Origin of the sequence: Desulfosporosinus acididurans, assembly GCF_001029285.1 — a bacterium.
Lineage (GTDB): Bacteria > Bacillota > Desulfitobacteriia > Desulfitobacteriales > Desulfitobacteriaceae > Desulfosporosinus > Desulfosporosinus acididurans.
The window spans coordinates 57,672-173,014 of record NZ_LDZY01000006.1; the positions used below are offsets into that span (position 1 = coordinate 57,672).

Annotated in this window: 107 protein-coding genes, 3 pseudogenes and 2 riboswitches (1 of these 112 only partly in view); of the genes and pseudogenes, 7 read left to right on the forward strand and 103 right to left on the reverse strand. The window is 44.3% G+C overall.

Features of this window, described 5'->3' with window-relative positions; all coding sequences use genetic code 11:
* The 25 genes from DEAC_RS09555 to DEAC_RS09680 all read right to left on the reverse strand — a co-directional run.
* Positions 1–157, reverse strand: partial view of an FtsX-like permease family protein gene (locus DEAC_RS09555; RefSeq protein WP_047809838.1) — the beginning only. 1,748 nt of this gene lie to the left of the window's left edge; only the first 157 of its 1,905 coding nucleotides appear in the window; it begins with the start codon at positions 155–157; the stop codon falls past the left edge of the window.
* Entirely contained in the window at positions 144–908 is a 765-nt protein-coding gene (locus tag DEAC_RS09560; RefSeq protein WP_047809839.1) for an ABC transporter ATP-binding protein, read from the reverse strand. The genes DEAC_RS09555 and DEAC_RS09560 overlap by 14 nt, the downstream gene beginning before the upstream one ends.
* Before the next feature lie 87 nt (positions 909–995).
* Entirely contained in the window at positions 996–1,361 is a 366-nt protein-coding gene (locus DEAC_RS09565; RefSeq protein WP_047809840.1) for a hypothetical protein, read from the reverse strand.
* A gap of 121 nt (positions 1,362–1,482) precedes the next feature.
* On the reverse strand, positions 1,483–2,400 hold the full coding sequence (locus tag DEAC_RS09570; protein WP_242847116.1) for a hypothetical protein: 918 nt from the start codon (positions 2,398–2,400) through the stop codon (positions 1,483–1,485).
* Positions 2,401–2,569: 169 nt separating this feature from the next.
* On the reverse strand, positions 2,570–3,142 hold the full coding sequence (locus DEAC_RS09575; protein ID WP_047809841.1) for a 4Fe-4S dicluster domain-containing protein: 573 nt from the start codon (positions 3,140–3,142) through the stop codon (positions 2,570–2,572).
* Positions 3,142–4,509 carry a [FeFe] hydrogenase, group A gene (locus DEAC_RS09580; RefSeq protein ID WP_152671381.1) on the reverse strand — a complete coding sequence of 456 codons (1,368 nt, stop codon included), beginning with the start codon at positions 4,507–4,509 and terminating at the stop codon, positions 3,142–3,144. The genes DEAC_RS09575 and DEAC_RS09580 overlap by 1 nt, the downstream gene beginning before the upstream one ends.
* 71 nt (positions 4,510–4,580) lie before the next feature.
* Complete coding sequence (locus tag DEAC_RS09585) at positions 4,581–5,159, reverse strand: 4Fe-4S dicluster domain-containing protein (protein ID WP_047809843.1); 579 nt, start codon at positions 5,157–5,159, stop codon at positions 4,581–4,583.
* Positions 5,160–5,210: 51 nt separating this feature from the next.
* A complete protein-coding gene (fdhF, locus tag DEAC_RS09590) occupies positions 5,211–7,346 on the reverse strand; it encodes a formate dehydrogenase subunit alpha (RefSeq protein WP_083996037.1) in 2,136 nt (711 codons plus the stop codon).
* A gap of 139 nt (positions 7,347–7,485) precedes the next feature.
* The gene (locus DEAC_RS09600; protein WP_047809846.1) at positions 7,486–7,860 is read right to left on the reverse strand and encodes a Na-translocating system protein MpsC family protein; all 375 of its coding nucleotides are present in this window, start codon (positions 7,858–7,860) and stop codon (positions 7,486–7,488) included.
* Positions 7,861–8,327: 467 nt separating this feature from the next.
* Positions 8,328–8,918 (reverse strand): DUF4367 domain-containing protein, encoded by a 591-nt coding sequence (locus DEAC_RS09605; protein ID WP_207642582.1) that lies wholly within the window; start codon positions 8,916–8,918, stop codon positions 8,328–8,330.
* 145 nt (positions 8,919–9,063) lie between these two features.
* Complete coding sequence (locus DEAC_RS09610) at positions 9,064–9,633, reverse strand: RNA polymerase sigma factor (protein WP_047809848.1); 570 nt, start codon at positions 9,631–9,633, stop codon at positions 9,064–9,066.
* 346 nt (positions 9,634–9,979) lie between these two features.
* Positions 9,980–10,897, reverse strand: a complete 918-nt coding sequence (locus DEAC_RS09615; protein WP_152671382.1) for an urease accessory protein UreD — start codon at positions 10,895–10,897, stop codon at positions 9,980–9,982.
* The gene (gene ureG, locus DEAC_RS09620) at positions 10,858–11,469 is read right to left on the reverse strand and encodes an urease accessory protein UreG (protein WP_047809850.1); all 612 of its coding nucleotides are present in this window, start codon (positions 11,467–11,469) and stop codon (positions 10,858–10,860) included. Before ureG ends, DEAC_RS09615 begins: the two co-directional genes overlap by 40 nt.
* A gap of 68 nt (positions 11,470–11,537) precedes the next feature.
* Positions 11,538–12,218, reverse strand: a complete 681-nt coding sequence (locus DEAC_RS22180; protein WP_053006361.1) for an urease accessory protein UreF — start codon at positions 12,216–12,218, stop codon at positions 11,538–11,540.
* The gene (locus DEAC_RS09630) at positions 12,215–12,646 is read right to left on the reverse strand and encodes an urease accessory protein UreE (RefSeq protein WP_047809851.1); all 432 of its coding nucleotides are present in this window, start codon (positions 12,644–12,646) and stop codon (positions 12,215–12,217) included. The genes DEAC_RS22180 and DEAC_RS09630 overlap by 4 nt, the downstream gene beginning before the upstream one ends.
* Positions 12,647–12,666: 20 nt before the next feature.
* Positions 12,667–14,373 carry an urease subunit alpha gene (gene ureC, locus DEAC_RS09635; protein ID WP_047809852.1) on the reverse strand — a complete coding sequence of 569 codons (1,707 nt, stop codon included), beginning with the start codon at positions 14,371–14,373 and terminating at the stop codon, positions 12,667–12,669.
* 109 nt (positions 14,374–14,482) lie between these two features.
* Positions 14,483–14,845, reverse strand: coding sequence for an urease subunit beta (locus DEAC_RS09640; RefSeq protein ID WP_047809853.1), 363 nt, complete (start codon positions 14,843–14,845; stop codon positions 14,483–14,485).
* A gap of 57 nt (positions 14,846–14,902) precedes the next feature.
* A complete protein-coding gene (locus tag DEAC_RS09645) occupies positions 14,903–15,205 on the reverse strand; it encodes an urease subunit gamma (protein ID WP_047809854.1) in 303 nt (100 codons plus the stop codon).
* Positions 15,206–15,232: 27 nt separating this feature from the next.
* Positions 15,233–15,925 carry an urea ABC transporter ATP-binding subunit UrtE gene (gene urtE, locus DEAC_RS09650; RefSeq protein ID WP_047809855.1) on the reverse strand — a complete coding sequence of 231 codons (693 nt, stop codon included), beginning with the start codon at positions 15,923–15,925 and terminating at the stop codon, positions 15,233–15,235.
* Positions 15,913–16,674: an urea ABC transporter ATP-binding protein UrtD gene (gene urtD, locus DEAC_RS09655; protein WP_047809856.1), complete on the reverse strand. Its 762-nt coding sequence runs from the start codon at positions 16,672–16,674 to the stop codon at positions 15,913–15,915. Before urtD ends, urtE begins: the two co-directional genes overlap by 13 nt.
* A 35-nt stretch (positions 16,675–16,709) precedes the next feature.
* Positions 16,710–17,819: an urea ABC transporter permease subunit UrtC gene (urtC, locus tag DEAC_RS09660; RefSeq protein ID WP_083996039.1), complete on the reverse strand. Its 1,110-nt coding sequence runs from the start codon at positions 17,817–17,819 to the stop codon at positions 16,710–16,712.
* 29 nt (positions 17,820–17,848) lie between these two features.
* Positions 17,849–18,754, reverse strand: coding sequence for an urea ABC transporter permease subunit UrtB (urtB, locus tag DEAC_RS09665; RefSeq protein WP_047809857.1), 906 nt, complete (start codon positions 18,752–18,754; stop codon positions 17,849–17,851).
* A gap of 186 nt (positions 18,755–18,940) precedes the next feature.
* Entirely contained in the window at positions 18,941–20,203 is a 1,263-nt protein-coding gene (gene urtA, locus DEAC_RS09670) for an urea ABC transporter substrate-binding protein (RefSeq protein WP_047809858.1), read from the reverse strand.
* Between the two features lie 243 nt (positions 20,204–20,446).
* Positions 20,447–21,529 (reverse strand): response regulator, encoded by a 1,083-nt coding sequence (locus DEAC_RS09675; RefSeq protein WP_047809859.1) that lies wholly within the window; start codon positions 21,527–21,529, stop codon positions 20,447–20,449.
* 17 nt (positions 21,530–21,546) lie between these two features.
* A complete protein-coding gene (locus DEAC_RS09680) occupies positions 21,547–24,261 on the reverse strand; it encodes a hybrid sensor histidine kinase/response regulator (RefSeq protein WP_242847117.1) in 2,715 nt (904 codons plus the stop codon).
* A gap of 252 nt (positions 24,262–24,513) precedes the next feature.
* Between DEAC_RS09680 and DEAC_RS09685 the strand changes: the two genes are divergently transcribed.
* Positions 24,514–25,584 (forward strand): response regulator, encoded by a 1,071-nt coding sequence (locus DEAC_RS09685; protein ID WP_047810045.1) that lies wholly within the window; start codon positions 24,514–24,516, stop codon positions 25,582–25,584.
* Between the two features lie 443 nt (positions 25,585–26,027).
* On the opposite strand, the gene DEAC_RS09695 is transcribed toward DEAC_RS09685, so the two are convergent.
* The 10 genes from DEAC_RS09695 to DEAC_RS09740 form a co-directional block, all read right to left on the reverse strand.
* Positions 26,028–27,383 carry an aspartate aminotransferase family protein gene (locus DEAC_RS09695; protein WP_047809862.1) on the reverse strand — a complete coding sequence of 452 codons (1,356 nt, stop codon included), beginning with the start codon at positions 27,381–27,383 and terminating at the stop codon, positions 26,028–26,030.
* 54 nt (positions 27,384–27,437) lie between these two features.
* The gene (locus tag DEAC_RS09700; protein ID WP_047810046.1) at positions 27,438–28,568 is read right to left on the reverse strand and encodes an iron-containing alcohol dehydrogenase; all 1,131 of its coding nucleotides are present in this window, start codon (positions 28,566–28,568) and stop codon (positions 27,438–27,440) included.
* Between the two features lie 154 nt (positions 28,569–28,722).
* Positions 28,723–30,078, reverse strand: coding sequence for a putrescine aminotransferase (locus DEAC_RS09705; protein WP_047809863.1), 1,356 nt, complete (start codon positions 30,076–30,078; stop codon positions 28,723–28,725).
* Positions 30,079–30,111: 33 nt separating this feature from the next.
* Positions 30,112–31,590: an aldehyde dehydrogenase family protein gene (locus tag DEAC_RS09710; protein WP_047809864.1), complete on the reverse strand. Its 1,479-nt coding sequence runs from the start codon at positions 31,588–31,590 to the stop codon at positions 30,112–30,114.
* 101 nt (positions 31,591–31,691) lie between these two features.
* Complete coding sequence (locus tag DEAC_RS09715) at positions 31,692–32,333, reverse strand: ABC transporter permease (protein ID WP_345788160.1); 642 nt, start codon at positions 32,331–32,333, stop codon at positions 31,692–31,694.
* Between the two features lie 177 nt (positions 32,334–32,510).
* Positions 32,511–33,389 carry an ABC transporter permease gene (locus DEAC_RS09720; RefSeq protein WP_047809866.1) on the reverse strand — a complete coding sequence of 293 codons (879 nt, stop codon included), beginning with the start codon at positions 33,387–33,389 and terminating at the stop codon, positions 32,511–32,513.
* The gene (locus tag DEAC_RS09725; protein WP_047809867.1) at positions 33,386–34,519 is read right to left on the reverse strand and encodes an ABC transporter ATP-binding protein; all 1,134 of its coding nucleotides are present in this window, start codon (positions 34,517–34,519) and stop codon (positions 33,386–33,388) included. The genes DEAC_RS09720 and DEAC_RS09725 overlap by 4 nt, the downstream gene beginning before the upstream one ends.
* A 29-nt stretch (positions 34,520–34,548) precedes the next feature.
* Positions 34,549–34,887 carry a P-II family nitrogen regulator gene (locus tag DEAC_RS09730; RefSeq protein WP_047809868.1) on the reverse strand — a complete coding sequence of 113 codons (339 nt, stop codon included), beginning with the start codon at positions 34,885–34,887 and terminating at the stop codon, positions 34,549–34,551.
* Positions 34,888–34,933: 46 nt separating this feature from the next.
* Positions 34,934–36,001: an ABC transporter substrate-binding protein gene (locus DEAC_RS09735; protein ID WP_047809869.1), complete on the reverse strand. Its 1,068-nt coding sequence runs from the start codon at positions 35,999–36,001 to the stop codon at positions 34,934–34,936.
* A 280-nt stretch (positions 36,002–36,281) separates the two neighbouring features.
* Positions 36,282–36,869, reverse strand: coding sequence for a cytidylate kinase-like family protein (locus DEAC_RS09740; protein ID WP_047809870.1), 588 nt, complete (start codon positions 36,867–36,869; stop codon positions 36,282–36,284).
* Between the two features lie 294 nt (positions 36,870–37,163).
* On the opposite strand from DEAC_RS09740, the gene DEAC_RS09745 reads away from it, so the two are divergent.
* Positions 37,164–38,285 (forward strand): PucR family transcriptional regulator, encoded by a 1,122-nt coding sequence (locus DEAC_RS09745; RefSeq protein WP_047809871.1) that lies wholly within the window; start codon positions 37,164–37,166, stop codon positions 38,283–38,285.
* Position 38,286: 1 nt separating this feature from the next.
* On the opposite strand, the gene DEAC_RS09750 is transcribed toward DEAC_RS09745, so the two are convergent.
* Positions 38,287–38,490, reverse strand: coding sequence for an adenine deaminase C-terminal domain-containing protein (locus tag DEAC_RS09750; RefSeq protein ID WP_047809872.1), 204 nt, complete (start codon positions 38,488–38,490; stop codon positions 38,287–38,289).
* 262 nt (positions 38,491–38,752) lie between these two features.
* Positions 38,753–38,864, forward strand: a riboswitch (TPP riboswitch).
* 89 nt (positions 38,865–38,953) lie between these two features.
* Here DEAC_RS09750 and thiM point away from each other — a divergent pair.
* Together thiM and DEAC_RS09760 are read left to right on the forward strand one after the other, a co-directional pair.
* On the forward strand, positions 38,954–39,823 hold the full coding sequence (thiM, locus tag DEAC_RS09755; RefSeq protein WP_242847118.1) for a hydroxyethylthiazole kinase: 870 nt from the start codon (positions 38,954–38,956) through the stop codon (positions 39,821–39,823).
* Positions 39,824–39,832: 9 nt separating this feature from the next.
* Positions 39,833–40,555, forward strand: coding sequence for a thiamine phosphate synthase (locus DEAC_RS09760; protein WP_047809873.1), 723 nt, complete (start codon positions 39,833–39,835; stop codon positions 40,553–40,555).
* Between the two features lie 58 nt (positions 40,556–40,613).
* Here the strand turns inward: DEAC_RS09760 and DEAC_RS09765 are convergent, their stop codons facing one another.
* The 3 genes from DEAC_RS09765 to DEAC_RS09775 form a co-directional block, all read right to left on the reverse strand.
* On the reverse strand, positions 40,614–42,011 hold the full coding sequence (locus tag DEAC_RS09765) for a sensor histidine kinase (RefSeq protein WP_242847119.1): 1,398 nt from the start codon (positions 42,009–42,011) through the stop codon (positions 40,614–40,616).
* Between the two features lie 35 nt (positions 42,012–42,046).
* Complete coding sequence (locus DEAC_RS09770) at positions 42,047–42,703, reverse strand: response regulator transcription factor (protein WP_047809875.1); 657 nt, start codon at positions 42,701–42,703, stop codon at positions 42,047–42,049.
* Between the two features lie 98 nt (positions 42,704–42,801).
* Complete coding sequence (locus DEAC_RS09775; RefSeq protein WP_047809876.1) at positions 42,802–43,578, reverse strand: hypothetical protein; 777 nt, start codon at positions 43,576–43,578, stop codon at positions 42,802–42,804.
* 186 nt (positions 43,579–43,764) lie between these two features.
* On the opposite strand from DEAC_RS09775, the gene DEAC_RS09780 reads away from it, so the two are divergent.
* Positions 43,765–44,544: a histidinol-phosphatase HisJ family protein gene (locus DEAC_RS09780; RefSeq protein WP_047809877.1), complete on the forward strand. Its 780-nt coding sequence runs from the start codon at positions 43,765–43,767 to the stop codon at positions 44,542–44,544.
* A 267-nt stretch (positions 44,545–44,811) separates the two neighbouring features.
* On the opposite strand, the gene DEAC_RS09785 is transcribed toward DEAC_RS09780, so the two are convergent.
* The 39 genes and pseudogenes from DEAC_RS09785 to lepA all read right to left on the reverse strand — a co-directional run bounded on the left by DEAC_RS09785 (position 44,812) and on the right by lepA (position 86,480).
* Entirely contained in the window at positions 44,812–45,549 is a 738-nt protein-coding gene (locus DEAC_RS09785) for a hypothetical protein (protein ID WP_047809878.1), read from the reverse strand.
* A 152-nt stretch (positions 45,550–45,701) separates the two neighbouring features.
* A complete protein-coding gene (locus tag DEAC_RS09790) occupies positions 45,702–46,868 on the reverse strand; it encodes a TolB-like translocation protein (protein WP_047809879.1) in 1,167 nt (388 codons plus the stop codon).
* Positions 46,865–48,316, reverse strand: coding sequence for a sensor histidine kinase (locus tag DEAC_RS09795; protein WP_047809880.1), 1,452 nt, complete (start codon positions 48,314–48,316; stop codon positions 46,865–46,867). The genes DEAC_RS09790 and DEAC_RS09795 overlap by 4 nt, the downstream gene beginning before the upstream one ends.
* Before the next feature lie 13 nt (positions 48,317–48,329).
* Complete coding sequence (locus tag DEAC_RS09800) at positions 48,330–49,025, reverse strand: response regulator transcription factor (RefSeq protein ID WP_047809881.1); 696 nt, start codon at positions 49,023–49,025, stop codon at positions 48,330–48,332.
* A 654-nt stretch (positions 49,026–49,679) separates the two neighbouring features.
* Positions 49,680–49,898, reverse strand: a pseudogene (locus DEAC_RS24150) (DUF4160 domain-containing protein); the annotation flags it as partial.
* A gap of 52 nt (positions 49,899–49,950) precedes the next feature.
* A complete protein-coding gene (locus DEAC_RS09805) occupies positions 49,951–50,220 on the reverse strand; it encodes a hypothetical protein (RefSeq protein ID WP_047809882.1) in 270 nt (89 codons plus the stop codon).
* Between the two features lie 27 nt (positions 50,221–50,247).
* Positions 50,248–50,583, reverse strand: coding sequence for a TROVE domain-containing protein (locus DEAC_RS24780; protein WP_047809883.1), 336 nt, complete (start codon positions 50,581–50,583; stop codon positions 50,248–50,250).
* 8 nt (positions 50,584–50,591) lie between these two features.
* Entirely contained in the window at positions 50,592–50,786 is a 195-nt protein-coding gene (locus tag DEAC_RS24785) for a hypothetical protein (RefSeq protein ID WP_047809884.1), read from the reverse strand.
* A gap of 652 nt (positions 50,787–51,438) precedes the next feature.
* The gene (locus tag DEAC_RS23845; protein WP_047810048.1) at positions 51,439–52,662 is read right to left on the reverse strand and encodes an RNA-splicing ligase RtcB; all 1,224 of its coding nucleotides are present in this window, start codon (positions 52,660–52,662) and stop codon (positions 51,439–51,441) included.
* Positions 52,663–52,716: 54 nt separating this feature from the next.
* Positions 52,717–53,700, reverse strand: a pseudogene (locus tag DEAC_RS23850) (WYL domain-containing protein); the annotation flags it as partial.
* Complete coding sequence (locus DEAC_RS09825) at positions 53,687–54,976, reverse strand: helix-turn-helix transcriptional regulator (protein WP_047809885.1); 1,290 nt, start codon at positions 54,974–54,976, stop codon at positions 53,687–53,689. The pseudogene DEAC_RS23850 and the gene DEAC_RS09825, both read right to left, overlap by 14 nt.
* Positions 54,977–55,347: 371 nt before the next feature.
* On the reverse strand, positions 55,348–58,002 hold the full coding sequence (gene ppdK, locus DEAC_RS09830) for a pyruvate, phosphate dikinase (RefSeq protein ID WP_047809886.1): 2,655 nt from the start codon (positions 58,000–58,002) through the stop codon (positions 55,348–55,350).
* Complete coding sequence (locus DEAC_RS09835; protein WP_047810049.1) at positions 57,995–58,804, reverse strand: pyruvate, water dikinase regulatory protein; 810 nt, start codon at positions 58,802–58,804, stop codon at positions 57,995–57,997. The genes ppdK and DEAC_RS09835 overlap by 8 nt, the downstream gene beginning before the upstream one ends.
* A gap of 155 nt (positions 58,805–58,959) precedes the next feature.
* Positions 58,960–59,610, reverse strand: coding sequence for a transcriptional regulator CcpN (gene ccpN / locus DEAC_RS09840; protein WP_047809887.1), 651 nt, complete (start codon positions 59,608–59,610; stop codon positions 58,960–58,962).
* 325 nt (positions 59,611–59,935) lie between these two features.
* On the reverse strand, positions 59,936–62,011 hold the full coding sequence (gene glyS, locus DEAC_RS09845; protein ID WP_047809888.1) for a glycine--tRNA ligase subunit beta: 2,076 nt from the start codon (positions 62,009–62,011) through the stop codon (positions 59,936–59,938).
* A gap of 1 nt (position 62,012) precedes the next feature.
* Complete coding sequence (glyQ, locus tag DEAC_RS09850) at positions 62,013–62,903, reverse strand: glycine--tRNA ligase subunit alpha (protein WP_047809889.1); 891 nt, start codon at positions 62,901–62,903, stop codon at positions 62,013–62,015.
* Positions 62,904–63,235: 332 nt separating this feature from the next.
* Positions 63,236–63,700, reverse strand: a complete 465-nt coding sequence (locus DEAC_RS09855) for a DUF4342 domain-containing protein (protein WP_047809890.1) — start codon at positions 63,698–63,700, stop codon at positions 63,236–63,238.
* Positions 63,693–64,487 carry a DNA repair protein RecO gene (recO, locus tag DEAC_RS09860; protein WP_047809891.1) on the reverse strand — a complete coding sequence of 265 codons (795 nt, stop codon included), beginning with the start codon at positions 64,485–64,487 and terminating at the stop codon, positions 63,693–63,695. The genes DEAC_RS09855 and recO overlap by 8 nt, the downstream gene beginning before the upstream one ends.
* Before the next feature lie 203 nt (positions 64,488–64,690).
* Positions 64,691–64,999, reverse strand: a complete 309-nt coding sequence (locus DEAC_RS23250) for a hypothetical protein (protein ID WP_152671384.1) — start codon at positions 64,997–64,999, stop codon at positions 64,691–64,693.
* A 266-nt stretch (positions 65,000–65,265) separates the two neighbouring features.
* Positions 65,266–65,910: a deoxyribose-phosphate aldolase gene (gene deoC, locus DEAC_RS09865; protein WP_047810050.1), complete on the reverse strand. Its 645-nt coding sequence runs from the start codon at positions 65,908–65,910 to the stop codon at positions 65,266–65,268.
* A 1-nt stretch (position 65,911) separates the two neighbouring features.
* The gene (era, locus tag DEAC_RS09870) at positions 65,912–66,826 is read right to left on the reverse strand and encodes a GTPase Era (protein ID WP_047809892.1); all 915 of its coding nucleotides are present in this window, start codon (positions 66,824–66,826) and stop codon (positions 65,912–65,914) included.
* Between the two features lie 453 nt (positions 66,827–67,279).
* Positions 67,280–67,747, reverse strand: coding sequence for a cytidine deaminase (locus DEAC_RS09875; RefSeq protein WP_083996047.1), 468 nt, complete (start codon positions 67,745–67,747; stop codon positions 67,280–67,282).
* 122 nt (positions 67,748–67,869) lie between these two features.
* Positions 67,870–68,253: a diacylglycerol kinase family protein gene (locus DEAC_RS09880; RefSeq protein ID WP_047809893.1), complete on the reverse strand. Its 384-nt coding sequence runs from the start codon at positions 68,251–68,253 to the stop codon at positions 67,870–67,872.
* Between the two features lie 36 nt (positions 68,254–68,289).
* Positions 68,290–68,760, reverse strand: a complete 471-nt coding sequence (gene ybeY, locus DEAC_RS09885; protein ID WP_047809894.1) for an rRNA maturation RNase YbeY — start codon at positions 68,758–68,760, stop codon at positions 68,290–68,292.
* Positions 68,761–68,828: 68 nt separating this feature from the next.
* Entirely contained in the window at positions 68,829–71,150 is a 2,322-nt protein-coding gene (locus DEAC_RS09890) for an HD family phosphohydrolase (RefSeq protein WP_200903117.1), read from the reverse strand.
* 68 nt (positions 71,151–71,218) lie between these two features.
* The gene (yqfD, locus tag DEAC_RS09895; RefSeq protein ID WP_047809895.1) at positions 71,219–72,439 is read right to left on the reverse strand and encodes a sporulation protein YqfD; all 1,221 of its coding nucleotides are present in this window, start codon (positions 72,437–72,439) and stop codon (positions 71,219–71,221) included.
* Positions 72,432–72,719 carry a YabP/YqfC family sporulation protein gene (locus DEAC_RS09900; protein ID WP_047809896.1) on the reverse strand — a complete coding sequence of 96 codons (288 nt, stop codon included), beginning with the start codon at positions 72,717–72,719 and terminating at the stop codon, positions 72,432–72,434. The genes yqfD and DEAC_RS09900 overlap by 8 nt, the downstream gene beginning before the upstream one ends.
* Before the next feature lie 164 nt (positions 72,720–72,883).
* A complete protein-coding gene (locus tag DEAC_RS09905; RefSeq protein ID WP_047809897.1) occupies positions 72,884–73,336 on the reverse strand; it encodes a GatB/YqeY domain-containing protein in 453 nt (150 codons plus the stop codon).
* Positions 73,337–73,349: 13 nt separating this feature from the next.
* A complete protein-coding gene (rpsU, locus tag DEAC_RS09910) occupies positions 73,350–73,526 on the reverse strand; it encodes a 30S ribosomal protein S21 (RefSeq protein WP_047809898.1) in 177 nt (58 codons plus the stop codon).
* Positions 73,527–73,662: 136 nt separating this feature from the next.
* Positions 73,663–74,013: a histidine triad nucleotide-binding protein gene (locus DEAC_RS09915; protein WP_047809899.1), complete on the reverse strand. Its 351-nt coding sequence runs from the start codon at positions 74,011–74,013 to the stop codon at positions 73,663–73,665.
* An 84-nt stretch (positions 74,014–74,097) separates the two neighbouring features.
* Positions 74,098–75,459, reverse strand: coding sequence for a tRNA (N(6)-L-threonylcarbamoyladenosine(37)-C(2))-methylthiotransferase MtaB (gene mtaB / locus DEAC_RS09920; RefSeq protein ID WP_083996049.1), 1,362 nt, complete (start codon positions 75,457–75,459; stop codon positions 74,098–74,100).
* A 506-nt stretch (positions 75,460–75,965) separates the two neighbouring features.
* Complete coding sequence (locus DEAC_RS09925; protein WP_047809900.1) at positions 75,966–76,703, reverse strand: 16S rRNA (uracil(1498)-N(3))-methyltransferase; 738 nt, start codon at positions 76,701–76,703, stop codon at positions 75,966–75,968.
* Entirely contained in the window at positions 76,703–77,632 is a 930-nt protein-coding gene (gene prmA / locus DEAC_RS09930; protein WP_047809901.1) for a 50S ribosomal protein L11 methyltransferase, read from the reverse strand. Before prmA ends, DEAC_RS09925 begins: the two co-directional genes overlap by 1 nt.
* Positions 77,633–77,666: 34 nt before the next feature.
* Positions 77,667–78,785, reverse strand: a complete 1,119-nt coding sequence (gene dnaJ / locus DEAC_RS09935) for a molecular chaperone DnaJ (protein WP_047809902.1) — start codon at positions 78,783–78,785, stop codon at positions 77,667–77,669.
* A gap of 419 nt (positions 78,786–79,204) precedes the next feature.
* Positions 79,205–81,043, reverse strand: coding sequence for a molecular chaperone DnaK (gene dnaK, locus DEAC_RS09940; RefSeq protein ID WP_047809903.1), 1,839 nt, complete (start codon positions 81,041–81,043; stop codon positions 79,205–79,207).
* Between the two features lie 31 nt (positions 81,044–81,074).
* The gene (grpE, locus tag DEAC_RS09945; protein ID WP_047809904.1) at positions 81,075–81,680 is read right to left on the reverse strand and encodes a nucleotide exchange factor GrpE; all 606 of its coding nucleotides are present in this window, start codon (positions 81,678–81,680) and stop codon (positions 81,075–81,077) included.
* Between the two features lie 57 nt (positions 81,681–81,737).
* On the reverse strand, positions 81,738–82,781 hold the full coding sequence (hrcA, locus tag DEAC_RS09950) for a heat-inducible transcriptional repressor HrcA (RefSeq protein ID WP_047809905.1): 1,044 nt from the start codon (positions 82,779–82,781) through the stop codon (positions 81,738–81,740).
* A 684-nt stretch (positions 82,782–83,465) separates the two neighbouring features.
* Positions 83,466–84,641, reverse strand: a complete 1,176-nt coding sequence (hemW, locus tag DEAC_RS09955) for a radical SAM family heme chaperone HemW (RefSeq protein ID WP_047809906.1) — start codon at positions 84,639–84,641, stop codon at positions 83,466–83,468.
* A 33-nt stretch (positions 84,642–84,674) separates the two neighbouring features.
* Positions 84,675–86,480, reverse strand: coding sequence for a translation elongation factor 4 (gene lepA / locus DEAC_RS09960; RefSeq protein ID WP_047809907.1), 1,806 nt, complete (start codon positions 86,478–86,480; stop codon positions 84,675–84,677).
* A gap of 371 nt (positions 86,481–86,851) precedes the next feature.
* Here lepA and DEAC_RS09965 point away from each other — a divergent pair, with 371 nt between their 5' ends.
* Positions 86,852–87,202 carry a carboxymuconolactone decarboxylase family protein gene (locus tag DEAC_RS09965; RefSeq protein ID WP_047809908.1) on the forward strand — a complete coding sequence of 117 codons (351 nt, stop codon included), beginning with the start codon at positions 86,852–86,854 and terminating at the stop codon, positions 87,200–87,202.
* Positions 87,203–87,618: 416 nt separating this feature from the next.
* Here the strand turns inward: DEAC_RS09965 and DEAC_RS09970 are convergent, their stop codons facing one another.
* The 9 genes from DEAC_RS09970 to DEAC_RS10010 all read right to left on the reverse strand — a co-directional run bounded on the left by DEAC_RS09970 (position 87,619) and on the right by DEAC_RS10010 (position 96,998).
* Positions 87,619–88,548, reverse strand: coding sequence for an NADH-quinone oxidoreductase subunit G (locus tag DEAC_RS09970; RefSeq protein WP_047809909.1), 930 nt, complete (start codon positions 88,546–88,548; stop codon positions 87,619–87,621).
* Between the two features lie 57 nt (positions 88,549–88,605).
* Complete coding sequence (gene modD / locus DEAC_RS09975) at positions 88,606–89,454, reverse strand: ModD protein (protein WP_047809910.1); 849 nt, start codon at positions 89,452–89,454, stop codon at positions 88,606–88,608.
* Positions 89,455–89,477: 23 nt separating this feature from the next.
* Positions 89,478–90,323 (reverse strand): molybdate ABC transporter substrate-binding protein, encoded by an 846-nt coding sequence (gene modA, locus DEAC_RS09980; RefSeq protein ID WP_047809911.1) that lies wholly within the window; start codon positions 90,321–90,323, stop codon positions 89,478–89,480.
* A gap of 40 nt (positions 90,324–90,363) precedes the next feature.
* Positions 90,364–91,425 carry a sulfate/molybdate ABC transporter ATP-binding protein gene (locus DEAC_RS09985; RefSeq protein WP_047809912.1) on the reverse strand — a complete coding sequence of 354 codons (1,062 nt, stop codon included), beginning with the start codon at positions 91,423–91,425 and terminating at the stop codon, positions 90,364–90,366.
* Between the two features lies 1 nt (position 91,426).
* Positions 91,427–92,128 (reverse strand): molybdate ABC transporter permease subunit, encoded by a 702-nt coding sequence (modB, locus tag DEAC_RS09990; RefSeq protein WP_427846261.1) that lies wholly within the window; start codon positions 92,126–92,128, stop codon positions 91,427–91,429.
* 222 nt (positions 92,129–92,350) lie between these two features.
* Positions 92,351–92,502: riboswitch (molybdenum cofactor riboswitch) on the reverse strand.
* 98 nt (positions 92,503–92,600) lie between these two features.
* Entirely contained in the window at positions 92,601–93,311 is a 711-nt protein-coding gene (locus DEAC_RS09995) for an ATP-binding cassette domain-containing protein (RefSeq protein WP_047809914.1), read from the reverse strand.
* Complete coding sequence (modB, locus tag DEAC_RS10000; RefSeq protein WP_047809915.1) at positions 93,304–93,996, reverse strand: molybdate ABC transporter permease subunit; 693 nt, start codon at positions 93,994–93,996, stop codon at positions 93,304–93,306. Before modB (DEAC_RS10000) ends, DEAC_RS09995 begins: the two co-directional genes overlap by 8 nt.
* Before the next feature lie 20 nt (positions 93,997–94,016).
* The gene (gene modA / locus DEAC_RS10005; RefSeq protein ID WP_047809916.1) at positions 94,017–94,835 is read right to left on the reverse strand and encodes a molybdate ABC transporter substrate-binding protein; all 819 of its coding nucleotides are present in this window, start codon (positions 94,833–94,835) and stop codon (positions 94,017–94,019) included.
* A 684-nt stretch (positions 94,836–95,519) separates the two neighbouring features.
* Positions 95,520–96,998 (reverse strand): aldehyde dehydrogenase family protein, encoded by a 1,479-nt coding sequence (locus DEAC_RS10010; protein WP_427846262.1) that lies wholly within the window; start codon positions 96,996–96,998, stop codon positions 95,520–95,522.
* Positions 96,999–97,677: 679 nt separating this feature from the next.
* Between DEAC_RS10010 and DEAC_RS10015 the strand changes: the two genes are divergently transcribed.
* On the forward strand, positions 97,678–99,726 hold the full coding sequence (locus DEAC_RS10015; RefSeq protein WP_047809917.1) for a sigma-54-dependent Fis family transcriptional regulator: 2,049 nt from the start codon (positions 97,678–97,680) through the stop codon (positions 99,724–99,726).
* On the opposite strand, the gene DEAC_RS10020 is transcribed toward DEAC_RS10015, so the two are convergent.
* The 16 genes and pseudogenes from DEAC_RS10020 to DEAC_RS10095 form a co-directional block, all read right to left on the reverse strand.
* On the reverse strand, positions 99,718–100,194 hold the full coding sequence (locus DEAC_RS10020) for a GNAT family N-acetyltransferase (protein ID WP_047809918.1): 477 nt from the start codon (positions 100,192–100,194) through the stop codon (positions 99,718–99,720). The genes DEAC_RS10015 and DEAC_RS10020 overlap by 9 nt on opposite strands.
* 133 nt (positions 100,195–100,327) lie before the next feature.
* The gene (locus tag DEAC_RS10025; protein WP_047809919.1) at positions 100,328–101,443 is read right to left on the reverse strand and encodes a homocitrate synthase/isopropylmalate synthase family protein; all 1,116 of its coding nucleotides are present in this window, start codon (positions 101,441–101,443) and stop codon (positions 100,328–100,330) included.
* A 21-nt stretch (positions 101,444–101,464) separates the two neighbouring features.
* A complete protein-coding gene (locus DEAC_RS10030; protein ID WP_047809920.1) occupies positions 101,465–102,301 on the reverse strand; it encodes a radical SAM protein in 837 nt (278 codons plus the stop codon).
* Positions 102,302–102,448: 147 nt separating this feature from the next.
* Positions 102,449–102,709: a 4Fe-4S dicluster domain-containing protein gene (locus DEAC_RS10035; protein ID WP_047809921.1), complete on the reverse strand. Its 261-nt coding sequence runs from the start codon at positions 102,707–102,709 to the stop codon at positions 102,449–102,451.
* Positions 102,702–103,100 (reverse strand): NifB/NifX family molybdenum-iron cluster-binding protein, encoded by a 399-nt coding sequence (locus DEAC_RS10040; RefSeq protein ID WP_047809922.1) that lies wholly within the window; start codon positions 103,098–103,100, stop codon positions 102,702–102,704. Before DEAC_RS10040 ends, DEAC_RS10035 begins: the two co-directional genes overlap by 8 nt.
* A gap of 32 nt (positions 103,101–103,132) precedes the next feature.
* Positions 103,133–104,464, reverse strand: coding sequence for a nitrogenase iron-molybdenum cofactor biosynthesis protein NifN (gene nifN, locus DEAC_RS10045; RefSeq protein WP_047809923.1), 1,332 nt, complete (start codon positions 104,462–104,464; stop codon positions 103,133–103,135).
* Between the two features lie 4 nt (positions 104,465–104,468).
* A complete protein-coding gene (gene nifE / locus DEAC_RS10050; RefSeq protein WP_047809924.1) occupies positions 104,469–105,824 on the reverse strand; it encodes a nitrogenase iron-molybdenum cofactor biosynthesis protein NifE in 1,356 nt (451 codons plus the stop codon).
* A 26-nt stretch (positions 105,825–105,850) separates the two neighbouring features.
* A complete protein-coding gene (nifK, locus tag DEAC_RS10055) occupies positions 105,851–107,278 on the reverse strand; it encodes a nitrogenase molybdenum-iron protein subunit beta (RefSeq protein WP_047809925.1) in 1,428 nt (475 codons plus the stop codon).
* Positions 107,279–107,292: 14 nt separating this feature from the next.
* Positions 107,293–108,729 carry a nitrogenase molybdenum-iron protein alpha chain gene (gene nifD / locus DEAC_RS10060; RefSeq protein WP_047809926.1) on the reverse strand — a complete coding sequence of 479 codons (1,437 nt, stop codon included), beginning with the start codon at positions 108,727–108,729 and terminating at the stop codon, positions 107,293–107,295.
* 36 nt (positions 108,730–108,765) lie between these two features.
* Entirely contained in the window at positions 108,766–109,593 is an 828-nt protein-coding gene (nifH, locus tag DEAC_RS10065) for a nitrogenase iron protein (RefSeq protein ID WP_047809927.1), read from the reverse strand.
* A 229-nt stretch (positions 109,594–109,822) separates the two neighbouring features.
* Positions 109,823–110,206, reverse strand: coding sequence for a P-II family nitrogen regulator (locus tag DEAC_RS10070; RefSeq protein WP_047809928.1), 384 nt, complete (start codon positions 110,204–110,206; stop codon positions 109,823–109,825).
* A 3-nt stretch (positions 110,207–110,209) separates the two neighbouring features.
* Complete coding sequence (locus DEAC_RS10075; protein ID WP_047809929.1) at positions 110,210–110,527, reverse strand: P-II family nitrogen regulator; 318 nt, start codon at positions 110,525–110,527, stop codon at positions 110,210–110,212.
* A 512-nt stretch (positions 110,528–111,039) separates the two neighbouring features.
* Positions 111,040–111,468, reverse strand: a complete 429-nt coding sequence (locus DEAC_RS10080) for a HutP family protein (RefSeq protein ID WP_047809930.1) — start codon at positions 111,466–111,468, stop codon at positions 111,040–111,042.
* A gap of 417 nt (positions 111,469–111,885) precedes the next feature.
* A pseudogene (gene murJ, locus DEAC_RS10085) lies at positions 111,886–113,467 on the reverse strand (murein biosynthesis integral membrane protein MurJ).
* 198 nt (positions 113,468–113,665) lie between these two features.
* A complete protein-coding gene (gene spoIIP, locus DEAC_RS10090; RefSeq protein WP_053006362.1) occupies positions 113,666–114,769 on the reverse strand; it encodes a stage II sporulation protein P in 1,104 nt (367 codons plus the stop codon).
* 110 nt (positions 114,770–114,879) lie between these two features.
* Positions 114,880–115,209: a phage holin family protein gene (locus tag DEAC_RS10095; protein ID WP_014828893.1), complete on the reverse strand. Its 330-nt coding sequence runs from the start codon at positions 115,207–115,209 to the stop codon at positions 114,880–114,882.
* Positions 115,210–115,343 lie beyond the last annotated feature (134 nt).

Here is a 115,343-nt window from a genome sequence, read left to right on the forward strand (position 1 = left end):
AGCTGTTTACGCTTTTAGGGTTCATAAACGCCTGATTCGTAAATATGGCGGCAAAGCTATAAAACAGGACAAGAGAAAAGACATTGCCTAAAAAATACAACCGGTAACGCCGAAAGTTAGCCCTTAACATTTTTCGGGAAATATCAAAAAAGGTCATCCTGCTCACCTCCCATCAAGGTCAGCATTTCTGTCAGAGAATCCAGAAATTCCTTACGGCCGCCTGTCCGCTGTTCTTCGGCCACAAATTCACCGTCTTTTAACAAAACGGTTCTGTGACAATGGCTGGCAGCAAAGGTATCATGAGTGACCATTAAAAGAGTCGTGCCAAATTCGCGATTAATCCGCAGAAAATAGTTCATCACTTCCCGAGTGTGCTTAGAGTCCAGATTTCCCGTCGGTTCATCAGCCAAAATAAGAGCAGGATTGTTGATAAGCGCCCTGCCAATAGCTGTCCGCTGTCTCTCTCCGCCGGATATTTCCGTGATACTTTGATCCCGGATATCTTCGATGCCCAGAATCTTGAGGATTTTTTCTGCTTGTTCTTCCTGTTCCTCCGCCGGCTTTTTCTCCAGGATCATCGGCAGCAGGATATTTTCTTTCACGGAAAGGCTTTCAATCAGATTAAAGTCCTGAAAGACCATTCCTAAACTTCTCCTGCGGAATAAGGCTGTTTCCGCTTTATTCATCTCTGCCAGATACTGACCGTCAATCCAAACGCTTCCCTGATCAGAACAGTCCACGCCGCTGATAATATTTAAGAAAGTTGTCTTGCCGCTTCCCGACGGTCCCATGACAGCAACCATTTCCCCTTGTTTTACCTGCAAATTAAGGCCTTTTAAGATTGTATTTTTTTGGCCATTCCTAGTTTGATAATATTTCCATACATCTCGCATTTCTAAACTGATCATACCCTTATCCCCAATCTTTTAATAAATCCGCACACTAAAATAAAGCCGGAAGATCCGGCTTAAAAAACTGTTATGATTGGGCAGGGTTCATTCGTCCATACGAACGCACAAAGATACAAGGGTATCGTTTCTTCTCCAGAGCAATTTGCTCTGGTTTTTCCAAATAAGACATAGTAATGGCAAATGCAAAAGGATATCAACTCTACCATCAGATCCAATACCCTTGATATTGTCTCTGCTATAGGTATCCTTAATCTTTTCCCAGCCATATGTATCCGTTAACATAGTATGATTTAATACGATTGACTGATTGCTTGAAATTCCTTCGTGATCGCCACTATTAGAAGTAGTCCCGCTTGAGACAGTCAGGTTTACAGCCAAGAAAAGAATAAAAACCAACGGAATCAAGGCGATTCTCGTTATACATTTTTTACTTCTGTAGATTAATGTCATCCTATCAAAATCCTTTAACTAAAACGTACATTCATTTACACCTATTATGAAGTCTGATTCCGCATTTATTATATCATAAGCAAAAAATTTCAGTTCAAAAATACGTAATCGCTGCACGATGCTATTTTAATACCTTTCTTGATACATGTTTATCCTTAGCTGCACAATTATAAAAATTGTCAATTATTAATACCGAAAGGTACGTCCAACAAATTGAAATTGTTGAGACCAATACAAACCGACCTTCCTTAACCAAAACAATATTCAGCTTGCAGCCAATATAATAAATTATATATAGCAAGATTATCACTAAGGCTTTCCAAATCCCTTTAAGTCGCAAAAAATGAATCAGCATAACTGAACCCGATAACAAAAAGAAATGTCCCAAGGCTCCATAAAGGCGACTAACTTCCGGATCAGAAATTAAAGTTGTGTTGAAATCCTGAAGTCTAGATAACATCAGTAAGCCCCATACCAAAGTAATAACATTACATGTATAAAGAGCCAAAAAGATATAACCATAATAAAATACAGGCTCAATACCCTGTATTGCTTTTACATACATTTTTTTAACTACCCAGAAAAAAAGCGGAATACCCATGACAGTCATCCAAGTTTCGTACCAGTTATGGCGATAAATACCCAAACTTAAAAACAATTCCTCAATAAGACCATATATCAAGCCAACTATAATAAACCAATAAAATTTTAAATTTAGAACTACAACTAATAAGGCTGAAGCCCCTACAGAAAATTGAGAAAATAAATTACCCGCCAGTACATCGTCAAACGGGCGTGGGGGATTTTTCAGTATCATAGGATAATAGACATATGCTTTTAGAAAAAACAGGACCATCGTTTCAAATACAAGAGCAATCCCTGTTATCGTCAGGTAAAATGCAATTGTCATTTTACGGCGGTTTTTGGCCTTATTCACTGTAAAAATTAATTCTATAATAGTTGAGAGACCTAAAAGTATGTACCATATTGTATTAGTCCAAAATGTATTGTCATGCATACGACCACCAGAAAAATACAAGCAGCACGTTTAATTCCTCCCAAAGTCATTTTTCATAGCTTGCCCAATATTTTCAGAAAAGCACAATGGGCAATCAATATTATCCTTGATTTTAAAGTTTACGATTTTTCACCCCATAAAATAGGGTATTGTCTCTTAAGATCATAAAAGACAATACCCTTTCTCAAGTTTATAGATAGGAATAATCCCTGATTATCACACTCCGACGTCTCTTTTCTCTCATTGCGCCTGCGATAACATCAGAATTGACAATTCTTAAAGCATCTGTCGGACACACTTCCATACAGGCCGGTCCGCCTTCTCTTCCTAAGCATAAGTCGCATTTATTCGCAACCATTTTCTCTTTAAAGCAGAGCTTGCCGCCGTCATCACATTTTAATCCCGCTTGCTGTTTTTTCTCTCCGCCTTCATAGCTTGCAGCCATCTCTATAGCACCAAAAGGACATGCCAAGATACAGGTTTTACAGCCGATACAAGTCCTCTGATTGATATAGATAACACCCTCCTTATTCACAATGCACCCTTCGGAACAAGCATTGGCACAAGGAGCATCTTCACAGTGCCGGCACTGGATGGGAGCGCTGACAGCTGCAGTTTTTACGACACTCAGCCTTGGATTAAATTCAATTTCCCGCTTTGTTGAGGTAAATATATTCTCACTCGAATGCGCCACAACACAGGCTACTTCACAAGTTCTGCAGCCGATGCACTTATTGGGAGCTGCGACAACGAAGCTATTCATTAGTTTTGCCCCTTTCTGGCAACATATTCCGTATGCAATAGATGGTGAGATTGATGTCCCAAAGGTTCCCCCAAGAATTCCTCATACAGTTTTTGAATATCCGGATTTTCATGGGACTTCCTTATTTTCAGCCGGGAATCATGTTCATAAATTGAAGCTTTTCTGCTTCTTACCGCCTCTTCTCTGTACTCAGGTAAAAGAAATTTCGGCTGTCCTCCGCCATTGATACATCCTCCCGGACAAGTCATTACCTCAATAAAGTGGTATTGGCATCTTCCTGCTTTCACATCTTCAAGGATCTTAGCAGCATTCTTTAAGCCCGAAACTACAGCAACCCTAAGTTCCAGCTCACCCGCCCGTACCATTGCGGTCTTGATTCCCTCTCCGCTCCTTACAAAATTCAGTTCTATCCTGGGGGCCTTCTCTTTGGTTATTAATTCATAACACGTTCTCAAGGCTGCCTCCATGACTCCGCCGGTTGTACCGAAGATAGCACCTGCTCCTGAATAGTTTCCTAACGGTAAATCAAAGGCTTCATCCGGCAGATTGGCAAAGTCAATTCCTTTGTCCTTGATCAGCTGTGCTAACTCCCTTGTTGTTAAAACAACATCCACATCCCTATAGCCGCTGTCTGCCATCTCTTCTCGCGTACATTCAAATTGTTTGCAGGTACAAGGCATTATTGCGGCACTCAAGATTTTAGCGGGATCCATAGTATCAATCTTGGCCCCATAAGTCTTGAAAATAACTCCGGACATCTGCTGAGGCGATTTACAGCTTGATAAATGATGAAGCAATTCCGGATATTCCTGTTCAGCATAGTTTACCCACGCGGGACAGCAGGAGGTAAACATCGGCAGATCCTTACCCTCGGTTATCCGTTTTACAAGCTCATTGCCCTCCTCCATAATCGTTAAATCAGCTCCGAAATTTGTATCATATACACGATCAAAACCTAATCTGCGCAGTGCCGCAGCCATCTTACCGGGCGTGAGTGAACCATAAGGAAAGCCGAATTCTTCTGCCAAAGAAACTCTCACAGCCGGTGCACATTGCACAACCTTATACAGCTCGGAAGAGGCCAACGCCTCCTTTACTTGTAGAGCATGTCCAACGTTGTAAGCTGCAAAAAGGGGCTCTTTGACAGTTTCCAGCATTCCCCTTTCCCTAAGTTTAATGGCTCTTGGTGTCAAGCTTTCGTCAAAGGCCGAAGCATAAGCACTGCATATCTGCACACATTGGCCGCATAAGACACAGCGTTCCGAATTGATGAATTGCGGGGCGTCTTGTTCCCCTTCAATAGCGTTCAAAGGACAAACTTCTGCACAGCGTCTGCATCCTGTACATAATTCACAATCTATATTCATTAAATAATTTCTGCTGACCATCGTTATTTTTCCCTTCCCTTAGCTGCAATTATCGTTTCCGGTTAACCCTGTTAGTTTAAGGCTGACAGAAGATTTACAGCAGCCTGACGATTTCGCCGCTTTTTTTCTTCCGCAGGAATTACCAGAGTTAAGGCTTGCTGCGGACAGGCAGTAACACACGCCGGTTCACCATGGTCTTGACATAAATCACACTTATAGGCGATGGTTTTAACCTTTTCTTCCAGACCGAATTCGCTTTCTTCTTTCAGGTTGGCCTGTATTACAGCTTCACCATCCTTAAACTGCGGCAGTAAATCTATAGCGCCAAAAGGACAAGCGAGCAGACATGTTTTGCAGCCGATACAATCATTCTCGTCAATTACAATCCTCTTGTCCTCCTGCTTAATTGCTCCAATGCGGCAGGAATTGGCACAGGGTGCATCTTCACAGTGCCGGCATTGAATCGGCATTGTAAAGGTTTCACCCCTCACCAGGTATAATCTTGGAATGACCGGGGCTGCTATAGTTCCCACAGACATCGCCACTTGATTATTCTTGTTATGAACTGCAAAGCAAACTATTTCACAAACTTTGCAGCCAATACATTGATTCGGGTTTGCCACTACAAATGAATTTAAAGTTCCACTCATCTTGCCTCGACCTTTCCTCTGCCATCTTTAACCTTTTATCCAACGTAAGACTCACACGTTTACACCCATCTGTTTCCTTAATTTAGCGTACTCGTCTCTTACGTGCTGCTCCGCCCCTGCCTGGTCCTTAATTCTTTCCACTTTAACTGCGCAATACTTAAATTCGGGGGTTTTGGTAATTGGATCAACATGATCACTGGTCAATTCGTTGCATGCCCCAATCCACCACTGATACGTCATATAGGTTGCACCTTTTTTCACTCTTTCAGTGACAAGAGCCCTGGCCATAACGCTTCCCCTTCGTGAACTGATGCTTATCAGCTCCTGGTCTCTGATATGAAGTTCTTCAGCGTCTTCGACACTCAGCTGTACATATCCGGGCTCATCTGCAAGCTGCTGCAGAGCACGGCAGTTTCCCGTCATCGTTCTGACAGAGTAATGCCCGACTTCCCGTACCGTTGACAGGCTCAGGGGAAATTCCTCATCTACCCGTTCCAGAGGAGGTCTCCAGTCACAGGCAAATAATTGTCCTTTCCCATTGGGCGTTGAAAATTTATTTCCTTCATATAAATAGGGAGTTCCGGTATGCTCCTCCGTCGGACATGGCCATTGAATGCTTCCCAATTCATCCAAGCGCTTATAGCTTGCTCCTGCAAAACTTGGACAGAGACCTCTCATCTCATCCCATATTTCCTCCGTATCCTCATACTTCATCTCATACCCCATAGCCGTAGCAATTTCACATATAATCTGCCAATCGGGCTTGCAGTCTCCCTTGGGTTCCACGGCTTTTTTGAATCTTTGGAAGCCGCGGTCAGCAGAGGAATATACCCCTTCATGCTCTCCCCAGGAGGTCGCCGGCAGTATAACATCGGCGTGAAGTGCCGTCTTGTTCATAAAAATATCCTGAACAATGACCAGCTCCATCTTATCAAGAACTTCTCTTACCTCACCGGCGTTAGGATCACTCTGCACAGGGTCCTCTCCCATGATGTAATAGGCTTTAACCTTATCCTCTTGGAGCACCAAATGAGGAATTTCCGTAAGCTTATAGCCGATCCGCCCGGATAATTTCACTCCCCAGGCCTTCTCAAATTTCCTCCGTGCTTTTGCATCCGTCACCGCTTGGTAACCCGGAAAGACATCAGGAAGCGTTCCCATGTCACAAGTTCCCTGAACGTTATTTTGCCCTCTTACCGGGCCAATTCCCACATTCGCCCTGCCCAAATTACCGGTCAGCAGTACCAGGGAAGCCAGCCCTCTCACAACATCGACGGCCTGAGAAAATTGGCAAACGCCCATTCCATAGAGAATCATAGCGTTTTTCGCCCCGGCATAGTCTCTCATCGCTTTTCTTATATCATCTGCCTTGACCCCGGTGATTGCCTCAGCATATTCAGGAGTGTACTTAGCCACCGCAGTTTTATAGTCTTCAAGGCCTTCCACATACTTACCCACATATTCCTTGTGATACAGCGCTTCGTTAATCAGGACATTACCGCAGGCATTAACTAAGGCCATATTGGTGCCTCCTTTTAACGGAAGCCACAAATCGGCAATCCTCACGGATTCAGTTATTCTTGGATCCACTACGATAATCTTGGCTCCTTTTTCCTTGGCCTTGATGATTCGCCGGGCAACAATAGGATGAGAGTCCGCCCCGTTGTACCCAAATATCAGCAGTAAATCCGCATTTTCTATCTCAGGGATAGAATTGGACATTGCACCGTTTCCTAATGACTGGGCCAGACCGGCCACAGAAGGAGCGTGTCAAACACGGGCGCAGTGATCGATATTATTGGTGCCAATCACAGCCCGCATAAATTTCTGCATGACATAATTGGCTTCGTTTCCGGCTCCTCGTGCCGAACCGGTACCCATAATAGCGTCCGGACCGTATTTCTTTTTAATTTCAGTGAGCTTCCCTGCAACAAAACCGATGGCTTCCTGCCAGGAAACTTCTTCCAATTTCCCATTTTTTCTGATGAGTGGTTTTTTTAGCCTCGCGGTCAAGATTTGAGGATCATTTAAGAAATCCCATCCATAATAACCCTTTAAACAAAGATTTCCTTCATTGGTTCTTCCATCGGCAGCCTCAGCTCTGATTACTTGCCCATCCTCAACGACAAGATACAACTTACACCCTGTACCACAATAAGGGCAGACTGTTAATACTTTTTTCTCCATGTTTTCTTCTCCTTTTATATAGTTATCAAAGCCCGGCTAGATATAATTGCTGCTCGGACCTTGAGTGAAAACAAAAAACCAGTACACAGCGTTTTAAAACGCCATTGTACTGGTTTATTAAAAGCTAAAAAGTTCTAGTTCAAACCTTTTTCTTTTCAATCGAACCATCGCCTATGAACTTTAAAAATAAAACAATCGTTCTGTCGGAACTTTCAAGATGATTAATTTGCCAACTATATTCAAAGTTCCTGCCTATTAATTCATAAACCTCTTCTGCATATTGATTTTCCAGATAAGGCCTCAAGGTTTTCCAATATTCTTTGACCCGCTCAACGTCGCCCTCTTCGACTAAGATTTCGGACAGATTGGAAAGAATCCCTTTAATAGTTATGGTTATCAATTCATCGTCTATTTTTACTATAACATACTCGGGACCCTTTCCTCTATAGTGTTTCACTATTTTTACGGCTAATTTTCTTATTTTCTCCTGCATTTCAGGACTTTTGTCAAACATTACGATGACACCTCAACTAGCAACCCCGGTAAAGATTGATAAACAAATTTCCTAAAGAACGCACTTATTAGGTTGGCTACTCGTATTACAATATTCTACACCATACAATAGAGTTCGACAAGTTGCTAGGTATAAGACAACGCCACTTGATATCCCTTCTTGCTATTTTCTTTTATAATTCGTTTCGCCACTGAAAATCACTTGGATTAATTTAAATCCAATTTAAGTCTAATCTATTGTTTTATACTGGTTATGGATTTTTTTAACGTTATTTGTGTTCTCTAACACAATGGTATCGGCATTCTCAAAGAAGAAGCCCCTTACACGTGCCTAAGAGCGTCAATCGGATTTTTAACCTACTCGCTTTTCTCGCAGGAGCTATGCCGAAGATAATTCCCACGACTGCCGCAATTGTACAACATTTTAGCCATTGTTCATGTCCTCGTTACACAGAGCGCTGTTAGAAATCACCTCATGGATTCAGCTATTTTTATTAATGTGTTTCGATCAGCGCCGCTGCAAAAAATTCTGAACCAATACTTACCATCAGACCAATTGATGAAAAGAGGTAACGAAGTTTTTGCTTGCATAACTATTATTCCATCATTTTTACCAATTTTTACGTTATCTACAGTATAACCTTGGTCAGGAGTAGCCATAGTTACGTCAGTTGCACTTGTTTCCCTGATATCCAGTAGCTCAGACTCTACAGAAACTACTTTTCCTCTGCCATCAGGAGTTAGGAATTTTTGGGTAACCCTAATCGCAATCGTTTCAGCCGAGCCGACGCGTCCAACAAGAGTAGGGGTATTATCGTTAATCGTAATTCCTTGCGGAAGGTAAGTTGGAAGTTTGATTGGAATTTTCGCGATTTGTCTAGCATGGGAAAGTGTTGTTGGCACAAACAAATCAGGGATTATTTCTGCTACCTTCTCTCCAGTGTTTTGCACAAATGTTAGTGTAAAAGCACCCACCCCATTTCTTAGAAGCCAAGATTTCACGACACTATCTGCAAACGCAGAAGTTATCGAACCAAGTGCTATACTAACAGCTAACACTATCACCGTGGCCGCTAACCCGGCTCTACGTAGATATAGTCGTCTATTACGTCTAAATACATGCTTTTTTTGTATGCTCGGCCACAAATATTGTGGTACCTCAATCCCGTCGGCTGCCCTATGAAGCCCTGCTCTTAGAAAGTTCTCAGTCATGATAGACACCTCCTAATAGTTCCACTGTTTGAGGGAAAATTCTTCGCAATCCTTCCCGCCCTCTATTCAAGCGAGATTTTACAGTGCCCAACGGAATATGTAGCGTTTTGGCAATTTCAGCTTCACTTAGGTCTGCATAATACCGAAGCACTAAGGGTACTCGCAATTTAGGCGGAAGTCGTTGTACTGATCCCCAAATTTCAATGCACTGTTCTTTACTTACAGCTGCAGTTTCTGGATTGTTTTGTGAAGGCGACCATTTTTCAGGAATTATGTCCGTTGGGATTGGCCATTTTATCATCCTTCGCGTCAAGCGCATTGCTTCATTAATAAGTATGCGATAAAACCATGCCCGAAATGGTTCACCGTCTCGAAAACGTCGGATATTCTTAAATACCTTTAGAAAGGCTTCTTGGCACACTTCCGTAGCCACGTTCGAGTTTTTCACTAAAATGAGTACTGTTCCATAGGCGAATTGAATGTGTTGTTGATAGAGTTTCTCAAATGCCGCCTCATCATGGCTTTTACATCTCTGAATTAATTCTATCTCTTCACTGTGCATTTATGAACGACTCCCCCTTGTTTAAGGATCCACTAATAATACACTTTCCAAGTGAATTTAGTTCCAATCTCTAAGAAATATTTTAAAACTTTATTTATCAATGTTTGAAATCCATTATTCCAATCGATTAGGAACTTACTTCAGTATTTACATTTCGAAACTAAGGTCTTGAGTTTCCTGCCTTCAAGAAATAAATATGACAGATCAAGCGGCAATATAAATAGGGCACTGTCCTCAAAAATTGGTGACAGTACCCTTACATAATATTAATATAACTACTCAGCTAGTTAAGCCTTATTCGATTGGTCTTGAATCTGTCAATTAGTCAGATTGATTCTCATCAAATCTAAAATTTTCTCCACGGCCACTCAGGCTCATTAAATAATCTTAAACGCAAGATTTTCCAAATCTCTTTGAAACCTTCTTGAATACTTTCCGCACTATGGCCCAAGGCCCGTAAACAATATGTCTGTCTATTAATTTCAGTTCCGGCGATTAAAATCTTATAGCGTTCAGTGATCTGTTCCAAAAAACCGTCTTCATCTTCCGTGCGGCGCTGCAAAAGTTCAGACATTACCCATGGCAGATGCTGATCAATGGCCCAAAAGGTGCCGTAATGGGTATAGCCATGCATTGGGCCAAGGGGACTCTTCCAAGTGTGTGAAAATGGAGGTGCCTTTTGCGGCTCCAGCCGAAACCGGTCACAGCTAATTAATTCACGATCCAGAAAAATTTGGGTCTGCTGATCCAGTAAATTATATTTAAAAAGCTCTTGGCGGGCAACCCGTCCAGGAGCCGTAATTTCCCAAAAAAAGGCTGATGCTTGACTTGAAATCCAGAGATTAGTGCGACTATATAAACATGCTTCGGCAAAAGGTATGACCACTTCCGGCATATATTCGAGTCTTGCCCCTTGCTCGACAATCAAGGTTGTAAATTGCCTGGAAAGATCTCCTTGCGGTGAGCGAAAGACCTTGGTCGCCCCTTGACCAAAAACAACGGCCTGCGCGTCCCTCTTTACCCTTACGGATATACTGTGCTGATCTCCTTGCAGAAGGCCGGCAGCAGGATTCATAATAAAGAAAAAAGCCGCTCCCTGATCATTGGAATAAAGAGGGGCTGAAGCCCGCAGCGGCATTCTTTGCCGCAAAGAGCTGATATAACTCTTACCACCTTTTTGCTGAACTTCAAGTTGCAGAACACCGTGTTTTAAGGGTGCAATCATCAAACAATATCCTCCATGATCACGTTTTTCCTTATCCACATTAAAACTTGATCTAAACCTTCTTCAGTTTTCAGATTGGTAAACAGGAAAGAGCGTTCACCGCGCATGCGCAGCGAATCTTGAGCCATCACTTCCAGACTGGCCCCAACATATGGAGCAAGATCTGTTTTATTGATGATCAAAAGATCGGAGCGCGTAATTCCCGGACCCCCTTTGCGGGGAATTTTTTCTCCCTGTGCCACATCAATAATATAAATCGCGACATCGACTAATTCCGGACTAAAGGTCGCCGCTAAATTATCCCCGCCGCTTTCCACAAAAATAAGTTTTACATCTGGAAATCTCTCTTTAAGTATCTCAATCGCTTCCAAATTCATTGAGGCGTCTTCCCTTATGGCTGTATGAGGACATCCTCCCGTTTCCACGCCAATGATTCGATCCTCCGGCAAAACCCCATTGCGGCAAAGGAATTTCGCATCTTCTTTAGTAAATATGTCATTGGTTATTACAGCAACACTATAATCCGCTGCCAAATAGCGGGTCAGTTTCTCTACAAGGGCAGTTTTGCCTGATCCCACAGGGCCCCCTACTCCAATGCGAATCGGCCACATAGCGAAATCCTCCTTTTATCAAGTTTTTTATGAAGCTCTCAAAAAGCTCTGTAAGGGCCTAAGACAGCCTAAGACATAAAGATCCGGGAATATAATTGTTCATGGGCCATAGCGGCCCAATCGAAGGCCGGTGCACTGCCGCCCCAATCCTTTTCCGTAGCGGCAACTGCCCATTGGATGCAAGTATTGAGCAAGGGTTGAAGCTGCGCAAGCACCTGCTGCCCGCTTGTTTGTCCCAACGGGACAGCCCGCACACCGTTGGCAATCAGAGATGCAGTACTCATATGCGCAAAAGCAGCCAGCAGCAAGGGTAATTCGATTTTAGCGCTGGCACCATAATGTCCCAGAATAATAGCATGATGACCAAAGGGGAAACTTACGTCAACAGTATAATCAGCATCAATTTCCATAAGTAATTGGCGCAGCCTCTTCCCCATCTTGTGACTGCCCGCACGGCTTTCCGAGGGCAATTTTAGAGCATTTAATCGTCTGTCCAATAAAGCAAGCCGCTGCCCATCAGATTGCCGGGCAGCATCCCAAGCAAGTTTTACGGCGAGTAAATCCGTAGGCCGCCAAGTGTAATAGAGAAACGTCTGCATAAAGCGGTTTAATTCTTCCTTGCTATTAATGTCCCCGCGCTGAATTATAGTTTCCAATCCGAAAGATTGGGTAAAGCCTCCTGAAGGAAAGGAGGAATCTGCCAGCTGCATCAAGCGCAGTCCCTTTTCCAAAGAAAACTTTTCCATCATGGTGCGAAAGCCCGGTCCTCTTTTACTGGGGATAAACCCAGCTTGGTCAGCTGTTCAACGAGTACCGAATTATAAGGAGTCAGCAAAGAATCGCTCTTCACCTCGATAGGCGCATGCATATTGCCGATGGCATGGGCAGCCAAACCCATTTCCTTCATATTCCGGACCGGAACAAGCAAGACCGCTTCTTCCTTTACCCTTACGACAATGACGTGGCCATCTTCCCGGTAAAGAATATCCCCAGGATGCAGATGCCCGCTCCCCAGTTGGATTCCAATATCCCGGCCCACATCTGATGTCTTGCGCAGGATTCTCTTCTGAAGTTCATCCCAGGAAAGGAAGACCTGTTCAACAGTTAAAGCTTCTTTTCCATGCTGATGATCTTCTTCCAAGTCTCTCAGTTTACCTACCACTTTCGTAACTATCATAGCTTAGAACTCCTCCCATGCTAAAACATAAAGTAACGCTGAGCCAAAGGCAGGACTTCTAGCGGCTCACAAGTCAGGTTCTCTCCATCGGCAGTCACTTGATAGGTTTCAGGGTCCACTGAAATCTGCGGTGTCGCCGAGTTATGCTTCATGTCGGCCTTCCCAATATTGCGGCAGTTTTTCACCGGAACAAGTTGTTTTGCCAGCTTTAACTCCCTGGCCAGTTTTTCCGAATCCGCTGCCTGAGATATAAACGTTAAGGAACAGGCGGCGATTGCTTGCCCAAAGGAAGCAAACATCGGTCGTTGGATCACCGGCTGAGGTGTGGGAATGGAAGCATTAGCATCACCCATGGCGGCATACATAATAAACCCTCCCTTGATCACCATACTTGGTTTTACCCCGAAAAACTTCGGATTCCAAAGTACCAGGTCCGCTAATTTACCCTTTTCAACCGAACCAACTGTATGACTGATTCCGTGGGTGAGCGCAGGATTAATAGTATATTTGCTAATATAGCGCTTAATCCGGTTATTATCGTTCTCTCCGCTCTCAGATTCTAAGAAACCCCTCTGCAGCTTCATCTTATGGGCCGTTTGCCAGGTTCTGATGATCACTTCGCCAACCCGCCCCATGGCCTGAGAATCCGAAGACATCATGGAAATAACGCCCAAATCATGTAAAATATCCTCAGCAGCAATGGTTTCCGGCCGGATGCGGGAATCAGCAAAAGCAATATCTTCCGGAACTCGTTTATCGAGATGATGGCATACCATGAGCATATCAAGATGTTCTTCCAGGGTATTCACCGTAAACGGCCGGGTAGGATTCGTTGAAGATGGCAGGACATTAGGCAATGAGGCTACTTTAATGATATCCGGAGCATGGCCTCCTCCCGCTCCCTCGGTATGAAAGGTATGAATCGTCCGCCCGCCAATGGCAGCAATGGTATCTTCGACAAATCCTGCTTCATTCAGGGTATCCGTATGGATGGCGACCTGAATATCATATTCGTCGGCAACCTTGAGGCAGCAATCAATAGCGGCAGGAGTCGATCCCCAATCCTCATGCAGTTTAAGACCCATGGCCCCGGCTTTTACTTGGGCTATCAAAGGTTCGGGCAGCGAATTATTCCCTTTTCCGAAAAAGCCCATATTAATTGGAAAGGCTTCAGCAGCCTGCAGCATCCGGTACATATTCCATTCCCCCGGCGTACAGGTGGTAGCATTCGTTCCGGCTGCCGGGCCGGTTCCGCCTCCAAGCATAGTTGTAACGCCGGAAGCAATGGCCGTCTCAACTTGCTGCGGAGAAATAAAATGAATATGGCTGTCAATTCCGCCTGCCGTAACGATAGAGTTCTCTCCGGCAATCACCTCGGTCCCAGCTCCAATCGGAAGGTTAACTCCAGCCATTGTCTTAGGATTTCCTGCTCGGCCCAGGCCATAAATCCGACCTTCCTTGATCCCAATGTCAGCCTTGATAATACCCCAATGGTCGATAATTACGGCATTGGTGATCACTGTATCCATAGCTTCGTTCAAAGCTTGAGGGTCCTGGCCCATCCCATCGCGAATAACCTTGCCACCGCCAAATTTGGCTTCATCACCAGGGCTGGTCATATCATCTTCTACTTCCAACCATAATTCCGTATCTGCCAAACGAATTTTATCGCCAGTGGTTGGTCCATACATATCGGCATGCTGACGACGGGACATATTCAATGTCACAGTTCCATTCCTCCTCATATTCTCTCGTCGGGACATGTCGGCAAAATGATCCGCACGGATGATTTTGTTGACAAGCCCGGGAGAAGGCTCTCATCCTTGCTGGGATTGCCTAAATTCCGATTTGGCTAAACCCTTGCTCTCGAGCCCGCTCTATACATGCCGACTTGTCCATACAGCCGGAACTTAAGTTATTGGCTCCCAACCAAGGCCCTTTGCCCGAAAATTGAACAAGGTTTACCTTGCGGCTTTCCCCAGGTTCAAAGCGAACTGCGGTCCCTGAGGGAATATTTAAACGCATGCCCCAGGCTAAAGCCCGCGCAAAAATTAAATACCTGTTCACTTCAAAAAAATGAAAATGGGATCCCACCTGGATGGGCCGGTCCCCGGCATTCTCAACAACTAAGGTTTCTGTTTTTAGCCCTTGATTGGCCTCGATAATGCCTTCAGCCAATTTAACCTCTCCCGGTATCATTAACGTTTACCTCCTTTAACAAAAAACCTATTCTTATCTCCAAACCCAAACCTGAATCTAAAGGATCGGATGATGAACGGTCACCAATTTCGTCCCGTCGGGAAAGGTTCCCTCAACCTGAATTTCCTCAATCATTTCCGGGACCCCTTCCATAACCTGGTCACGCCTTAAGATCTTTAGCCCCAGTTCCATGAGCTGGGCAACGCTGTAACCCTCCCGAATTCGTTCCAAGAGTTCGGCGCTGATCAAGGACACGGCTTCCGGATAATTCAATTTTAGGCCCCGGTTTAAGCGGTCACGCGCCACCTGTCCTGCAGTATAAATTAATAATTTATCTTTTTCGGCCGGACTAAGATGCATCCCCTACCCCCCCTTTCTGATCTGAATTTAAATGGCCAGGAGTTTCTGAATTTCCTCTTTATTGATTTCCCGAGTGAAACCTTTGGCCTCTATGCGCCCTTTTTCCATGACATAATAATAGTCGGAAACCTCCACGGCAAAGTCCAGATACTGTTCAACAATCAGGATCGTTAAGCCCTCTGCCTGTCTCAATTGTTTAATGACCCGGCCGATTTCTTGAATCACAGAAGGCTGAATTCCTTCCGTTGGTTCATCGAGGATCAGTAATTTTGGCTTAGCTACCAAGGCCCTGGCAATCGCCAGCTGCTGCTGCTGCCCCCCGCTTAAGTCTCCCCCTTTTCGTTGCAGCATGGTTTTTAAAACCGGAAACAGGTCGTAAACCGTTTCATCAATACTTCCCTTACCGCCAAGGGCCTCAAGGCCAAGCAATAGATTTTCCTGAACCGATAACTGGGGAAAAATATCCCTCCCTTGAGGGACATAACTAATCCCTTGCCGAGCCCTAAAATACGTAGGTTCCGCAATGATTTCCCGGCCGTTAAATTTAATGCTTCCTTTAGGGGTACGAACCAAGCCCATAATACTTTTTAAGAAAGTCGTCTTGCCCACCCCGTTACGTCCGAGAAGACAGACCACCTGCCCTTTAGAAACCTGCAAATTGACATTATTTAGAATGATGCTTTCTTCATAATTGGCCTCAAGTTTTGTTACATCAAGCATTCGCCTTCCCCACCCCGTCCAAGGTATACATCGATTACCTTTTGATTGCTCTGAACCTCAGAGACACTTCCCTCATCCAATATCGCTCCTTCATGCAGGACCGTAACCTTCGTGGCATAATCTTTGACAAATTCCATATCGTGTTCCACCACGATGATGGTACAATTTCGAGCTATTTTTTCCAAAAGTTTTCCGGTGACATCCGTTTCGGAACGGCCCATACCGGCAACGGGTTCATCCAAGAGCATAAGCTTAGGCTCCTGGGCCAGAAGCATGCCAATCTCCAGCCACTGTTTTTCCCCGTGAGATAAGGCTTTGGGGGTGTTCAAGCGTTTTTCATATAAGCCGATCGTCACTAAGATATCTTCAATTCTCTCCCGTTGCTCATTGTTCAGTTTGTGAAAAATTGACGAATATAATGACCTATCTTTGACCACCGCAAGTTCCATATTTTCATAAACACTCATGTGCGCAAACACGGATGGCACTTGAAACTTTCGCCCTATACCGATATTGACAATCTCGTGTTCCGAATAGCGAGTGACATCCAGATTACCGGAAAACAGCACTTGTCCGGATTGAGGCTTAACCCGCCCGCAAATTGCATCGAGCAACGTTGTTTTGCCGGCACCGTTGGGTCCGATAAAAAAACGAATCTCACCTTTCTCAATCTCTGTCTTAACATGATTTACAGCCCTGAATCCGTTAAAACTGACCGTTAAATTATCAATTTGCAAAATGGAATCCATGTCCCCACCGCCTTTCAATTCTGTTGTTCTGCGGGTTAAGCCGCTTTATCCGTGCTTAAGTGCTCGGTATGGTTAGGGGGTTGCTTAAATCTCCGAGCCATTTCTTTGACCAATCCGACAATCCCCTGGGGCATTAACAAGACAACAAAGACAAAAGCTAAACCAATAAAGTATGACCAGACATCCGGAAAACTGTCACTGATTCCGCTTTTTAAAGCATTGACCAAAATTGCCCCAATCACAGCGCCAATCAATGTTCCGCGACCGCCAATCGCCACCCAGATAACCATTTCAATCGAAGGCACTATGCCCATTTCCGCCGGGGAAATAATACCGACTTGAGGCACAAAGACAGCGCCGGCAAGACCGGCAATAGCCGCAGACAAACAATAGACAAAAATTTTATAGGTTGCCGGATTATACCCCGAGAACCTTACCCGGTTTTCCCCGTCCCGGATGGCGACAAGGATCCTGCCGATTCTTCGTTTAACTAAAAAGTTGCAGAAGAGATAAGTCACAACAAGAAGAGCTAAGGAAATGTAATATAAAGTAAGCTTTGTGGTATCACTTGACAAAGAGAAACCCATGATGCTCCTGTAGTTTGTCAGACCGTTTGTTCCGCCGGTGTAAGCCTGTTGACCAACAAAAAGCACACTAAAAATAATAGCCAAGGCTTGAGATAAGATAGAGAAATAAACTCCTCGAATACGATTCTTAAAGGTAAAAAAACCAATTACGAAGGCCAACCCAGTTGGAATCAAGATGGCCATGACGATGGCCAAAGCGCTGTTCGTAAAGGGTTTCCAAAACCAGGGGAGAGATTCCAAGCCGCTCCAGGACATAAAATCCGGCAGTTTCCCTTGGGCGGCTTCTAATTTGAGGTACATGGCCATACAATATGCTCCAAGTCCAAAGAAAACGCCATGCCCAAGACTAAGAATACCGGTAAATCCCCAAATCAAATCTAATCCAATTGCCAAAATGGCATACGCTATAAATTTTCCCAGTAGATTGACTCTAAAAATTGATAAAAATAAGGGAGCGAATACTAAAAGTAAAATAAGGAAAGCGAACACAAGCAACTCTTTCGATTTTGTTAAACGCCGAAGATCAAATCGCGAATTTCGAACATTGGCCTCAGTCATTGTCATCCCCCTTTCCATCATCAGCATCCTTAGTCATCTAAAGAACGACTGCTGATATTGAACAACCCATTAGGCCTCCACTGCAATAAGGTAATAATTAAGATAAAGACCAGGACCTTACCCAGAGAAGCATTAGTCAAAAATTCAAGGGTCGTGTTTGCCGTCCCGATTAAAAGCCCCCCCGCCGCTGTTCCCACGAGGGTTCCTACTCCGCCCAGAACAACAACCATAAAGGTATCAACAATATAATTCGTCCCTAAGGTAGAGCCGATTGAACCAAGTAAGGTTAAAGCACAGCCGGCAATTCCGGCGAACCCTGAACCAATAGCAAAAGTGTAAGCGTCTACTCTGCGGGTATTGATCCCCATGCTCTCGGCCATTTCCCGGTTCTGCATGACTGCCCGGATTCTTCGTCCAGTTTTGCTTTTGTAAAGCAGGAGAAACATACTGAGCAGACAAACAATGACCAGAGCGATAATAAACAGCCGCTTATAAGGCAATTGCAGCCCTTGGCTTAGAACAAGTCCACCGTCCAGCCAGCCCGGGCTTTTCACATCAACATTCGGTGCGCCAAAAATATTGCGAGCCAGCTGCTGAAGTACTAAGCTAACACCCCAGGTTGCCAGCAAGCTGTCCAGCGGTCTATTGTAAAGGTGCCGTATAACCGTACGTTCCAGGACAAAGCCGACAAGCCCGGAAACGATAAACGACGCAGGAATAGCCAAAAGAAAGTAGAGTCCGAATAAGCTTTTAGGCAAATGCAGGAATTGATTCTGCATGAGATAAGTTACATAGGCACCTATCATAATGAACTCACCATGGGCCATGTTGATGATTTTCATCAAACCAAACGTAATGGCTAGACCCAATGCGGCTAATATAAGAATAGAGCTAACGCTGATTCCATTAAAAATTTGCAAGAGATAAGTTCCCATTCTTCCACCACCTTCTTCATACTTTTAGAAGTATAAGTGCAACTAGACGTTCACCCTCACCAGAGACTCACAAGCGCGAAGGCAGTGTCTTCGGACGCCTGCCAAGTTTTCTTATAAGGTTGGGGTTTAACGGCGGAGGACGATAAGCCTGCACCGTTAAACCAACATTTAAGAGAATGAATTCTTCTAATTGCTGAGCCCTTTAGCCCAAGGATAGGATTTCAGATAAGGATCCGGTTTGACCGCCTTGCCGGTGCTCCAAATCTCTTTAATCGAGCCGTCGGCGGCAACCTCACCTATTCTTACAGTTTTCCATAGATGTTGATTTTCGCCCTCGATTTTAACCTGGCCTTCCGGTGCCTGGAATTCAATTCCTTTGGCAGCCTGCCGCACCTTATCCACATCGGTGGAGCCTGCTTTCTTGACAGCCGCAGCCCATAAATACACGGCATCATAAGCTGCTTCAATCGGATCATCAGTTACACGGTCAGCCCCATATTTGGCTTGGTATTTCTTCACGAATTCTTTATTCTCCGGGGTATCGGTTGTTTGATAGTAGTTCCAGGAAACCAGTTGCCCAGCCATATTGGCGGCGCCAATACCACGGACTTCTTCCTCAGCGACACTTACTGAAAGGGTTGTCAGGTCTTTAGAAGTGATCCCCGCATCCTTAAGCTGCTTGAAGAACGCAACGTTGCTGTCGCCATTCAAAGTATTGAAAACAACATCTGGTTTTGTGGCTTTAATTTTGTTAATGATGGTACTATAGTCGGTGAACCCAAGTGGTGTGTATTCTTCATCAACCACTTCGCCGCCTAAATCTTTAAGCTGGGCTTTAATAATCTTGTTAGCGGTTCTGGGGAATACATAATCCGATCCCAGCAGGAAGAATTTCTTGCCTTTATTTTTGAACAGCCACTCTACCGCCGGAACGATCTGCTGATTAGGCGCAGCTCCGGTATAGAAAATGTTGGGAGATGATTCCATTCCTTCATATTGAACAGGATACCAAAGTAAGCCATTGTTTTCTTCGAATACAGGCAATACTGCTTTGCGGCTGGCTGAGGTCCAGCAGCCGAAGACAGTCGCCACCTTATCTTGCTGCAACAGTTTCTTGGCCTTTTCAGCGAAAGTAGGCCAGTCTGAAGCGCCGTCTTCCACCACCGGCTCGATTTTTTTGCCTAATACTCCACCCGCCGCGTTAATCTCGTCAATCGCCATCATTTCCGCATCTTTGACCGACACTTCACTAATAGCCATCGTTCCGCTTAAGGAATGAAGAATTCCAACTTTAATTGTGTTACCTGAAGTGTTCCCTGAACTTGTAGTTGCCGCCGGTTGACTAGTTTGAGCGGCTCCACAGCCTGTTAGCAGTAATCCGGCAACAAGTGTCAGGGAAATTACTCCCGTTAGGCGTTTTTTTAGTTGCGTCGCTAAAATCTTTTTCATATCTTCCATCCTCCCCTTGAGCTAAGACAGCATGATTGGCCTTGATCAATGCTGATGAGTTGCGATAGCGCTATCGAACCAAGCAAAAAGGCGCTGTAAAAAATGTCTTCTCTACCTCGTAAGGTACAGAACATTTTTCTCAGCGCCTTTGCCAGTTAAACTATATTCATTTTTGCATTTATCCAAGAGAAATCAAACCTTACAAAACAGCTTTTTTCACCCTAAAAAAGCGGTAAAAAAATTTCACCCTCCCAGCTTTCGAAACTGTAAAGGAGTAAAACCGGTGTGATTCTTAAATAGTCGGCAAAAATAATCCGGACTGCTGTAGCCAAGTTTTTCACTCACTTCATAATTCTTATACTTGCCGGTTCCAAGCAAGTGCTTGGCATATTCCATTTTGACCTTTGTAGAGTAATCATTAAAGTTCACTCCGATTTTTTGTTTAAAAACCTTCCCTAGATAGTCTTTGCTCACGTGGACCTCATGGGCAATTGACTCAAGGGTAAGATCATCGCCTAGATGGTCAATTAAGTATTGGCAGGCTTTTCTGAGCATACTGTCTCTCTGATGAAGCTCATATTTCTTTATCACATTGACCAACTCTTTAATGCGGTCCAGAAACTCCGATTTCAGCGCACTCAAAGAATGGGTATCCTGAAGGACATGGTCAAGAGCCTCGTTTTCAACCTTCTGGAGCCAGGAATATTCCTGGAGTATGGTTCCGGTTAAGTTTAAAAGCATGATCTCCAGTAACTTTGCCGTTTTAAACAGGTCTTGATCCAGTAACTTACTTAAATCCGCAAAAGCCATTTCCGCTTCAGTCAATGCTCCCCAATTTCCTTGGAGGATAAAATCTGCAATTCGCTCTTCTCGATTTTTAGGGTAAAAAAGAGTCAGGCTTTCTTCAATCAGCCTGTGTTCTTCCTCAGCCCTTATTCTTTGTTGGTTTCTTTCCTCCAAATAGTCTTTCGTTCTTTGTAAAGCCTCGCTGAGAATCTCATCCTCCAGAGGTTTAGTCATATAATCAAAGGCCCCTAAGCGTATTCCTTGTTTGGCATATTCAAAATCGCTGTGCGTACTCAGCAAAATGGTGCAAATATCCCATTTCCGCTCCCGCAGTTCGCTGAGAAACTCTATCCCGTCCATCCCCGGCATCCTTATATCGGTTATGACAAGATCAATTTGACAATTTTCTAGTTTTCGCAAGGCTTCTTTACCGTCACAAGCCTCTTCTTGCATTTGAAATCCATAATCCGCCCAATTTTTATATCTCCTTAACATGTACCTTACGGCTTTATCATCATCAACAATTAAGACTTTAAACACTTGCCTGACCTCCTTGTCTAGGCTGTCGGGGCCGCACTATTTTGAGTTAAAACTTTCTTTAGCAGAACTGCGGCCTCTTCAAAATTATACGTGAAAATTGCTTCACTCAGTTGGTTATAGTCCTGGCTACTCAACTCTGACTTCAGAAAAGACCGACAAACTGTAAACATAGTTGTCGCTTCAGCGTCCCCCTCTTCCAGAAGCTTAAGGAGTCTAGCCGGCTCGTTATAAGCAGTTTTATCGCCTACAGATCTTACAGAAAACCCCTCTCCTTCCGGAGGAGAGTCGGCAACAAATTGGGCAGCAGCTTTCAGAGTTGCCGCCAAGACTTTGGCAAACCGACTTATTTCTTGAGCCATCATCTCTTCATTCTGACTGCCTAGGACATTTTCCAAACCCAGGGATACTTCCTTCAGTTTATTCGCTCCAATCGTTGCGGAAATCCCTTTAAGTGTGTGGAGCAACAGCTCGGCTCCAGCAACATCACCCTTTGTCAAAAGCAGATTGAATTGATCATGGTCATTTTTATGGTTAGCCAGGAATCTCTCCAGGATATGCTTATAGCCTTCCCACTTGCCTTGTAAGCGCGACAGAGCACTTTTAAAATCTATCCATGTATTCGAATTATCTTCTTCTATTACGGCTTGTTCCGTCAATCCGCTCGATTCAATCGATTCAGTTGATCCTTGGTACAGAAAGTTTCTTAACTCTTCAATCAGTTTCCCAGGGTTTAGGGGCTTCGTTAAGTAGCCGCTCATTCCTGCCGATTTGGCCCTTTCAGCAACCCCCTCAACAGCATCTGCCGATAAGGCGATAACCGGCGGAGCATCTATACCCTTAAGTTCTAAGATACGCCGGGCCGTTTCATAGCCATCCATTTCGGGCATTCGAATATCCATCAAAATGACATCATAACGGGTTCTTGCGACCAGGGATACTGCATCAAAACCGCTCTGAGCTGTGTCAACTTCAAACCCAAGGTTTTCGAGAATCTCTTGGGTCATTTGTAAATTTATCTGATTATCCTCCGTCAAAAGAAGTTTTTTAGCAGCAAAAAGCCGCGAGTTTAGTTTTTCGCTTTGAGAAGATGCCGCTACATAACCGGCGATTTCTAATTTTGCCGTAAACCAAAAGGTTGATCCTTTTCCCGTTCTACTATGGACACTAATTTCCCCCTCCATGAGGCTGACAATTTTTTTGCATATAGCCAGCCCTAAGCCGGTTCCCCCATACTTTCGGGAAGTAGAGGCATCCCCTTGGGTAAATACCTCAAACAAATGCTTCATTTGTTCCTCAGGTATGCCTACTCCAGTGTCTGAAATACTAAAACGAAGGTAAACCTGGCTGCCGCCGCTTTTTATACCTTCAACTAAAACTTCCAATTTTCCCTTGTCCGTAAACTTAATTCCATTGGATAAGAGATTTAAAAGAACTTGCTTGAGTCTTGTCACATCCCCTTTTACATAGCGCGGAACATCCCCTTGTATTTCACAGTGAAAACTTAAGCCTTTGTGCTGAGCTTCAAGTTCAAACAAACTGCATATCTCCCTGACTGTCTCGTATAGGTTGAATTCCACAACTTCGAGAATCATCCGACCGGCTTCAATCTTAGAAAAATCAAGAATTTCATTAATAATCCCCAATAGGCTCTTAGCTGCCATATTTACATTTTGCAGATATTGTTTCTGTTTGAGCGTAAATTCGGTATGATCAAGTAAATAGAGATAGCCGATAATTGTATTCAGCGGCGTCCTTATCTCATGACTCATATTGGCCAAAAATTCACTTTTAGCATTATTAGCTTTTTCGGCTTCTTCTTTAGCAGTTTTCATTTTTTCTTCGGCGTGTTTTCGCTTGACTAATTCCTCCTGAAAGGACCGGTATAAGTCATTAAAGGTATTGGCAAGCAATCTGAGTTCCAGGGAGCCTTCCGCCAACAAGCTGAAGTTTTCCTTGTTAAAGGAAAATACTTTTAACAATTCGGTATAATTCCTGATGGGAAACGTCACCTGTGTAAAGAGAATTCGCAGCAATACCGCGACCGCACCAATAATAATAACTGCCAAGATTGCCTGCAGGATCGCTGCCCTTTGGGTGGCATTCCGGGCACTTTCCAATTCTGCTTCCAAGCGGGTATTCATAATCTGCTGAAATTTGTCGATGGGGTCCATAATGCTCCGCTTGTCGGCATCGTATTTAGCATCAAACATGATGTCCCGTGCCTTAGCCAGCTTTTCCTCAGCACTCAGCTTTTGATCTTCGGCGCTTAAACTGTAGGAAACCACTTCTGGCGGCATTTGCGTCTCCGGTTCCTGCAAAGCATTAAGTACAAGCCGCATGGAATGTCTTTCCGTGTTCACCAGGGCATCTGAATTCTTTTTCGCCTCAGCCAACAAGGCCATTTCTTCACTGGGAGAGTGTAGTTCCGCCAGCCGAGAGATTACATGATCCCGTGTTTTGGTAACGTTGATCTCCTCCCAGTATTTGTTCATATGAGTCTTATCATTGGTTACCGCATACTTACGCGCTTCATCCGTTAAATAATCCGAAGCATTGGCTAAATCAATGCCCAGTTGTTTAAATTCTGTTCTTCTTTTTTCGGCATTCTGTTCATCTTTAATGCTTGAACTCATGTAAACAACACTGCTTCCCAGCAAGATCGCAATAAGAAAAAAGATTCCTACCATTAAGGCACTAATTGTCGATTGTTTGATGATAATTTTCGATGGCATTTGACTCATCTCCAATAAAAAAAGCAACGAAGCGAGTTTGATCCTTCAAACAGGCTCCGTTGCCTTAATACCCAATAGATTAAATGTATTATATAATAGAATTAAACCCTAAGCAAGGGCCGCTTTAGCCTCTAACTTGTTTTACCCGCTCGAACTTGCCTTATTCGTTATCACTTGTTTTAGCAGAACCCTTCCTTTAGAATTTTACTATGAAATCAATTGGAGCTGGTCTTTTTGAATTTTACCCAAGCAATGAATCAACCAGAAATCCTCCTGGTGGACGATACACCGGAACATATTGAAACGGCTGTAATGATGCTGCGGGAAAGCAACTTTAAAGTGCGCATCGCTACCAAAGGGAGTACTGCTTTTAAGTTAATTGAGCAGCATCCTCCGGATCTTATCCTCTTAGATGTCTATATGCCGGAAATGGATGGCTTCGACATCTGCCGAATTCTTAAAACCGAAAGTGATTTTAACTATATTCCCATTATTTTTCTGACATCCAGCAATGATGCGGAAAGTATTAAAAAAGGATTTGAACTCGGTGCCCAGGATTATGTCGTTAAGCCTTTTAATACTTCAGAACTTCTTGCTCGAGTCCATACCCATATCAAGCTTAAAAAGCAAACAGAATCCTTGCTCAAATCAAATCAAGAACTGGATAGTTTTTGCTATACCGTTGCTCATGACTTAAAAGCTCCGCTGCTCTCCCTCAGAAAACTCACAGAATACCTGGCTTTAGACTACTCAACTCTACTGGATAACGATGGCCTGGAACTAATTGATACCATTCAGCAAAAGTCGCAGGAAGTTGTCAAACTTGTTGACCATTTACTTGAGCTCTCAAGAATGAGTGAAATGCCGATGAACATCGAACCTATTAATTTAGAGCAATTATTCAGGAAAGTTTACGACGAGCTCATCAATCTTGAGCCTCCAAGAAATGTAAATCTTAGGATTAATTATATCCCCTTCATTCAAGGTGACCCAGTCATGATCAAACTTCTCGTTATCAATATTCTCTCCAATGCTTTAAAATACACTCGCATTCGCAAAGATGCTTGTATTGATATCTCATCTTCAGAAAATGAGACTGAATATATCATCTCTGTCAGAGACAATGGTGCGGGCTTTGATATGCGTTATGCTTCACGGTTATTTAGCGTCTTTCAGAGACTCCATTCGCAAAATGAATTCGAAGGCTCCGGTGTCGGTCTGGCCATCGTCCAAAAAATTCTTAAGAGACATCATGGTTTAGCCTGGATGACAGGAAAGGTTGATGAAGGCGCAACGTTTTACTTCAGTTTGCCCAAAACCTAAGTGAACTCGCTTACGCTAAAGCTGAACATTGGGGCTTCAGATACAATAATGTCCAATGGACATTATTGCCGAGCGGCCTTTCCCAATAGGAATACTTAACGGCGAAGGAGGACTCTATCCCACCTGAAGTTTTCGAAGGCCCCACCCCCACTTGTAGCCTCAAGCTTGACCGCCGTATTTGCTGCCCATAAAATTCATATTACAAAATTTGATGTTGTTATTATCTCTTTCTCTAAAACAATGACATATTCTTACACATTCCGGACATCGGAAATACATATAGGTACTACCGTCGTGAAACGTATGAACGCCTTTCAGCTCAGAATTGCTAATCTTAATTTTATTGTTACAATGTTGACACTTGATTTCATAAATAACTTCCATACCTTTACTCCTATCTTTGACTGGCATACCCTGTTTCCCAGTTCAAAAGGATAGCAAATTCAATTCGATCTGCATTTCTCAATGGCTGACTCTAAGATTTGCAATCCGCTTTCGAGCTGAGCATCAGTAACAACCAGTGGACACAAAAATCTTATGACATTTGCATAAATTCCCGCACTTTCTATGATCAAGCCGTTTGATGCCGCACACTTCACAATATCCGAAACCAATTTGGGATTAGGATTTTTACTCTTTTTATCGGTAACGAATTCAATGCCCATCATACAACCTATACCTCTTACGTCGCCAACCTCTTCATATTGCTCTTGCCACAGGTTAAATTTTTCCTTACATTTTTCAGCAATATCCAAAGCACGTTCACACAGGTTATCCCGCTCAATTATTTCTATAACTTTTAGGGCAGAGGCGCAGGCAAGAGGGTTTCCGCCGAAAGTACCTCCGATAATACTGCTCTTAACACCGTCAAAAATTTGGGCACTGGCTGTAACGGCGCTAAGTGGAATTCCGCCGGCAATAGATTTTGCAGTTGTAATAATGTCTGGAGCATAACCAGCCTCAGCCCAGTAGTTTGAAACAAACATCTTACCCGAACGAGCAAAGCCCGTTTGAACTTCATCGGCAATCATTAGTATGCCGTTTTCATCACATAGTTTTCTGATCGCCTTGACCCACTCTAAAGGTGCAGGAATAAAGCCACCCTCTCCCTGCACAGGCTCGATAACAACTGCAGCCACATATTCCGGCGGTGATGCTTCTTCAAATACTTTTTTAAATTTATCCGCATAATAAGCAATCTTCTCTTCTTCTGTATATCCTTGCGGTCCTCTAAAGAGATAGGGGAATTCTGCACGGTATACCCCATCTGGGAATGGACCAATACCGGAGGAATAAGCCTTTTTGGAAGTCATAGCAGAAGCAAGCAGAGTCCTGCCATGAAAAGCGCCCGAAAATACGATAATATTAGGCCGCTTTGTATAAGACTTAGCAATTTTAACGGCATTTTCAACAGCTTCTGCGCCGGAGTTTACAAACATTGTCTTTCTCTTTTCACCTTTGACGGGGATAATTTGGTTCATTTTTTCTGCCAGCTTAATATATCCTTCATGAGTCACTATGTTCATCATAGCATGGAAATATTTATCGGATTGTTCTTTGACAGCCTCAATTAATTCAGGATGACTGTACCCTATATTCAGTACACCTACTCCTCCCACCCAATCAAGAAAAATATTACCATCCACATCTTCCAACATTGCACCTTCTCCTCTGCTGATTACGCAGGGATAAACACAGTTTATGGCATTTGGAACGGCTTTCCCTCTCCTTTCGATGATTGCTTGGGCCTTCGGGCCCGGCAAAGGTGTATTTATTGTTGGCAAAGCATTTCTAAGCATATAAATTATCTCCTTAACTATAAAATTTAGAAATATGAAAAAGGAACATTTTCTTTATATGGCTTTCCGGTATATCCGTTTGATATCTTCCAAACTAAAGACAACCGGATGATTGGCGATACCGGCTGCAGAAACTTTCAGGCAATTTTCCGCCATCCAATCCACATCTTCCAGAGTAATTCCTTGCTCGCCCAGGGTCGTTGCTAAATCAATTTTAGTAAGAAATTCTCTAATTTTCGGTACACAGTCCTTTTCATCCTTGCCACCTAAAAGTTTGGAAATGATAGCAAATTTCTCAGGTGCACCACTGATTGATTCTTCAAAAATTACTGGGGCAAGGGCTGCTAGCCCCCTGCCATGAACAATATTTTTTAGACCGCTGGCAGGATGTTCCATTCCATGGGGTGCTGTAACTCCTGCTGTATTAATAACCATTCCGCCTAGTGTACTGGCGAAACACAGCTGCTCCCAGCTGTCAAGATCTGACGGATCATCATATACTTTACCCAGACTATGGGCACTGAGACGGATGCCTTCCAAAGCCTGCATTCTGGTCAACGGCTGCGCTAGAGAGGACAACCATCCTTCCATACTGTGACAAAGGGCATCAAAACCAACGCCAGCCAGGATGGATTTTGGCAGAGTAGTCATAAGCAGCGGATCAATTATGGAACAGGCAGGCACAATGGCCTTACAGCGCAAAGATTTTTTATCCATAGTTTCCGGATTGGTCATTACGGCAAAACCGTTTCCTTCACTTCCCGTACCGCAAGTGGTCGGTATGGCAATCACAGGCAGGGCTTGATCACTGAATTTCCGGTCAAAAACATAGTCATTGATATCACCGCTGTTAACGGTTTGAAAGGCGATACCCTTCGCAGCGTCAATACTGCTGCCTCCACCTACGCCGATGATAACGTCGCAACCCTCCGCAGCTGCCAGTGCTGCCCCTTCGTAGATTGTGGTAGTCAAAGGATTCGGGGTGACCTTGTCAAATAAACAAAAGGAAACCTTGTTCTCTTGCAAAAGTGTTTCAATCTTATGCAAAAGGCCGGAGCGTTTGGTGCTGCTTCCGCCAGTGACGATCAGAGCACGCTTGCCCAGTGCGACCGCCTTTTTGCCTATGGTATCTGATTTTCCGCAGCCGAACACGAAATTAACCGGCAAATGGTATTGAAATTCCAACATAATTGATCCTCCAAAAGTGCGGGGAGAGAAGCTCAGCATCTCTCCCCATGATATTTCTGGTTTTGGTGCAAATCTGCTAAGATGTTCTCTTTCTCACATCGACCAAACCTTCCCTAAGATGATCGCACTTGCCTTAGGGGAGCGTAGACTATTAGAGCGAATCAATCTGCTTATCCGCTTCAGCAACTGCCTGCTCAAAGCGTTCGACAACGATGTCGAAATCCTTGTAAGAAGTGGTCGCTGCAGGCTCAAAGCGGATTACCTTAGAATTGTTGAGAGTTCCGGCTGTCATGACACGTCGTGCGAACATGCCTTTGGCCACGATATAGCCGATCTCTGATTTGGGGAACTCAACCCCAATCATCAAGCCAATACCGCGGATTTCAGTTAGAACGCGCGGATACTTGGCTTGGACTTCCTTTAGCTTTCTTATCAGATATTGACCTTTTTCTTTTGCCTGCTGCGGTATGTCATATTTGAGCATGAAGTTTATCGTGGCAATTGCCGCGGCGCAGGCCAGGGGATTGCCGCCGAAAGTTGGTGAACCAAGTATCCAAGGATTATCCTGGAGTTCCTGAGTCCACAGATGAGGGCGGGCTATAATGCCTGTGATGGGCATGATGCCTCCGCCGAAGGCCTTACCATAGGTCATGATATCAGGGGTTACCCCTTCTTCCTCGCAGCGAAACATAGAACCCGTCCGCCCCATGCCGGTCTGGATTTCATCAAAGATTAAACAGACCCCATATTCGTCACAGATCTGGCGAACCTCCCGAAGATAGCCTTGAGGCGGGAGGATAACACCGGCTTCGCCCTGGATCGGTTCAAGGATGACAGCCGCAACGTTCTCTCCCACAGCTGTGAGGTTTTTGATTGCTTTACGGATATCCGCTGCCACTCCATATTCCACGTGCTGCACCTGCTGCACTATCGGCAGATAGGGAATGCGGTAAGTACCCTTCCCCCCCATTGACAGAGCCCCCATTGATTTACCGTGGAAACCTCCGATGGTGGAGATATACCAGCGGCCGCCCGTGGCAATACGAGCGAGTTTAAGCGCCATCTCAACTGCTTCGGCACCGCCATTAGTGAAAAAGCAGTATTGCAAGTCGCCAGGGGTTATTTCCGCCATGGCTTTGGCAAGATAACCGCGCAGCGGATCAAGCAGTTCTTGGCTGTGCAATGCTTGCCGGTGAAGCTGTGCCTCCACCGCCTCTAAGATTTCCGGATTTCTATGACCGCACATATAAATACCAAACCCGCCTAAGCAATCAATGAATTCCTCACCGTAAACATCGTAGAAATAAGAGTCGTGATCCATCCACTCAACAAAGGCGGCATTCGTAGAAACCGATTTGCGGTATTTAAGCCAGCCGGGATTAACATAGTTGTTATAGTTTTCTATTGCATCTTCGACGATTCTTCCCTTATCTTCTTTACTGAGCTCGTGGCCGGTAATATAACCGAGTGCCCTGTCAAGTTCTTTTAGTGCCTGCTCTTTACTCATTCTAAACTCCTCTTTCCTTACCTCATGAATTTCTTATCGTTCTTTAAACCAACCGAGGGGAGACGGTTCGAGATTGATGTTAATCTGTTTCACCTCGGTATATTCCTCAAAACCAAAGGTGCCAAGTTCGCGACCCAAACCGCTCTGTTTGTAACCCCCCCATGGAGCTTCGTTATACGTTGGATTGTAAGCGTTGATCCAGGTAATACCTGCCCGCAGCTTTTTAATGACACGGAGTCCTTTAGCGCCATCTTGCGTAAAGACCCCGCCTGCCAGTCCATAAATCGTGTTGTTGGCCATGGAGATGGCTTCTTGTTCATCTTTGAATTTTTGGACAACCAACACCGGTCCGAAAATCTCCTCTTGAACAATGCGCATTTCTGGTGAGGTGTCGGTAAAAATCGTAGGTTCTACGAAGTATCCCTTTTCTAAACTGCTATCCAGAATTCGGTTTCCACCGCACACCAGCCTGGCACCTTCTTTTTTTCCCAGTTCTATGTAATCAAGTACCCGGTTTAGGTGCGTTTCACTGATCAAGGGACCCATTTCGACATCCTCCTCCAGCCCCGGCCCAACCTTGATTTGGTTGGTCCGCTCGACAAGCCTCTCCAGGAATTTGTCATGGATGCTCTCTTCAATTAGGAGCCTGGAGCCTGCGCTGCAAACCTCACCTTGGTTTACAAAGATGGCAAAAAGAGTCCAATCCACAGCTGCCTCCAGATCGGCATCAGCAAAAATGATATTCGGCGATTTACCGCCCAGTTCGAGGGAGATATTCTTAATGTTGCCTGTTGCAGCCATCATAATCGAACGTCCTGTCTTAGTACCGCCTGTAAAGGCGACTTTATCAATATCGCAATTGGCAGCAATCTCGTGCCCTACTGTATCCCCGGCACCCAGCACCAGGTTAGCAACCCCCTTGGGATAACCCACTGCGTCAATAAGTTCAAAAAGCCTGATAACTGTTAATGGTGTTAGCTCTGAAGGCTTAAAGACAACTGTGTTGCCTGCCGCGAGGGCCGGTGCTAATTTCCAGGCAGCCATCAACAGCGGATAATTCCAAGGAACGATCTGTCCGCAGACACCGATGGGCTCGCGAACAACCAAAGTCTGCATCGGGTCAGCTACATCGAAAGTCTGACCATGGGGCTTGGTGGCAAGACCGGCGTAATACCTAAAGCAAGCCACCGCGTCACTGACATCGCACTGAGCTTCACGCAAGGCTTTGCCGTTGTTCTGAGTTTCCAGCTTGGCAAATTCTTCCGTCCTCTTTTCCAGGGCGTCGGCGAGGGCAAACATAAATCTGGCGCGTTCACTTGGAGACGTCGCCATCCAGCCATCTTCATAAAAAGCCCTCTTTGCTGCAGCGACGGCAAGCTTCACATCTTCCGCAGCGCCTTCGGCTACGGTTGCCAGAACACTGGCGTCGGCTGGATTGATAACGTCTCGGGTCTTACCGTCAAGCGCCGGCACCCATTGACCGTCAATATACATTCTTTCGAAACTTTCCATGCATAAGCTCCTCTCTCGAAATTAATTTGCAGTTTATAATTATGTTTCTGGGATCATTAAATCTAGACGACTGCTGCACAACATATCGGGAAAGCATTTTGTCATCCAACCTGACCCTTTTTGGAAGTTTTGGCCTCGAAGGTTCGCATAAACACAAGTATTAAGAGCGTGATAAGGATAATCACAGTGACTAAGGCATTGATATCCGGCGAGACTCCGGTTTTGACCTTGTTGAAAATATAGATGGGCAGTGTCATGCTGTCCACACCGGTGGTAAAAAAGCTGACAATCACATCATCGAGGGATAGCGTAAGTGCCAGCATAGCACCGGCGAGAATTCCTGGGGCGATGATCGGCAGAGTAATGCGTAAAAGAGTATGCAGACGGGTAGCACCCAGGTCCATCGCAGCCTCTTCCACAGACATGTCGTAGCCGGCAATACGTGAACGCACCGTAACAACAACATAAGGCATCGAGAAGGTGACATGGGCAATAATCAGCGTCGTAATACCCAGACTAATATTTAGAATGTGGTAAAAGGCGAGCAAAGAGATGCCCATGACGATCTCGGGGATAACAATGGGGATATAGAGAAAGGAGTCGACAATACTTTTACCCCGAAATTCATAGCGAAACATTCCTATGGCGGCAAGAGTGCCAATAAAAACCGAGATGACGACGGTAGCGACGGCAACGATCGCTGTGTTTTCTAAGGCCGACATAAGATCCGTGTTCTGCAGCATAATGCCGTACCACTGGAGTGTGAATCCCTGAAAAACAATATTGAGCTTAGACGAATTAAACGAGAAAAAAACAATGATCGCAATGGGTAGATAGAGAAAGATATAGATCAGGGTCACAAAGGCCGCCGCCAGGAGCTTGGTTAATTGTTTGTTGCTTTGCTTCATAACCTTACCCCCTTACGTTATATTTTCGAGACTACCGCCGAAGTGCTTGTAGACTCTCATCAAGACGATAGTGAAGACAATCAGGAGAATCGATAGAGCTGCGCCAAAGGGCCAATCTCTCGCCGCAAGAAATTGGTTTCTAATAAGATTGCCAACGAGGACGGAATTGCCGCCGCCTAATAAGTCACTAATGAAGAAGTAACCAAGCGTCGGGATAAAGACTTGGATACAGCCGGCAAAAACACCCGGAACGGTGAGCGGGAGCGTCACCCGCCAAAAGGCTCGCCGCGGCTTGGCACCGAGATCGTTGGCGGCTTCCAGTAAAGAACGATCAAGTTTCTCGATTGAGCTGTAAAGCGGCAATACCATAAACGGAAACAGGGTATAGACCATTCCGACCATCACAGCTCCGTTTGTATAAAGCATCTGGAGTGGCTGAGAAATCAAGTGCGTTGATAGCAGCAGGGTGTTAAAGGTACCGTTCGTCCGCAGCAGAATTATCCAGCCATAGGTACGAATGAGTGAGTTAGTCCAAAAGGGCAGCATAATTAGGGAAAGCAGAATACTTTTGTTGCGGTCACTGGCTCTGGCAATGATATAAGCGAAAGGATAGCCTATTACCAGGCAGAGTACCGTGGTTGCCAGAGCAATGACAATGGAAACAAAAAAGATCTTCAGGTAAAGGGGATCATAGATCCGCAGGTAGTTTTCAAAATTGAAACTCGCAACGACTCCCCCATAAGTACCCTTTTTCATAAAGCTGATTACAAGGATATATACCAGGGGAGCGGCGACGAAAATTAGAAGCCAGAGGATAACCGGACCAACCATCAGGAAAAGGGGAATGCTTCGGGAAAAAGCCCTTCGCTTCTTAGGTGCGACTGTATTCATACACTCACCTCGATTTTCGGGACCTGCTCTATGAGATTATAGAGCGTTTCCTCATGGGTATGGAGAACAACGGTACTGTCCTTTTCCCAATAGACCCAAACGACCTCGCCTGGGGAAATCAGCGGTGTGCCAGCCAGCAGGCTCATTTTAAGTTCCTGACCATTAGGCAGTTCAATGATTGTCTTGATAATCGAACCTACATAGATATGCTCTTTGACAGTGCCCCTGATGTTGAAACCGGGCACAACGGCAGCTGAACATTTGAGCTTTTCAGGGCGTACTGAGATATAGACCATCTCGTCATGGCTGAACCCTGCTGCGCTGACCTCGGCGCTGCCAGTTTCAAAGATAACGTTGAGGTTGTCGCCGTCGACACTTCCAACCGAAGCCTCAAAAATATTCGATTCACCAATAAAATCTGCGACGAATTTCGTTGCCGGTTGATTATAGATCTTATCAGGCGGGCCGATCTGCTCCAAGATACCGCTGTTCATGACTGCGATGCGATCGCTCATGGTTAAGGACTCTTCCTGATCGTGGGTAACATAAACAAAGGTAATGCCCAGTTGGCGTTGGAGGTGCTTGAGTTCAACTTGCATCTGTTTGCGCAGTTTAAGATCCAACGCACCCAGTGGCTCATCAAGCAACAAAACCTTAGGTCGATTGACAAGTGCTCTGGCAATAGCCACACGCTGTTTCTGTCCGCCTGACAACTGGGAAGGCATCCGCTTCTCGTAGCCATCCATCTGCACTAAGGAAAGCATCTCGCCAACCCGCTGTCGGATTTCCTCTTTCTTGACTTTTTTCTCGGTTAGCCCAAAAGCAATATTGTCATAGATGTTCATATGAGGGAACAAGGCATAATTCTGGAACACAGTGTTGACATTACGCTGGTAGGGTGCCTTGTTCCCAACATCTTCACCTTCGATGATCACAGCGCCTGAGGTCACGGCTTCAAATCCGGCAATCATTCGCAAGGTTGTCGTCTTGCCACAGCCGGAAGGCCCGAGCATCGTTAAAAACTCACCCTCCCGTATCTGAAGGTTTAGGTTTTTGACGACCTTGTTAGCACCATAAAATTTATCCACATTGCGCAGTTCAACCATGACCTTATCAGATACTTGTGCCATGCGGGCACCTCCTTATTGCTTGTGTCGGTTTACAGAGTTTTCTCTCCTCTCTCTCCGGTTCGTATACGCATGACATCGCGGACATCGGAAATAAACACTTTGCCGTCTCCTACGTTACCCGTCGAGATTGTTTCGTGGAGCTCAGTAAGAATCTCCTCAACATCCTCATCTAAAACGACCGTCATCACCTGAACTTTAGGCAGTAAGTTTATCTCGAGGTTAAGTCCTTCAAACTCCTTGATTCTGCCCTTTTGGTGACCACAGCCCATAACGGCTGTAACTGTAAGGCCGATATAGTCGTGCTTAGCAAGGATTTTCTTTACATCGACGAGTTTCTCCGAACGAGTGATTATTTCAAGTTTTACCATCTTGTTTCCACTCCCTTTTCTGGTTTCGCTGTACCCGGTTGATTCATCAGCCCTTAAATTCTGTCCAGATTCTATCAAATTGGCTCAACGAGGCCCCTACATCGTTAAGAAGTTCGCTGCTTTTAATCTTGTCGAAGGGAATATTGCTGGCTGGGTTGTCAAGATAACTTTTCGCTAACAATGAATGGGCAGCTTTGTTGGGATTGGTATAGGGGTACTCGGCGGAAATTAATTTACTAACTTTCGGATCAAGGATGTAGTTAATGAACATCTCTGCTTCCTTTTCATGCTTGGTACCTTTAACGATACAGAGGTTATCAATAGTAAGCCCGGAAATTCCCTCTTTAGGCCAAACAATTTTGATATCCGGGTTCGATTTGATGGCCAGAGCAGCTTCGCCATTGTAGATGAGGCCAATAGAGCATTCTCCTGAAATCAAAGAGGTTTTAGGGCTGTCACTGTCAAATACCTTAATATTCGGTCTGAGCTTCTTTAACCAACGTTCAGCTTCTTGAAGATCATTTTCGTTGGTATCGTTGAGCGAGTGGCCTGTTGCGAGCAAGGCGGCTCCGATAATGGGCCGCTCATCGTCAACAACGACGATCTGGTTTTTGAACGAGGGATCAAGCAAATCGTTATAGCTGGTGATGGTCTTCGTCACCTTTTTAGTGTTGACCGCCAGAACAACCGGACTGGAAAGGTACGGAACTGTGTATTTATTTCCCGGGTCGTAATCACGGTTGAGAAAGCTGTCATCTATGTTTTGGAAATTCGGGATATTATCTTTGTTAATCGGCTGAATAAGATTTTGGGCTATCATGCCTTTAACAGCGTAATTACTGGGTACGACGACATCATACTGTGAGAGTCCGCCCGCTTGTAATTTAGCGATCATTTCCTCGTTAGAAGAGAAGTTGCTCATCTTGACTGTGATGCCATACTTCTTTTTGAAGGAATCGAGCACTGACTGCGGGGTATACTCAGTCCATTGAAAAAAATTAAGTTCTTTAGTATCGCTGCCGTCACTCGTAGTTTTACTGGAACCGCAGCCGCCGAGAGATACCACTCCAAACGTCAAGAGCACCACCATAACCAAGGATAAGATACGTTTCATGAAAATTCCTCCTTACTTTAATTTAAAATAATAGTTGTGTTAGTTGTCTCTTTATAAAAACTTAACAATAAAAACGGTTGTTAAGCCAACACCTATGTCAGGATAAAGAAAACTTAGCTGGCGCTAAGCCTCTGGCGAAAGCGGCAGGTTAGTTGCACTTATGCTAGAGGAAAGTATTTAACCGAAGGTTATACTTTCTGATAGTACAAGAAAAGAGGGTTGTCTCGCCTATAGCGAAACAACCCCATTGTTGTTTGTTGCATAATTTTTTGAGATCCTATTATTTCAAATTGAATCTCTTCCTTATAATTTCTACGAGCACATCACAGGTTCCCTCGACTCCCAGCAGACTGGAATCCAGCATTACATGCTTGAAGTCTTTATCTGACATAGAGTAGCCACAGTAGTGTTTGTGATATGCGTCCCTGGCTTTGTCTACAGCAGCAATCATTTTCTTTGCCTCGGCGGGTTGCATATCGAGCATCTCCACACAATTACAAAGTCTTGCGGTATACGGTGCATAGATAAATACATTAATAATCTCCGTACAATCTTTGAGAATATAATCTGAACACCGACCGACAATAATACACGGCCCTTTTTCCGCAAAATCCGTAATGATTTTTCGCTGAACAGCAAATATTTGATCCTGAATTTCGTTAGTCCCCATACCCAACGGGTAACTCATGTTGAAAAATGCAGAGTTTGCACTTTCTTCTTCATCACTTATGGTTGAAACCGGAAGATTCAGCTTCTTTGAAGTAAATTCCACGATCTCTCTGTCGTAATATTCGATGCCCAACGTTTCACTGACTTTGCGGGCAATTGGCCGACCTAGACTGCCAAACTGTCGTGCTATAGTAACCACAAATTTTTGTCCCGTAGTTAATCATCCCTTTGGAGAAATCTTGTTGTGTTTATGTTAGTATTTTAGCACAAATAAATTAAAATCCAATGGCTCCATGCTACAAATATTTCGTCTTCTTTTGTATTCCAAGTACAATTCATTAGCCCTTTGGGTAATCCTCTAGCATTTTGGGGAGACATTGGGCAGTATTCTATCTGAAGCCCCGATGTTCAGCTTTTGCGAAAGCGAGTTCGCTCTTTAATTAGTAATATTAGTATGATATACTCTAAAAAATCTGCCAAGGAGGTAAACCCTATGCGGACACAAGTAAAAACGTTATATGAGTCTGCAAGAACAAAATACATGCTGACCATCCTTGGTGGGCAAAACGGATTGAACAATGCTACTTCCTGGGTATATGTCACCGAAGATATTCAAACCGTTTCATTTTTAAAGGGTGGAGAGCTGGTTATTACCACAGGGCTTTTTACGCAAAACAACATTAATCTGTATCGCTTCATCCGTACGATCGCTTTGCACAATTGCAGCGGCATCGTGCTTAATGTAGGCAAGTATATTCATAAGGAAGATATTACTCCAGAAATTATTGAGTTTTGCAATATCAACGGATTTCCGCTCTTCACTATGCCTTGGGAGATACATTTAGTGGACATTTTACAGGATTTCTGCAAACTCCTTCTCTATGACAACAATTGGGAAAATCAACTCAGTGCAACTTTTCAGAACGCCATTAATCAGATGCCTGTACAAGACAATACTCTCCGCGCTCTAAATCAGTTTGGGTTCGAAACTACAGGAGATTACAGGGTTCTCGTAATCCGTAATTTAGCAGATACAACCATAATTACTTCACCGCTAAACAGCTACAGTCTGAAATATCACCTGTTCCAATATGACAATATGCACATTCTTGTCTATAATACGACGCAGAAACAGCTTTCCTTGGAAAGGGTTATTACACTGATTTGTTATTGTGACAGTATTATCCTGGGTATCAGTGACACGACACATTCCCTTGCCCAAATTAGTTTAAGCTACAAACGCGCTCGTTTTTCTCTGTCTGCTGCAGAATTCTACAAACGGCAGTGTGTGCGTTTTGATGAGCTTGGACTGCTTCAGATATTTTTCGGTTTATCTGATCCGAGTTTGCTGGAAACACTTTTTCTGCAGCATCTGGGGAAATTGGAAGAATACGATCGCGACCACGATTCAGATTACATGCACACGCTTCATATTTACCTCTTATCAGATTGCAGCCTGCTCGATACGGCATCCCGGCTGCACACGCATCGAAATACGATCGTCTACCGCCTTCGAAAAATTAAAGAAATCCTTAATATTGAGCTGGACAATTCTTCAATTAAATTTAATCTTATGACGTCCTTTTGTATTAAAGAATATTTTTCTATGTTGTAATTTATTGTTTATACCTTACTTTGATTAAGCCTTGGTCGCTAATTTTTAAGGATGGACTAACAGGAAGGGTGAGAGTGCTCAGCGACATAATTTCATTATGATGCATATAACCTAATTTCTTTAGAGCTTGTCTAACATCTTTTAACGTTTGGGCTAATATCTCTAGTGATTCTTCAGACAAAATACCACCGACCGGCAGTTCCAAGGCCGCAATGATTTCACCCTGTCAAACAAGATTATTATTCTATCCACAAAGATCTTATTTTTAAGAAGGTATCTTAAAGGCAATGATATATCTGATCCGCTACCGTTTACTCTAATAGAACTTGTGTTAGCCCTGCTAGTCCAGGTGAACAAAGTTGAGGCAACAATACCGGCGTGAGAAAGCTCAGTAGGTAACAAATTCAACAGTAATGTCTTGAACGTCATCAGAAAAAATGATATGCTCTTCGTAGAAAAAAGCCTTACAATTTCATAGAGGGAGCTTAAGGAAGTAAGCTGAGAGGGCAGTTGGTACCACTGCCGACCTTTGAACCTGATCTGGGTAATGCCAGCGGAGGGAAGTGATCTATTTTAATCGGTAATTAATCCGCTCATTTTCCTAATGGGCGGTTTTTTGTTTATTGAGCACAAGTATCTATTCACCAAATCATTAAAGAGGAAGAGTCATGAACCTGCCTCTAAGAAAGGAAGACTATAATATGATCAATCAAGAGGACATTAAAAGCCAAATCATTCAGGCAGTTGAAACTGTAAGGCAGACAAATCCGATGGCAGGGTCGGTCACCAACACAGTAACGATCAATTTTGTGGCTAATGCCCAGCTTGCCGTCGGGGGATCTGCAGCGATGGTTTATCTGCCTGATGAGGGTGAATTTTTGGCAAACGTCGGCGGAGCCACTTATATAAACATGGGTACGCTTCTGCCGATTTATGAAGAGACTTTACCTCAAATAGCAAAGGTTTCGCATGATACGGGGAAACCCTGGGTCCTGGATCCTGTCGCAATCGGTATTGGTTCCCTTAGAAATCAGCTGCTGCGGGAGTTTAAACAGTATAAACCCTCTGTGATCAGAGGTAATGCATCGGAAATTATTGCCTTGGCTGGCTTGTGGGAATTAGACGGCGGAACGGATGTATCCAATGCCCGCGGCGTTGATTCGACGGATTCGGTCAGCGACGCCAAAGCTGCTGCTATTGCCCTGGCCAAGTGGACAGGCGGGGCTGTTGCTGTATCGGGTAAAACAGATTTAATAACTGACGGTTCAGTCATCGCCTTCTCTTATGGAGGATCACACTTTATGGAGAAAATCACCGGGGCAGGCTGTTCCCTGGGTGGAGTCGTTGCAGTTTATGCAACAGTCGCCTCGCCGTTTATTGCGGCACTTACTGCTGCTGCGGTTTATAATTTGGCTGGAAGCCGCGCTGAAAATAAGGTAGACGGTCCGGGAAGTTTTCAGATACAGTTCCTCGATGAACTGTATAAAGCAAGCGCAGCGGATATTGCTTCCAATTCATTAGAAATTAAGGAGGTTTAGGAACATAAAATGAGCATAAGAGAAAAACTTGATATATCAGCATACTTAGTTGTGGGCCCTGAGAATACGGCAGGTCGGCCTGTTGTGACAATCATTAACGATGCGCTTGAGGCCGGGTTTACCTGTGTGCAAATTCGTTCAAAGGTTGCCTCTGCCCGCGAACTGATTGAGTTAACCCGGCAGGCCTCTGAGGTCATCGCGCAAGCAGGTAAGTCGGATGACGTCGCTTTGCTCGTGGACGACCGACTTGACGTGATCCTGGCTGCCAGAAAACAAGGGATAAAGGTTGATGGAATTCACGTGGGGCAATCGGATATCCCAGTGGAAGTTTGCCGGGAATACTTAGGCGAAGATTCAATCGTTGGCTTATCAGCCAGAACCTATGAATTATTCGAATATATCCAAACGGCAGATGTCACTCAGGTTGACTATTTTGGGGCCGGACCGCTGCATGAAACACAGACGAAGCCGGACTGTGGGCTCGACCGGGATGGAAAAATGGTCACTAGAAGTTTTGCCGATATTTCTAAGCTTGCTGAACTCAGTCCGATTCCGGTGGTCGTCGGCGGCGGCGTTAAGCTGGTGGATATACCTCCCCTTGCCCAAACCGGAGTCCATGGTTTCTTCGTCGTTACCGCTGTGTCTGAGGCTGATAATCCAAAGTTGGCAGCTACCGACCTCGTTAAAGCCTGGAAGCTCTCTAAACATAAAGAAACAACCGAAAAATGGTGAAGGAATGAAAATTTAAAAACTCTTCGTAATATCTTTACTTATCCTTTCTATAAGTCAATTAGTTGAACCCCTGATTAAATATTACTTTTATAATTGTACCCTTTCCAAGGTCACTTTCCATTTCTATTTTAGCATCATGAATCTCAGCTATTTCTGCACAAAGAGAAAGTCCAAGTCCTACCCCATTGTTAGCTCTTGATCTGGACTTATCAACCATAAAGAACGGCTCAAACACTTTTGGTATCTCCATTTTAGGAATACCGATCCCCATATCCTTAACTTCAAGTATTATCTTCGCTTCATCATTTTTGAATGCCTTAACTGATATTTTGTCGCCGCTCTTTGATGCCTTAAGCGCATTATCAACAAGGTTGGTCAATAAAACCTTTATCAAATCACAATCCATTTTCATTTTTAGGACTTCCGAGAATATTTCCAAAGTAATACCTTTAGCCGCCAATTTAGGCGCTAAAGTGTCCTTCACCTCAAGAAGGAGCTCTCGGAGGTCTTCTTCTTTCATTTTAAAGTCTTTATTTCGAAGAACGATTAAATCCATGAGCTTAAAAGCAAGCTTCTCTAATCTTTTTCCCTCTTGAAATATATAAGTTAAGGAACTAATAAACGATTCTTCATCATATTTCGTGGTTCTGAGAAAATCTGCGTAACCTATGATAGAAGTCAAAGGAGTCCTAAGTTCATGCGCAAGGTTATCAATAAATCTTTGCTTATCTGCTGAAATTTTTTCTAATTGAGTTATTTTATCTTCAACTACAGCAGCCATACGATTAAAGTTTTCTGATAGCACTCCAATTTCGTCATCAGTTACAATTTTTACTCTTTCGCTGAAATTCCCCTCGGTAATTGTCTGAGTTGACCTAATCAATTTATTAACAGGCCTTAATAAAACCTTGCTTAATATTAAAGTAACAACAATCAAAATTAAGGATAGCCCAATATTTAAGCGAATCAGAATATCCAACAAATATTGTCGATTGATATATATCTTAGATATATCCTTGACACACGTAACTTTATAGTAATGGCTATCTAAATCAACTCTTTGCGTTATAAACAAATATTCCTTTTGATTAACTTCTCGTATTATGTAATTTATTTTGTTTGAAATAGTATTCAATTCATCTCGTTTTGCAGAGATATTCATTTCTAAATTACTAAATATAATCTGGTCGTCTTGATCGATAATTTCATAATAGATATCTTGCTCTCTAATATTACTTAGATATGTGCTGATCATTGAATCAATGCTCTCTTTATCCACTGTTACATTGTGACCACCAGCCGTCTTTTGAATCTTAAGCAAGTAAAAATTGGTTTCTATTGAAGAACAAAATCGGCTTTGTTCGCTTATCCCAGAATTGATTTCCGTATTTAGGTTTATATTAAAACTGTTATTAATCAGATAGATAGATGCAGAAATAAATAAGATTTCAATCACGAATAAGTTACACAAGAAGACCTTTTGCCAAAATTTCATGATTCCTCCAACCTGTAGCCCAATTTAAAAACCGTTTTTATATTGTCGTACAAGTCTAATTTTCTTCTTAATTTCTGAATATGATTATCTACTGTTCTTGTTTCACCAAAATAATCAAATCCCCATATCTTTTCAATTAATCTCTCCCTTGTCAAAACCACATTTAAATTTTGAACTAAGAACGCCAACAGCTCAAACTCCTTTAAGGTAAGTTCCACGACTTCTCCTCTTTTTATTACCTTCATCTCTGCCAAATCAATCTCTAAATCCTTGAAAATCACGCGGTTAGATTTTTTATTGTAATGCCGCAAAACATTTTCAATTCTGGCTAATAATTCGATACCTTCAAAGGGTTTTGAGATATAGTCATCCGCTCCTGCTCTCAATCCATATACTTTGTCTGTAACAGAACTTTTAGCGGTTATAAAAATCACAGGAATACCTAAAGGTTTAATCTTCTCAAGCAAGGTATATCCATCCATCTTAGGGAGCATCACGTCTAAAAGAATAAGATCAAAACGATCATCTTCAATCATCTTTAGGGCATCTTCCCCGTTATAAACAGTCACAGCATTATAATTTGCCACATTCAAATTAAGTTTAATTAAATTAGAAATAGGCAAGTCATCTTCAACTACCAAAATAGTAATCACATTTAATTACCCCAATCCAATGAAATGGCAATAAGATGGGTTTATTTACCAAACCCATCTTACTGCAAAAATGTTACTTGAAACCAGTCTTACTTTAATTATTTCACTTGCACATTTCTATAATTATCTTGGTAGTCTTTTTCCACAGAAGGTAAGGTAATCAGATTATTATAGTTTACTGCATAGCTCATTACTGAATAGTCTTTCCCATTCAGCGACATAGTAACATCTCGTCCATCTGCCAATTTACCTATTACGTTCATAGTCCCAGAAGTCATAGTCTTGCTGACTTTTAAAGTATTATCCTGAACCTTTTCATGCAGGTTACTCAAAAAATCAGTGACCCCAGTTTTAACTCTGTTATCGTCAATTGTCCCTGTTAAACTTTGGTCTAAATTTTTCATAGCTGTTATTGAAACAATTTCCCCTGATGCTTCATTAATAACAACTAAATCCCTGGACGGCATCGGACTTTTCAGGTCATCCGCAGAGATGAACTGCACATCGATAACGTCAGCAGTTGGTTTTTGTAAATTTTCTTGCAAAACTTGTGCGTCTTTTTCTGGATATAGGTTTTTAAAGAATTCCATGTCGTCTTTTTCATTTGATCTGGTCACATGAGCTTCACCAAAATAGTTCGCGTTGATTCCCATAAGATCCTTCATCGCTTTTGTAGCAATAGTTACCGCTTCTTCATCACTAATTTTTCCTTGAACAACTGTATTCCCGCCATTTTCAGCTTCATAGTTGTTGGCTACTGTTACAACTTTGTTTTTAGTAGCGTTGACAGAGCTTTGACTTGCATAAACAGCTGCTGTGCTGCTGCCCACCATTGTTATTGCCAGGGCAAAAACCAAGATACTTTTTTTATTCATAGTAACCTCCAAATATTTCTTTGTTTGTGCACAAACCTTTACTACGAATTTAGTTTAAAACACAAATATATAAAAACTATCTTTAAGTTGTCTCCAAATTGTAAAATTAACGGATAAATTTTGTGCTTTTCATGTTTTCGGTTAAAATTATATAAAAGCAAAGCCTTGTAGCAGGGAAGGAAAATTATGAAAAGAGCAGATTACCATATCCACTCCCAGTTTTCACCGGATGCGACCCTTACGATAGATAAAGCCTGTGAAAAAGCGATACAACTTGGTATTGACGAATTATGTTTTACCGATCACCTTGAATTTGCTGAAAATCACTTGGTAAACTATGATAACTATCGAGATGCGATTGAAGCTGCAAAAGCAAAGTATGAGAAAGTGTTATCTATTAAAATCGGGATGGAAGTTGGCTTTGATAAGTGGAAACAGCAACAAATCAAGGATTACTTGGAGAATAAAGAGTTTGACTTTCTGATCGGCTCCATGCACCGGATTAATGGCCTGAACTTATTCAACGGGGATTTTTTTGCTGGGAAAAAGCTGGATTTTGCATTTGGAGAGTACTTCGAAGCTTTATATGAAGCAGTTTTAGATTTTGATTTTTCAGTGCTGGGGCATATTACTTTAATTAAACGCTTTTTTAGGCGGTTTAACGTTAACCCTTCAGATTTTGTCTGGATCAAATATGATGATATCATAAAAGCTGTTCTGCAAAAATTAATCACTCATGGAAAAGGAATTGAACTAAATTTACGTGTACCCCTCATTGATCTTGACTTTAGAATTCTCAAATTCTATAAAGAACTAGGGGGAGAGATTATTACATTGGGAACAGATTCTCATCATGAACAAAATATGCACACTCCAGAAGAAGGTATCCAAGCACTGCGGGATGTAGGCTTAAGGTATTACAGCATTTTTGAAAAACGCAAACCTTTATTTATTCCAATTAAGTAACCCTTTCCTTTCATAACTCTTTTTAAAAGCGATATCCTAGTAGCTTTCCAACAAAACAGGGTACTGACCCAAAACTTTATGTGTCAGTACCCTTGTTCTATTTTTACAGAAGTTCCTCAAAATCTTAGCCCAAAAGTTAGATGTGCTTTACTCATATTAATTTATGCCTTACTTCGATTGATCTATATTGCTACCAGCCGCCTGAGCTGCAGCTATCATAAAGGACCAATCTTAATTTTTATTATTAGGGAACACTGTAAGCTGCCTCTACATTTTATTTATCTTTATTCCTTGAGTATTAAAGATGGTCCCATTGTCACTGACATTTTTGAATTGATAACCATAAGTATACAAGAGCTTAGTTGTACCATTCTTTGTGATCGAAATGTCCCCTTTGACTGGAAGACCGCTGCTAGGATCAAGGTAGACATTTTCTGAATAGACAGTGCCCTCTTCACCCGGCATCGTCGATTTATCCTCCCTGGCCAACTTATGCAGTGATTTTCCATCCGCAGTTTGGACAAGGCCCTCATCCTTCCAACCCGCTCTTCTTGTCCCTTGTTGATATTCATTAATATAATCTTGCTTCGTTGCGGTTAAACTGTTGGTTAAATTATGATTTTGAGATTTCATTTCATAACCTGTCAGCTTCCCCTGAGCATCCTCTGAGAATTTAATATAATCATTCCCGTTCTCCAAAACATAAGCTCCGGCAACAATTTTTTTGGCAAGGTCGTGATAACTTACTTTTTCATTATGGTTGGCAGGATTGGCCCAAGTTTCGTCAATGGCAGCAATGCTGCCATCAGGATTGTAAAGTGTTTTTTTCGCATATTCGATGTTGCCTTCCTGTTGATTACTTGTGGTTGCCGAAGCCACAATGTGTCCTGTCGGTTGAATATTACCGGTCTTAGCCGTCGCAGCCAAAACTGATGTTGAGGTAACAGCCAAGGTAGCGACAATAGCGGTTGCAGCGAGAACAGTTGTCATTGATTTTTTCTTCATGGTAAGAATCTCTCCTTTTTAATATCCATTTGCTTAATTTAATGAGGTACATTGCTTGATGTACTTCATGCTTTAATTATAGATTGGAGATTTTTCTTACCTTAGAGCACTTGTTGCCAAATTGTAAATTTTAATTTGCCTATCTGTTAATCTTACAAGTTTTTGAATAATATCCTGCCCAAAATTGCACTGTCCGCGCTGTTTTGAAGGTAATACAGCACACTGCTGTCTTTTGTCCACATCATATTTTGGATAACCTTAGAATCCTGATAAACAATTTCATCATCGGTAACCTGTTTATTGTTTAGTGAGGCAACATGGATTTGATTGACACCATTCATTCCTATGACACTATAGGCAATTTTCCTGTTGTCCGGGGATAGACAAAATTCCGTAAACTTTTGCTGATCATTTGGGACATTAATTAGTTGGGACAACTTATTACTTGAAAAATCATAGGTGAATAATCCATATTCACCCTTTTCAATTCCGATATAGGCAATAGAATTATCTCCTATAGGGAAAGAATCATAAAAACTTAAAATCCCTTGAGCTCGATACGTTTTTTGACGTTTAGTTTTAAGATTAAAGAGAATAACCTTAGAATTCCCCTGACTCATATTTCCTGTAAGACATATAGTATCTCCGCTGTTTAAGATATTTAAATTGAGGGAGTATTTGCTTGGGTTTAGATTATAGTCCGAAATTTTGTAAAGATTTTCTCTTTGACCCGTCGCAATATCATAAATAAATAAATAATCATCAACCCCCACAAACTTTTGGCCATCCGGGAGCCATTTACTGATAAGCACATTGTCTAGAATATCAAGATTCTTTTTGTGGACAATGTCGCCAACGTATAGCTTGCCAAATTCTTTCCCCGTTCCATAAAACGAAGTCAACATCGTTTTTCCATCAGGAGATACTTGAATTGTACCTTCAAAGGATCTCTCTTCTTGCAGTAATCCATCCTTGAAAGATCCCTTGGCCAAATCATAAATCCCCGTTTGCAGGAGAGAGGACGAATCATCTTGCGTCTGCCTGAACATCAAGGCAGCGGTGTTCAAATCCAAAAGATCATACGCTTTGACAGAATAGGGAATTGTAAACCTAACGATTTTATCGACACTGAAGGAGCCTGACTCCGTATTAGACGTTTTATCTTGAAAAAGCGCTTTATCCAAGACGATCGCAGAGCAATCTTTGGCTCTGAAGGAATACAGATTGGTTATAGTCAGCAGCGCAAAAATACCTGAGGCCAAGATTATTATAGGGATAATTAAATTTCTATTGACTTCAAAATGAAACGTTCCTTTCATAAAACCCCGCTTTCAAACCGCAGAATGACCTCTGTCCCTTCTCCGGGTATGCTCTTGATATCAATACAGCCCTTGTGCTTTTCCATGATTTCTTTGACAATTGTCAGCCCTAGACCAGTGCTGCCTAATTCGCGTGAGGTTTTTTTCGAAACTCGGAAAAAAGGATCAAACACCTTTTGCCTCAGTTCCTCCGGAATTCCGGGCCCTTGATCCTTAATACCAACCCAAACAACATTTTTCTCACGACAGGCATTTATTTGAATGACAGAATTGACATTACCATATTTAATCGCATTATCGATAAGGTTAATCAGAACTTCTTTTAACCTGTCCCGATCTCCTTTGAGCCGGAGATCTTGTTCTATTGAACAGCTAAGGACAATATTATACTTTTTAGCTTTTATCATCATCTCATCGCTGGTTTCTTCAATTAACTCACTCAAATTTAGATCAGTAAACTCATAGCTGAACTTATTGGAAGACGCCTTGGAAAGCTCGATTAATTCTATCACCATATGATTTAAGCGGCTGCTCTCGTTAATAATACTTTGCAGACCTTTGCGGGTGAATTCATCCTCTTTGATTCCTAAATCCTCAATTGCCTGCGCATAGCCGGCAATGGTGGTGATCGGTGTCTTGAGTTCATGAGTCACATTGTCAAAGAATTTTTTATTTTCTTTCTGGACTTGTTCCAGTACATCCCGGTCCTGCTGAATGATTTCAATCTGCTCCCTGATTTTAGCCATCATAAGTTGAAACCTAGAGGCTAAATAGCCGATTTCATCATTCAAATGAATATTTAATTTCAAGTCATAATTTCCTTGAGAAACCTCTTCGGCAGCTTTGGCCAGTTTCTTTATGGGTTTGGTGATTTGTGTGGAGAATATGTAGGAGGCAATAAAGATAACAAAAAAGATTATTGCTGCGAAAAGACAAATCATATCCATGAATTTTTGATTATCGCCGTACAGTTGAGTGTAGTCTTTAAAGTAACGCAGAATACCGACAGCGGGCCGACCAATAGGATAAGAGAGGCTAACCATCACCTGATTTGCTCGAAAGTTAGTGGTATAGGCTATTTCCCCCTTCATCGCTTTGGTTAAATCCTCAGTTTTATCCAGGTCATCTGCCGGAGCAGAACCATAAGAAAGCTTTTCTCCCTGCAGGCTGTAAATATCTACATTGCTCCCGATTTGAGTACTTAACTGCCTGGAAATAGCCTCTGCCTCGGAAGGAAGGGTAGCAGCGCTTAAGTCCATATTAGAGACTAACCGATATTGGCTTAAATATAGATCGATATTTTTTTTGGCCGCAATCATATCGCCCTTGATAATCCGCTGCGAATTTTGCCAGGTGGTATTATAAACGGCAAAAGTAAGTAAAGAAAAGCCGATCAAGAGAATAATTGACAAGTAAAGGAGAATTTTTAACTGGATAGAATATTTCATGCTAAGTACCCGCTTAAACTAGTTTATAGCCAACGCCAAAAACTGTTTCAATAATGGATGAATTCTTGTTTTCATCCAGTTTTTTTCTAACCCGGCGCACATGGATATCTACTGTCCGACAATCACCGGTAAACTCATATCCCCAGACCTTATCCAAAAGTTCCTCTCGGGTAATAGCCTTTCCCGGACGTTCAGCCAGATATACTAAAAGATCATATTCCTTATTCGTAAATTCAATCTTTTGACCATGTTGGTGAATTTCATGCCTGTCCTTAAAAATTTCTATCTCCCGCTTGAGTTTTATCACTTTCTCGTTCTGATCTGCCGTCGCCACAGCAATCAAGTCAATCCGGCGGAAAATAGTCTTGATCCTCACAATAACTTCCCTCATATTGAAAGGCTTGGTGATATAATCATCAGCCCCAAGCTCCATGCCCAGTATTTTATCAACGTCATCAGATCTGGCAGTGATTATTATTACCGGGATAATAGAAGCAGCCGCAATCCGTTTACAAACTTCAAAACCGCTTAAATCGGGGAGCATAATGTCTAGCAAAACAAGGTCCGGCTCATATTCCCTAACAGATTCCAATCCCTGCTGTCCGCAGTTAGCGACAATCGTCCTAAAGCCTTCATTCTCCAGATAATGAGAAAGAATGTCAGATATATTGTCTTCATCTTCGATGATGAGTATCGTCTTCTTCTCCAAGCAGATTCCTCCAGATTTTTTCTTTGTCTATCCGTTTAGTATAGCACAAGATTATTTCATCCTTTCGCTAGGTTGTTTCCAAATTGTAACACAGCATAACTGTGATAAATAAAGCCAGGGATCAGCATTTTTGAAAAACGCAAACCTTTATTTATTCCAATTAAATAACCCTTTCATGACTCTTTTTATAAACGATATCCTTTGGACCGAGAAAATATGTATAATATGTATAATTTTAAGCATATTTTGTTTTATTCAAATGAAAAGGGGAATAAGAATAGCCGACCGAGGTGAATACCTATTACTCACCCTAGTCGGCTATTACTCATATCAATTTATGCCTTACTTCGATTGATCTATATTGCTACCAGCCGCCTGAGCAGCCGCAATCAAAAGAGACCTTTCGTATTTTTAGCATTATGGAACACTTCTTGTAGCCGTTAACTCCAGCCACATTCTGAACAAGTTACTACGAACAAGAAGAAAGTAGTTTGTGCTTCCGATAGCTGTTTAAATAGACCCGCAGGTTCCTCGACTTCAGGACAAGTTCTATAAAGTTCTAAAGGATCAAGATCTAAACACTCTGATTCGTACCCTTTTTTAAATTTCAAAGCCTTTAAAACCAACCCCGTATTTCACTATTACGAAACACTTTTAGCAGTAGAATTTAATATCGTTTACTTTAAAATGATTCTTCCACTCTGCGCAAATCATCAAATATTGGGCAGCGATAATATCCGATAACTCATTCAACTCTTTTTGAGGTATCCTGCTTCCATTATTAGCAATGATACATCCACCGGAGGCTGTTAGCCATATCTTAGTAGCATTAGCACTCAGCTTTCCTTTTCCGACATGAACATGAATCGCCTCATTATTTTCATACGACTAAAAATATACCAGATATTCGCCAATACGAAACAAACTAGGCAATCTGGATACCTCCCGCAGCAGCATACTTATACAAGAGATGAGCATTGCTATGCAGGAATTGGCTAAAGTTCTCAATCTCTTTATCTGAAAATCCGTCTCTCTTTATCCAGGTATAAGAAGGTAACGCACATCTGGCCACATCAAATCCGCCTTCTTTCGGACGCTCGAAATGAACTTCCAAACACTGCATACCATCTTCTTCAATGAGGTGAGAATGTGTTATTTCGGTTTCATCCGCCAAAGTTATATAGGGATACATCATGGCCACTAACCTCCTTACTTTTCGCGCCTATATTATACCACAAATTGGATTTTTTTGTTCATTGGAGCAAGTATGCTCCTTTGAAAATTGTCTTATTCTAGGGGTTTCAAGCTTATCCTCAAGGAGCCTTTTAAACATAGTATTCTGCTCTTCACTTTTTGCCCGAGGATGAACTAAACAGAGTAAATCCTTAAGCTTCACAGCACTGTCTCGGTTGTACTTGGCAAGTTGGTACTCATCAAAGCCAAGCAGTTTATCGGCCACTCCCTTTTTTAAAGAGTTGGGGATCGGCTTGCCATAAGTATTTATATAATAAGCGAGTACCTCTGTCAGATCATCCACTCTTTCAATGGATCTGTCCATAACTTTCCTCACATAGAGCTTGCCGTAATTAGCTTTTGGGCTGTTTTGACTATTTCCCTTGAATTATCTCCATAATATTTATCTTCATTAAAAAGGCTGGTAAGCACCTGGATGACCAGTTTTTCCTTATCCGCCATTCCATATGCTTCATGCCCTGATATGTTCACTGTTTTCATGGGAACTCTGGAATTGAATTTTGACATTAACATCACCTTCTTTATTAAATTTTAGCCCGGGAGAAAAGTGGAAGTGTATTCGCAGATTTGAACTGCAGATATAAAATATCCCTACCAAGAAGTAACACTTTCCTGCACTGCCCGGGGTTTTTAGAAGTAGTAAACTTGTTCAGCTAAGCTAAACATCGAAGCTTCAGATACAATAATGTCCAGTGGACATTATTGCCGAGCCGCCTTTCCCAATAGGAATACTTAGCGGCGAAGAAGGACTCTACCCCACCTGAAGTTTACAAAGGACCCGCCTCCACTTAAAGAAGTGAGGTTCTTAAAGACTGGATAATAGGGAGAAAAACTATTCGAGTATATAGTGCTCTACCAACTGAGCTATTCACTCTTTCGAAAAGTGAAACCGGATTCGAACCGGTGACATCCCGGTTAACAGCCGAAGTACCTCAAATATACACTGCCCTATATCCCTAAGGGAGAAAAGCGGAAGTGCGCTGCAGTAGTCAACTGCAAGTTTTGGAGACTTTCAAAGTAACACTTTCCTGCACTGCCCTCATCTCTAGATAAATTATAAGTCTACTGTCTCCTGACTTACAGACAAAAACCTTGCAACATTTAATGATCTTACCCAAACACAAAGGAGTCGGATTTTCGCCCAACTCCCCAATTATTTTCATATGCCAGCTTTAAAATTGTAAATAGGTTTAATTAGCTTCAATATCTTTACTGCATCTTGGATATTATCAATAATCTCCCCCATGGGTTTATAGGCCATGGGCGCTTCATCGAGAGTAGATTCATTTACAGACGTACTAAATATGCCTTCCATAGACTTTTCATAGTCTTCGAGAGTCAGACTTTCCTTGGCTTTACTCCTGCTCATTAGCCTTCCTGCCCCATGGGGAGCAGAATAGTTCCAGTCGGGATTTCCCAAGCCAACAGCCAGTATGCTCCCATCCCTCATGTTTATTGGAATTAGCACTCTCTCCCCTTCATAGGCAGAGATACTTCCTTTTCTTATTATGTTGTCCTTGAAGTTGATATAGTTGTGAATAGTGTTAAAGTAGCTAAAGTCCTCTAACTTTTTATCCAGAAATTTTTCTAAGATCATGTTTGCCATGGTTTGTCTGTTCAGGACTGCGTATTCCTGACAGATATTCATATCATGCAAATATTTTTCCTTGTAAGCCCCCGTTAAGAAGCACAAGTCCCTTGGATATTCTGGCATCAAGGCATCATACTTTTTCTTTAATTCCTTCAGGGCTCCCTGGATGAGTTGTCTCTTGCCTTCCTTTTTATACGCTGAAATTATTTTATCTCTCAGCTCATAATATTCTGCTTTTCCCGAGCACAGATCAATAGCAAGGTTTTGATAGTATTCTGCGACCTGCTTTCCCAGGTTCCGGCTGCCCGAGTGGATAACAAGATAAAGATTGCTATCATCGTCCCTATCCACTTCAATAAAATGATTCCCTCCTCCTAAAGTCCCGATGCTTCTTTCAATTCTTCTTGTATCCTTTAGCGCTCTATAGCAATGCAGTTCCTGAAGCTTTGGAAACTTTGCTATCCTGCCTTCATGGACATTCATACCTGATGGTATCCATTGGCGGATAACGTCATCCATCTGCCTCAAATCCAAATCAACTTTGCCAAGTTCAACCGTTGTCATGCCGCAGCCGATATCTACCCCCACAATATTCGGTATAACCTTATCACCTAAATCTGCGGTAAATCCTATAACACAGCCCTTTCCTGCATGGGTATCGGGCATTATGGCAATCTTGCTGTCCTTGCAGAATTCCTGGTTGCATAATTCCATGACCTGGGCAGCAACTTCAGGCTCTAACTTATCAGTATAAACTTTTGCACTGTTGTATTTGCCGTTTAACTCTATCATTTTCCTTCCCTCCTCGGGGTATAGATTACAATTATTTAAATCGAGTGCACGTCTTATTCTTTTAACGACCTCATCAATAACCCTTGGCGGCGAAACCACCTTAACATAAGGGCCAAGGGCAAGTATTTTCCTTATAATCTCCTCTTCCTCAAAGGTGTAATAAAAAAGCTTCATTTCGTATTGATCTTCTCCTATGCACCTTGAGTAGCGCTCCATTGCTGAAAAACTCATAAAACATCGTTCCATAGCCGCCTTCTTATCTGTAACCTCTATGACTATGGGTTCTTGGGAATACCTATGTTTATGTATAAGCCTGATTGCACCTCTCCTGTCAATGACCTTTTCATCGTTTTCCTCAATTTCAATCTTACTCAGGGAAAATACGTTTGCCATCACAGGCCTCTCCTCATCCAAGGAGTACATAGAAACCCTAAAGCGGCCATCCTTAAGAGAATATTCCATTCTTATAGGAAGAGCTCTTTTTTCACAATATTCATTACCAAATCTGTCAACATTAGAATATTTTATTGACTTCTCTCTCTGAATTGCTGCTAATAAAATCTTGAGGTTGTATTTATACGTTTCAAGATCTTCAATTTCCGGAAGAGTCGATTGGTTTGTGATATCAATAATTCTGCCTGTATCGGGATAACCGGCACTCTGTAATGCGTCTTTAAGCTTTGCTCTAGTAGTATCACTTAATAGAAGCTTTAACGTCTCCTCGTTCAGTAAACTATTTAGCCATGCCTTTTCGATACTTGTAAGTCTTACAGGTACAGGCGGCCTCTTATCTCCCATGACGGCCGGGTAGTATGCTTCATTCTTTAATTGAAGCAGATTAAGATTTTTTCTCCCATCATATTGATTTAAGAGAAGTCCTGCAAACGTCTGAAAATCCTTGCCTACAACCTTTTCCTGAAATTCCTCTTCATCAACAATTTTTATAATGTCCTTCCTTGAGAGACCCTTCTCGCACTCATTGAGGACCTTAAATACAATATGAAAATATCTGTTTTTCACTTCATCAAATAGCTCCATAATTGTCAAGCATCTCCTTCCAGTCCTCAGTGATTTTGTTCAAAAGACCTCTCCCCTGAATAACCTTGATATATCCAGAATAGCTTCTAATCCAAGGCACCATCTCATTGCTGTCATTAACGAACACGTGGAGATGATAGCATCCCTCTGATATCCTCTCGATAGTTCCTTCCGGAACCTCACTTCTAATCTTCTCAATGATATAGTTTTCTCGAGGCCGATCTATGGTAATTTCCAAACAAATCTTCTCCGGCTTATGTCCTGCAGCCAAAGGCACGCTAGACCAGCTGTACTTAATGCTTCGTCTATAAAACTCTTCAAGATATCCCTTTTCGAATGTATTCTTGCAAACTTCTATAGACTCTATTCTGTCAAGCCTGGATATGATGCACCTATTCTGCAAATCATAGGACACTAGATAAAGTCTCCCGCAGCTTATGTCATACCGGATTTTATACGGTTTCAGCAACGGTCTATTATCAACGTTCGTTTTGGCTGCCGGAAGAATATAATCTAGTCTCACATATCTTCTTTCATGGATTGCCTTTAATATTTGGCAGAGTACCTGCTCCTCGATGACAGGATGAAAATGTAGATTTTTGTATTGAAAATCATCCCTTAATGCCAGAACCATTCTTCTCTCATACCTTGCATAGTCCTTTAAGCTTTGTTCCATGTAGTACCCTGCAGTTACTGGAAACACTATGTTTTTAAGCAAAGACACTGCGGTAAGCAAATCCTCAATCTCTTTATTGTCCAATTCTTTAAGAATATCCTCAGCCACGTTATAATACTTTGTCCTCTTAATGGTTTGGCATTTCAATATGCCTTTCTCCTTGCACATCTCATGAAGTTTACGTTCTACGGTCTTACTGCTGATATTGTCATAAGATATCAATCCTTCTCCTATTAGATATTCCTCTATCTCCTGAAAACTCAAGTCTTTATCCTCAGCGTTTAAAATCAGCAGAAGGCTGAAATATAAGATTAAATCGGAATGGGTAAAGCTTTTTGTCATGTATGTTTTGACTAAAAAGTTTTCCGTAGTTCTTATAGAGTCAGAGGTCAGAGCTAAAAGCTTGTTTCTCCCATCTCTATCTGTCTTTATAAATTCAGTTTCAACATACTGCTGTATTCGTCTGATTTCATAACTTATCTTCCTTGAACTAAGCTTTCTCTTTTCTCCTAAATCTTCCCTTGAAAAACATCCATAAAGGAAGACATCTCTGAGTATTGACCTTATAATGTTATAGTGCTTAATAAAATCGTTAAACAATAAGAGCCCTCCTTAGGATGAATTAACATGAATGCAACAGGGATAAACCTATAGTAAGAGTGTAAACTAAATCAATAATGTTTTACAGACAAAAAGCTTGCTATCATTAGAATTTCAATCTCTCGCAGTAACTTACAATTTGACACGAATTTTGATTCTTTTATTCCATCTTAATATAAGCAAATTAACCCACTTACTAAGAACATCTTCGACCTCAGCAGAACCTTTTCTTCTCAACAAAATAGATAACTTATTCCTCTAAACCACCGTTCACATATAAAAGAGATAAACTCAAGCCCATTAGAGCTTGAGTTTATCTCTTTTATATAGAATATCCATCCAATTTGACTTGAAGAATTAGGTCCCCGGCCTTACTTCGATTGATCTTTTTTGATCACAGCGGCCTGAGCAGCAGCCAAACGAGCTATCGGAACCCGGAACGGCGAACAGGAAACATAATTCAAACCTACGAGATGGCAGAATTCCACAGAATTCGGCTCCCCGCCGTGTTCACCGCAAATTCCCAAACTGAGATCCTGATTGGAACCTCGTCCGAGTTTCACAGCCATATCAATCAACTTCCCAACTCCGTCGCGGTCAAGCACGACGAAAGGATCTGATTTCAGGAGGTTCTTTTCCAGATAAACAGGCAGGAACTTACCTTGAGCATCATCACGGGATAAGCCCATAGTCATCTGAGTTAAGTCATTCGTACCAAAGGAGAAGAAGTCGGCCACTTTACCGATTTCATCTGCCAGAAGGGCAGCCCGCGGTACCTCAATCATAGTTCCTACATGATATTTAAGTTGAACATTTTGTTCACTCATAACCGCTTGGGCCGTATCGTCAACCAGTTTGCGCATCATCACAAACTCTTCTTTGCCCATAGTCAGCGGGATCATAACCTCCGGATGAATATCACAGCCTTCTTTCACTAAGCGGGCACTAGCTTGGAAAATAGCTCTTGCCTGCATCACTGTAATTTCAGGGAAAGAAACTCCCAGACGGCAGCCGCGATGGCCTAACATCGGGTTAAGCTCGGATAGAGCGCGTACTTTGCGTAACAAACTTTCTTTTTCATTTAAAGCTTGCGGATCGCTCTTAGACATACGAAGTTTCGTAATCTCAACAATCAGCTCTTCAGAATGCGGCAAAAACTCATGCAAAGGCGGATCCAAGAGACGAATGGTTACTGGGAAGCCTTCCATCGCTTTTAAAATCCCATAGAAGTCTTCTTCTTGCATCGGCAGTAACTTAGCCAGAGCAACTTCTCGTTCTTCCAAAGTTTGAGCCAGAATCATTTCCTGAACAATAGGAATCCGTTCAGGATCCATAAACATATGCTCGGTTCGCGTAAGGCCGATTCCTACAGCGCCAAAATTCCGGGCATTGGTTGCTTCAGTCGGAGTATCGGCATTGGCCATAACTTTCAAGCGGGAAATTTCATCAGCCCAACCCAAGAACTCTTTAAACCCTTCACTTAATTCAGGATCAACCATCTTGACTTCGCCTTTAATAACTCGGCCTGTTGCCCCATCAATTGAGAAAAGAGTTCCTTCCGGATATTCAACACCGTCGATAGCGACCAGCTTTTGCGCATAGTCGATTTTTAAAGCATCACAGCCGCAGACAGCCGGTTTTCCCATGTGACGGGATACCACCGCTGCATGACTGGTCATACCGCCGCGGCTGGTTAAAATTCCTTGAGCCGCCAAAATCCCACGGATATCGTCAGGGGTTGTTTCCGTACGGACAAGTATAACCTTTTCGCCTAATTGTCCTAAACGTTCTGCCTCTTCAGCGCTAAAAACGATTTTGCCGGAAGCGGCACCTGGGGAAGCCGGAAGACCCTTGGCCAGAATTTGGAGTTTTGCTTCTCCATCCATCCGGCGATGAAGCAGGTGATCCAGTTGCTGAGGTTCGATGCGCATGACTGCTTCTTCTTTACTAATCATACCCTCATGGTAAAGATCGACGGCCACTCGGATAGCTGCCGAAGCCGTTCTTTTCCCATTGCGAGTTTGCAGCATATACAGCTTGCCCCGTTCAATGGTAAATTCAATATCCTGCATATCCCGGTAATGTGCCTCGAGGCGTTGGGAATTTTCTACAAACTGTTTATAGATATTTTCATTTTCTTGGGCTAAGGTAGCGATAGGCTGGGGCGTACGTATCCCTGCTACCACATCTTCACCCTGGGCATTCATCAGGTATTCTCCGTAAAGTGCTTTCTCACCGGTCGAAGGATTGCGGGTGAAAGCGACCCCGGTTCCTGAATCTGATCCCATATTGCCAAAGACCATGGACTGTACGTTGACAGCCGTACCAATATCGTGGGGAATATTATTAATAATGCGATATACATTGGCCCGGTCGTTATTCCAGCTTCGGAAAACGGCTAACACGGCCAGCTGCAGCTGTTCTTTCGGATCCATAGGAAAGGGCTTTCCTGTACTGCGTTGAATTTGTTTTTTGTACTCGCCAACCATCCATTTCAGGCTTTCGGGGGAAAGCTCCGAATCAAAACGAACTCCCTGCTTATCTTTTGCCTTCTCTAAGATCTGTTCAAATAAATAATGTTCAATCTCAAGCACCACATCGCCGAACATTTGAATAAAACGGCGGTAGCAATCCCAAGCGAAGCGCTCATTTTGTGTGTTAACTGCTAAGGCTTCCACAGTATCATCATTCAAACCAAGGTTAAGTACGGTATCCATCATGCCCGGCATGGAGAATTTTGCTCCAGACCTTACCGAAACAAGAAGTGGATTTTTCTTATCTCCGAAGAGCTTTCCGGTCGCTGCTTCAACCTCAGCTAAAGCCGGCCAAACTTGATCCCAAGTCCCATCCGGAACATTTTCTCCGTTGACATAATATGCGTTGCAGGCCTCCGTGGTAATTGTAAATCCTGGAGGCACAGGCAGCCCAATTTGGGTCATCTCCGCCAAGTTAGCTCCTTTTCCTCCCAGCAAGTCACGCATAGATGCTTTCCCTTCACGGAATAAATAAACATACTTCTTAGCCATTTCGCTCCCCCTTAAACAATATTTCTAACACAATGCTCGCAGTTTCTTCAACTGCTTTGCCTGTTGCATCAACGACTGGACATCCTATGCGCTTCATAATTCCACGCGCATATTCTAATTCTTGCATGATCCGTTCTAAGTTCGCGTAATCTGCCGAGGCGCCTAACCCGAGAGTTTTCAAGCGCTCAGTACGAATTTGATTCAAAAGCTCAGGCCGCAAAGTCAGACCGATTATTTTTCGTGGTGAAATTGCATAAAGCTCATCCGGAGGAATTACCTCCGGGACCAAGGGAATATTCGCTGCTTTAAGTCCTTTATGAGCAAGATACATACTCAAAGGGGTCTTGGAAGTTCGAGAAACCCCAATCAATACAACATCCGCATAAAGAACTCCGCGGGGATCTTTCCCGTCATCATATTTGACAGCGAATTCAATAGCCTCAACCTTCCGGAAATACTGCTCATCCAAACGGTGAATAATGTTAGGGGTATGGGTAGGTTCCATACCCGTCTGCTTAGAAAGAGCCTCAATCACAGGGCCTAAAATATCCACCGTTTTCAGGCCTCTCTCAGCAGCTCTTCGCTCTAAATAATCTCTAAGGCCTTTCAATACCAGGGTATAGACTAAAATTGCCTGTTCAGCCACAGCCTCTTCCAGGATCTCCTCCAGATGCGCCTCATCCCGTACATAGGGAACCCTTCGGATTCGAGTTTTTATACCGACAAATTGTGCTGCAGCCGCTCGGCCTACAAACTCGGCCGTTTCACCGAGGGCATCTGAAATTACATATAATACAGGCATTGGGCCCGTTACGTCCACACGACTACACCTCCGTCTTATTCCTAATTCTCATAAAGCCCCTGCCTGCTCCTGACCTCTAAATATGTAGCGCAAGCCAAGCCCTCAATTCCTAAAAGAGCAAATAACCGATCTCAGCCCATTTTGATTGCTTAAAGTCATTGCAAAAATGCTCTTGTCTCAGCAATCTGCACAAAGAGTTTCGTTACATTAGTCTTTGTGAAACGCCCTACAACCTCATAACATTCTTCCCCGTTTTCGTCAATGAAACTTTCAACAACCGGCAAGCTGTCAACCTGATGTTGAACAAGCTTTTTAGCTGCGCTATACACAGGTTCATCCGGAGTCGTCATGAAAATATTGGGCATCCTTGTCATAATAACCCCGACAGGAACTTGCTGAAGGTCTCCCTTGCCGAGAGATGCTTTCATAATATCTTTACGTGAAATCATTCCCAAGAGCACCCGCTCCGACCCAACGACCGCTAGGCTTCCAACGTTTTGTGTAAACATCGTCACAGCTGCTTCATAGATACTTGCACTTTCCGGTATAGTTACCGCCATCGACTTAAAAGAACAAACTCTTAATTGAAGCAGCCTTTCCATCATCGGGGATGGTCCAAGATCATCTCGGTACGAATACCCGACACGCGGTCTGGCCACTAAGACCCCGGACATCGTCAAAATAGTTAAATCCGGGCGGAGGGTGGCTCGCGTCAAATCCAGCTTTTCCGCAATCTTTTCACCAGTTATGGATCCTGCTTCTTTAACGATCTCCACAATTCGCTGTTGACGATCCGTCCATTCCAACCCATTTCACCTCTTAATGATTCTTTCTACCCTTAATGTGACATACTAAATGAGGTTTATGCGTACAATTATACCACATTATATTATCTATTTACTAGATAGTGTTTATATTTTATTGCCATAACTACCTAACATGTATAATTGGAATATCCTTTTATATTATTTAAAAAGCTTAAAGCAAAATAGATTAATCATGTATTTGCGCTTTAATTAAAGCTAAGGATGGAGCGACGAGCCCCATCCCTAAGTCCTTAATTCAAAGGAAACTGCCTTTACCGAGTCGTAGCAAAAGCAAAGCCTTTGATTGCACTTATAACATTAATCCTTAAGCTAAAATGCTCAATTCACCTAAGCACCCTAACATTTTAACGCACTCTCCCAACAAGGCGAGTCGATTGTTCTTCAAGTTCACATCCTCAACCATTATCATGACTGCTTGGAAGAGAGCTTCAATCAAGGGAACAAGCTCTCCGGCCAATTGGTATGCTTCCTCGAAGCTGCCATCATTCAGGGCTTTGGCAAAACGTTCTCGGCGCTGAGCAATCCCTTTTTCTAAAGCCGCTTCGCTCGCATCAACTAATAAATCAGGGTTTAGTTTTTGTTCAGATTCTTTTTTCGTCAGATTGAAGCACCGGGTATAGGCCTGAAGATAAGATACAAAGCCTTCCTCTTCACGTTTTTCCGCAAGTACCCGTGCTTTTTGCAGAACACGGTTTAATTGGTCTCCGCCTTGCGCTAAAACGGAATCCACCGTATCATAACGCAGTCCCTGTTCCTGGAGCACAAACCTTAACCGTTGTTGGAAGAAGTCCTGCAGGAGTTTCCTAATCTCCTCCAGCGGCAGCAGCGAAGTCCCCTGTTCCCCAAAGGAACGATATGCTTCCTGCAGAAGCTCGGTCAAAGAAAGGTTCCAGCCGGACTCTAAGAGTATTGCCACAATCCCTTGGGCTTGACGTCTTAAAGCATAAGGATCCTGGGAACCCGTCGGCTGAATTCCAATCCCAAAGGCTCCAACGATAGCATCCAGTTTATCCGCGATACTGACAACGCGGCCTGCTTCAGATACCGGCAAACTATCACCGGCAAAGCGGGGCTGATAATGTTCGAAAATTCCCTGACATACCACTGGATTCTCACCGTTCGCCCTTGCATAATCCGAACCCATAATTCCCTGCAATTCAGGAAAATCACTGACCATTAAGGTAACAAGGTCGGCCTTTGCCAAATAGGCTGTGCGGTCAATATCCTCTGTGAGGGATTTGGCATAGCCTAATCTTTCAGCGATAAAACGTGACAGCCTGCGCAAACGTTCTACCCTTTGCTCGACGGTACCCAGTTTTTCATGATAGACAACTTTTTTAAGCTTAGAAACAAGCTCACTCAGCGGCACTTTCTGATCTTCACGATAATAAAAAGCGGCATCCTCCAAACGAGCTTTTAAAACCTTTTCATTACCGGCCTTAACGACATCCAAAGCAAAAGCATCACCATTGCGCACTGTAATAAAGTAAGGCAATAGTTTCCCTTCTTTAGACCGAACAGGAAAATAACGCTGATGTTCGCGCATTGGCGTTGTAATGACTGCTTCAGGCAAATGCATGTAACGATCTGCAACTTCGCCCAACAAAGCGGTAGGATATTCTACGATATGGATGACTTCCTCAAGAAGTTCTTCATCATCGGGAACCTCCCCGCCCACTTTCTCCGCAAGAGCTTTAATTTGTGTTTGTATTGTCTCTTTACGTTCTTCAGGATTTACCATGACATAAGCCTTGCGCAAAACGTCGCCGTAATCTGAAGCATTCTCTATTAGAACAGAGTCTTTTGCTAAAGTGCGATGTCCCCGTGTACTGCGGCCGGACTCCAAACCCACAAATTCAAAATTAACGACGTCGGTGCCATAAAGAGCCACGATCCAGCGTATCGGACGTGCAAAACGGAAATCCAAGTCTCCCCAGCGCATAGGTTTCGGAAAATGCAGGGCATGAATCATGTCTTGAGCTATTTGAGGCAAAAGTGTCGCGGTTTCCACACCTATTTCAGATTTGCGGGCAAATACATAAGGCACACCGTTAACCTCTTGGACAAATAAATCTTCCACCGTTACACCCTGGCCTTTAGCAAAACCTTGAGCAGCCTTTGTGGGAACACCCTTGGCATCATAGGCCGCTTTGACAGCAGGGCCTTTAACCTCTGTCAACAAATCTTCCTGCTTATCCTGAAGCTCCCTTGCTAAAAGGGCCAGCCGCCTCGGTGTGGCATAAATCTCCAGTTTGCTATAGCTCAAGCGAAGTTCCTCAAAACGCTTACTTGCTTGTTCCTCCAATTGCTTCATGGCACCCGGGGAAAATTTAGCCGGGATTTCTTCTGTTCCGATTTCCAGCAAAAAGTCCTTTGCCACCTTATTTCACCTCTTTCTGGGAATTATTCTTGAGCAAAGGGAAACCCAGTTTTTCTCGCTGTTCCACATAAGCCTGTGCACAAAGACGGGCAAGGGCTCTTACCCGCCCGATATAGCTGGTGCGCTCAGTAACACTGATGGCTCCGCGGGCATCTAAAAGATTAAAAGTATGCGAACATTTCAAGACATAGTCATAGGCAGGCAGAACCAGCCCTTTCTCCACGACTCTCTTAGCTTCACGTTCATACATATCAAACCAAGTCTGTAACGCTTCAATATCCGCCACTTCAAAATTGTAATGGGAGTAGTCAATCTCATTCTGCAAATAAATATCTCCATAGGTTACGTCCCCGACCCATTCGATATCGTAGACACTGTCTTTATCCTGGATATAGGTAGCCAGCCGCTCTAAGCCATAGGTGATTTCAGCACAGACAGGTTTACAGTCAATCCCTCCGCACTGCTGAAAATAGGTAAATTGGGACACTTCCATGCCGTCAAGCCAGACTTCCCAGCCCAGGCCCCAAGCACCCATAGTTGGCGATTCCCAGTTGTCCTCCACGAAACGGATATCATGTTCCTTGGGATTAACACCAATACGTTCCAGACTATTCAGGTATAACTCTTGAACATTGTCCGGCGAAGGTTTGAGAATAACTTGGTATTGAAAATAGTGCTGCAAACGATTTGGATTTTCGCCATAGCGTCCGTCCGTCGGCCGACGGGATGGCTCAACATAGGCCACATTCCAGGGTTCAGGCCCAAGGGCGCGTAAGAAAGTAGAAGGATTCATCGTACCAGCCCCTTTTTCCACATCATAGGGCTGAGCAATAATGCAACCTTGTTCCCCCCAGAACTGATTAAGGGTCAGGATTAAATCTTGAAATTTCATAGTCCAGCCTCCTAGGTTAAGAATAAAGTTGTTAAGCTGAAGGAATTTCGGCAAATAAAAAAGCACTCACTCCCGCAGCCATAACGGCTACAGGGACGAGAGCTTGTTCCCGCGGTTCCACCCTGTTTGACCCAAGCAAAGGGTCCTCTTAATTTTCTAACGCTCAGAGCTGCCCCATTTGCCATCTCATTCGGCTTCCACCATTCCCGAACTCTCTAAGGAGATTTCCGCAAACTTCCTGCCCATCATTGCATTCTCAGGTTAATTAATCATAATTATATGCTGTAAATAAAATTGTGTCAAACATTTATGGTATTTTTTTCCTAAAGATTTCAATCCTCACTTGCTGCGAAATTATAGCCGTCATCAGTATAGATCGAGGGCTTATCAACAGTATCAATTTCTAAATGAAAATGATTTAAAGCCGCTCCGACAGCTCCAACAAGAGCCACCATCCGCAAGCTGGGTTTTCTCCAAACCGAGTAGGCTAAAGCCACTCCCAAGGGAGCCGAAAGACTTAAAACCGTCGTATCATTTCTCTTCAGATTAATCTTTGTTCGATTAAACTCCTTCATTTTAGCTTTAAGACTGTCCCACAATTCCTGTCCACGATCAGGAATCTCCTCACATATCTTTATCCTATCATGTTCATGTCGATCTCTCTCTAAACAATCCAAGGCCTTTATCACATCACCCTGAGCTGAATTCAAAGCAGCACGGGCTTCCTCGTATCCGATGCCCATGCGTTCCCGCAAAATATCCATCTTCTCAAGTTCCGACCACAACGCTTCACTCAAATTCTTTTCCTTCCTTTCCGTTCAAAGATCGGATATGACGTTCTAAGCCATCACTAATAGTGTTTCCCAATCTCCAGGATTTAAGAGGTCTTTCAAACTTATGCTCCAAATAATGCCGCAATGTCTCCAAAACTTCCTCTCTCATCCACGCAGCCCAACGCAGCCGGTCAAGCTTAGAAAGATCAGCCTGAATCAACTGACGCATAAAAGCAATACTGCCCGCCCGGACCATCCGTCCGGAATAACTCTCCCTGCACCGTCCACAAAGCGTACCACCTGCTTCAGAGCTAAAAAACAAGCGTTCACCTTGTAACCTCTCCCCGCACTCCACACAATCACCCAAATGAGGCCGATATCCTAAAATGACCATCAAACGCAAAGCATAGGCACTAAGCAAAAGAGACGTCTCATACTGTTCAAGAAGAAATAAGCAAGTCAGCGTCAGGGTAAAAAGTTCGGCATTAGGCTGCCCCGAAATCGTCGAAATATCTAAAAGCTCCGCCATAGCCGAAGCTGCCAAAGAACGATCCAGATCTGACCAAAGGTAAGAAAAACTTTCCTTCGGACTACACTGGCTCACCGTATCTAAGCTCTTTCCCTTATGAATTAAAAAATCCCCATATGTAAACAACTGCGCCCCAGCCCTTTGACGACTCTTAGGTTTTCTCACTCCCTTAGCAACAGCCTGAATCTTCCCCATTTCCCGGGAAAAAAGCGTGAGCACCCGATCCGATTCTCCATATTCTCGGCTCCGAATCACCAACGCGTCCGCATGATAAACGGCCACGCCCTCAACCCTTTCTATTCTTTGTTATCTCTAAGCCAACTATACATGAACACGTGAACACGGGGGAGAACACGGGGGACGGTCCTTTTAACACACTTTAGCCGACACCAATTGCAAAACATGCCAGGGAAGAATCAGAATGAACATAACTACCTTTACAAACTGAAGGCACCTCACCTCCAACAGTACTCGGGGAGCAGTTATCACAATACTCCCATCTGTCCTCTGACCCAGCCCAAGATACTGCATGACGGGAGAACCATCCGGTAAATCCCCGATTCAGACGGTGCACACATGATGTGCCGTCTCCCTAACATCCCCGTCGTTCCCCCGACCCTAAAGCCCAGGACGCAGTATGACAAGAGAACCCTCCAGAAAATTCCCAATTCAGATGGTGCACACATGATGTGCTGTCTCCCTAACATCCCCGTCGTTCCCCCGACCTTAAAGCCCAGGACGCAGTATGACAAGAGAACCATCCGGTAAATCCCCAATTCAGACGGTGCACACATGATGTGCCGTCTCCCTAACATCCCCGTCGTTCCCCCGACCCTAAAGCCCAGGACGCAGTATGACAAGAGCGTGAAGTCTTTACGTAAGCAGTTAGCAAACTCCGTTCAAGCGACTGACCCCCGACACGGGGCGGCGCACAGGACGTGCGCCGCCACCATAGCGCCACGGAGGGCGCTTATGGTGGGAACCCCGCTCCCCAAAGCAGTCGCTTGAACGGCTAGTTTGCTCTGCGTCGTATGACTGAGCGCTCTGTCATACAAGTCCCTCACTCAAGGACCGCGCTAGTCCCCAGCCTCTCCGCGCCGGCCTCTACCAACTGAAGAGCAAACTCCCTCGTCCTTATCCCCCCGGAGGCCTTCACCTTAACATTTTCTCCAACCCATTTTTTGAGGTTTCGCACATCCTCAACAGATGCTCCCCCACCTGCAAACCCCGTCGAAGTCTTAATAAAATCAGCACCAGACCGTTTAACAATCTCCGCCGCCGTTTTTTTCTCATCTTCCGTCAATAAACAAGTCTCAATAATAACCTTGATTAAAAGTCCGCAACCATGGGCGGCTTCGACAACCCGGACAATATCCCGTTCGACCGCGTCCCACTTACCGGACTTGGCCCAGCCGACATTAATGACCATATCGACTTCTTTGCCCCCATGAGCTTTAACCATATAAACTTCCGATACTTTTGCTTCTGTAAAGGTAGCCCCCAGAGGAAAGCCTACAACAGCAGCCACACCAATTCCAGTACCAAACAAAAGCTTAGCCGCTGTCTGAACATAGGAAGGGTTCACACAAACCGTTGCAAACTTATGCTCCTGCGCTTCAAGACATAAAGCAACAATATCCTTTTCAGCAGCCTGCGGCTTTAAAAGCGTGTGATCAGTCATACCTGCTAAATTAATACCATTCATTTTATTCATCTCGATCCTTCCCATACCCATAATTACGCAAACTATCAACCCGATTACGCCAATCCTTTTTCACTTTAACCCAAAGCTCCAGAAAGACAGGACTTCCCAGTAAAGCCTCAATGTCTTGACGGGCTAAACTTCCAATCTCCTTCAGTTGTTTTCCCTTAGCCCCGATAATAATGCCTTTTTGAGATTCACGCTCAACAACGATCAAACCCCGAATCTTAACTAAAGTCTTCTTCTCATGAACCTCTTCGATCACCACAGCAATCGAATGAGGAATTTCATCACGAGTCAACTGTAAAACCTTTTCTCGAATCAATTCCGCCATAATAAACCGCTCCGGCTGATCCGTGACTTCATCCTCAGGATAATACATCGGCCCCTTAGGCAAAAGATTAAAAATAACTTTCAGCAGCTCATCCGTATTCTCCCCAGTTTTCGCTGAAATAGGAACGATCGCCTTAAACTCAGCCAAAGACGAAAACTGCTGGATTTTTTGCAGCAATTGCTCCTTATCCAACAAATCGACCTTATTCAAAACCAGTACAACCGGGGTCTTAGTATGCTTAAGCATCTCAATAATGTACTCTTCCCCAGAACCGAATTCCGAGGAAAGATCAACCATATACAAAATAGCATCCACTTCGCGCATCGATTCCTTCGCTGCGCCGACCATATATTCCCCTAACTTATGCTTAGGCTTATGTATCCCGGGAGTATCCAGAAAAACAATTTGCCCCCGTTCCTCCGTTAAAATACATTGAATACGATTGCGTGTCGTCTGAGGCTTATCAGACATAATCAGCACCTTTTGCCCTAACAAATGATTAAGCAATGTAGATTTTCCCGCATTCGGCCTGCCAATTACTGAGACGAAACCGGAACGGAATTCTTTCGAAGTTATTGAAACCAACGGTGAAGTCACTTCCCTATTCTTAAACTTTAGTTCTTTCTTCTATACTTACCATAACCCTTAGATGTAGCATCTATTCAATTCGTTCTTTGCAATCACAAATTAAAAAGCATGAGGTCTTTTTGTAAGCAGCCTGGCAAAACCTTCTAATAATTGACCAACTTCCTCATCTGAAAAAAATCTCATTTCAGACGGTGCACATGAAATGTGCCGTCTCCCAAGCGCCCCCCCGTTCCCAAGCCCAGGACGCAGAGTGACACAAGCGCGAGGTCTTTACGTAAGCAGCCCAGCAAACTTCGTGAAAGCGACTGGAGGACCCCAGACACGGGGCGGCGCATAGGACGTGCGCCGCCGCCATAGCGCCACGGAGGGCGCTTATGGTGGGAACCCCGCTCCCCAAAGCCAGTCGCTTGAACGTTAGTTTGCTCTGCGCACGTACGACCGAGCGCTGTGTCACTCAAGTCCCGTCCCGCTTAAAAAATCCGGCCCAAACGACTCCGGCAGCAGCCTCCCTAAGGTCGTCCATCGCGTCTCCCTCCGGCCATTAACCAAAATCACCAGGCAATCCTTGGCGAATTCGCGAATTACCTGCCGGCAAGCACCACAGGGAGATGGGAACTCATCAGTCGGAACTGCAACAACGATCGCCTTCAGCTCACGCTCCCCTTGAGCCACAGCTTGAAAAACAGCATTTCTCTCAGCGCAGATTGTCAAACCATAACTGGCATTCTCAACATTACAACCGCTGAAAATCTTTCCTGAGGAAAACAGTGCCGCCGCACCAACGGGATAATGTGAATAAGGAACATAGGCTTGTTTATAGGCCGCTACAGCCTTACTGATAAGCTCTTCTCTTACTTGAGGCGAGATGCCTGATTCCAGAATTACTGACGGCTGAGATTCAAATTGATTCAAAGTCATTAACAGCTCCTCAAAAAAAGTCCGAAGCAAGGTATGGGGACCACTTCCACTTGTAGAAGTTGAAATCTTACGATTGAATAAATGCCAAGGTAAAAAATCCCTATCCTAGACTTGTAGAAACTTTAAAAGAAATGGTTTACCATACGAAAAAAACGCGGGCAAAAAACAATTGCCCCAATAGCAATTGCTTGAATTGCCGTCACAAGGACAGCGCCCGCAGCTACATCCTTGGCCATACCGGCAAGAGGATCAAAATTAGGCTGAACCAAATCCACAACAATTTCCAGCGCAGAATTCATAACTTCTGCGCTGATAACGCTGCCAATGGCAAAAATAAGCATCATCCACTCCGAACGGGAAACCTCTATCCACCAAGCTAAGCACAAAACAGAGATTCCGGCTGCGATATGAAACTGCATGTGCCCCTGTGTTTTACATGTGTACCATATCCCACGTTTCGCTTGATTTAAACTCCGCCAAAACCCCGATCTTTGATATCTCCCCATGCTTCCCTCCGTCTTTTAAGCAAGCATTTCAAATGTCTATCGTTCTAAACCTATAGCAGCCATTACTTCTTCTTCTTTGGCTCGCATTTCTTGCTTGTCCGCATCATTTTCATGATCATAACCTAATAAATGCAACGTACCGTGGACCGCTAAATAAACAATTTCCCGCTTCAAGGAATGCCCGTATTCTGTCGCTTGTTCTCGTGCCCTTTCAACTGAGATAACAATATCTCCAAGCATATCGTCTTCGAACTCTGAATCGGGCTCCTCATCTGTTTCCTCTTGAAGAGCAAAAGAGAGAACATCTGTTGGGCGATCAACTCCCCGATAGTCCCGATTCAATTCGTGAATCCGTTGGTTATCAACCAATATCAAACTAACCTCAGCCTCTTCCGGTCCTGCGGCGGAACGTATTCCTTCCTGAATTGCCCGTTCTAACAACTCAGTTAATTCATCTCGTAATTCAATACTAACAGTGTCTTCTTCCCAGGAAATATCTAAAATCACATTTAACGGGCATCACTCAATAAGTCAGAGTCATAATGCCCTTACCTCCCTCCATGAAATAACGTTTGCTACGAATTCTGCCCAGGATGCTCTGGAGTTGCCTGCTGTTCTGTCTGTTGTTCTGATCCTGCTTTATCCTTAGCGGCAGTTTTCTCCGAACTCTCATGTGGTTCTGGAGAAACTCCATCTTCATTACCTTTTCCGGCTGCTTTACTGGCATCGGTCACAAGCTTCTTGGAAGAGTGATCTTTCCCCGACGGCAGTTCCGGATACTCCACCCGAGAATGGAAGATTCCGCTGAGAACCCTAACGAAGGCCATAGCGATTCGATCCAGATCCTGAAAGGTTAAATCACATTGATCAAGCTGCCCGTCATTAAGCTTTTCCTTAATTATTTTCCTGACAAAACCTTCAACTCGTCCCGGTGTAGGATGTTTCATAGAACGCACAGCCGCTTCTATCGTATCGGCAAGGCTGACCAGAGCCGATTCTTTCGTTTGTGGTCTCGGACCTTCATAATGAAAGGCTTCCTCAGGCACATCGTCTTTTTCCTCAAGAGCCTTATGATAGAAAAAGCTGACTAAACCATCCCCATGGTGCTGAGCTATAATATCCTGAATCTGCTGCGGAAGTTTATTTTCCTTTGCTAATTCCAGTCCGTCCTTAATATGGGAAATGATAATCAGCGCACTTAGAGTCGGCGCAATCTTATCATGAGGATTGTCTTGGGTAAACTGATTTTCAATAAAGAAATAAGGACGTTTTAGTTTCCCAATGTCATGATACAACGCTGCTACCCTGACCAACGTGGCATCGGCATTGACTGCCTCTGCGGCAGCTTCAGCCAGATTTCCCACAAGTATACTGTGATGATAAGTTCCTGGTGCCTCCATTAATAAACGTTTCAACAGCGGACGATTTGGATTCGATAATTCCAAAAGCCGAACCGAAGATGTAATATGAAATCCCGATTCAAACCAATGCAAAGCGCCGACAGTCAAGAATGATGACGCCAAGCCGTTGACAATGCCCAAGATTAACCCCACAATCCAAACAGCTAAGCTTGATCCAGTAGTCAAAGCTATGGAACTCACCATTAAAGCGTTAGCTGCTGAAACGAAAAGTCCGGCGCGAGCCAAATCGGACCGCTGGCTTAGATGGGACACACTGTAGACTCCCACCACCCCTCCAAAAAGAGCTACGAGTCCCATTTGAAGGCCAATTGCCGTGGATAGAGTCGGATCAACTAAAATAGTTACAAAAACCGCTAAAACTACGGAAACAAGCAAGGCGACATCGGCATCAATTAAAATTGCCACTGACATGGTCGCCCAGGCAACAGGGATCAGGATTCCAGCCATTACATTGAAATCACTTCCGCCTAAATTAATGGAAACAACGCCTCTGCCCATCACCAGCACTAAAACCATCGTGAGCCCAATCAGAACCAAGCGGTTTGTTAAACGTAAAACATCCCGCTTATATTGATATAAATACCCTATAATCGTTCCCAAGCCAAAAATTACTAATAAAGCTATCCCTGCGACAGCCTCCCAAGTATTGCGGCTGTTAATCAATCCGTACTGAGATAATACATTGTAAATATCCTTGGTAACAATGTCACCGGGGCCCACAATTTTTTGATTAGCCTTATACTGAGTAATTTCCCGTTTAACAGACGCACGGGCAGCATTACGCAGCTTTTGTGTTGTTTGCCCATCCACAACCAGAGTCGGGCGAGTTAATTCCTGATCGATAAAGGCTTTGAAAAAAGCTTTAGCGTCATCATGCAAAGCAGACTGATCAATATCCGATTTTGTTCGTTCGCGCAGCGGAGCAACATCTGCATCCGTACGAGCTCCGGTAACCACATTGCGGGCTCTCGTTAAAATAAGATCCCCGCCGACTTGTTCTTCTGTGTCCAAAGCATCGGAGGACGTTTTGAGCAAAGATAATAAGATCCCTTGGGATAACGTATTAAAGGGCTGCGTTTGCTTTAATTTTGCAACACGAGTGCTATCATCCCCTGTAACAGCCGCGGCATTATGCAGAGCCGTAAAGTCATCTCCCAAATCTCTGGTCAGACTATTGAAGAAGTCTTCATCCGGTTTGTAAACCGGTTGAACAGCATTCGCTGCGGCATCCTGGTCCTGAGTATACTTGTCAGTATCTTCAATATCTTTGGTCCATGGAGCGACAATAAGCTGGGGACTTGGTTCACCAACCTCCAGATGAAGCTTGGAAACAAATAAATTTGAAGATAACAAAACTGTAAACACCAGAAAATACATCACCGCAATAATGGCACGCAGCCAAAACGTGTGATGTCTAAACCAATCCAGACGCTTGGAAATCTCCCCCCAAGTCTTTTTGAATCTTTTAATCTTCAAAAACCATCATCCTTACTTTTCAGTCCAACTAGGCATCAAAAAACTGAAAAATCTTATTCTGGTCACTCTTAAGGATTTGCATAAACGGCAAGATCCTCGTAAGTTTCTACCTCCACCCTGACTCGTTCAACTCCGGGATTACTGGGAAGAACTTTCACAGTTTCTTCAATTATCTGAGCACCAGGTGAGATTTTCTTCATGACTTCACTCCGAGCAGTCTCTTCCGCTAATTGACGCGCTTCTGAAACCGATCGTTGAATATGAACGTTTTGCAGTTCCTTATAGTTGACCTGTATAACTTCGACAGGAAAACGCCAATTCCTCCAGACCCTGATAGAATGGCTTAGGACTTCTCTATGCGCTTGTTCAAAGGGGGAATTTTGCATTGTTACCATTATGACGCGAGATCCAAATTTTATACCCCATCCTTTTGCAACTCTTCCACTTTCTTGATTTTTATCTTCAACCAGAGGCATTTGCTGCTCAGCGCTATACCATACACGCCCTCGTACAAATCCTTTGGCAGCAGATGCCGGAAGATCCGGAGTAGTGCTCTTAGCAGGATTTGGCTCGGCCTTGGAAACAATTGGTGTCGTAGGCACACCAAGGGTTGGAGCCTTGGCTATCAGAACTTGTCCGGCTCGTACGAGTTCTCCTTCATGAACTTGAGGAACCCCTTGTATTACCATGATTTCCTTAACAAGTCCGGCATGGCTGGCAACCAAATTGCCGGCCTCTTTAGGAATCGACGGCCTGATCTTTTCCGAAATCTTAATTACAATCTCAGTTCCATTGCGTTCCAATCCAACCCATGCTGCATCCGGCAATTCCTCCTGCAAGGTTTTAGCAATCTTATTTAAGTCTAATCCTTTCGAATAGGTCCAAGTTCTTAAGCCTAGTTTTTCTGCTCGCTGTATAATTTCCGAAGTCTCAACAGTACGATTGCCTGTTACAGAGATGACAAGAACAAGCTGGGATAAAACTGTCAGTCCCACAGCGATAACAGCTATCCCGGCTATTAGTCCTTTTCTTCTCCACCAACGTGCTGCTACAAAAGGCCAGCCATATTTGGCAATAATATGCACCCTCGTATGAGTTCTCCGGGCGGCCCTTTTCAAACGCCGAAAATCATCAAGCCGGACTTGAGCCCGCATTCCCCGCTCAGAGCGCTGCGTATGATAAAGAGCCACGCCCTCTTGCAAGACGTAGTTGAGAAAGTGCGGCAATTGTTCGCCCCGAGCTATAAAAAAAACTCTTCCTTGCCAAAATGTTCTCAACCGGTCAAACATTTTTTTCTACCCCTTCCTCAAAGCTTAAAGCGTTTAGTTCCCCTTCAATCCGCAGCTCCGTGGCCAAAATAGTTTTGAGGACAAACCCCTTGCCCCTGAGGAAAACTTCTCCATCGGCTGTTTCCAGACGAATTTCTTCCTCCGAAAAATTAATAATGCTTTGGTAATTCTCAATTAAAATTTGTTGTCTTCCCGTTATCGTAATTTTCGGACCCTCTCCAGCAACATCCGGCGGAAAATCCAAAATATCTCCGACACTTGTTTGAATTTTTTTAAACACAAAAAGCTCCTCCCCTCTGTAAAAATCTATGAGGGAAAGAGCCAGAATAGTCCAAGCCCACGATCTAATTCTTGCTGATTATGTAGAGAAAACTTTAACGTCGCCTTGATAAGGCAAAAAGACCCAGAGGCTTACGCCACCGAGTCTTTTCTCATCTTCAAATATTATGCCCCGAGCATTTCGCGTACAATAAGATTGACAACTTTGCCATCTGCCCGACCTTTAGTCTTCGGTGACAAAGCACCCATGACTTTGCCGAGATCCTTAGGGGTCTGTGCCCCCACTGCGGCAATGGTCTCTTGTACGAGTTGGCGAATTTCCCCTTCGGAAAGCTGTTGAGGAAGGTATTCCTTCAGGATGGCAATTTCCTCTTCCAAAGCATTTACCTTTTCAGGGCGATCCGCTTTACCAAATACTTCCAATGCATCTCGACGCAATTTTAATTCTCGTGCCAAAACTTCAATAACCTGGTCATCATTGAATTCGATGTGCTTCTCAATCTCAGCATTTTTTATAGCAGCCCTGACCATTCGGATGACGGAAAGTCTTACCTTCCCCTCCTCTTTGGCCTTCATGGCAACCTTCATATCCTCAACGAGGCGATCTTTCAGGGACAATTCAAGACACTCCTTACTTGAACTTGCGTTTACGTGCAGCTTCAGACTTTTTCTTTCTTTTCACGCTCGGCTTTTCGTAGGCCTCATGTTTACGAGCTTCTGCACTGACCCCTGCCTTTTGACAAGAACGCTTGAACCTGCGGAGTGCGGCATCAAGGGATTCGTTTTTACCAACTCTGACTTCACTCATTGTCTTATCCCTCCCTCCACTGGATCATCACAATATACTTTATAATTATAATGGAATAATCGAGTTGCGTCAAGCTGACTTGTTAATCATAATAACAGTATCATGATATCGTGGTATTCACGTGCCAGCAAGCCATCTAGCCGATTTTGGCCTCAAGCGCCTGCCCGCCGAGTAAATGAAAATGAAGATGTCCCACAACTTGGCCCCCATCAGCTCCAGTATTGGTCACAACTCTGTAGCCCGTCTCTGCCACTCCGAACTCTTGAGCTAAACGTCGTATTACCCCGAAAAGATGACCAATCAGGCCCTCATACTCAGAGGTAACCTCATTAACGCTGCTCAGATGATTCTTGGGTATTACCAACAAGTGCACAGGCGCTAAAGGCTGAATATCTTTAAAAGCCACCACTTGATCATCTTCATAAATTATGTCACTGGATATTTTGCGTTGGGCAATTTTGCAGAAAATACAATCGTCACTATACATTTTCTTTGCCTCCTTATCATAATCCAAACTATCCTTTTGCATACTTACCAAACGACGACATGTTTTAACATTAAAGGTTAAGATTTACCTTGGAATATAATCCTCTTCCAAAACAACTTGAACAAATTGACGCGAAAACCAGAGCTTATTCTGCTGTCTCGGCAAATGAACTTCAATATAATGGGGCGTATGTCCAACAGCATTGCCCTCAGGATCAACCCGTTCCACCAGTACTTCTACCCGTTTCCCAATAAATCTGCGCATAAACGCTTCCTGACTTTCACGCGCAGCCGCCATTAACTCCTTAACCCGTTGATCCTTAACTTTCTTGAGAATTTGATCCGGATAATCAGCGGCAGGAGTACCTTGACGTTTGGAATAAGGAAACACGTGCACACCCGCAAAACCACATTCCCTCACAAAATTCAACGTCGAAGCATGATCCTCCTCTGTCTCCCCCGGAAAGCCGACAATAATATCCGTCGTAACCGCAAGTTCAGGTATCCTTTGTCGTAAGCGAAGCAATAACTCCCGATAATCCTGTAATGTATAAGGACGGTGCATACGAACTAATACCCTATCACTGCCGCTTTGCAATGGCATATGTACATGAGGACAAACAATAGCCGAAGAAGCAATACAATCAATCAGCTCAGGCGTATATTCCATCGGCTCGATCGAACTCAGCCGCAAACGGCGCAGCCCCGGAATTTCAACCAGCTCACGAATCAAACGCGCTAAATTCCAACCCGAGTTCAAATCCTGACCATAAAACCCCGTATGAATCCCTGTCAGAACAATTTCCGGGTAACCCTCCTCCACCAACCTCCTAGCCTCAGCAAGAGCCTTATCCGGCTGACGGCTTCGTAAAGGACCCCGCGCGTAAGGAATAATACAATATGTACAAAACTGATTGCACCCCTCTTGGATCTTCAGAAACGCCCTCGTCCTATTTTCCTCATTGAGCTGAGGAAGCTCCTCAAACTCACCCGCATCCTCAATCCCACGCACAGCATTCTGCGGCCTGCGCTCCTGCTTAACCCGCTCTATCCACTCTAAGATTTTCCCACGATCCTGAGTCCCAAGAACCAGGTCCACTCCTTCAATATCAAGAACATCCCCAGGAGCAGTTTGAGCATAACATCCCGTCACCACAACAATACTCTCCGGATGAACCTTAATCATCCTGCGAATCGCCTGACGCGACTTACTGCCTCCAGTATTCGTCACAGTACAAGTATTAACAACCACAACATCCGCTTCCTCTGAAGCACTTACCACATCATAATCAGCCTCACGAAAAAGCTGAGCCAACGCTTCACTTTCCGCTTGGTTCACTTTACAGCCAAGGGTCAGAAAACAAACGGCAGATCGTGGTTCATTGTTCGGAGTTCGTGATTCGAACTCAACAGCGGTTGTTTTAACTTGTCCAATTTCTATAGCCATTAATACTCACCTTTTTCGTGGCTTATGATTCCTAGTTCCGATCATATTTAGAATTCCCACGTTCTTCTAATTCGCAGCATATCACGAATTAACACAAATAGGCAACAGACGGTGCACATGAAATGTGCCGTCTCTCAAGAAAAGCCCCAACTTTCCACGAAGCCCAGCGTGTCGGGGGGACGGTCCTCTTGACACACCCCCGACACGCTAATCACTCACTACAGACGGTGCACGTGAAATGTGCCGTCTCCCAAGAAAAGGCCCAAAATGGAACTTACCTTCTATCCAAAGAACAGCCCCAACATCCCCTGAAGCCCAGGACGCAGCGTGACACAGGCCCGAGGGCTTTACGGGAGCAGCCCAGCAAACTTCCGTTCTAGAGAGACGACCCCAGGCGCGGAGCGTCGCACAAGACGTGCGCCGCCGCCATAGCGCCATGGACGACGGCACCGGATGTGCCCAGCGTGTCAAAAGGACCGTCCCCCCGACACGACCCGAGGGCTGGGTCACCCTACGTCCCCGAAATGCCCCAGCACCAGCGTCAGCGCCGCCAAGGCTGCCGTTTCCGCCCGTAAAATCCGCGGTCCCAGCGAAACGCTTTGCGCCCCCAGGTCTTCACTGGCCCTGGCCACCTCAGCTGCCTCAAACCCGCCCTCCGGTCCGATCAAAACAGCAATCGGCAGATTCGGATCAAAGGTACTCAGCACCGTAGTCAAACGCCGGGTTTTCTCTTCCTCATAAGGAATCAGCCATTGAGTTCCCTCAGGCAGCTTGTCCTTCAGGTCTCCCCAATTGCAAACCTCCCCAATCTGGGGTTCCTTTACCCGGTGAGACTGCTTGGAAGCTTCCGCAGCAATTTTTTGCCAGCGGGCGACACGTTCCTGAGCTTTACTCCCCTCGAGCTGCATCACAGAGCGTTTTGCCCGCAGGGGAAAAAGGCCATCCATACCAATCTCTGTTCCTTTTTGAATAACCCATTCCATTTTTTCCCCTTTGGAAAGTCCGGCCACCAGAAAAACTGAGGTATGGGCCTCCACGTCCGGATGATCAGTGCTGAGAATCCGACAAGTCACACTTTTTTCTTCGATTTTCAAAATCACACCCGTATATTCCATGCCGCTGTTATCATAGCCCAAAACCTTATCGCCCGGAGTCAAGCGCAGCACACGAACCAGATGATCTCGTTCCGTTCCTCGCAGCCAAAAAGCGTTTTTACCAAGTTCCGTAATCTTAAACCGATGCATTAATTAGCCCACCTTGCTCGAAATAGAATCCAGCCAGAATCTTCAACTCGTTCTAAGATTTCCAAACCGGCCTTTTTCATACCTTCCTCAACATCAGAAGCCCGGTGTTCAATAATTCCGGAGGCCAGAAATTCTCCTTCCGGACTTAAGATTCTTTTGAGATCCTCGAGCAGCATAAGAATAACATCTGCAATGATGTTGGCGATAACAACCTGAGCTTGTCCTCTAAGTACTGTCCCCAGGTCCCCTCGCGAGACACGAACTTTGTCACTTACATGATTTAAATCTACGTTTTCTTGAGCGACCCGGACAGCTACTGAATCCAGATCTACAGCCTCAACCTCAGCCCCCAGCTTGGCTGCAGCAATGGCCAAAATTCCCGAACCAGTCCCTAAATCAAAAACCTTCTGGCCTGGTTTAACAATGTTCTCCAATGTTTTTAGGCAAAGAGTCGTTGTCGGATGAGTTCCGGTCCCAAAAGCCATACCCGGATCAAGTTCGAGTATGATATCTTCCGGCGCCGGATTTACGTGCTCCCAGCTCGGCTTAATTAAAAACCGCTTGCCAATTCGGGCAGGTTTAAAATAAGCCTTCCAAGCCGTCGCCCAATCTTCTTCTTTTAACGAAATTCCTTTGACTTGAACGACCCAGTTTGGAAAACGCTCCAACAGGTCCCGAATTCCCTGATCGAGTCTTTGCACTTTGGCAGAAAGTTCATTGTCCTCAGGGAAATAGCCTTTAATCACTATAGTTCCCGTTGCTTCAACTTCGCCAAAATCGTGGAAATCCCAAGACCCTGATTCTATGTATCCTCGTAAAATTTCCGGATCATCGACACTGACACCCGGACATCCTAACTGATAAAAAAGATCGGCAACAATTTCTTCCCCTTCTGCCGAAATTGTCACCGCCACTTCACGCCAATCCATGTTATGCTCCTTTTATCTCTATTAACCTAAATTTTTAACCCATTGCATCCCGGAGGTTTTCTTTAAATTTCTCAAACAAGGATTTCTTACCCATTTGTTGATGATCAGGAGTAGCCTCACCAAATTGACGCAGAAGTTGTTTTTGCTTCTCATTCAACTTTGTCGGTGTAGTCAAAATTACCCGCACATGCTGATCTCCTCGACCGCTGCCGCGGCGATAGGGAACGCCATGCCCTTTAAGACGAAAGACCGTTGAAGTCTGAGTACCCTCAGGCACCTTCATCTTCACAACTCCATCCAGGGTCGGCACATCTATTTCCGCGCCCAAAGCGGCCTGAATAAAGGTAATCGGAATTTCACAATAGACATCATTACCTTCGCGATCAAAGAATTTATGCGGTTTAACCTGCAGAACGATATAAAGGTCTCCCGCAGGTCCGCCCTTAGCTCCGGCTTCGCCGTCTCCGCTCAGCCTTAAATTCAGGCCGTCTTCCGAACCAGCAGGAACATTGATTTTAATCGTTTTAACCTTACGAACTTTTCCTTTTCCATGGCAAGTGGAACAGGGAGTACTAATTGTTCGGCCTTCTCCTTGACAAGTCGGACAGGTTCGGGCCGTCTGTATCTGCCCAAAGGGCGTGCGTTGGGTCATTTTAACTTGCCCGCTGCCATGACACTGAGAGCAAGTCGTCGGTTGCGTACCCGGAGCTGCACCGGAGCCCTGACATTCCGTACATGTCTCGTCTCTCGGAATCTGTATTTCCTTTTCCGCACCAAAAACAGCCTCTTCAAAGGTTAAAGACATGGCATAACGCAAATCAGCGCCTCGCTGCGGGCCATTGCGCCGCTGTCCGCCGCCGCCTCCAAAGAACATATCAAAAATATCACCAAAACCTCCCATGTCCCCAAAGCCTCCGCCGCCCTGGCTGGGATCAAATCCGGCATGCCCAAATTGGTCATACCGCGCTTTTTTGTCGGGATCATTTAAAACATCATAGGCCTCAGCAACTTCCTTAAACTTTTCCTCGGCAGTTTTATCACCCGGGTTAGCATCAGGATGATACTGACGGGCTAATTTTCGATAGGCCTTCTTAATTTCCTGGTCACTGGCCGATCGCTCAACCCCGAGCACCTCATAGTAATCGCGTTTCATGGTTTCCTCCATCACTCCTATAGCCATTCGCACTTTCCAACATTTTAACCTGTTTAAGAGTTTCATTAATCTTAGGTTTCTAAATTAACCTGTTAAAGGTATAAATCACCTTAAGGCCTTTACAGGACACCATAAAGAAAAGATTTGCCCATATTAAGGATAGTAAGCTTAAAATAAAGTCCTCTAGTATTATATGATCCTTCGTGTTTAAGCACAAGGTAATATCCTTATCTTAGAAAATCTAAATTTATCCAAAACAAACAAAAGGCGGGCACAAAAGTCCGGAAAACCCTTGCACCCAATTTTTTTTGCGCAGCGAACCATTCGGCTCGGCAGCCTCTTAGTCCGCTGCGCATCTATTATAAGGGGGCTGCTCGGCAATGGCTTACCTAGGATCTTGCCGCGTACCCCTCGGCTCCCTATTTATCCTTATCAACCTCTGTAAATTCAGCATCTACAACATCATCGTCTTTCTTGGCAGAACCTTCTCCGCCGGGCTGAGCTCCAGCATTTTGTGCATTAGCAGCTTGCTGTTGATACATTTTCTCAACATAGGGATGCAGCACTTTGGTCAAAGCCTCTGATTTAGCATTAATTTCAGCAACATCGTCCGTAGCGGCTGCGGTCTTAAGTTCTTCAAGGGCTTTCTTGATACTATCAAGTTCTCCCGCATCACCCTTACCTTCGAAATCCTTCAGGGTTTTTTCGGTTTGATAAACCATTGAATCGGCTTGGTTCTTAGCATCAATTAATTCTTTACGTTTTTTGTCCTCATCAGCATGAAGTTCGGCATCTTGTTTCATTTTTTCAATATCATCTTTGGAGAGACCTGTAGAAGACGTAATCGTAACTTTCTGCTCGTTGCCTGTAGCCATGTCTTTGGCGGAAACGTGCACGATCCCATTTGCGTCAATATCAAATTTAACTTCAATTTGAGGAATACCGCGAGGTGCAGCTGGAATACCTGTGAGTTGGAAACGGCCTAAAGTTTTGTTATAACTGGCCATCTCACGTTCCCCTTGCAGTACATGAATATCAACTGAAGTCTGATTATCCGCTGCAGTGGAGAAGATTTGGGATTTTGTCGTCGGAATGGTCGTGTTACGATCAATAATTCTGGTGAATACTCCGCCAAGGGTCTCAATTCCCAAGGACAGCGGGGTAACATCCAATAAGATCATGTCTTTAACTTCACCGCTGAGTACGCCGCCTTGAATAGAAGCACCCATAGCAACAACTTCGTCCGGGTTAACACCTTTGTGAGGTTCTTTACCGCTTAATTTGCGAATGGCCTCTTGGACAGAAGGAATCCGTGTTGAACCACCGACTAAAATAATTTGATCAATGTCTTTCCAACTGAGTTTGGCATCTTCAATGGCTTGGCGAGTAGGTCCAAGTGTTGCTTCGACCAAATCAGCGATAATCTCTTCGAATTTAGCTCGAGAAATGTTCATATCTAAGTGCTGCGGACCTTGCTCCGTCATTGTGATAAAGGGAAGATTAACGTTAGAGCTTGTAACACCGGAAAGCTCAATTTTTGCTTTTTCAGCTGCTTCTTTTAAACGCTGCAGGGCAACACGGTCATTCGCTAAATCAACGCCGTTGCTCTTCTTGTACTCGGCCACCATATAATCGATGAGACGTTGGTCGAAGTCGTCACCGCCTAAGTGGTTGTTACCGCTGGTTGCTTTAACTTCTACCATACCTTGACTTAATTCGAGGATTGAAACATCGAAAGTTCCGCCGCCAAGGTCATAGACTAAAACGGTTTGATCTTGTTCTTTATCCAAACCATAGGCCAGAGCAGCAGCCGTCGGTTCGTTAATAATCCGTAATACTTCCAGACCGGCAATAGAACCGGCATCTTTTGTTGCTTGACGTTGAGCATCTGTAAAATAGGCCGGGACAGTAATTACTGCTTTATCTACAGTTTGACCTAGGTAAGCTTCAGCATCTGTTTTAAGTTTCTGCAGAATCATTGCCGAAATTTCTTGCGGACTGTAGGGCTTATCATCAATTTTTACTTTATAGTCAGAACCCATATGACGTTTAATAGAAATAACAGTCTTCTCAGGATTGGAGACAGACTGACGTTTAGCAACTTGACCCACCAAACGTTCTCCTGTTTTAGAAAAACCCACTACCGAGGGAGTTGTACGGTTCCCTTCAGCATTTGGAATAACAACAGCCTCTCCGCCTTCCATAACGGATACGCAAGAGTTTGTAGTACCTAAGTCAATACCTATAACTTTACTCATGACTAATTTCCTCCTTCAATTCAATAACTCACTAATTCGAAACTTTAACCATCGAGGGACGCAGTACTTTTTCTTTCAGAAAATAACCTTTTTGCAATTCCTCCACCACGGTATTTTCCGGATGATCTTCAGATTCAACTCTCATAACAGCGTCATGAAGATTAGGATCAAAAGGTTGACCCACAGCTTCCATCGGTTTTAAGCCAACTTTGCTCAAAGCCGTCTGCAGCTGACGAAGAATCATATCGACACCCTGTGAAAAAGCTGTTATATCGGGATTATTTTGGGCAGAACTCGTAGCCCGTTCAAAATTGTCTAAAACCGGCAGCAACTCGCTCACAAGCTGTTCAGAGGCATATTTAACGATTTCCGTCTTTTCTTTTTGAGTTCGTCTCCTATAGTTATCAAACTCAGCCTGCAAACGCAAGAAGCGATCGTAGTATTCATCCGCCTTAGCCTTGACCTGAGTAAGCTCAGCTTCCAGGGCCAAAATTTTCTCGGCAGGAGCCATATCTTTGCTATTTGAATTATCTTCTTGAGTATTAGCTTCTTCAGAACTGCTTGATTCGCTGGCTGTATATTCCTCGTTCACTTCGGACGATTGATCCTTAAGATTTTCTTCTTTTTTTTCCGCCATTCGCAATCACCTCACGTACTCTAAATTTTATATGGAATGAACCAAAAGGTTCAAACATCACTTATATCCGCGCGGTTTACCCCGCGCCAGTACCTCAGTCAAACTTTTTGTCATAAAATCTACAATGGCAATCACCTTACCATAATCCATTCGCGTCGGTCCCAAGACCCCCACAGCACCAATAGTCTTCCCATTCACCTTGTAAGTCGCCGAAATCACACTGCAATCCCGGAATTCCTTCAGAGTATTCTCCCCACCGATGGTAACATTTAGTCCTTCCTGACGAGGGAGCAGAAGTTTCTTCAGAGGCTCATTTTCCTCAAACACCTTGAACAAGCTTTTAACTTTATCTAAATCCCGAAATTCGGGCTGATTTAACATATTAAGCGTTCCGCCCAAATAAATAGGCTCATCTTCTTCACTGCCATCCAAGATAGCATCAAGCATTTCTAAAGCATTATCGATCAGATGCCTTTGCCGGGACAATTCACTATAAATCTCATGCAGCATACTTCGCTTAACTTGACTTAACGAATACCCCTTCATTTTCTGATTAAAAACATCAGCAACCTTCTGAAGATCTTCCGCCGTCAGATTATCACCCACATCAACGATATGATTTTCAACAACCCCATTTTCCTTGACAATCACCATAATAACCTGACCCGGCTGATAAGGCAGAAAATGCATCTTGCCAAAAGCACTTTTTCCCTTTTGCGGACCGAGAACTAAACTAGTCAAGCTCGTTAACTCCGAAAGCAACCTGCTGGTTTGGGAAACAACCTCTTGAATCTCACAAATCTTCTTTGTACTTTCCCGTTCAATAATTTCCTTATCCTCATCACTTAGAGTTTGAGCACCCATTAAACAATCAACAAAATATCGATAACCGGCATCCGAAGGAATTCGTCCCGCCGACGTATAGGGCTGTTCAATAAAGCCCAGCTCCTCCAAATCCGCCATCTCATTGCGAATTGTAGCCGGAGAAACTCCCAAATCAAACTTTCGAGCAATAGTTCGCGAACCAACCGGTTCAGCGGTAGCAATATAATCCTGAACAATCGCTCGAAGTATTTTTCGTTTACGCTCATCCATTTGCATTCATGCTTCCCGCCTTTCACTGTTACCTGGAGTTGTTAGCACTCTCCTCTAATGAGTGCTAACATTTTATGTCTTCACATTACCACGCTCTTATATCTTTGTCAAGAATCATTTTCCCATATAATATGCCCTATTTTAAGAAGCTTTTTAAGCAATTCACAGCCAGAAACGTGTCAAAGGGACGGTCCTACTGACACACCTTGAATCCGTATGCGCCCGTCTCACACCCCCAAAGCCCAGGGCGCAGCGTGACACGAGCACGAGGTCTTTACAGAAGTAGCCCAGCAAACTTCCGTTCCAGCGACCGATCCCCAGATAAATCGTGTCAAAAGGACCGTCCCCCCGACACACCGACACACCCCAACAGGCCCAAGACAGACGACGCACATGAAATGTGCCGTCTCCCAAACTCCCAAGATCTAAAACCTTCACATCCTTCAAAGAATTACACCCACACCCCACACCTCCAGAGCCCAGGGCGCAGTGTGACACGAGCACGAGGTCTTTACGGAAGCAGCCCAGCAAACTTCCGTTCCAGCGACCGACCCCAGATACGGGGCGGCGCACAGGACGTGCGCCGCAGCCATAGCGCCACGGAGGGCGCTTATGGCTGGAACCCCCGCTCCCCAAACCAGTCGCTGGAACGGTTAGTTTGCTCTGCGAGCGTACGACCCGAGGGCTGGGTCACCCTGCGCCCCTGACGAATTCCCGTAATATCCCATTCGCCACAAACGCATACTTCTCATTCAAGCTCAAACGATCACCCCTGATCACAAAACAATCCCTATTACGATAGCGTTCCAAGACATCCCCATAAATATTCCTTAGATCAACGCCAAAATCCTCACGAAACTTCGTAAAGCTAACACCCTCACGCAGCCGCAATCCCAAAATCATCCGTTCAGCCATACAGTCCTCGAGAGACAACATCTCTTTCCCTTCTTCATCAAGAGGTTCCTTCCCTTCATGAAGACTTGCCCAATAAGCCCGCACATTTTCCACATTCTTTTGCCGAATTCGTTTAAGACAAGATACTCCGCCTGGACCTAAGCCCAAATACTCTTCTCCGCGCCAATAACCCAAATTATGCCGGCATTCAAAGCCGGGAAGAGCAAAATTTGACGTTTCATAATGAAGGTAACCGGCCTTCTCCAAGTGTTCCACAGCCCATTCCTGCATGTCCGCTTGAACATCATCGTCAGGCAAACCTTGAGCGCCGGTTGATTCCGCCCCATCTAAGCCTTCTCCAAAGCGGTCATACAACGGAGTCCCTTCCTCCAGCATTAACCCATAGAGAGAAAGATGTTCCGGTCTATACGACAAGGCTTCTTCAACAGACTTCTTCCATAAGCTCATTGATTGCCCGGGAAGTCCAAACATTAAGTCCAAATTTATGTTCGCGAATCCCAGGGTTCTTAAAAGCTGAACGCCATCACGCGCCTGTTGAGCGCTGTGTATCCGTCCGACGTTTCTCAAAAGGTTATCATCAAAGGCTTGAACCCCTAAAGAAAAGCGATTGATTCCGTATTCCCGCAGCAAGATCAGCTTCTCTCGCGTAAGAGTGCCCGGATTTCCTTCTGTCGTCTTCTCCGCCCGCTCAGCAAAAGAGAAATTACGGATAATGAGCTTCAGAAGATGGTCCAAATTTTCAAGGGGCAGCGCTGTCGGAGTGCCTCCTCCAATAAAAAGAGAAGATACTCCCTGCGGAGCATCTTTTTGATGATTGGCCATTTCCATTTCAAGGCCCTCTAAATATAAGGGGATAAGTTCTTTAGAGTAATCTGTTAGTCCATGAGAATAGAAAGCACAATAATCACACTTTTGAATACAAAAAGGAACGTGAACATATAGAGAAGGCATGATTTTTACCTCTCTCCTTCTTAATTTAGCCATTTAATCTTCAATCTTTAATACGGCCATAAAGGCATCCTGGGGAATTTCAACATTTCCAACCTGTTTCATGCGCTTTTTCCCCGCTTTTTGCTTCTCGAGGAGTTTTCGTTTACGGGAAATATCTCCTCCGTAACACTTCGCCAGAACATCTTTGCGCATAGCACGCACCGTTTCGCGGGCAATTACCCGATTGCCAATGACAGACTGAATGGGGATTTCAAACATTTGTCTCGGAATGATCCCTTGCAGCTTTTCCACCAGTTTTCTGCCCCGGTTATAGGATTTCGACCGGTGAACAATAAAGGAAAGAGCATCCACCAACTCGCCATTTAAAAGAACATCAATTTTAACTAAATCCGACTCTTTATAGCCTGCTAACTCATAATCAAGAGAAGCATACCCTTTGGTCCGGGATTTTAATTCATCAAAATAATCGAAGACGATTTCACTAAGGGGAAGTTCGTAGACCAGTCTCACCCGGCTCTTGGACACATAATCCATCGCCAGATAAGTCCCGCGTTTTTCCTGGTTCAGTTCCATGATCGGCCCAACAAAATCAGCGGGAACCAGAATCGTCGCTTTAACTACCGGTTCAGCAATCGTCTCAATTTGATCGACAGGCGGAAGATTGGCAGGGTTGTCAATATCCAGGACTTCTCCAAGAATATTCTTCACTTTATAGATAACACTCGGAGCCGTAGTTATGAGATTCAAATCATATTCTCTCTCTAAACGTTCCTGAATAATCTCCATGTGGAGCAGGCCCAAAAATCCGCAGCGAAAGCCAAAACCCAGAGCAGCTGAGGTTTCCGGTTCAAACACCAAGCTGGCATCATTTAAATGAAGCTTCTCCAAAGAATCCCGCAAGCGGTTATAATCATTGGTTTCCACAGGGTAAAGCCCGCAGAAGACCATCGGGGTGGACTTCCGATATCCCGGCAGTGGTTCGGCCGCAGGACGTTCGGCATCGGTAATTGTATCCCCAACTTGAGTGTCCTTCACATTCTTAATGCTGGCCGCGATAAAACCAACTTGCCCGGCTTTCAGTTCTTCGACGATTTTCATAGCAGGCGTGAATACACCCACTTCTGTTACTTCAAATTCCTTTCCCGTGGACATCATCTTCATGGTTGTCCCTTTGGCTACGCGTCCTTCAACCACCCGTACATAAGAGATTGCTCCTTTATAAGCATCAAACTTCGAGTCAAAAATCAAGGCTTTCAAAGGAGCATCGTCATCTCCTTGCGGAGGTGGAACCATAGTCACGATTCTCTCTAAGATTTCCTCCACACCGGTTCCCACTTTAGCCGAAGCAAGAATAGCATCACTGGCATCCAGGCCGATGACATCTTCGATCTCTTGCTGCACCCGCTCAGGTTCAGCACTGGGAAGATCAATTTTATTAATTACCGGAATAATTTCCAGATTGTTCTCCAACGCCAAATAAACATTGGCCAGGGTTTGAGCTTCAATTCCCTGAACAGCATCAACCACGAGCAAGGCTCCTTCGCAAGCTGCCAGGCTCCTGGATACCTCATAGGTGAAATCGACATGCCCCGGGGTATCAATAAGGTTCAGCTCATAAACCTCACCATCTTTAGCCTGATAACTGAGACGTACCGCCTGAAGCTTAATCGTTATCCCCCGCTCACGCTCCAAGTCCATGGAATCAAGGACCTGTTCCTCCATTTCACGCTTACTTAGAGCTCCCGTATATTCAATTAAGCGATCCGCCAGCGTGGATTTACCGTGATCAATGTGCGCAATAATAGAAAAGTTACGAATACGTTGCGAAGCCTGTGCCAAGGTCTTCCCCCTCATTTCTATATCCAGAAATAATAGTTCAAAATTTCAACTGATCCATCCTAAACATAAAGTATATCAGATAGTAAGGGGACTCCGCAAGAATCGCGTAAAACATCAGTGAACTCGTTCTGTTAAAGCCGAATATTTGGTCTTCAGATACAATAATGTCCAGTGGACATTATTGCCGAGTCGCCTTTCCTAATAGGAGTACTAAGCGGCGAAGGAGGACTTGACCCCACCTGAGTTTACGAAGAACCCACTCCCACTTATAGAGGTAAGGACTTAACAACCGGATAAAAGATCGATGCCGGGAGAATAAATTTGACCATCTATTGCCAAATTAACATTAAACTTATGGGGAGGAAAACAGTTTGGACGATTACTTTGACAATCTGGACACCATTGAAGAAAATTTAAAGTATTTCACAACCAACCACGAGCAAATCTATCAGGCTTACGAAACCTATGGCAAGCTAGTCCATGAAACAGGTCCCCTTGATCAAAAAACTTGCTGGTTAATTAAAGTCGCTTTATCCACTGAATGTCAATATCCCTATGCATTGAGGACGCATATCCTCAAAGCGTTAACAGGCGGATGTACGCAAGAAGAAATTGAACATGCCATGATGTTAGTAGCTCCCACGGCTGGGTTTCCTAAAACCATGTTTGGCATGTTAACCTTGAGAGACGTCGTCGACGAGCTTAACAGAAGCGTACAGTAATCAGTAATCTTAGCCTTAGCAGCATCTCAATCTAGAAGAACCAAAGTATTTGCGGATTCCTAAGGTGTGAGGTCGTAGAAGTAATCACTGTCGCTAGAGTGATTACTCGAGTTCATTCTGGCTGGCGGAGAGGGTTAATTATTATAATTGTTCCACTAATAAAGGAAGCAATTATTTTCTCCAGATAGGAAAACAATTGCTTCCTTATATTATTTAAATAGGTCTCTAATTGTTGTTAGGTCAAACTTACTAGTTATAATATATGATTTAGAACGATCCTTAGTTGGGTTATTATAATCAAATATGACTCCGCATGATTTTTATTTGGAAATCGACTTATTTCTTTTAGATCTATTTGAGAAAATAGACTCCTTGAAGCTTTAAAGCTAAACCCATTTCTCAACAGCAGTTAAACTCTATACCAAGGAATTAATCTTTTCCAGAATGTCGCCAAGGCCTAAAAATTCTCCCCAAGTCACCTGCACAAATTCCCCGTCCTGTTTCACAAAAGGCCTTGCAGTGCGCTCAGAATTATACCTGAAATCAGAACCGATTCGGCCCTTCAGGCAAAGAGGGCGGCCATGAGCGGCTGCTTTGGCTGTAACTCCCACCATGTTACCGTTCTTAAAGTTAAGGTTGAATTTGCAGCCTGACTCACAAAACGTACACGTCACTTCTTCTGTTGTTAACTCCCACTCTCTGCCTTTACCGATCATGCTCCTATCCATAAGAGCCCCCACGGGGCAGACAGAGACGCACCTGTTACAATAGACACAAGCCGAATCTTTTAAATCCGTATCCATGAATGTAGCGACCTTAGTCTTAAATCCCCGATAGGCGAACCCGATCACACTGCGCTCAGATACCGCCTCACAGGTGGCAATACATTTTCCGCAGAGGATGCATTTATTCAAGTCCCGTAAAATGTAGGGATTGGTGTCGTCAATGGGAAGGTCGTGTTTTTCACCCTGAAAGACGTTCCCTTTAACACCATATTCATAAGCATACTTCGCCAAGAGACAGCTGCCGAGCTTTTGACAAGTCATGCAATCCAAGGGATGACTGGCAACTAACAATTCCAAAATCATTTTACGTGCATTTCTTACCTTGGGAGTCTGAGTTTCCACCTTCATCCCCTGGGTAACTTGTGTAGCACATGCCGGGGGAAGATTGCGCATTCCTTCAATTTGAACCACACACAAACGACAGGAACCGGAAGGCGTTAGTTCCGGATTATGACACAAGGTGGGGATCGGAATATTATTCAGGCTACATGCTTCAAGTACTGTTGTCCCCTTGGGAACGCAAACTTCCCGCCCGTCAATCGTTAAGGTAAACCACTCCATGGCTTTCTCGCTCCTTTCAAAATCTCCAAGGTCTAATCTCACTCATCATTTAACTTCTCAAATTATCTTTTCCATGCTGACTCCAATATCAGAGGGTTTTCCGAAATACACCGAAGTAGTGACAAGGCCATTAATTCCCGTACGAGCGTACTCTTCAATATTTCCTTCATTAATACCGCCCGCCCCCAGCAGAGTGATCTGGGGATTAATCTGCCTGATTTGCTCCACAATGGTTTTTAAATCCGAGGCTGGAATTTTATCGAACTGCAATCCGTCAACACCGGCTTCGGCCAGAAGACGGGCATCCTCGATGGTTTCCACCTCAACGATCAGTTTTTTCTCACAAACCTGAGCTTTAATTTCTTTTACTCTTTGCGCTAAATCATTAACATCGCCGAGAAAAACCATATGCTGCTTAAACACCAAAATTGTCTCCGACAATCCTAAGCGATGTGGCAAAGCGCCTCCGGCGATAATCGCCTTGATAGAAAGTTCTTTAGTACCCGGAAATGATTTACGGGTAGCCAAAAGAGCTGCCTTGGGATTAACGGCTTGAATCTTATCCACCATCTTCTTAGTCCTGGTGGCAATACCCGAAGAGTATTCAAGGATATTCAGCGACACTTTCCAAGCCATATGCAGGTTTGAAGCTAATCCTTCGGCTTCAATAAAGACATCCCCTTTATTAACAATAGTGCCCGACGGCAAGGATCGAACCGGCGTAATTCCCAGCTTAGCAAAGATCCTTAATACCTCCTCAACTCCGGATAACACAGTAAATTCTCTCGCTTTAAAAACTATCCTGCCTTTCAAGGCACCAATACCAAGAGACTGCGTCGTTAAATCAAGATAAGGCACATCTTCCCGGAGCCAATGTTCAATCGTTTCATCACTAATATAAAGCATTTCTATCCACCTCAAGATTCCAATTATTTTCCCTTCACAAAACCATGCTTATTAAAAATTTTCATAGCCTCGTCACTCTGCAAATAGGCTAAGAATTTGGCAGCAGCATTGCTGTTTTTAGAAGAGGCGACAATGGCAGCCGGTAAGACGATGGGAGAATGGGAAGCGGCAGGTGCAGTTGCCACAACTTTTACCTTATCCGAAGTGATAGCTATGGTATCCCAGACAAAGCCGGCATCAGCATTTCCCGTTTCGACGTAGGCCATAATTTGCATCAGGTCCTTACCAATGACCATCTTAGGTTTTAATTTATCCCACAATTTGAGACTCGTCAGAGTTTCCTGAGTCGTCTTAGCCGCCGGAACAGTTTTAGCTTCGCCGATGCCGATTTTCTTAACCTCAGGTTTGCTTAAATCTTCAAAGCTTCTAATAGAAGTATTGTCTTTATTGACAATTAAAACCAGTTCATCACTTAACAAATTAAACCTTGAATCTTTCTGAATAAGCCCTTTTTGTTCCAAAGCATCCATCTGGGGCTTACCCTGTGAAATATAAATGTCCGTGCCTGCCCCTTGCTCGATTTGACTCTGCAGTGAGCCTGAGGGCCCGTAATTAAACGTCAAAGCTGCTTGGGGATTTTTAGTCTCATACAGAGTTTTTATTTCATCAAAGGAACCTTTTAGACTAGGGGCTGTAGAAATGACAAGTTTAATTTGCTTGCTTTGACCGGCACCGCTGGCTGCTGTAGTTGAAGCGTCCTTAACACTGCTTGAGCACCCAGAGATGGATACTAACATGAGTAGAATAATGCAGCTAAGCACTCCTAAGATAACTCGACTTCCTTTTGAGTTCTTTATTCCAGAAAACATCCTATTTTCCTCCCCCTCTTCTTAAAAATCAAAAGAATATTTAGAAAATAATCAAGTCTTCGGGAGCTATTCTCAAGCACCAGGGCTGCGGCTGATCTTTCATTGCCAGCCACATTTGCGGAGTCATTTCCCATTCCAGCAGCTGGCTGCCCTGCCCTTGATGGTCTTGCTCTACCGCCAGATAAACCGATATTCTGGATGGCCCTTCGCTTATAAAATTAAGTCGGCAGCGAAATACGTTCTCCTTCATTTCCCCAGCGGCAGCTTCGATCAAATGGGCACGAACACCCACATGGGTAACTTGTCGTGAGAGCCTAATCTCAGTTTTTAAGGTAATGCCCCAAGCTAAGGCTTCCAGCTTAAAAGGTGATATGTAATTGGCAGGGGAAATATTTTTACACCCCGTTAATTGGGCCGCCGCCAGCGACGAGGGAGCTTTAAATACCTCCTCAGTCCCTCCTTTCCCTTCGATTTTCCCTCGTGACAAGAGAATCAAACTTTGGCATACCCGATAGACTTCCTCGATATTATGGCTTACAAACAAAGTCGCCCCGGAATACCCCGCCAAAGTCTCCGTTAATTGTTTGACCATGTGGTTTCTCAAATAATCATCCAGAGCGGAAAAGGGTTCATCTAAAAGCAAGACTTCGGGCTTTGCTGCCAAGGCCCTGGCCAGGGCAACTCGCTGCTGTTGGCCTCCTGAGAGCTGACTGGGATATCTCTTTTCTAAGCCCTCCAACTTGATCATCGTAACCATTTCTTTGATGATCGCCTGGCGATCTTCACGCTTCCGTTCTCCAATTCCGAAGCCAATATTTTCTTCAACCGTCAGATGGGGAAACAACGCGTAATTTTGAAAGACATAGCCGACCTTCCTGCGCCGGCAAGGCAGATTAATGCCTTTTTGAGAATCAAACAAGACGCGGCCGTTAAGGACAATCCGCCCCCGGTCAGGGGATTCTATACCGGCAATACAGCGTAAAGTCATGCTTTTGCCTGAACCGGAAGCCCCTAAAAAACCTAAAACCTCTCCCTGAGTTGCAAAGTTAACCTTGAGTTCAAAACCCGCTAATTCTTTGCGGATATCAACAATCAATCCCATGTTATTCCCTGCCGCCTGCAACAATAGTCTTGCGCTGGTAATCCGACCAATAATTCATAAGAGTCATAACGATCAGCGAAATGATAAAAATTAGGATTACCCATAACAGAGCCTTTTCCATATCTCCTCCGTCGGCGGCAAAAAAGATAGCTGCAGGAATCGTCAGTGTTTCTCCCGGAATATTGCCGCCGACCATCAGCGTCGCGCCAAAATCACCCAAGGCCCTGGCAAAAGCTAATACTGTCCCAGCGGCTACCCCGGGCCAGGCCAAAGGAATGGTTATCTTCCAAAATATCTTCCATTCTGAGACACCCAAAGTACGAGCGGCATAAATAATCGTGGGATCAATTTGCTCAAAAGCACTGCGCACAGTCCGATACATTAAGGGAAATGCCACTACTGAAGCTGCAATGACCGTAGCGGGCCAAGAAAAGATGACCGTCGTGCCAATAGCCAGCAGCAATTTGCCCAAAGGACCGTTTTTGCCCAAAACTAAAAGCAGCAAAAATCCAACGACGGTAGGAGGCAGAACCAGAGGTAAAGTAAGAAGGCCGTCAATTACCCCCTTAAATTTTCCCCGATAAGCTGAAACAAAACTTGCAGCCGCCAGGCCGGAAAAGAAGGTCACAAAGGTTGCCAGTGTTGCTGCTCTGAGAGAAATCCATAAGGGAGAAAAATCAATTCCGCTTAAAATGCTAAACAAAATGTCCCCCTTTCCCTTCTCTCTAAAGATCATTATTTATCCACTAGTCTTGCTTCAAGCCCATAAATAGCTCAAGTTAAATACCATATGCGGCAAGATTTAAGAAAAAGAACACATGGTTTGAACTGATGCTCAAGGAAAGGTGCCGTTTCGCAGCATGGTGACTGAGAGCGTAAATAATGGCTCCCTAAAAAGGGAGCCATTAATAAACCGATAGTCTTACCGGTATTCCATGCTGCTCCTTTTCAAAAACGTGAAGGCATACCCGTTTCCAGGAACACCCTGAGGATAAAAAATCCTGTCCAGCGACCATAGATGCATTCAGTTGTGAAATGTACTCTTTAGATCCTTCTGGCTCGGAGGCAAACTTATTAAATTTCAGGAACATCACCTGCGGATTTCTTCACCTATACCTCTCAGTAAACTTCAAATTATAATCATGCACAATTATATTGATGAACGATAGAGCCGCCTACCGGGCATTATTAAGTCCCCTGACCAATTCTAGCTTTTCCGGTTTTCCCTGTTCCCCCTGTTCCTTGATTATCTCCTGTTGGCCATGATCAATTTTAATGATTTGATCGCCTAACATTTCAGCTTCCTGAAGATCATGAGTCACAAGAACAAAAGGAATCTTCCATTGTGCTTGCAGCTTAAGCAGCTCTTGCTGGAGGGTGCTGCGGGTGTTTTGATCAAGAGCCGAGAGAGGTTCATCGAGCAGCAACAATTCCGGTTCCGTCATTAAAGCTCGAGCAAGGGCAACCCTTTGTTTCTCTCCCCCTGAAATCTGACTAGGATAACGATTCCGAAGATGTCCAATTTTGAGCATCTCCAGCACATCTCCGGCGGTAAGAACTTGTTCGGACGCACTCCCTTTTTTCGGTTTGCCATACAGGACATTTTTCTCAACCGTCATATGGGGAAATAAAGCATAATCTTGAAAAAGATACCCGATACGCCGTTTACGAATAGGAACATTTGTCCCTAATTCGGAAGAGAAGACTGGTTTGTTGGAAATCGCGATTTCTCCCCAAGATGGGGTCTGGAGGCCTGCCACACATTGCAGAATCGTCGTTTTACCGGCACCGGAATGCCCGACGAGAGCGAGAATACCGTTACTTATGGAAACATCAACCTCCAGCTCAAAGGAGGGTAATTTCTTTTTAAAATGTGCCTTAAGCATTTGTCCCGCCTCCCCGCGAATCTCGTCGTGCTCCTTTCCCCCAGCGATTCAAGCCATAAATTACCAGAAAGCTGAAGGAGGTCATGATCATAACCAAGATACTCGCCGTACGCATATCTCCCGATTCATTGGCAAAGTAGATAGCCAAAGGCATGGTTTGAGTTCTGCCGGGGATATTTCCGGCGATCATCAAGGTCGCTCCGAATTCCCCCAAGGACCGAGCGAAAGCCAGAACCAAACCGGCAATAATACCATTCCAAGCCAGCGGCAAAGTAATGGTGAAAAACACCCTTATTTCCCTCGCTCCTAAGGTGCGGGCAGCCCTTTCCAGGTTTTGGTCAACATTTTCCATGGCAACCCTTACAGATTGATACATCAGCGGGAAGGAAACCACAACTGCCGCAATCACTGCTCCCTCGATAGTAAAAACAACTCTCGTATGAAAGAACTGTTCAAGAAACACGCCTAAGGGACCGTTCTTTCCGAAGACAACAAGCAGCATAAAACCGATAACAGAAGGCGGAAGTACTAAGGGTAAGGTAATAATTGACTCCACAACATCTTTGCCCCAGAACTCCCGCCGTGCCATGAGTCCTGCTATGGGTATGGAAAAACAGGTAACAATGATAACAGATGCCAAAGCAACTTTCAGAGATAATATAATCGGCACAAAACTTAAATCCATAGGGCTCACCCGGCTATTAATTATTTTGCTAAGGTTTTAAAGCCATACTTTTGGAAGACTTTTTGGGCATCGGAACTTTGTAAATATTTAAGGAAATCTTCAGTGACCTGTTGATTTTTCGTTGCGGCAATAATCGCTGCCGGATAAACAATCGGATTGTGGGTGCTATCGGGGACAACAGTTACAACTTTTACTTTCTTCGATTGTTGAGCATCCGACTGATAAACAAAACCTGCATCCGCATTCCCTGTTTCAACATAATTAAGTACCTGAGTCACATCTTTGGCTTCTACCAGTTTGGGCTGTATAGCATTCCAGAGTTTGAGGTTTTTCAAAGATTCCTGGGCATATTTGCCTGCAGGCACTGATTCAGGGGTACCGATACTAACCTGGCTAACACCCGCTTTTGTTAAATCTTGAAGAGAAGTAACCTTACTGTTATCTTTCCCGGCAACAAGAACTAAATCATTGCCGAGTAAATTAACTCTGCTGTTTTTAAGCAGTAAGTTCTTTTTCCCCAGAGTATCCATCTGACTCTTTCCGGCAGAAATAAATAAGTCCACGGAAGCGCCCTGTTCAATTTGCTGCTGAAGAGTACCAGAAGCCGCAAAATTAAAGGTTAGTTTTACATCGGGTTTTACTTTTGTATAATCGCTTTGAAGTTCAGTCAAAGAATCTTTCAAACTTGCAGCGGCTGAGATCATGATTTCAGTGGGTTTCGCTTGGGCTTGTGAAGTATTTGTAGTTTTTCCTGAGGATTGGGTAGTATTTCCTGTGCCGCAACCCACTATAGTGAAAATTAAGAGCAGACTGGATACCAATAAAACGATCTTTTTCACATTTACTCCCCCTCTATGTAACTCTTGTTTTTGTTTGTTTAAGCTAGTTTGTATTCGGCCATTTCGCAGAAACGCATCACTACAACTACCTAAAACTAACAAAACTTAACTAAAGCCATTATACTATGCCCTAAGTAAATTGCAAGACAGCAGGGAATTTTATACTTCATACAATTTCCTTACCACATTGCCCTCCAAGCGCAGCACAGCAAAGTACCCCAAGACCTCTGAGTATTCCCCCGTAAACAGTGAACTCGTTTAAGGCCCCCACTTCTATAAGTGGGGGTGGGCCCTTCGTTAACTTCAGGTGGTGTAGAGTCCTCCTTCGCCGCTAAGTATTCCTATTGGGAAAGGGGGCTCGGCAATAATGTCCACGGACATTATTGTATCTGAAACCCCGATGTTCAGCTTTAGCTGAAAACTGAATAAATTAGGGACTAATGTGAATTTACGCATTTAGCCCCTAATTTTAAACAAAACCCTGCATAAATTATGGTTTGAATCTTTTTATATGCAGGGTTTATTTATTAAAGCGGATAGCTATTCATTATGCAACGGCCCCGGGTCCTTCGTTAACTTCAAGTGGGAGTAGAGTCCCCCACCGAAGCCCCGATGTTCAGCTTTAGCTGAACATCAATACTCCAAAAACGCTGGTCATTGTTCTGGCATCCTGCTCTCCATTGTCTAATAAAGCCCAACTTTGTCCTCACTCAGGCTGATAAAGATATTCTTCATCTGAGTGTAATGATCAAGGATCACTTTATGAGTTTCACGGCCGATGCCGGACTTTTTGTAACCGCCAAAGGGCGCATGGGCAGGCAGATTGTTATAGTTGTTAATCCACATACGGCCGGTCTGGATGCTGTTAGCCACGCGGAAGGCGCGATTAATGTCTTTGGTCCATACCGCTCCGCCCAGGCCAAACTCGCTGTCATTAGCCATAGCAATGACTTCTTCTTCGGTCTTAAATTTGATCACCACGGCCACAGGGCCGAAGATTTCCTCCTGAGCAACCCGCATCTTATTGTTAACATCAACGAGAAGCGTTGGAGCCATAAAGCACCCTTTATCCAAGCCCTTGTCTTTAATTCTGTAGCCGCCGCAGGCAACTTTAGCCCCTTCCTTCTTGCCAATCTCAATATAGTTTAAGACGTCCTGCAAATGGGATTCATAGATCAAGGAGCCTAATTGCGTATCCTTTTCCCAAGGCAAACCAACCTTCACCTTATTAAAGGCCTTGATGGCTTCGGCTACAAACTTGTCATAAATATCTTCATGGACAAAAACACGAGAACCGGCGCAGCAGACTTGACCCTGATTAAACAAAATGCCGATTTGCAAGCCTTCGATAGCTTTCTCCCAGGGACAATCAGAGAAATAGATATTGGCAGATTTTCCGCCCAATTCCAGCGTGGAGGGGATTAACTTTTTGGCCGCAGCATCAGCAATCGTATAACCAACCTCAGTGGAACCGGTAAAGGCCAGCTTACGGAAGCCCTGATTCTCCAACATATAATTACCGGCTCCTGAACCTCGGCCCGTAATCACATTCACCACTCCGGGAGGAAGAACCTGATCAAAAATTTTAGCCAGTTCTAAGAGACTCAAAGAAGTACTGCTTGACGGCTTAATAACGGTACAGCAGCCGGCCGCTAAGACAGGCGCAATTTTCCAGGCTCCCATGAGCAAGGGGAAATTCCAGGGAATAATCTGTCCGACGACACCGATAGGTTCTCTGAGAATAAGACTCATGGTATTTTTGTCGATCATCACGGCTTCGCCTTCTTCTGTCCGAATGGCAGAAGCAAAATAGCGAAAATGATCTGAAGACAGAGGAACATCAATTCCCGCAGTTTCCCGGATCGGCTTGCCATTATCAAGAGTTTCAATCATCGCCAATCGCTCAGCGTTTTGGTCAATTAAATCGGCAATTTTCAATAACATAGCGGCTCGATCCTGAGGACTGATATCTTTCCAAGTCTCCCAAGCCTTCCAAGCTGCCTTAACCGCTTTATCGACATCGTCTTTGCTGGCATCAGCACAAGTAGCCAAAACTTCACCATTGGCAGGGCAAATACATTTAAAGCGTTTTCCATCTTGAGATTCAACCCATTGACCATCGATATAAAGTTTGTACTCCTGATCGGCTATATTTTTCATCATAAATTCCACTCCTCTTTAGCGAACTCGTTCAGATTTAGCTGAACATCAGGGCTTCGGTGACGAAAGCGACTAGCCGATAACAAATGCTATCGCTTAAGGTACCCCTACCGAAGCAGAGAACGGTGCCCACTCTCTTCATAACAATTTTTTATCCGTGTGTTTTACAATCCCCCCTCATTATTAGATAATCTTAAATTTTCTAAATACTAAGATTGCATTTTCTATGCCAAATGACTACGATATAACTAAAAGAAACTTAGCCGGCGCAGAAAGACACTGTCTTCGCTCTTGCTAGCTGTGGCGAAAGTGACAGGCAGCAGCCGATCTTAGGCCATGAGAAAGTATACGCCCGAAGATTATCCTTTTTCAGAACATAATTGAAACAAACGCCAACTGAATTAAGAGCTGTTTCCTTCTTAGTGATCTCCAAAAATACATGCCACCCTTCTGTAACCTATTTGTCATCCTACTGTTCAAGCATCAGGGTGACAATTCGTAAACACTCCCCCATTCTGCAGGCTGACTATATAAAGGAGGTGCTGTAAAAATCTAAAGCATGACCTGTAAAAAAAATTTCTTTAGAGATCTTTTGAGCAGCTTAGTCAGAACGATTGTCTGAATTCTATGGTAACAAGATGTTAGGAAATAATTATTCTTTCCAAAGAAGGAAGGCTTAAGTATGACCAAAGATATCGCTCCGGAAATTACCCAGGCATGGAATAGATTTGTCTCGGGTGCCGCCATCGATGACGGTATTGTGCGCGCAGAGGTAGCCGCCTCATGGCAGCGCTGTTCCGCAGCCAGTGTTAATCCTTATCACAACGGCGTCAGTCACCTGCTTTTAGACCAGCGGCAATTGGAAGATTTACGGGCCAAAAAAAGAAGCCTGCTGCAAATTGCCAGACTTTTTATGACCAACCTTTACCGATTCGTTGCCGGATCAGGTTTTATAGTCATGCTCTCCGATGAACATGGCTATATCATGGAAGTCATCGGGGACCGTGAAACAATGACCGTTGCTACGCAGCTCAATTTAAGCCAAGGGGCCAGCTGGGTTGAAGAAGAAGTCGGCACAAACGGCATTGGCACGGCTCTGGCAACTCAGAAACCTGTCCAGATCTCCGGCGCGGAACATTATTGCCAGAAAGTTCATTTCTGGACTTGTTCCGCCGCTCCTATTTTGGATTCTCAGGGGAAGATCATGGGCATATTACAAATGTCCGGACCTAACTGGAAAACACACGAACACACCTTGGGCATGGTCGTAGCTGCGGTAGAGGCCATTAAAAATCAACTCCGGCTGCACCTTAGAAATAGAGATTTAAGTTTGCTCAACAATCGCTTGAAGAATGTTATCCTAACAGTTTCAGAAGGAATCATTGTGATCGATAAGAGAGGAATGATTGAACAAATAAATCCGATAGCCGAAACAATATTTTGCCAACCTGAAGCGAAAATCAAGGGAAATTCCATCGAGGACTACCTCGGTGAGTCAGTATCTGTGCGAGAAATGCTGGCAAGGGGGAAATCCTTTAAAGATTCTGAAGTCGTAACCTATACTTCCAAGGGCAACACCAATTGTCTTTCTTCCGGAAAGCCGATTAGAGACGATAAAGGAGACTTCTCGGGAGGCGTTATATTTATCAACCCCATTCCCCAAAACAAACATTGTGTAAATCGCGGCAGCGGAGAACCGGCAGCCTTTGAATTTGCAGCGATCATTGGCGAGAGCAAAGAACTCCAGAAAGGCATTAAATTGGCCAAAATCGCCGCCGCCAGCAAAAGCCATGTCCTGCTCCAAGGAGAAAGCGGCACAGGCAAGGAGGTATTTGCTCAAGCTATTCATAATTCCAGCAGCCGCAGGAATGGACCCTTCGTGGCCATCAACTGCGGTGCCATACCACGTGAATTAATTGGCAGCGAGCTTTTTGGTTATGAAGGCGGTTCTTTTACCGGAGCCAAGTCCGGCGGCAGAGCGGGTAAATTCGAGCTGGCCTCAGGAGGAACTCTCTTTCTGGATGAAATCGGCGATATGCCCTTGGAACAACAAGTATCCCTCCTCAGGGTACTGCAGGACAAGCATGTCATGAGAATTGGCGGTTATCAATCAGTTCCGGTGGACGTGCGCATCATCTGTGCTACAAATAAAAACCTCCGCGAAGAAGTCAGGAAAGGAACTTTCCGGCAAGACCTCTTCTTTCGGCTCAATGTTATTACTATCTTCCTGCCTCCTTTGCGGGAACGACGGGAAGACATCCCTTTATTATTCAGATCATTTTATAAAGAAATATGCACCAAGCTGGATGTTAATCCCCTGCCCGTTGATTCGCGGGTTGTCACCTATTTGAGCCAATACCATTGGCCGGGAAATGTTCGCGAATTGCAAAACGTTATTGAGAGAATGGTGAATCTGGCTCAGGGACAAGGTATACGCCCCGAACACCTTCCGGATGAAATTCTCTTTCCCGATCCATCTGTTTCACAACCGGAAAGGGAATGTTTCTCAGATTCCGCCATAAGCTTAAAGGTGTTACACAAGGTAAATACATTGAGCACTGATCAAGATAAACTCTCCATTAAAATGCTCTTAGCCAGGAATGAGCGGCAAGAAATAATCAACAAACTGTTAGCATGTCAGGGCAATATCAGCCATACAGCCAAGGAAATGGGGATTTCTCGTAATTCCCTTTACAAAAAGCTGAAAAAACTAAACATAACACTAAGCTGAACTTCTTCCCCCTTTCCGCAAGCAGATTAGCCTCGTGGTTTTCCAATTCATTTTTTGATAAAAAGCCAAAGCCGGGGTGTTGTTGCGATCCGCTAAGAGCTGTAAGCGAGAAGCCCCTTTCTCCTGGGCCCAAGCTTCTATTGACGACAACAATTCTCTTCCCAAGCCCTGCTCTCTCCAGGTTTCTTCAACAACTACGTCTTCAATCAAGGCCACAATTCCACCCTCGGCTGTCGAAACCAACATCTGGGCCGAACACATTCCTATGATTTGCTGCAGCGATTCTGCCACCATGACGCAGCGAACCCCAGTATCGCCCAGCATCATCTCCAATCCCCGCTGCTGAGCCAACTCATCAAAGGAAAAATCACTTTCCAGGGAAAATAAGAGCTTGAGGAGATTAACCATTCCCCCGATATCCCCTTGATTTGCCCTTCTTATCTTATAGCGAGGACTCCGATCCGTCATATTCTTACCACTTCCGATCTTCTTGGGATATCTGTCCACTTCCGTTCTGTCATGATCTTACTACTCCTGCTTATACTAAAGGCCTTCTTTGAGCTAGCCGCAGCAAAGAAGGCCTTAGTCTTTGATTTCCCATCTAACATGAGCTCACGACAATTTCCATAATATCATCTTCTCTCAACACCCTCTTGATTTCGCAGGCCCGCCGCAAAATTTTGGCCAGAAGCTTATCAATGGTTTCCTGATCGAGTTCTATCCCTTTAGTCTTCAACAAGCGCAGGATGCTCTTGCGGCCGGAGTATTTGCCAAAAGACGTCGTATGTTGTCTGCCTACTGTTTCGGGAGGAAAGGTTTGATAGTTGTGAAAATCCTTTTTGAGGCCGTCGATATGAATTGACGAGGTATGAGTAAAGACGTCTTGACCGATGATTGGTTTCGCTCTGGGAATTGGCCGGCCCGTGGCTAAACTTACCAGGGAAGCAATCGTATTCAAGCACTTTAAATCAATGTCTATTTCCTCAGACAGGGCGTACCTCAGGGCAACTGCCACTTCTTCCAAGGGGGCATTCCCTGCCCGCTCACCCAAGCCCCCGACCGTCACGCTGACAGCCTTAAACCCAGCCTGAACAGCAGCAAGGGAATTAGCCACAGCCATACCCAGGTCATTATGCGCATGGAATTCCAAAGGAATGCCGGACATCCTGACCAGATCCTGGAGAGTAAAAAATACTTTTAAAGGCTCTAAAATACCGACGGTATCGGCAAAACGAACTCGCTTAACACCAAGTCTTTCTGCTTCAGCCAAAATTTCCGCCAGGAAGATAAAATCTGCTCGACTGGCATCCTCCAAACCCAAAACAATATAATCGACTTCTTTTCTGGCATTTAAAATGCATTGTCCCATTTGTTCGAGAACCCAAGCCCGATCTTTTCTCAATTTGTTGCGGATCTGCTGTTCTGAAGCAGGAATAGAGATAGCGACTCCTTCAACCCCCGTACGATAACTTGCTTGCAGGTCTGTCAGCACTGCCCGGTTCCAGGTTATGAGACGAACCGGTAAATGCAGCGCTGCCAGCCGGGAAATCGTCTTAATTTCCGATTCCCCAACCGCCGGTACTCCCACTTCCAGTTCATCGATGCCGGCGTCTGCCAAAGCCCGGGCAATCATTTCCTTCTCCCGGAACCCTAAGGCGACGCCAGGGGCTTGCTCACCATCCCTTAAGGTAGTATCACATAACATAATCCTTTCCATAGCTAACACCCCTTTTCTTTCTTAAAGTATACCAATGGCGTCTGCACGACATTGCTGACAATGCTGCATTTGCGGAAGAATTCCGCTCATACTGCTCCGGCAGCCGGCAATCATTTCCTTGGAGGGAGCTTTGATATGAGACAGTTTGGCCTGGGGAATCAAAGGAACAATATTATGAATGTGGGCACCTCGCTTTTTAATTTCTTGAGCTAAGCTATAAAGCAGCTTGTCATTAATCCCCGGGATAATCACCGTGTTGATCTTTACCGTCATACCGGCCTGGGCTGCCATTTGCAGCCCTGAAAGCTGATTTTCCAGCAAAACCCTTGCTCCCTTGGGCCCTATGAGAGTTTTCCCTTTCCAGCGTACATAACTGTAAATCTTAGCTCCCACGTCCTCATCAAGGGTATTAATCGTAATCGTGATGTGGGATACTCCAATCTCTGTTAACTCTTCAATTTTTTCCGGCAGAAGCAGTCCATTGCTGCTTAAACAAAGAATCATGTCCGGAAATTCCCGTTTTACCCCTCGGAAGGTCGCAAACGTTGCACTGTTGGCTAAAGGTTCTCCGGGACCGGCAATTCCCACGACCCTATACTTCAGTCCCATCTCCGAACCCTTCACTTTACGGACAGTTTCCAGAGCTTCCTCAGGCGTTTGCACCTTGCTGGTTACTCCCGGCCGGGATTCATTAGCACAATCGAATTTACGGACGCAATAATTGCAGGAGATATTACACCCCGGCGCCACGGCAAGATGAATACGTCCTGTTTTACCATGTCCGTGAGTGGCAAAACAGGGGTGCCCCAGATTCAAATGGGAAGCTGTTTGATTTCTTTGTAAACATTCAATTTGCATCTTAATCCCTCCTATTACGTTTCTTTAAAGATCAAAACCGTAGAATATGAAATATATGCTCTCTATATCAGTATCATCCAATGGGAGATATGGTATCTATTGTCCGAAGCCCTTTTTCACGGATGAAAGATTTATTGACTTCTTAATTCAGGCAGATTTCGCCTTAAAAGTGTGGGCTTTCCGGACACAGACACTGCCGCAGGATTGACAGCCAATGCACTGATCCTTGCTGACAATGACAGCAACATGGCGTTCTGTCCCCTCATCATCCTCGAAGCTTTCCAGCCCTAAACATTTTTGCACACACAATTTAACACATCTCCCACAACCAAAGCACTTGTCTTTATCAATGGTTTCTACATATAAAGGGGTCCAGGAAAATCCCCCAAATGTCCTGCAGTCAATCACTGTTCGTTCCCCTCTTTTCTTGAGCGAGTTTCTTTCTTAACCAAGGCGGCAGTTTGCCGGAATTAAATAATTGCACCAGTTTACCCAATTCGTCGTAAATTTTTGTCCCTTCCGGCACCTTTAAGGGATGAATACCGCTCTGAACGAGGCGGGCTGCCGCCGGTCCGCCGATCTGAGTGCAATAGATAATGGCGCATTCTTTTAATTGCTTGATCCGAGCATCAACTTTATCTTCAGCCTCGTCTCCGCCGGCGGCCCGTTCCGTAAGAACTTGCGCAGAATGGACAAAACCCCGGCTTTTGCCTCCGAACTCAAAGACTTCAAAGGAAGGCGAAGAAGCAAAATGTGAATCTATAGATTCTCCATTGCTGCTGGCAAAGGCTATTAACATTCCAATACCCCCTCACATACTAATTTTTGATCCTACTTACTTTGTGAGTTTAACGTATCAAAGAGAAACTGTTGGGTCCCTTCATAACCGATCCAGCATTTTTGCGGATAACCAACCCGGTCAAACACCGGCAATCCCGCTCTTAAATGGGGCTTCTTCAGCATATCTGCAGCTTGACGGCCATTGGAATTAGCAATGATCAACGTACTGGTCTGAGCCCCCTCTTCAAGAGCCTCTAAGTCTCCCACTTCAATGGGAACAGGCAGTGAGAGCCGGTGAATTCCCGCTGGGGAGGCCGCTAAGGCCAAGGTGATTTCCGCACCCACCTCAGCCAGGCAGGACGATAAACTATACAAAAGATCCATTTCCAAAGCAACAGCAACTCTGAGCTTGCCTAATTGATCATGAAAATCAACCAGAGTATCCAACAACCGATCTCTTTGGCGCAGGACCTTTTCGGGGATCGGTCTGCCTGTTAGCCGAGCCAGAGTCAAAATAAAGGAGTCCGCTGCCGCCAGGCCGGTCAGGGAAGGAAAGTTAGTATGGGGAATCCCATACGTGCGTTTTAAAAAATCTCCGGCTTTTTCCATACTTAAACCAAAGGAAAAACAAGCTCTGCACTTGGCCAAACGCCGAAAATCTTCCAGCAGTGTCCCGCCCTGTACCAAAGGAGCTGCTTCCAGCTCGGCATGCCCGTCCAGAGAGATCGACAAATCAGGAATCGTAATCGCCTGAAAACCGAATAAACTGACAATCTCTTTTAGTTCATCCACATCCCCCGGTGTTAGATGACATCCAGGCAGTAAGACAACGGCAGGGAGAGATTCAGACTGACCTCTGGCCTTACTATCTTCCTCAGCCTTGGAGCTGCCGGAAACTTCCTCAGCAATTTCAGAATTAGCTGTCAAAGTAGTCAGCAGCGACTCCACCGTCCGCTGATAACCTTCTTGCATAGAGCCGATATAATCCGGAGTACTGGCTAAAACAACCGGCAGATCCAGTAAGTCCGTCCGTTCCGAGCGAAGGCTGGACAGGGCACTCACCATATCATCGCCAAAGGTTTCCGTCAGACCGGTACTCATTACCCCGATGATTTGCGGTTTGTACTTATCGGCTGCCACGGCAATCCCTTTTTTGAGATATTCCCAACCGCCAAAGATCGCCGAATCTTCTAAAAGAGCGGTGGAATTCAAGGGAATCGGTTCTCTAAAATGGCGGGACAGCTGCAGACGGATAAAGGAAGAACATCCCTGCGAACCATGGAGTAAGGCTAAAAGTCCATTCACTCCGAGAAAAGCCAAGGTCGCTCCCAAGGCTGGACTATTTTTTTGAGGATTACCCTGATACGATCTTGCATTCATCATGCTCTTACCCTCCCACCGGGGGAAATTCTGCTCTTAAATACCCCCAAACCGGACTAAAGACAGTTCGTGTTAAAGACTCGGCAAAGGTGACCATTCCCTCATAACCGGCATAAGGAAGTTTTCGGCCATGGTTAATATCGAGAAAGGGCGTTCGCGTTTTATGCGCCAAATACTTTGTCTTGCCTCCGGCAACAATCAGATCCGGTTTTTTCTCGGCAATAATCTTTAAAAATCCCGCTGAGCTGGTGTCTTCGATAATCTGAGCCGTGGGATCCATAAGTTCTTTCATCCGTTGAAAATCCTCCGGAGTGGAGTTTTGCGTCCCTCCCGCCAGAATATTGATCCCTAATTCCGCCAGAGTAGAAACCATCGACCAGGTCTTAACACCTCCGGTAAACAAAATAGCCTGTTTATTCTCCAAGCGCTTTTTATGATGAGCGATGATTGCCCGCGTTTCCCTTTCCCGCTTCTGCACATAGGCCTGAGTTCTCACTAATAAGTCAGGGTCCTGAAGGGCTTTAGCGATAGCAATCAAAGTTGCGGAAGTATCATGAATTCCATAAAAAGAGCCTTCAATGAATGGTATCCCATAGCGAATTTCCATTTTCCGCACTAAGTTGGTCAGGCTCTTGGAACATATCAAGACATTCAGGCAGGCTCGGTGGGCCGAGCGCAGATCATCAAACTTGGCGTCTCCCGTAATGGCCGTTTGCAGTGTAATCCCCAGGTTTTTTAAGTCAGGCAGGATTCCCCAAAGGTCACCGGCGATGTTATATTCGCCAATCAGATTAATGGACAAGGGAATTTTCTCCGCCGAAACATCGCCGCTACCGATAACCCGTTCAAACAAAACTTCGCCGGCAATGCGATTCCCGATATTCTTATCACCCAAAAAGCCCGGGGCATTGACAGGAATAACAGGAATGGGCAGTTCCGCCTCAGCCTCGGCACAAATTTTGCTCATATCATCGCCGATCAGGGCAGAAACACAGGTCGCGTAGACAAAGATTGCTTTGGGCTGATGCTTGGCGGCAATTTCCAGGATAGCTTCTTTCAGCTTCAACTCCCCGCCGTAAATCACGTCGTTTTCCAGGAGATCAGTAGTCAACCCTCGGCGGTAGAGCTGGGAACCGGAGGAGCGAGCTCCTCGGTTATCCCATGAGTTCCCCGCACAGGCAATGGGACCGTGAACAAGATGAGCAGCATCCGTAATGGGCATCAGCACAACTCTGGCTCCATCATAAGCACAACTCCGCTCTGCGCCTTCGCCGGGCAGGGCCTTCATGCACAATTTCGGCGAACCGGCCTCCGCCAGGGAAGGTTTATCTTTGAGGTCCAATTTTGTCAGGTTGGTAAACATGAATGACCCCTCCGTTCTCAACGCATCTAACGCATTAATTCAAAATAGGTGTCTGTGGAATTCCTGTCCTTTTCCTCCAGAAAGGTATTGACAATCATGGTAATCAAATTAATAACCCCGTTATAACCAATGATCGGATAGCGGTGGAGATTCACCCGGTCGTAAATAGGCAGGCCGATGCGAATTAAGGGAATATCGGCATCGCGGGCAGCATATTTGCCGTGGCCGTCGCCGATCAACATGTCAACCGGTTCCGTCACCAACAAAGACCGCAGGTGCCAGAGATCTTTGCCGGGATAGAGTGTCGCGCCTTGACCGTAAGGACTGGAGGCAAGCAGCTTCTCCATCGCTTTCTTAAAGGCGGGGGTGGAGTTGGTACAAACGATATGAACAGGCTCACCGCCCATTTCCAAGAGGAAGGAGACGACGCCGATCAGAATATCCGGATCGCCAAAAAGAGCAAACCTCTTGCCATGAATATATTGATGAGCATCTGTCATAGCATCAACGGCCCGTCCCCGCTCACGGGTGATTTCCTCGGGAACATCCTGGCCTGTGAATTTGGCGATGGCTTCAATGAATCTGTCCGTTCCCCCCACGCCGATGGGCATAGGAATTGTTTCCACAGGGACTCCTTTGCCTTCCAGGTACTTACCGGTTGCCGGAGTGGAATAGGACTGTAAGCATAAATAGCTCTTGGCATTTAGGGATTCCTTCATTTCCTGAATGGGGGTTCCGCCGGGGAAGAGCTCATAGGTGCCTAAATTCGGGGAATCTAAGACCTCACTGTGATCAGGAATAAGGGTGAAGGGAGCGCCCATGATTTTGAGATAGCGCTTATATTCCCGAAGATTCGAGGGATAAGTATCAAATCCAGGGACAACATAGAGCCTGTCGTTAAGTTTATCCTCCTCTCTCGGCTCGCCTAAACAGTCAATAAGACCTTTAAGCATGGAGTCATAACCCATAATGTGCGACCCCTTAAAGCTCGGTGTATTGGCTAAAGCAACAGGGAAATCGTTAGGAATTGAACCTTGTTTTTTGGCGTTCCCTAAATAAGCCTTAATATCATCGCCAATAACTTCCGCCATACAGCTGGTGAAAACCGCGATCAGCTGGGGCTTGTAAACGGTATAAGCATTCTTCAACCCTTCATGAAAGTTATTCTGTCCGCCAAAAACGGCCGAGTCCTCAGTCATGGAATCGGATACCGCCGCTACAGGCTCGCGGAAATGCCGGGCCAAGGTGCTGCGGAAATAAGCAGCACACCCTTGAGAACCATGGACAAAAGGCAGACATCCTTCAATTCCCAAAGAACAAAGCAGGGCACCGAGGGGTTGACAGGCTTTAGCCGGATTAATGACCAATTTTTCACGGGCAAAATTCTTTTCCCGATATTCCATCGTATTAAGCCAATCTTTTGTGACCTTAGTACAAGTCTCCATATGCGACATCCTTTCTGCCCAACTTATTTAGCCCAAGGAGCTTTAATTGATTTCCAGGTAGGGCTGTTAATGGCCATATCCATATCCCGCGCGAAAATGGGGAACCCTTGGTAACCATGATAAGGCCCTGAATAATCCCAGGAATGCATTTGCCGGAAAGGCAGACCCATCTTCTCAAAAACATATTTCTCTTTGATCCCTGACCCGACAAGATCTGGCTTTAGTTTGTTGACGAATTCTTCAAGTTCATAGGCTGTCACATCATCGTAAATAAGGGTCCCATCTTTAATATTGGCCATAGTTTTGTCATAATCTTCGCCGTGGGCAAATTCGTAACCCGTCCCGATTACCTCCATGCCTAAGTCCTCATAGGCCCCCACTACGTGCCGGGGTCTGAGTCCTCCTACATAAAGCATCACCTTTTTACCCTCAAGACGCGGGCGATAAATCTCAATAACCTTTTGCATTTCTGCTTCATACTTTTCTAGAACCGCATGAGCTTTTTCCATAATGACATCATCAAACATAGCGGCAATTTTAAGAACCGATTCTCTGATCTTCGTCGGACCAAAGAAGTTGAACTCCAGCCAAGGAGTGCCGTAAGTTTCCTCCATATGACGGGCCATGTAATTCATACTGCGATAACAGTGAATTAAATTCAGCTTGACAAGATGCCCGTTTTGCAGCATTTCCACAGTTGAATCCCCGGTCCAGATATTAACAACATTTAAGCCCATTTCTTCCAGAATTTTTTTGCTGGCCCAAGCATCGCCGCCAATATTGTAATCCCCGATAATCCCGACATCATAGGGACCGACGTCCCGTTTTGGGCCTTTGCCGATAAGGTGATCGCGGATGGCGTCATTGGCAATATGATGACCCAAAGACTGACTGATGCCCCGAAATCCCTCACAGCGAACGGGAATGACCGGCAGCTTCAGCTTCTCAGTCATACGCCGCGCCACGCTCTCAATATCATCACCGATCAACCCTACAGGACATTCCGAGAGGACAGAAACCCCTTTGGTATTGGGAAACAGCTCCACAACCTCTTCAATAACTTTCTCCAGCTTTTTGTCTCCGCCATAGATGATATCGCTCTCCTGAAAGTCTGTGGTGAATAAAAAAGGGACAAAGTTATCAACACCGATCTCACCCTCAGCCAGATTCCTGCGGTTAGCCCAGGAGTAAAACCCGCAGCCCACGGGTCCATGGGAAATATGGGTAACGTCTTTTACCGGCCCCCAAACAACTCCTTTAGCTCCCGCATAGGCACACCCCCTGGCAGTCATCAGCCCCGGAACTGTTTTAGCGTTTGATTTGACAGCACAGCTGGAACACTCATTATTTTCTTTGACGGTGATATGTTTTCTCCGATTCTTCTTGGCCTTCTCCGGATAAAGCTCTAATACTTCTTCCACAACCTGTTTCCGGAAATCCGTTGTCTCTAATACACTCATAAGGCTGTCCTCCCTCATTTCCATCGCTGCCCGTTATTACATTTCCATAATGCCGAATTCCATCATTAAGGCTTCTAATTCATCCATACTGAGCGGAGTCGGGATGGTCAGCTCTGTATTATTCTCGATTTTTCGGGCCAATTCTCGATATTGATCTGCCTGAGGATGGCTGGGATTATATTGAATGACCGTTTGTTTGCGCACTTCAGCTCGCTGAACCTCATTATCCCGGGGCATAAAGTGAATCATTTGCGTATTTAACGCTTTAGCCAAGGCCTCAATCAGTTCCTGTTCTTTATCTACAACACGGCTGTTACAGATTAAACCACCTAAACGCACCGTTCCGGTCAGGGCATATTTGAGAATCCCCTTCGAAATATTGTTGGCCGCATACATCGCCATCATCTCGCCGGAAGTTACAATATAAATCTCCTTAGCCTTATTTTCACGGATCGGCATAGCAAACCCGCCGCAAACAACGTCCCCTAAAACATCATAAAAAACATAATCGGTATCCGAGGTATAGGCTCCGTTTTCCTCCAGGAAGTTAATCGCCGTGATAACTCCTCGTCCTGCACAGCCTACCCCTGGTTCCGGCCCCCCTGATTCCGAACAGCGAATACCTAAAAAGCCTTCAACTAGAACATCTTCCAGTTCCAAATCTTCCACAGTCCCCCGCTCCCGGGCTAGGTCCATCACTGTCGTTTGAGCCTTGCTGTTGAGAATCAAGCGCGTGGAATCCGCTTTAGGGTCACAACCCACGACCGTGACTTTTCTTCCCATTTCAGCCAGAGCGACCACTGTATTTTGGGTGGTCGTTGATTTGCCGATACCACCTTTTCCATAAATTGCGATTTGCCTCATGACAATACATCTCCTTTTATCGCTAACCTTCTAACAGGAAATTTGCATTTACCATCCTAATCGTTATCTTTCACCCTTCTCCAGGGACTATTTAACTCTTAACTTCTACTCTTAACACTTGACTCTTACTCTTAACTCTTAACTTTCAACTCTTAACTTTCAACTCTTAACTTTCGACTCTCAACTTTCAACTCTTAACTTTCGACTCTTAACTTTCGACTCTTAATACTTAAACGACAGCTTCGCCTCCGGTTTCTCCGGTACGCACCCGGACGACTTCTTTCAGCGGACAGACAAAGATTTTCCCGTCTCCCATATGCCCCGTCTGGTTTGCTTTAATAATTAAATCCACAACCTCCTGAACTTGATCATCCTGCACCACGATAGTTAACAGCCGTTTGGGAATCCAGTGGAATTGGGACTCATCCGGGTGTACCTGATCAATCACGGTATTCAATTCCGGATCAACCTCAGCGGCCCATCCTCCAATTCCACCTTGTTTGCCGCGGCCCTCGACGCTTTGAATGGTAAGGGCGGGAAATCCGGCATCTTCGAAGACTTTCTTAGTGGCGGGAACTTGATGCCGCCGTATAAATGTCATAATTTCTTTCATAAATTACAACCCCTTTGTTCCAGAACTTACGGTATAAGCCTCTTCCACTTCCGTCACAAAAATTTTCCCATCCCCCATGGTTCCCGTTTTCGCTTTTTCGAGGATAAGGGAAACGGCCTCTTCCAGTTTGTAATCTTCAATCACTAAGAGCAGAAGCGTCTTGGGAAACTCATCGTAAACAACGTCGCCAATTCTGATTCCTTTCGTTCTGCCGCGCCCAAAGACATGCATTTTCGTTAAGGAAGGCATCCCTGCCTGAGCCAAGGACTCAGCGACCTCCTCCGTTTTATCAGGCCTGACAATTGCTCTAATCATTTTCATAGAAACCATCCTCCTTCAAGTTTTAGCGCCTATAATTTTTTGTTTAAATCCGCTGGAACCTAGGTAAACGATCAATCGCATCACCTCCTGCAGTGAACTGAAGTTTTCGAATGTCCACCACCACTTATAGAAGGGCGGTAACCAAATGCCCTTGAGAAAAGTCCTGAGAAAAAGACAAAGAGAGCCCTAATTTCTAAAATTAAGGGCTCTCTAAAACACTTTACCGCTCCAAACCATTCTTTGGTTTGGTGCCCGGTTATTCAATTATCCCAATAGGCTCTAACAAAATCACTGTTTCTCTTCAACACTGTTACACAACTATACGTTTTTACAAGACTCTTTTTACAAAACTAATCTTTCGCAACTACACATTTTACACTACTGTTAAATGCAGGATGTCTAATCAGCCTTTTAATCGGCCTTAAGATTTCAGTTTCCCCTGTTTAAACCCATCTTCAATACAATCTCAAACTCTAATGCCGAATTCTTTTCAGCCAGGAACCCCTATGAAATCAAAGATGCATAAATCCCAAACCGACACGAGAATGTTCCAAAAGAGGGTGTAAGGAGGACCGACCAAAAATTGCTACCGCAATCCACTCTGTATCCGTTGTTAAACCGATTTTTAGAGCAAAACTGGCATTGCTGTTCGTATGAATAAAAATACTGTTGCTGGCTTCCAGTGTTGCATGGATCAGAGCGTGAATTTTGCGCCCTTCCTTGGGAATTACTCCCGTGTTAAAAGCAGCTGAGATCACGGAATTGGTTAGTTTCCCCGTATGCTGCAGAGTCGAGACCGTTCCCCCAAGTTCTGTCACCCCGCAGCGAATAGCTGCAGATTCCTGAAGAGCTTTCTTGAGCCTTTCTTCTTCCTCTCTCGTTTCAGTCATAGCCAAAAGGATTGCGGAACGTTCCAAGGAAGGCTTCGCTTTAACTTTCACAGAACATCCCCTTCCCTTTAACGACAAAAAAAGCCGCCAGATATCATTTAGATATCTCGACGGCTTCATTGCCTATTGGTTAACTAATAATAGATATAATACCTAAGAATTGGGTTTTTGTCACAACTGATATGTTTCCATTTTCCAGGAAATAACGTTATTTAACCAACGTTTCATGATAGCAACGTCTAAATCCATCGATTTACTAAAAATTTCGTTCAACAAGCGAACTCGTTCAGCTAATGCTGAGCATCGGGGCTTCAAATACAATAATGTCCAGTGGACATTATTGCCGAGCCGCCTTTCCCAATAGGAATACTTAGCGGCGAAGGAGGACTCTACCCCACCTGAAGTTAACGAAGGACCCACCCCCACTTATAGAAGCGGGGGCCTTAAAAACTAGTTCAAATCGTAGTCTTAATGGGCCTTTTTAAACCTCCGCTGCAGTAAACCAACGGTTTGCTCGAACTCTTCCATTTTCAAGAACTTTGCCGACAGGCCAAAGACTAAAGCTCCAAGAACCGTGCCGGAAATCAGGACAATAAGCGAGGAAATAGTTTTTACCCCTAAAAACCTCGTCACCCACTGGCTCCAGATCCAAATGACAAAGGCCATCAGCAGAGAAGAAAGCAGAGTCTTTAAGCCGGTTATCAACATATTTTTCCCATCCATTTTGCCCAATTTTTTACGCAGGACATAGAACAATAACAACATATTGACAACGGCTGAGACTGTATCAGCCAGGGCAAGTCCCCCGGCAGCCAGAGGATGAACCAGCAAAAACATACATAATATATCAATGGCCATGGAGATTAGTCCCAAAATCACCGGCGTCCAAGTATCCTGCAGGGCATAGAAAGCCCGAGGCAAAATCTGAATCACCGACTGAGCAGAAATTCCCAAACAGAAATAGAAGAGAGGGACTGTTGTCTGCAGCGTATCTTCAGCCGTAAAATGCCCATGTTGAAAGAGAGTACGTATGAGAGGAAAACGGAGAACAATCATGCCCACAGAAACAGGAAGGGTGATAAAAACGACCATCCGTATGGTGCGGGAAATTGTTTCACGAAGTCCATCCCATTGTTTTAAAGCAGCCTGCTCTGTCATCGTTGGAAAAGAGGCTACAGCAATTGCTAAAGCAAAGATCCCGACAGGCATTTGGAAAAGACGAGATGAATTCCAAATAGCAGAAATACTCCCTGGGAAAAACGGGCTCGACCCAAAATAGCTTATGTTTATTTACAGCAATCTGAATTTGATTTAGAGAATAACTCAAAATAATCGGCACTGCCAAAGCAGCAATCCGGCGTACACCGGGATGACGCCAATCTATAATAGCGTGATAACGTATTCCAACCTTGCGCAGAGCAGGGATTTGAACCGCAAAATTAACCAAAGCACCCACAACTACTCCCACAGCAAACCCAGAAATACTCTCCGGCTTCGTAGGGTTCGCCAGGATCGTCCCAAAAAAAATAACACATGCATTATAGAGCACAGTCCCCAAAGCAGACGGCCAAAAGATTTTATAAGAGTTCAAAACTCCCATGGTCAACCCGCTAAAAGCCATAAATAAGGGCTGCATCAGCAGAATTCGCGTCAACTGAGTTGTGAGAGCTATATTCTTAGCTTGGAACCCGGGAACCATAAGCTTTAAAAACTCCGGCGTGAAAAAAAGTCCAAATACTACGAATACCGCAAGCACCATGAAAATTATATTTACAACGGAACTTACTACTCGCCAGCCTTCATCTTCATTTCCTTGAGCAATATATTTGGAGAAGACAGGAATAAAAGCAGCACTTAAAACTCCACCCACCAATAGCCAATAGAGCAGGTCAGGGAGAATAAACGCTGTATTATAGGCATCCGTAACGCTACTTTGCCCAAAAAATCCTGCAATTAATGTTGTGCGTAAAAAACCCAGGAGTCGCGAAGCCATTTGCGCTGCCATTAAAAATCCGGCGGCTTTTAAAAGTGTACGGTTGGTTGATGACATTTCTAACCTCTTCTCCCCATCATCCTAGTCTCACCTTCCGCATTATAGCATTTTTCACGAGATAAAGAAAACTTAGCTGACGCTCGATGCGAAGACACTGTCTTCGCACGTATTAGTTCTTCTTGCAGTATTCAGCCAAAAGCCATACTTTCTGATAGTACCGTAAAACTTAGTGATTCTTCCTTCTTATCCATTATGTTATCTATTAGACGTTCCTTTAAGATAATCCGCCAAAATATTGGCGACGGCTTCCGCCGCACCGTTAGCTTCCTCTAAAGTATTGAGCTGACTTCCAAATTCCAGCAATATGCCGCCGTTAGAAAGATGTTGATTGTAGCGGGCATCGTCGGCGTAACTAATATTGGCCACAAAAAGACCGGGATACTTCTTATTCCCCAATGCAATAAGTTTCCTTGCCAAAGCATCATTGATTTGCCAATGAGGGTTTTTCTTACCAATGACAACCATTACCGGGCTAACATCTTTACCCTTAACACTGACAGTCTCCTTGGACACCCCCGGCGGAAATCCATCCCGATGAAGGTCGATTAAGATTTTAATGGTCGGATAATCTTTAAGAAGTTTGGCTGCCGTATTAATAGAACGGGAATATGCCGTCATGAAATTTTCTCCATCATGGATGGTTAGAGAATGAGCGGCTTCAATGCCATGTTGTTCCAGGGACTTTTTCAAAGTTTCTCCTACCGTAACAACGTCTCCATTTTCCCCTTGCTTGCGGTCCGGACCTCCGTCTCCGGAATAACATTCACTGTTATGCGTATTGTAAATTCCCACAAGAACATCCTTGGAACCGGAAACTGGCGGTGCAGGAGTCGTTGCCGCATTATTACTCACTTTAGGCGGGCTTTCAATAGGTTCAAGTATTGGTCCCTCAAACTCCGGATCTTTAGGATTATAAGCCCACCCTAACCAAGTCGGCCCTTCAGGAGGCGGAGAAAAATAGCTAAGAAAAAACGTGCGCGGATCGGCGACATTAACACCTGTTAATAAATACATTCCAGTAGCTAAACTCTGACTCCTTACCTCATCTAAGCGGGCACGCTGCGGTTGAGAGTAACCCGGAATCCCTTCCAGCAAGACAGCTTCCAAAGGAAAGGATTGCTGAGTTAAAAACTGGACAAATTGGACCGAGCTTTCATTTTTAATTGAATATATAAAGCTTAGCAGGACAAGGCAGCAGACCAGGCCAAAAAACAACCCTCTAATCCATTCTTTAAATTTCCAGGCTTTAATTTTTTTATTATTGTAATGATTATAATGATAATAATTTTCCCGCAACAAAGAACTTGTCCCCCTTTCTCCTATTGAAGAAATATGAGGGACAAGTCTTAAGTAGAACTAAAAAGTAATTTCTGTCTTGATGTTTATCGTTGTTAGCCCCAAAAAATTAACTAACGGAGTTTTGTCGGCACAAAACTATCTACAATTCCAATAACCAGGGAAGCTAATAAAGCCCCAATAATGGAAACTGAAATGGAACCGGGAACGATAAACTGGCTCAAATAAATAACTACAGCTGCAGTTATGAAGCCAATAGAACCTCGTCCCATCCGTGAAACCTTGTTCCCAAAGGCCAATTCAACCAAATATCCTAAAACAGCAATGACCACCGCTGCAATTAGGGCACCTGTGAAACCGGCAACTCGCAGGCCGGGAACAATATAGCTCACTAATAACAAAACCAAAGCAGATACGATAAACCTTACGATCATACCTATCATTGATAGACCCCCCCTTATTTATTTTCTCGCTTTTTTTGAAAGCAATCTTAAACTACGAAACTAGTTTTAACAAAAAACAAGAAATTTATTTATTCCATTCTCATCCTAATTTACCTTGATAATTATAAATCAAA

Coding starts and splice junctions, on each gene's coding strand:
- DEAC_RS09875 (WP_083996047.1), bottom strand. CDS start 67,747: ATGACTTTGAATCAATTTGAATCTCAGCCGTCAGTAATTCTGGAATCA.
- glyQ (WP_047809889.1), bottom strand. CDS start 62,903: ATGAAATTTCAAGATTTAATCCTGACCCTTAATCAGTTCTGGGGGGAA.
- DEAC_RS09915 (WP_047809899.1), bottom strand. CDS start 74,013: ATGTATAGTGACGATTGTATTTTCTGCAAAATTGCCCAACGCAAAATA.
- DEAC_RS09575 (WP_047809841.1), bottom strand. CDS start 3,142: ATGAATAGCTTCGTTGTCGCAGCTCCCAATAAGTGCATCGGCTGCAGA.
- thiM (WP_242847118.1), top strand. CDS start 38,954: ATGAACCTGCCTCTAAGAAAGGAAGACTATAATATGATCAATCAAGAG.
- urtA (WP_047809858.1), bottom strand. CDS start 20,203: ATGAAAAAGATTTTAGCGACGCAACTAAAAAAACGCCTAACGGGAGTA.
- DEAC_RS09630 (WP_047809851.1), bottom strand. CDS start 12,646: ATGATAGTTACGAAAGTGGTAGGTAAACTGAGAGACTTGGAAGAAGAT.
- urtE (WP_047809855.1), bottom strand. CDS start 15,925: ATGCTTGATGTAACAAAACTTGAGGCCAATTATGAAGAAAGCATCATT.
- DEAC_RS09805 (WP_047809882.1), bottom strand. CDS start 50,220: ATGATGTATCCCTATATAACTTTGGCGGATGAAACCGAAATAACACAT.
- nifD (WP_047809926.1), bottom strand. CDS start 108,729: ATGAGTGTATTAGAGACAACGGATTTCCGGAAACAGGTTGTGGAAGAA.
- DEAC_RS10010 (WP_427846262.1), bottom strand. CDS start 96,998: ATGATGAAAAATATAGCCGATCAGGAGTACAAACTTTATATCGATGGT.
- hemW (WP_047809906.1), bottom strand. CDS start 84,641: ATGCCTTCTCTATATGTTCACGTTCCTTTTTGTATTCAAAAGTGTGAT.
- DEAC_RS09730 (WP_047809868.1), bottom strand. CDS start 34,887: ATGGTAAAACTTGAAATAATCACTCGTTCGGAGAAACTCGTCGATGTA.
- DEAC_RS09995 (WP_047809914.1), bottom strand. CDS start 93,311: ATGCTTAAGGCACATTTTAAAAAGAAATTACCCTCCTTTGAGCTGGAG.
- DEAC_RS09560 (WP_047809839.1), bottom strand. CDS start 908: ATGATCAGTTTAGAAATGCGAGATGTATGGAAATATTATCAAACTAGG.
- DEAC_RS10070 (WP_047809928.1), bottom strand. CDS start 110,206: ATGAAAGAAATTATGACATTTATACGGCGGCATCAAGTTCCCGCCACT.
- DEAC_RS09585 (WP_047809843.1), bottom strand. CDS start 5,159: ATGAGTGGAACTTTAAATTCATTTGTAGTGGCAAACCCGAATCAATGT.
- deoC (WP_047810050.1), bottom strand. CDS start 65,910: ATGAATGGTATTAATTTAGCAGGTATGACTGATCACACGCTTTTAAAG.
- DEAC_RS09970 (WP_047809909.1), bottom strand. CDS start 88,548: ATGGAGTGGTTTACCTTAACGATTGACGGGCGGGAAGTTTGCGTTCCC.
- nifH (WP_047809927.1), bottom strand. CDS start 109,593: ATGAGGCAAATCGCAATTTATGGAAAAGGTGGTATCGGCAAATCAACG.
- DEAC_RS23845 (WP_047810048.1), bottom strand. CDS start 52,662: ATGATAGAGTTAAACGGCAAATACAACAGTGCAAAAGTTTATACTGAT.
- prmA (WP_047809901.1), bottom strand. CDS start 77,632: ATGGATTGGCGTGAAGTGGCGGTGACAATTTCGGCAGAAGGGGAAGAA.
- DEAC_RS10040 (WP_047809922.1), bottom strand. CDS start 103,100: ATGTTAATAGCCTTTGCCAGCAGCAATGGAGAATCTATAGATTCACAT.
- DEAC_RS10015 (WP_047809917.1), top strand. CDS start 97,678: ATGACCAAAGATATCGCTCCGGAAATTACCCAGGCATGGAATAGATTT.
- DEAC_RS09735 (WP_047809869.1), bottom strand. CDS start 36,001: ATGAAACGTATCTTATCCTTGGTTATGGTGGTGCTCTTGACGTTTGGA.
- DEAC_RS10075 (WP_047809929.1), bottom strand. CDS start 110,527: ATGAAAATGATTAGAGCAATTGTCAGGCCTGATAAAACGGAGGAGGTC.
- DEAC_RS09640 (WP_047809853.1), bottom strand. CDS start 14,845: ATGATACCGGGAGAGGTTAAATTGGCTGAAGGCATTATCGAGGCCAAT.
- nifN (WP_047809923.1), bottom strand. CDS start 104,464: ATGATGAATGCAAGATCGTATCAGGGTAATCCTCAAAAAAATAGTCCA.
- DEAC_RS09600 (WP_047809846.1), bottom strand. CDS start 7,860: ATGTTTGACAAAAGTCCTGAAATGCAGGAGAAAATAAGAAAATTAGCC.
- DEAC_RS23250 (WP_152671384.1), bottom strand. CDS start 64,999: ATGTGTGCACCGTCTGAATTGGGGATTTACCGGATGGTTCTCTTGTCA.
- modD (WP_047809910.1), bottom strand. CDS start 89,454: ATGCTTTATATTAGTGATGAAACGATTGAACATTGGCTCCGGGAAGAT.
- DEAC_RS09880 (WP_047809893.1), bottom strand. CDS start 68,253: ATGGGGAGATATCAAAGATCGGGGTTTTGGCGGAGTTTAAATCAAGCG.
- urtC (WP_083996039.1), bottom strand. CDS start 17,819: ATGACTGAGGCCAATGTTCGAAATTCGCGATTTGATCTTCGGCGTTTA.
- DEAC_RS09785 (WP_047809878.1), bottom strand. CDS start 45,549: ATGAAGAAAAAATCAATGACAACTGTTCTCGCTGCAACCGCTATTGTC.
- DEAC_RS09680 (WP_242847117.1), bottom strand. CDS start 24,261: ATGCCATCGAAAATTATCATCAAACAATCGACAATTAGTGCCTTAATG.
- DEAC_RS09985 (WP_047809912.1), bottom strand. CDS start 91,425: ATGGGATTGATTGTTGATATCCGCAAAGAATTAGCGGGTTTTGAACTC.
- DEAC_RS09835 (WP_047810049.1), bottom strand. CDS start 58,804: ATGCCTGTATTATATGTAATTTCAGATGCCCTCGGTGAAACGGCCGAG.
- grpE (WP_047809904.1), bottom strand. CDS start 81,680: ATGGCGGAAAAAAAAGAAGAAAATCTTAAGGATCAATCGTCCGAAGTG.
- DEAC_RS09610 (WP_047809848.1), bottom strand. CDS start 9,633: ATGCACAGTGAAGAGATAGAATTAATTCAGAGATGTAAAAGCCATGAT.
- rpsU (WP_047809898.1), bottom strand. CDS start 73,526: ATGAGTGAAGTCAGAGTTGGTAAAAACGAATCCCTTGATGCCGCACTC.
- DEAC_RS09720 (WP_047809866.1), bottom strand. CDS start 33,389: ATGAATACAGTCGCACCTAAGAAGCGAAGGGCTTTTTCCCGAAGCATT.
- modB (WP_047809915.1), bottom strand. CDS start 93,996: ATGGATTTAAGTTTTGTGCCGATTATATTATCTCTGAAAGTTGCTTTG.
- DEAC_RS10025 (WP_047809919.1), bottom strand. CDS start 101,443: ATGGAAAGGATTATGTTATGTGATACTACCTTAAGGGATGGTGAGCAA.
- DEAC_RS09745 (WP_047809871.1), top strand. CDS start 37,164: ATGCGGACACAAGTAAAAACGTTATATGAGTCTGCAAGAACAAAATAC.
- DEAC_RS09790 (WP_047809879.1), bottom strand. CDS start 46,868: ATGAAAGGAACGTTTCATTTTGAAGTCAATAGAAATTTAATTATCCCT.
- DEAC_RS09565 (WP_047809840.1), bottom strand. CDS start 1,361: ATGACATTAATCTACAGAAGTAAAAAATGTATAACGAGAATCGCCTTG.
- DEAC_RS10030 (WP_047809920.1), bottom strand. CDS start 102,301: ATGCAAATTGAATGTTTACAAAGAAATCAAACAGCTTCCCATTTGAAT.
- DEAC_RS22180 (WP_053006361.1), bottom strand. CDS start 12,218: ATGATGGAAAAGTTTTCTTTGGAAAAGGGACTGCGCTTGATGCAGCTG.
- urtD (WP_047809856.1), bottom strand. CDS start 16,674: ATGGATTCCATTTTGCAAATTGATAATTTAACGGTCAGTTTTAACGGA.
- DEAC_RS10020 (WP_047809918.1), bottom strand. CDS start 100,194: ATGACGGATCGGAGTCCTCGCTATAAGATAAGAAGGGCAAATCAAGGG.
- dnaJ (WP_047809902.1), bottom strand. CDS start 78,785: ATGAAACGCGATTACTATGAGGTGCTCGGGGTTGAGCGATCGGCCAGT.
- mtaB (WP_083996049.1), bottom strand. CDS start 75,459: ATGGCTATAGAAATTGGACAAGTTAAAACAACCGCTGTTGAGTTCGAA.
- ppdK (WP_047809886.1), bottom strand. CDS start 58,002: ATGGCTAAGAAGTATGTTTATTTATTCCGTGAAGGGAAAGCATCTATG.
- urtB (WP_047809857.1), bottom strand. CDS start 18,754: ATGGGAACTTATCTCTTGCAAATTTTTAATGGAATCAGCGTTAGCTCT.
- ureG (WP_047809850.1), bottom strand. CDS start 11,469: ATGTGGCCGATTCGCATTGGAGTAGGGGGCCCTGTGGGATCAGGCAAA.
- dnaK (WP_047809903.1), bottom strand. CDS start 81,043: ATGAGTAAAGTTATAGGTATTGACTTAGGTACTACAAACTCTTGCGTA.
- DEAC_RS09780 (WP_047809877.1), top strand. CDS start 43,765: ATGAAAAGAGCAGATTACCATATCCACTCCCAGTTTTCACCGGATGCG.
- DEAC_RS09775 (WP_047809876.1), bottom strand. CDS start 43,578: ATGAATAAAAAAAGTATCTTGGTTTTTGCCCTGGCAATAACAATGGTG.
- DEAC_RS09685 (WP_047810045.1), top strand. CDS start 24,514: ATGAATCAACCAGAAATCCTCCTGGTGGACGATACACCGGAACATATT.
- DEAC_RS10095 (WP_014828893.1), bottom strand. CDS start 115,209: ATGATAGGTATGATCGTAAGGTTTATCGTATCTGCTTTGGTTTTGTTA.
- DEAC_RS09645 (WP_047809854.1), bottom strand. CDS start 15,205: ATGCATCTTAGTCCGGCCGAAAAAGATAAATTATTAATTTATACTGCA.
- DEAC_RS09925 (WP_047809900.1), bottom strand. CDS start 76,703: ATGCATCGGTTTAAGATTACGGAACTTGGTAAAAACGCTTTTTGGCTG.
- hrcA (WP_047809905.1), bottom strand. CDS start 82,781: ATGCAAATGGATGAGCGTAAACGAAAAATACTTCGAGCGATTGTTCAG.
- DEAC_RS24785 (WP_047809884.1), bottom strand. CDS start 50,786: ATGTCAAAATTCAATTCCAGAGTTCCCATGAAAACAGTGAACATATCA.
- yqfD (WP_047809895.1), bottom strand. CDS start 72,439: ATGTTTGACCGGTTGAGAACATTTTGGCAAGGAAGAGTTTTTTTTATA.
- DEAC_RS09715 (WP_345788160.1), bottom strand. CDS start 32,333: ATGCTGCAGAACACGGATCTTATGTCGGCCTTAGAAAACACAGCGATC.
- nifE (WP_047809924.1), bottom strand. CDS start 105,824: ATGTTTACCAACCTGACAAAATTGGACCTCAAAGATAAACCTTCCCTG.
- modA (WP_047809911.1), bottom strand. CDS start 90,323: ATGTTTTCTGGAATAAAGAACTCAAAAGGAAGTCGAGTTATCTTAGGA.
- DEAC_RS09760 (WP_047809873.1), top strand. CDS start 39,833: ATGAGCATAAGAGAAAAACTTGATATATCAGCATACTTAGTTGTGGGC.
- DEAC_RS09705 (WP_047809863.1), bottom strand. CDS start 30,078: ATGAGTAAAGAGCAGGCACTAAAAGAACTTGACAGGGCACTCGGTTAT.
- DEAC_RS24780 (WP_047809883.1), bottom strand. CDS start 50,583: ATGGACAGATCCATTGAAAGAGTGGATGATCTGACAGAGGTACTCGCT.
- DEAC_RS09580 (WP_152671381.1), bottom strand. CDS start 4,509: ATGAATATAGATTGTGAATTATGTACAGGATGCAGACGCTGTGCAGAA.
- nifK (WP_047809925.1), bottom strand. CDS start 107,278: ATGTCGCATATGGAGACTTGTACTAAGGTCACAAAAGATTGGCTTAAT.
- DEAC_RS09695 (WP_047809862.1), bottom strand. CDS start 27,383: ATGCTTAGAAATGCTTTGCCAACAATAAATACACCTTTGCCGGGCCCG.
- DEAC_RS09710 (WP_047809864.1), bottom strand. CDS start 31,590: ATGGAAAGTTTCGAAAGAATGTATATTGACGGTCAATGGGTGCCGGCG.
- DEAC_RS09725 (WP_047809867.1), bottom strand. CDS start 34,519: ATGGCACAAGTATCTGATAAGGTCATGGTTGAACTGCGCAATGTGGAT.
- DEAC_RS09795 (WP_047809880.1), bottom strand. CDS start 48,316: ATGAAATATTCTATCCAGTTAAAAATTCTCCTTTACTTGTCAATTATT.